This window comes from Streptomyces sp. CB00316, from assembly GCF_001905595.1.
Taxonomy (GTDB): domain Bacteria; phylum Actinomycetota; class Actinomycetes; order Streptomycetales; family Streptomycetaceae; genus Streptomyces.
Window position 1 is genome coordinate 456,520 of the sequence record NZ_LIXI01000002.1, and the last position, 114,898, is coordinate 571,417.

At 71.6% G+C, this 114,898-nt stretch carries 94 protein-coding genes and 6 pseudogenes; 63 read left to right on the forward strand and 37 right to left on the reverse strand.

The features are described 5' to 3' along the window. The first annotated feature begins 370 nt into the window (after positions 1-370). The 8 genes and pseudogenes from AMK21_RS06085 to AMK21_RS06120 all read left to right on the forward strand — a co-directional run bounded on the left by AMK21_RS06085 (position 371) and on the right by AMK21_RS06120 (position 6,462). On the forward strand, positions 371-1,630 hold the full coding sequence (locus AMK21_RS06085; RefSeq protein ID WP_073874926.1) for an ATP-binding protein: 1,260 nt from the start codon (positions 371-373) through the stop codon (positions 1,628-1,630). Further along, the gene (locus AMK21_RS06090) at positions 1,627-2,031 is read left to right on the forward strand and encodes a roadblock/LC7 domain-containing protein (RefSeq protein ID WP_073874928.1); all 405 of its coding nucleotides are present in this window, start codon (positions 1,627-1,629) and stop codon (positions 2,029-2,031) included. The genes AMK21_RS06085 and AMK21_RS06090 overlap by 4 nt, the downstream gene beginning before the upstream one ends. Further along, positions 2,028-2,402, forward strand: a complete 375-nt coding sequence (locus AMK21_RS06095; protein ID WP_073874930.1) for a DUF742 domain-containing protein — start codon at positions 2,028-2,030, stop codon at positions 2,400-2,402. Before AMK21_RS06090 ends, AMK21_RS06095 begins: the two co-directional genes overlap by 4 nt. Beyond that, positions 2,377-2,967, forward strand: a complete 591-nt coding sequence (locus tag AMK21_RS06100) for a GTP-binding protein (RefSeq protein WP_073874932.1) — start codon at positions 2,377-2,379, stop codon at positions 2,965-2,967. The genes AMK21_RS06095 and AMK21_RS06100 overlap by 26 nt, the downstream gene beginning before the upstream one ends. Positions 2,968-3,039: 72 nt before the next feature. Next, positions 3,040-4,449, forward strand: coding sequence for a cytochrome P450 (locus tag AMK21_RS06105; RefSeq protein WP_079181085.1), 1,410 nt, complete (start codon positions 3,040-3,042; stop codon positions 4,447-4,449). Positions 4,450-4,572: 123 nt separating this feature from the next. Next, positions 4,573-5,150 (forward strand): annotated as a pseudogene (locus AMK21_RS06110) (enoyl-CoA hydratase/isomerase family protein); the annotation flags it as partial. A gap of 24 nt (positions 5,151-5,174) precedes the next feature. Then, a complete protein-coding gene (locus AMK21_RS06115; RefSeq protein ID WP_073874934.1) occupies positions 5,175-6,188 on the forward strand; it encodes a TerC family protein in 1,014 nt (337 codons plus the stop codon). A gap of 73 nt (positions 6,189-6,261) precedes the next feature. Continuing rightward, the gene (locus tag AMK21_RS06120; RefSeq protein WP_073874936.1) at positions 6,262-6,462 is read left to right on the forward strand and encodes a hypothetical protein; all 201 of its coding nucleotides are present in this window, start codon (positions 6,262-6,264) and stop codon (positions 6,460-6,462) included. Between the two features lie 30 nt (positions 6,463-6,492). Here the strand turns inward: AMK21_RS06120 and AMK21_RS06125 are convergent, their stop codons facing one another. Then, positions 6,493-7,095: a GNAT family N-acetyltransferase gene (locus AMK21_RS06125; RefSeq protein ID WP_073874938.1), complete on the reverse strand. Its 603-nt coding sequence runs from the start codon at positions 7,093-7,095 to the stop codon at positions 6,493-6,495. Between the two features lie 267 nt (positions 7,096-7,362). Here AMK21_RS06125 and AMK21_RS35795 point away from each other — a divergent pair. From AMK21_RS35795 to AMK21_RS06150, 5 genes and pseudogenes are all read left to right on the forward strand, one after another. Continuing rightward, positions 7,363-7,539 (forward strand): annotated as a pseudogene (locus tag AMK21_RS35795) (VOC family protein); the annotation flags it as partial. 147 nt (positions 7,540-7,686) lie between these two features. Then, positions 7,687-8,082, forward strand: coding sequence for a TOBE domain-containing protein (locus tag AMK21_RS06135; RefSeq protein WP_073875618.1), 396 nt, complete (start codon positions 7,687-7,689; stop codon positions 8,080-8,082). A gap of 134 nt (positions 8,083-8,216) precedes the next feature. Further along, on the forward strand, positions 8,217-9,029 hold the full coding sequence (gene modA, locus AMK21_RS06140) for a molybdate ABC transporter substrate-binding protein (RefSeq protein ID WP_073874940.1): 813 nt from the start codon (positions 8,217-8,219) through the stop codon (positions 9,027-9,029). Positions 9,030-9,108: 79 nt separating this feature from the next. After that, entirely contained in the window at positions 9,109-11,052 is a 1,944-nt protein-coding gene (locus AMK21_RS06145; protein WP_073874942.1) for an ABC transporter permease, read from the forward strand. 86 nt (positions 11,053-11,138) lie between these two features. Then, positions 11,139-11,504: a PH domain-containing protein gene (locus AMK21_RS06150; RefSeq protein ID WP_018489692.1), complete on the forward strand. Its 366-nt coding sequence runs from the start codon at positions 11,139-11,141 to the stop codon at positions 11,502-11,504. A gap of 20 nt (positions 11,505-11,524) precedes the next feature. Here AMK21_RS06150 and AMK21_RS06155 read toward each other — a convergent pair whose 3' ends face one another. After that, positions 11,525-12,295: a peptidoglycan recognition protein gene (locus tag AMK21_RS06155; RefSeq protein WP_073874944.1), complete on the reverse strand. Its 771-nt coding sequence runs from the start codon at positions 12,293-12,295 to the stop codon at positions 11,525-11,527. Positions 12,296-12,466: 171 nt separating this feature from the next. On the opposite strand from AMK21_RS06155, the gene AMK21_RS06160 reads away from it, so the two are divergent. Both AMK21_RS06160 and AMK21_RS06165 read left to right on the forward strand, forming a co-directional pair. Further along, positions 12,467-14,008 carry an APC family permease gene (locus AMK21_RS06160; protein ID WP_073874946.1) on the forward strand — a complete coding sequence of 514 codons (1,542 nt, stop codon included), beginning with the start codon at positions 12,467-12,469 and terminating at the stop codon, positions 14,006-14,008. A 1-nt stretch (position 14,009) separates the two neighbouring features. Continuing rightward, positions 14,010-14,441: a universal stress protein gene (locus AMK21_RS06165; protein WP_073874948.1), complete on the forward strand. Its 432-nt coding sequence runs from the start codon at positions 14,010-14,012 to the stop codon at positions 14,439-14,441. 170 nt (positions 14,442-14,611) lie between these two features. Here the strand turns inward: AMK21_RS06165 and AMK21_RS06170 are convergent, their stop codons facing one another. Beyond that, positions 14,612-14,971, reverse strand: coding sequence for an alpha/beta fold hydrolase (locus AMK21_RS06170; RefSeq protein ID WP_073874950.1), 360 nt, complete (start codon positions 14,969-14,971; stop codon positions 14,612-14,614). 292 nt (positions 14,972-15,263) lie between these two features. On the opposite strand from AMK21_RS06170, the gene AMK21_RS06175 reads away from it, so the two are divergent. Then, positions 15,264-17,591, forward strand: a complete 2,328-nt coding sequence (locus AMK21_RS06175) for an MMPL family transporter (protein WP_073874952.1) — start codon at positions 15,264-15,266, stop codon at positions 17,589-17,591. A gap of 9 nt (positions 17,592-17,600) precedes the next feature. Beyond that, positions 17,601-18,725: an acyltransferase family protein gene (locus AMK21_RS06180; protein WP_073874954.1), complete on the forward strand. Its 1,125-nt coding sequence runs from the start codon at positions 17,601-17,603 to the stop codon at positions 18,723-18,725. Positions 18,726-18,768: 43 nt separating this feature from the next. Here AMK21_RS06180 and AMK21_RS06185 read toward each other — a convergent pair whose 3' ends face one another. The 4 genes from AMK21_RS06185 to AMK21_RS06200 all read right to left on the reverse strand — a co-directional run bounded on the left by AMK21_RS06185 (position 18,769) and on the right by AMK21_RS06200 (position 21,919). After that, positions 18,769-19,131, reverse strand: coding sequence for an SCO5918 family protein (locus AMK21_RS06185; RefSeq protein WP_073874956.1), 363 nt, complete (start codon positions 19,129-19,131; stop codon positions 18,769-18,771). Between the two features lie 112 nt (positions 19,132-19,243). After that, on the reverse strand, positions 19,244-20,812 hold the full coding sequence (locus AMK21_RS06190) for a DEAD/DEAH box helicase (protein ID WP_073874958.1): 1,569 nt from the start codon (positions 20,810-20,812) through the stop codon (positions 19,244-19,246). 245 nt (positions 20,813-21,057) lie between these two features. Then, entirely contained in the window at positions 21,058-21,261 is a 204-nt protein-coding gene (locus AMK21_RS06195; protein ID WP_015609674.1) for a cold-shock protein, read from the reverse strand. Positions 21,262-21,592: 331 nt separating this feature from the next. Beyond that, complete coding sequence (locus AMK21_RS06200; RefSeq protein WP_073874960.1) at positions 21,593-21,919, reverse strand: MerR family transcriptional regulator; 327 nt, start codon at positions 21,917-21,919, stop codon at positions 21,593-21,595. A gap of 380 nt (positions 21,920-22,299) precedes the next feature. On the opposite strand from AMK21_RS06200, the gene AMK21_RS06205 reads away from it, so the two are divergent. From AMK21_RS06205 to AMK21_RS06225, 5 genes are all read left to right on the forward strand, one after another. After that, positions 22,300-22,878, forward strand: a complete 579-nt coding sequence (locus AMK21_RS06205; protein ID WP_073874962.1) for a hypothetical protein — start codon at positions 22,300-22,302, stop codon at positions 22,876-22,878. Between the two features lie 10 nt (positions 22,879-22,888). Then, positions 22,889-23,494, forward strand: coding sequence for a toxin (locus AMK21_RS06210; protein WP_073874964.1), 606 nt, complete (start codon positions 22,889-22,891; stop codon positions 23,492-23,494). 41 nt (positions 23,495-23,535) lie between these two features. Next, positions 23,536-24,819: an MAB_1171c family putative transporter gene (locus tag AMK21_RS06215; RefSeq protein ID WP_073874966.1), complete on the forward strand. Its 1,284-nt coding sequence runs from the start codon at positions 23,536-23,538 to the stop codon at positions 24,817-24,819. Then, positions 24,816-25,436 carry a hypothetical protein gene (locus AMK21_RS06220; RefSeq protein ID WP_073874968.1) on the forward strand — a complete coding sequence of 207 codons (621 nt, stop codon included), beginning with the start codon at positions 24,816-24,818 and terminating at the stop codon, positions 25,434-25,436. Before AMK21_RS06215 ends, AMK21_RS06220 begins: the two co-directional genes overlap by 4 nt. Positions 25,437-25,569: 133 nt before the next feature. Further along, positions 25,570-26,682 carry an NAD-dependent epimerase/dehydratase family protein gene (locus AMK21_RS06225; RefSeq protein ID WP_073874970.1) on the forward strand — a complete coding sequence of 371 codons (1,113 nt, stop codon included), beginning with the start codon at positions 25,570-25,572 and terminating at the stop codon, positions 26,680-26,682. 34 nt (positions 26,683-26,716) lie between these two features. Here the strand turns inward: AMK21_RS06225 and AMK21_RS06230 are convergent, their stop codons facing one another. From AMK21_RS06230 to AMK21_RS06240, 3 genes are all read right to left on the reverse strand, one after another. Beyond that, a complete protein-coding gene (locus AMK21_RS06230; RefSeq protein WP_073874972.1) occupies positions 26,717-28,234 on the reverse strand; it encodes a ParB/Srx family N-terminal domain-containing protein in 1,518 nt (505 codons plus the stop codon). A 176-nt stretch (positions 28,235-28,410) separates the two neighbouring features. Next, positions 28,411-29,517, reverse strand: coding sequence for a sensor histidine kinase (locus tag AMK21_RS06235; protein WP_073874974.1), 1,107 nt, complete (start codon positions 29,515-29,517; stop codon positions 28,411-28,413). Between the two features lie 5 nt (positions 29,518-29,522). Next, complete coding sequence (locus tag AMK21_RS06240) at positions 29,523-30,374, reverse strand: response regulator transcription factor (RefSeq protein WP_234421845.1); 852 nt, start codon at positions 30,372-30,374, stop codon at positions 29,523-29,525. Between the two features lie 124 nt (positions 30,375-30,498). Here AMK21_RS06240 and AMK21_RS06245 point away from each other — a divergent pair, with 124 nt between their 5' ends. The 3 genes from AMK21_RS06245 to AMK21_RS06255 are packed head-to-tail and all read left to right on the forward strand — an operon-like array spanning position 30,499 to position 32,857. Then, on the forward strand, positions 30,499-31,260 hold the full coding sequence (locus AMK21_RS06245; RefSeq protein WP_073874980.1) for a glycosyltransferase family 2 protein: 762 nt from the start codon (positions 30,499-30,501) through the stop codon (positions 31,258-31,260). Next, on the forward strand, positions 31,257-31,943 hold the full coding sequence (locus tag AMK21_RS06250; RefSeq protein ID WP_073874982.1) for a TIGR04282 family arsenosugar biosynthesis glycosyltransferase: 687 nt from the start codon (positions 31,257-31,259) through the stop codon (positions 31,941-31,943). The genes AMK21_RS06245 and AMK21_RS06250 overlap by 4 nt, the downstream gene beginning before the upstream one ends. Positions 31,944-31,948: 5 nt before the next feature. After that, entirely contained in the window at positions 31,949-32,857 is a 909-nt protein-coding gene (locus AMK21_RS06255; RefSeq protein WP_383848458.1) for a methyltransferase domain-containing protein, read from the forward strand. A gap of 388 nt (positions 32,858-33,245) precedes the next feature. Here the strand turns inward: AMK21_RS06255 and AMK21_RS06260 are convergent, their stop codons facing one another. Continuing rightward, complete coding sequence (locus tag AMK21_RS06260; RefSeq protein WP_073874986.1) at positions 33,246-34,532, reverse strand: molybdopterin-dependent oxidoreductase; 1,287 nt, start codon at positions 34,530-34,532, stop codon at positions 33,246-33,248. A gap of 227 nt (positions 34,533-34,759) precedes the next feature. Between AMK21_RS06260 and AMK21_RS06265 the strand changes: the two genes are divergently transcribed. After that, positions 34,760-36,208 carry a hypothetical protein gene (locus AMK21_RS06265; RefSeq protein WP_073874988.1) on the forward strand — a complete coding sequence of 483 codons (1,449 nt, stop codon included), beginning with the start codon at positions 34,760-34,762 and terminating at the stop codon, positions 36,206-36,208. A gap of 90 nt (positions 36,209-36,298) precedes the next feature. After that, positions 36,299-36,547, forward strand: coding sequence for a hypothetical protein (locus tag AMK21_RS06270; RefSeq protein ID WP_073874990.1), 249 nt, complete (start codon positions 36,299-36,301; stop codon positions 36,545-36,547). Positions 36,548-36,685: 138 nt separating this feature from the next. Here AMK21_RS06270 and AMK21_RS06275 read toward each other — a convergent pair whose 3' ends face one another. Further along, entirely contained in the window at positions 36,686-38,383 is a 1,698-nt protein-coding gene (locus AMK21_RS06275) for a SpoIIE family protein phosphatase (RefSeq protein ID WP_107429883.1), read from the reverse strand. Positions 38,384-38,553: 170 nt separating this feature from the next. Next, a complete protein-coding gene (locus tag AMK21_RS06280; protein ID WP_073874994.1) occupies positions 38,554-39,291 on the reverse strand; it encodes a serine aminopeptidase domain-containing protein in 738 nt (245 codons plus the stop codon). A 169-nt stretch (positions 39,292-39,460) separates the two neighbouring features. Between AMK21_RS06280 and AMK21_RS06285 the strand changes: the two genes are divergently transcribed. The 3 genes from AMK21_RS06285 (at position 39,461) to AMK21_RS06295 (ending at position 42,190) form a co-directional block, all read left to right on the forward strand. Beyond that, positions 39,461-39,952 (forward strand): peroxiredoxin, encoded by a 492-nt coding sequence (locus tag AMK21_RS06285; protein ID WP_073874996.1) that lies wholly within the window; start codon positions 39,461-39,463, stop codon positions 39,950-39,952. Positions 39,953-40,056: 104 nt separating this feature from the next. Beyond that, a complete protein-coding gene (locus AMK21_RS06290; RefSeq protein ID WP_073874998.1) occupies positions 40,057-40,566 on the forward strand; it encodes a hypothetical protein in 510 nt (169 codons plus the stop codon). Positions 40,567-40,723: 157 nt separating this feature from the next. After that, positions 40,724-42,190: a flotillin family protein gene (locus AMK21_RS06295; protein ID WP_073875000.1), complete on the forward strand. Its 1,467-nt coding sequence runs from the start codon at positions 40,724-40,726 to the stop codon at positions 42,188-42,190. Positions 42,191-42,311: 121 nt separating this feature from the next. Here the strand turns inward: AMK21_RS06295 and AMK21_RS06300 are convergent, their stop codons facing one another. Then, positions 42,312-43,385: a hypothetical protein gene (locus tag AMK21_RS06300; RefSeq protein WP_073875002.1), complete on the reverse strand. Its 1,074-nt coding sequence runs from the start codon at positions 43,383-43,385 to the stop codon at positions 42,312-42,314. A gap of 280 nt (positions 43,386-43,665) precedes the next feature. On the opposite strand from AMK21_RS06300, the gene AMK21_RS06305 reads away from it, so the two are divergent. From AMK21_RS06305 to AMK21_RS06325, 5 genes and pseudogenes are all read left to right on the forward strand, one after another. Continuing rightward, the gene (locus tag AMK21_RS06305) at positions 43,666-44,100 is read left to right on the forward strand and encodes a pentapeptide repeat-containing protein (protein ID WP_073875004.1); all 435 of its coding nucleotides are present in this window, start codon (positions 43,666-43,668) and stop codon (positions 44,098-44,100) included. 331 nt (positions 44,101-44,431) lie between these two features. Then, positions 44,432-44,685, forward strand: a pseudogene (locus AMK21_RS06310) (hypothetical protein); the annotation flags it as partial. 203 nt (positions 44,686-44,888) lie between these two features. Beyond that, a complete protein-coding gene (locus AMK21_RS06315; RefSeq protein ID WP_073875006.1) occupies positions 44,889-45,359 on the forward strand; it encodes a cation:proton antiporter regulatory subunit in 471 nt (156 codons plus the stop codon). Between the two features lie 2 nt (positions 45,360-45,361). After that, the gene (locus AMK21_RS06320; protein WP_073875008.1) at positions 45,362-46,639 is read left to right on the forward strand and encodes a cation:proton antiporter; all 1,278 of its coding nucleotides are present in this window, start codon (positions 45,362-45,364) and stop codon (positions 46,637-46,639) included. Between the two features lie 222 nt (positions 46,640-46,861). Next, positions 46,862-47,317, forward strand: a complete 456-nt coding sequence (locus tag AMK21_RS06325; RefSeq protein WP_073875010.1) for a tellurite resistance TerB family protein — start codon at positions 46,862-46,864, stop codon at positions 47,315-47,317. A gap of 48 nt (positions 47,318-47,365) precedes the next feature. Here AMK21_RS06325 and AMK21_RS06330 read toward each other — a convergent pair whose 3' ends face one another. Next, a complete protein-coding gene (locus tag AMK21_RS06330; protein ID WP_073875012.1) occupies positions 47,366-48,439 on the reverse strand; it encodes a PucR family transcriptional regulator in 1,074 nt (357 codons plus the stop codon). Positions 48,440-48,874: 435 nt separating this feature from the next. Between AMK21_RS06330 and AMK21_RS06335 the strand changes: the two genes are divergently transcribed. From AMK21_RS06335 to AMK21_RS06350, 4 genes are all read left to right on the forward strand, one after another. Continuing rightward, a complete protein-coding gene (locus AMK21_RS06335; RefSeq protein ID WP_073875014.1) occupies positions 48,875-49,555 on the forward strand; it encodes a hypothetical protein in 681 nt (226 codons plus the stop codon). 190 nt (positions 49,556-49,745) lie between these two features. Then, the gene (locus AMK21_RS06340) at positions 49,746-51,869 is read left to right on the forward strand and encodes a hypothetical protein (protein ID WP_073875016.1); all 2,124 of its coding nucleotides are present in this window, start codon (positions 49,746-49,748) and stop codon (positions 51,867-51,869) included. A 236-nt stretch (positions 51,870-52,105) separates the two neighbouring features. Then, positions 52,106-57,142: a DNA repair ATPase gene (locus tag AMK21_RS06345; RefSeq protein ID WP_073875018.1), complete on the forward strand. Its 5,037-nt coding sequence runs from the start codon at positions 52,106-52,108 to the stop codon at positions 57,140-57,142. 30 nt (positions 57,143-57,172) lie between these two features. Next, positions 57,173-59,182: an NAD-binding protein gene (locus AMK21_RS06350; RefSeq protein WP_079181087.1), complete on the forward strand. Its 2,010-nt coding sequence runs from the start codon at positions 57,173-57,175 to the stop codon at positions 59,180-59,182. Positions 59,183-59,204: 22 nt separating this feature from the next. On the opposite strand, the gene trpS is transcribed toward AMK21_RS06350, so the two are convergent. After that, the gene (gene trpS, locus AMK21_RS06355) at positions 59,205-60,263 is read right to left on the reverse strand and encodes a tryptophan--tRNA ligase (protein WP_073875022.1); all 1,059 of its coding nucleotides are present in this window, start codon (positions 60,261-60,263) and stop codon (positions 59,205-59,207) included. A 651-nt stretch (positions 60,264-60,914) separates the two neighbouring features. Here trpS and AMK21_RS06360 point away from each other — a divergent pair. The 4 genes from AMK21_RS06360 to AMK21_RS06375 all read left to right on the forward strand — a co-directional run bounded on the left by AMK21_RS06360 (position 60,915) and on the right by AMK21_RS06375 (position 66,716). Next, a complete protein-coding gene (locus tag AMK21_RS06360) occupies positions 60,915-62,012 on the forward strand; it encodes an LLM class flavin-dependent oxidoreductase (RefSeq protein ID WP_073875024.1) in 1,098 nt (365 codons plus the stop codon). Between the two features lie 5 nt (positions 62,013-62,017). After that, positions 62,018-62,677, forward strand: a complete 660-nt coding sequence (locus AMK21_RS06365) for an FMN reductase (protein WP_073875026.1) — start codon at positions 62,018-62,020, stop codon at positions 62,675-62,677. Between the two features lie 109 nt (positions 62,678-62,786). Beyond that, the gene (locus AMK21_RS06370; RefSeq protein ID WP_073875028.1) at positions 62,787-63,209 is read left to right on the forward strand and encodes a universal stress protein; all 423 of its coding nucleotides are present in this window, start codon (positions 62,787-62,789) and stop codon (positions 63,207-63,209) included. Positions 63,210-63,365: 156 nt separating this feature from the next. Next, positions 63,366-66,716: an ATP-binding protein gene (locus tag AMK21_RS06375; RefSeq protein WP_073875620.1), complete on the forward strand. Its 3,351-nt coding sequence runs from the start codon at positions 63,366-63,368 to the stop codon at positions 66,714-66,716. Between the two features lie 70 nt (positions 66,717-66,786). On the opposite strand, the gene AMK21_RS06380 is transcribed toward AMK21_RS06375, so the two are convergent. The 4 genes from AMK21_RS06380 to AMK21_RS06395 form a co-directional block, all read right to left on the reverse strand. Continuing rightward, positions 66,787-67,644, reverse strand: a complete 858-nt coding sequence (locus AMK21_RS06380) for an ABC transporter permease (RefSeq protein WP_073875030.1) — start codon at positions 67,642-67,644, stop codon at positions 66,787-66,789. Continuing rightward, positions 67,641-68,612 (reverse strand): ATP-binding cassette domain-containing protein, encoded by a 972-nt coding sequence (locus AMK21_RS06385; RefSeq protein ID WP_073875032.1) that lies wholly within the window; start codon positions 68,610-68,612, stop codon positions 67,641-67,643. Before AMK21_RS06385 ends, AMK21_RS06380 begins: the two co-directional genes overlap by 4 nt. A gap of 72 nt (positions 68,613-68,684) precedes the next feature. Then, positions 68,685-69,275: an NADPH-dependent FMN reductase gene (locus tag AMK21_RS06390; RefSeq protein ID WP_073875034.1), complete on the reverse strand. Its 591-nt coding sequence runs from the start codon at positions 69,273-69,275 to the stop codon at positions 68,685-68,687. Between the two features lie 143 nt (positions 69,276-69,418). Then, complete coding sequence (locus AMK21_RS06395) at positions 69,419-69,826, reverse strand: hypothetical protein (protein ID WP_073875036.1); 408 nt, start codon at positions 69,824-69,826, stop codon at positions 69,419-69,421. A 131-nt stretch (positions 69,827-69,957) separates the two neighbouring features. On the opposite strand from AMK21_RS06395, the gene AMK21_RS06400 reads away from it, so the two are divergent. Then, a complete protein-coding gene (locus AMK21_RS06400; RefSeq protein WP_073875038.1) occupies positions 69,958-70,866 on the forward strand; it encodes a hypothetical protein in 909 nt (302 codons plus the stop codon). Positions 70,867-70,953: 87 nt separating this feature from the next. Here AMK21_RS06400 and AMK21_RS06405 read toward each other — a convergent pair whose 3' ends face one another. Together AMK21_RS06405 and AMK21_RS06410 are read right to left on the reverse strand one after the other, a co-directional pair. Continuing rightward, a complete protein-coding gene (locus AMK21_RS06405) occupies positions 70,954-71,355 on the reverse strand; it encodes an RNA-binding S4 domain-containing protein (protein ID WP_073875039.1) in 402 nt (133 codons plus the stop codon). A gap of 135 nt (positions 71,356-71,490) precedes the next feature. Beyond that, a complete protein-coding gene (locus AMK21_RS06410; RefSeq protein WP_073875040.1) occupies positions 71,491-73,560 on the reverse strand; it encodes a PhoX family protein in 2,070 nt (689 codons plus the stop codon). Between the two features lie 293 nt (positions 73,561-73,853). On the opposite strand from AMK21_RS06410, the gene AMK21_RS06415 reads away from it, so the two are divergent. After that, complete coding sequence (locus tag AMK21_RS06415) at positions 73,854-75,347, forward strand: VWA domain-containing protein (protein ID WP_073875622.1); 1,494 nt, start codon at positions 73,854-73,856, stop codon at positions 75,345-75,347. Here AMK21_RS06415 and AMK21_RS06420 read toward each other — a convergent pair. Both AMK21_RS06420 and AMK21_RS06425 read right to left on the reverse strand, forming a co-directional pair. After that, positions 75,281-76,544 (reverse strand): annotated as a pseudogene (locus AMK21_RS06420) (sensor histidine kinase). The gene AMK21_RS06415 and the pseudogene AMK21_RS06420 overlap by 67 nt on opposite strands. Beyond that, a pseudogene (locus AMK21_RS06425) lies at positions 76,541-76,828 on the reverse strand (response regulator); the annotation flags it as partial. The pseudogenes AMK21_RS06420 and AMK21_RS06425, both read right to left, overlap by 4 nt. A 184-nt stretch (positions 76,829-77,012) precedes the next feature. Here AMK21_RS06425 and metG point away from each other — a divergent pair. Further along, positions 77,013-78,626 (forward strand): methionine--tRNA ligase, encoded by a 1,614-nt coding sequence (metG, locus tag AMK21_RS06430; RefSeq protein ID WP_073875042.1) that lies wholly within the window; start codon positions 77,013-77,015, stop codon positions 78,624-78,626. 73 nt (positions 78,627-78,699) lie between these two features. Here the strand turns inward: metG and AMK21_RS06435 are convergent, their stop codons facing one another. Beyond that, entirely contained in the window at positions 78,700-79,485 is a 786-nt protein-coding gene (locus tag AMK21_RS06435) for a L,D-transpeptidase family protein (RefSeq protein ID WP_073875044.1), read from the reverse strand. 237 nt (positions 79,486-79,722) lie between these two features. After that, the gene (gene aspS, locus AMK21_RS06440; RefSeq protein ID WP_073875046.1) at positions 79,723-81,522 is read right to left on the reverse strand and encodes an aspartate--tRNA ligase; all 1,800 of its coding nucleotides are present in this window, start codon (positions 81,520-81,522) and stop codon (positions 79,723-79,725) included. Positions 81,523-81,697: 175 nt separating this feature from the next. On the opposite strand from aspS, the gene AMK21_RS06445 reads away from it, so the two are divergent. Continuing rightward, positions 81,698-83,815 (forward strand): ATP-binding SpoIIE family protein phosphatase, encoded by a 2,118-nt coding sequence (locus AMK21_RS06445; protein ID WP_073875048.1) that lies wholly within the window; start codon positions 81,698-81,700, stop codon positions 83,813-83,815. Between the two features lie 231 nt (positions 83,816-84,046). Here AMK21_RS06445 and AMK21_RS06450 read toward each other — a convergent pair whose 3' ends face one another. Then, the gene (locus AMK21_RS06450; RefSeq protein ID WP_073875050.1) at positions 84,047-85,003 is read right to left on the reverse strand and encodes a pirin family protein; all 957 of its coding nucleotides are present in this window, start codon (positions 85,001-85,003) and stop codon (positions 84,047-84,049) included. Between the two features lie 221 nt (positions 85,004-85,224). Beyond that, positions 85,225-85,683: an SseB family protein gene (locus AMK21_RS06455; protein WP_015609740.1), complete on the reverse strand. Its 459-nt coding sequence runs from the start codon at positions 85,681-85,683 to the stop codon at positions 85,225-85,227. 183 nt (positions 85,684-85,866) lie between these two features. On the opposite strand from AMK21_RS06455, the gene AMK21_RS06460 reads away from it, so the two are divergent. The 4 genes and pseudogenes from AMK21_RS06460 to AMK21_RS35800 all read left to right on the forward strand — a co-directional run. After that, complete coding sequence (locus AMK21_RS06460; protein ID WP_073875052.1) at positions 85,867-87,693, forward strand: acyl-CoA dehydrogenase; 1,827 nt, start codon at positions 85,867-85,869, stop codon at positions 87,691-87,693. Between the two features lie 198 nt (positions 87,694-87,891). Beyond that, positions 87,892-89,190: a M18 family aminopeptidase gene (locus AMK21_RS06465; RefSeq protein ID WP_073875054.1), complete on the forward strand. Its 1,299-nt coding sequence runs from the start codon at positions 87,892-87,894 to the stop codon at positions 89,188-89,190. A 101-nt stretch (positions 89,191-89,291) separates the two neighbouring features. Then, a complete protein-coding gene (locus AMK21_RS06470; RefSeq protein ID WP_030563210.1) occupies positions 89,292-89,513 on the forward strand; it encodes a DUF6458 family protein in 222 nt (73 codons plus the stop codon). 26 nt (positions 89,514-89,539) lie between these two features. Next, positions 89,540-89,818 (forward strand): annotated as a pseudogene (locus AMK21_RS35800) (BTAD domain-containing putative transcriptional regulator); the annotation flags it as partial. Between the two features lie 22 nt (positions 89,819-89,840). On the opposite strand, the gene AMK21_RS06480 reads toward AMK21_RS35800, so the two are convergent. Next, positions 89,841-91,676, reverse strand: coding sequence for an NHL domain-containing thioredoxin family protein (locus tag AMK21_RS06480; protein ID WP_073875056.1), 1,836 nt, complete (start codon positions 91,674-91,676; stop codon positions 89,841-89,843). A 400-nt stretch (positions 91,677-92,076) separates the two neighbouring features. On the opposite strand from AMK21_RS06480, the gene AMK21_RS06485 reads away from it, so the two are divergent. Beyond that, positions 92,077-92,568 (forward strand): LURP-one-related/scramblase family protein, encoded by a 492-nt coding sequence (locus AMK21_RS06485; protein WP_073875624.1) that lies wholly within the window; start codon positions 92,077-92,079, stop codon positions 92,566-92,568. 64 nt (positions 92,569-92,632) lie between these two features. Here AMK21_RS06485 and AMK21_RS06490 read toward each other — a convergent pair whose 3' ends face one another. Further along, on the reverse strand, positions 92,633-93,424 hold the full coding sequence (locus tag AMK21_RS06490) for a carbon-nitrogen family hydrolase (protein ID WP_073875058.1): 792 nt from the start codon (positions 93,422-93,424) through the stop codon (positions 92,633-92,635). 213 nt (positions 93,425-93,637) lie between these two features. On the opposite strand from AMK21_RS06490, the gene AMK21_RS06495 reads away from it, so the two are divergent. Next, the gene (locus AMK21_RS06495) at positions 93,638-94,462 is read left to right on the forward strand and encodes a maleylpyruvate isomerase family mycothiol-dependent enzyme (protein WP_073875060.1); all 825 of its coding nucleotides are present in this window, start codon (positions 93,638-93,640) and stop codon (positions 94,460-94,462) included. Between the two features lie 84 nt (positions 94,463-94,546). Here AMK21_RS06495 and AMK21_RS06500 read toward each other — a convergent pair whose 3' ends face one another. Together AMK21_RS06500 and AMK21_RS06505 are read right to left on the reverse strand one after the other, a co-directional pair. After that, the gene (locus AMK21_RS06500; RefSeq protein ID WP_073875062.1) at positions 94,547-95,854 is read right to left on the reverse strand and encodes an MFS transporter; all 1,308 of its coding nucleotides are present in this window, start codon (positions 95,852-95,854) and stop codon (positions 94,547-94,549) included. After that, positions 95,851-96,534 (reverse strand): GntR family transcriptional regulator, encoded by a 684-nt coding sequence (locus tag AMK21_RS06505; RefSeq protein WP_073875064.1) that lies wholly within the window; start codon positions 96,532-96,534, stop codon positions 95,851-95,853. Before AMK21_RS06505 ends, AMK21_RS06500 begins: the two co-directional genes overlap by 4 nt. 298 nt (positions 96,535-96,832) lie before the next feature. Between AMK21_RS06505 and AMK21_RS06510 the strand changes: the two genes are divergently transcribed. Next, complete coding sequence (locus AMK21_RS06510) at positions 96,833-97,735, forward strand: D-alanyl-D-alanine carboxypeptidase family protein (protein WP_073875066.1); 903 nt, start codon at positions 96,833-96,835, stop codon at positions 97,733-97,735. Positions 97,736-97,824: 89 nt separating this feature from the next. On the opposite strand, the gene AMK21_RS06515 is transcribed toward AMK21_RS06510, so the two are convergent. Genes AMK21_RS06515 through pdhA form a run of 3 tightly spaced genes read right to left on the reverse strand, consistent with a single transcriptional unit; the run spans position 97,825 to position 101,420 of the window. Beyond that, positions 97,825-99,264 (reverse strand): dihydrolipoamide acetyltransferase family protein, encoded by a 1,440-nt coding sequence (locus AMK21_RS06515; protein ID WP_073875068.1) that lies wholly within the window; start codon positions 99,262-99,264, stop codon positions 97,825-97,827. 12 nt (positions 99,265-99,276) lie between these two features. Beyond that, the gene (locus AMK21_RS06520; protein WP_030563182.1) at positions 99,277-100,257 is read right to left on the reverse strand and encodes an alpha-ketoacid dehydrogenase subunit beta; all 981 of its coding nucleotides are present in this window, start codon (positions 100,255-100,257) and stop codon (positions 99,277-99,279) included. Positions 100,258-100,259: 2 nt separating this feature from the next. Next, positions 100,260-101,420, reverse strand: a complete 1,161-nt coding sequence (gene pdhA, locus AMK21_RS06525; RefSeq protein WP_073875070.1) for a pyruvate dehydrogenase (acetyl-transferring) E1 component subunit alpha — start codon at positions 101,418-101,420, stop codon at positions 100,260-100,262. 349 nt (positions 101,421-101,769) lie between these two features. Between pdhA and AMK21_RS06530 the strand changes: the two genes are divergently transcribed. The 3 genes from AMK21_RS06530 (at position 101,770) to AMK21_RS06540 (ending at position 104,049) form a co-directional block, all read left to right on the forward strand. After that, the gene (locus AMK21_RS06530) at positions 101,770-102,429 is read left to right on the forward strand and encodes a response regulator (RefSeq protein ID WP_073875626.1); all 660 of its coding nucleotides are present in this window, start codon (positions 101,770-101,772) and stop codon (positions 102,427-102,429) included. An 87-nt stretch (positions 102,430-102,516) separates the two neighbouring features. Then, on the forward strand, positions 102,517-102,954 hold the full coding sequence (locus tag AMK21_RS06535; protein ID WP_073875072.1) for a pyridoxamine 5'-phosphate oxidase family protein: 438 nt from the start codon (positions 102,517-102,519) through the stop codon (positions 102,952-102,954). Positions 102,955-103,017: 63 nt separating this feature from the next. Then, positions 103,018-104,049 carry a phosphotransferase enzyme family protein gene (locus AMK21_RS06540; RefSeq protein WP_073875074.1) on the forward strand — a complete coding sequence of 344 codons (1,032 nt, stop codon included), beginning with the start codon at positions 103,018-103,020 and terminating at the stop codon, positions 104,047-104,049. A gap of 34 nt (positions 104,050-104,083) precedes the next feature. Here AMK21_RS06540 and AMK21_RS06545 read toward each other — a convergent pair whose 3' ends face one another. Further along, a complete protein-coding gene (locus tag AMK21_RS06545; RefSeq protein ID WP_073875076.1) occupies positions 104,084-105,727 on the reverse strand; it encodes a protein kinase domain-containing protein in 1,644 nt (547 codons plus the stop codon). A 354-nt stretch (positions 105,728-106,081) separates the two neighbouring features. Between AMK21_RS06545 and AMK21_RS06550 the strand changes: the two genes are divergently transcribed. The 6 genes from AMK21_RS06550 to AMK21_RS06575 all read left to right on the forward strand — a co-directional run bounded on the left by AMK21_RS06550 (position 106,082) and on the right by AMK21_RS06575 (position 113,814). Next, on the forward strand, positions 106,082-107,731 hold the full coding sequence (locus AMK21_RS06550; protein ID WP_073875078.1) for a protein kinase domain-containing protein: 1,650 nt from the start codon (positions 106,082-106,084) through the stop codon (positions 107,729-107,731). 476 nt (positions 107,732-108,207) lie between these two features. After that, the gene (locus tag AMK21_RS36815) at positions 108,208-108,636 is read left to right on the forward strand and encodes a hypothetical protein (RefSeq protein ID WP_324613877.1); all 429 of its coding nucleotides are present in this window, start codon (positions 108,208-108,210) and stop codon (positions 108,634-108,636) included. A 93-nt stretch (positions 108,637-108,729) separates the two neighbouring features. Continuing rightward, the gene (locus AMK21_RS06560) at positions 108,730-109,353 is read left to right on the forward strand and encodes a PadR family transcriptional regulator (protein WP_073875083.1); all 624 of its coding nucleotides are present in this window, start codon (positions 108,730-108,732) and stop codon (positions 109,351-109,353) included. A gap of 128 nt (positions 109,354-109,481) precedes the next feature. Next, complete coding sequence (locus AMK21_RS06565; protein WP_073875085.1) at positions 109,482-110,288, forward strand: ABC transporter ATP-binding protein; 807 nt, start codon at positions 109,482-109,484, stop codon at positions 110,286-110,288. After that, complete coding sequence (locus AMK21_RS06570) at positions 110,285-113,155, forward strand: FtsX-like permease family protein (protein WP_073875087.1); 2,871 nt, start codon at positions 110,285-110,287, stop codon at positions 113,153-113,155. Before AMK21_RS06565 ends, AMK21_RS06570 begins: the two co-directional genes overlap by 4 nt. Positions 113,156-113,265: 110 nt before the next feature. Beyond that, entirely contained in the window at positions 113,266-113,814 is a 549-nt protein-coding gene (locus AMK21_RS06575; protein WP_026241814.1) for a bacterial proteasome activator family protein, read from the forward strand. 68 nt (positions 113,815-113,882) lie between these two features. On the opposite strand, the gene AMK21_RS06580 is transcribed toward AMK21_RS06575, so the two are convergent. After that, entirely contained in the window at positions 113,883-114,869 is a 987-nt protein-coding gene (locus AMK21_RS06580) for an NAD(P)H-quinone oxidoreductase (RefSeq protein WP_073875089.1), read from the reverse strand. Between the last annotated feature and the right edge of the window lie 29 nt (positions 114,870-114,898).

Below are 114,898 nucleotides of genomic sequence, written 5' to 3' on the forward strand. Positions count from 1 at the left end.
ATCACCCCGGCCACCCGGCTCGCGGCGCCGTATGCGATGGAGCGCTGCACCGCTCACCCCCAACCCACCGCCTCATGAGGGGAATCCAGCCGGAACGCCCTCCTCCACGTCTCCGCAATGTGAACGTTCTGCGTCGAGTGGCAACTGGCCTGGCGAGCTTGACATTTCGTCGTGCGGCCGGTGATAAGATCATCTTACTTCCAGTGGGCTGATGGCGTATGGGGGCATTCCGGGAGGGATGAATTCCTCGGCCCCACCTTCGGAGGGGCACCTCCCGAAGCGGCGCACGGTCGTGGCGAACGAGCCCTGATCGCGTGCCGCATGACGGGGTGTCAAGCCGTTTCCAGCCATGGCACTTGAAGTGAGTCTCATGACATTTCCACAGGGCCCCGTCATCTGGGCGCTGGTTGTCGTAGCACTGGTCGCCGTGGGTGCCGTCCTGCGGGCTCGCGCGACCAACATCAAACTGCGCAGACGCAACGCCGAGCTGAGCGCGGAGAGCGGCACGCTCCTGCGCCAGCGGGACGAGCTCCACGTCGTCCACAACGGGCTCCTCCAGCGGCAGGCCTCCGAGCTCGCCGAGGTCCGCAAGGACGCCGAGGAGGAGACCAAGGCGGTCCTCAAGGCGGCCGTCCGCACCCTCCAGGGCCTCGCCGACGAGCAGCAGGTCGTGATCGAGAAGGCCCAGCGCAAGTACGGCGACGACCCCGGGATCCTCGCCGACCTGATGGCCATGGACCACGCCAACAGCCAGTTCGGCCGGCGTGCCCAGGGCATCGCGGTGCTCTGCGGCGGCTGGCTCGGCCGGCGCGAGACCGTGGCCTCCGTCTTCGACGTGGCCCGCAGCGCCCAGGGCCGTATCCGCCATTTCGACCGGGTCCGGGTCAACGGCCAGGTGAACTTCTCGGTCGTCAGCCGGGCCGTCGAGCCGGTCGCGGTGGTCCTCGCCGAGCTGCTCGCCAACGCCACCAACTACTCCGCCCCCGGCACCCCGGTGGAGATCAACATCCAGGCCGTGCCGACGGGCGTCTGCCTCATCGTCGACGACGCCGGTCTCGGCATGGGCCAGGAGGAGAAGGACCGCGCGGCGGCCCTCCTGACCCCCCAGGCGGCGATCAGTGTCTCCAGCCTGGGCATCCCGCCGCAGTTCGGGTTCGCCGTCTCCGGGATGCTCGCCGCCCGCTACGGGTTCCGGGTCTCGGTGGACTCCGTTTCCCCCTATGGAGGCGTACGCGCGGTGGTACTGATCCCCGACGAACTGCTCACCACGGAGGTGCCGCAGTCCGCCGCACCCGCTGAGACATCCGAGGCGCCCCAGGCGTACGGAAGCCAGCAGCCGCAGGCCGCCCCGCAGCCGGACCAGTGGCAGCAGGCCCCCGCGCCCACCCCGCTCTTCCCGCCGGCGGCCCAGCGCCAGGACACCGCGACGCAGCAGCTCGCCCAGATCACCACCACCTCCGGCGGGCTGCCCAAGCGTCGTCGCAAGAGCCCGGTCTCCGCGGTGCCCCCGGCCACCCCGCAGCCGGTCCGCAGCAACGAGGAGACCGCCTCCCGCCTGGGCGCGTTCCAGCGCGGCACCCGCTCCGGGCGGGACACGACGACGACCACGGAAGGATCCGAGATCCAGTGAACCCCGATCTGTCCTGGGTACTCAACGATGTGCTCCAGGTACCCGGAGCCCGGCACGCGATCCTCGTATCCGCCGACGGCTTGCTGCTCGCCAACTCCAGCGAGATCGGCCGGGACGACGCCGAGACCGTCGCCGCGGCCATGAGCTCCATGCAGTCCCTCAGCCGGGCCGTCGCCCCCTTCATCGGCACCCGCAGCCCTGGCCGCTGGCGGCAGACACTCCTGGAGTACGAGGACGGCTGGATCTTCCTCATCGCCGCCGGCACCGGCGCCTATCTCGCCGCCACCGCCGCCGCCGACGTGGACATGGAGGCGATGTCCTTCCGTATGCAGCAGCAGGTCACCGCGCTGGGGAAGGCGATGACCACGCCGCCCCGCGAGAACGCGGGCAGCGAGATATGAGCGCACCGGGCGAGGAGTCCAGCGTCAGCAGCGGGTTCGTCCGGTCCTACGTCATCACCGGGGGACGGGGGCTGCCCGACGCGGAGGACCTCTCCCTCGTCACGCTGGTCACCCTCGCCCCCGACCGGCAGCCGCCGCCCAACCCGAGCCCCGAGGTCAAGTCGATCTGGGAGCTGTGTTCCGGCGGCTACCTCTCGGTGGCCGAGGTCGCCGGGCATCTCGGCCTGCCCGTCGGCGTGGCCCGGCTGCTGCTCCAGGACTTAAACCAGCAGGGACACCTGCTGCGCCGCAAGGCGCCGCCACCGGCCCAGCTCGTCGACAGAAAGATCCTCGAAGAGGTGTTGCATGGACTCCAAGTCCGGTTCGGCTGAGAGCATCTATGTGCCGGACGCGGTCCAGCGCGCGGCGAAGATCCTCGTCGTCGGGCACTTCGCCGTGGGCAAGACGACCCTGATCGGCACGCTCTCCGAGATCACCCCGCTGCGCACCGAGGAGCGGATGACCCAGGCCGCGGCCCAGGTCGACGACCTGCGCGGGGCGCCCGACAAGAAGACGACCACGGTCGCCCTGGACTTCGGGCGCCTGACCCTCAGCGACGAGCTGGTGCTCTACCTGTTCGGTACGCCGGGGCAGCAGCGGTTCGTGGAGCTGTGGGAGGACATGGCGCGCGGTTCGCTCGGCGCGCTCCTCCTGGTCGACCCGGCGCGGCTGGCCGACACCTTCCCGGTGATCGACCTGGTCGAGACGTACGGGCTGGACTACGCCGTCGCCGTCAACAGTTTCGACCCGTACTCGCAGCACGCCGAGGACGAACTGCGCGAGGCGCTCGACCTGCTGCCGTCCACGCCGGTGGTCTACTGCGACGCCCGGGACCAGAAGTCCTCCGCGCAGGCCTTGATCACGCTCGTACGTCACCTCCTCGCGCACGCCGCCTGACGCCCCGCCTCCCCTCCCGTATCCCGAAGCCGGGGCCGACCGGGCCCCGCGATCACACCGAGGAAGCCGAACATGGACCCGTCGCCGGGAGCCACCCCGTACAGCGCCCCCGCCGGGTGCCCCATGAGCCAGCAGCAGACCTCGCTGTACGGGCCGGAGTTCGCCGCAGACCCGCACCGCGCGTACGACGCGATCCGGGCGCACGGCCCCGCAGCCCCGATCGAGCTGGCGCCCGGGGTGGACGCCACGCTGATCGTGCAGCACGAGGCGGCGCTGCGGGTGCTCCAGAACCCGGCGCTGTTCGCACGGGACTCACGGCGCTGGGCGGCGCTGCGCGAGGGCGCCGTACCGATGGACAGCCCGGTGCTGCCGATGATGATGTACCGGCCCAACTGCCTGTTCACCGACGGCGCCGAGCACCTGCGGCTGCGCAAGGCGGTCACCGAGTCGCTGGCGCGGCTCAACAGCAGCAGGCTGAGCCGGGACGTCGAACGGATCGCCGACTATCTGATCGACCAGTTCATCGAGCGCGGCACCGCCGACCTGCTCAACGAGTACGCCAAGCTCCTGCCGCTGCTGCTGTTCAACCAGCTCTTCGGCTGCCCCGGCGACATCGGTGACCGGCTGACCCGGTCGATGTCCGCCATCTTCGACGGCGAGGACGTGCTGCGCGCCAACGCGGAGCTGACGGAGTGCCTGATGGAGCTGGTCGCGCTCAAGCGGCGTCAGCCCGGTGAGGACATCACCTCCTGGCTGATCCAGCACCCGGCGGGGCTGCGGGACGAGGAGCTGAAGGACCAGCTGGTGATGCTGATGGGAGCCGGTGTGGAGCCGGAGCGCAATCTCATCGCCAACGCGCTGCTGCTGATGCTCGCCGGTGACCAGCCGGGCGGGCCCGAGCGGCGCGGTTCGGGGATGCTCGTCGAGGACGCGCTGGACGACGTCCTGTGGAACAACCCGCCGATCGCCAACTACGCGACGCACTACCCGGTGCGGGACATCGAGCTGGACGGGGTGGTGCTGAAGGCGGAGACCCCGGTGCTGATCAGCTTCGCCGCCGCGAACAGTGACCCGTCCCTCACCGACGCCCGCCAGACCCTGAGCAAGGGGGCCCACCTGGCCTGGGGCGCGGGCCCGCACGTCTGCCCGGCCAAGTCGCCCGCCACGCTCATCGCGCTGACCGCGATCGAGAAGATCCTCAACACGGTGCCCGACCTCTCGCTGGCCGTCCCGGCCTCGGGCGTCGGATGGCGCCCCGGCCCCTTCCACCGGGCCCTGATCGCCCTGCCCGTACGGTTCACCCCGACCGCCGCCCGCCGCACCGCGGGCGGCACCCAGCCCCCGGCGCAGACCTCGGCGCAGCTGCCCGACCCGTACCGGAGCGCGGCGCCCCAACCGGGTACCGCCGGTCGTCACGCTGCGGAGCCGGCCAAGAAGTCCAAGGGCTGGTGGAGTTCGTTCCTGGACGTCTTCCGCGTCTGACGCGCCGTCGTCCGCGTGACTCACGGGCCGACAATGCGGTCTGCTCCGGCGGCTCGGTGCACCTGAAGGACAGGCCGATCCATACGGAACACTCGCGGAGCGCGGACGATGGGTGACGTCGTCCGCGTCGAGTTCTCCGACCGACTGGAGGAGGACCCGACCGGCCGTGGCATCCGGGTCGCCGGGAAGAGGGCCCGCCGGGTCTGCGAGGCGGTCTCCGGGAATCGGGCCGTCACCATCGCCCGGCTCCAGGACAAGGCCATCGGTGCGGGCCTCGCGTTCGCCCACGCCTGCGATCTGCGGGTCGGCGCGGACACCGCCGGCTGCCGGAGCCGGCGCTCGGGCCGCCCATCGCCCGGACGGGCTGCCGGCCCGGCTGATCCATGAGGTCGGCGCGGCCCGGGTCCGGGAACTGATCCTGACCGGACGGGCGTTCGACGCCGCCGAGGCGCACGCGCTCTCCGTCCTCCAGCGGGTCGTTCCGGAAGACGAATTGGATCAGGCCGTCCAGGCCTGGGCGAAGCCGTCGTGGGCCGCCCCGAGGCGGCCCTGCGGGTGACGAAAGCCCTGCTCAACTCCTATGCGGCCGCCACTCGGATGGCCGATCCCTCGTTCCTCGACGCGGTGCTGATGGCCTCGGCGCGGCAGCCGGTCGGCGCACACCCCCTCGCACTCCTGGGTCAAACACGTCACACTCGTAACAATCGACAGGGGAGGTCTCGGGCGTGGATGTACCGGTGTGGCTCTGGGTGGCGTTCGCCGTAACGGTGGTCGTCTCCCTCGCAGTCGACTTGCTTGCCCACCGCAAGGCGCATGTCATCGGCTTCAAGGAAGCGGCCTGGTGGAGTGTGCTGTGGGTGAGCCTCGCGCTCATCTTCGGCGGTGTGGTCTTCTTCGTCCTCGGGACGACCGCGGGGACGGAATACACGACAGCCTGGCTTCTGGAGAAGAGCCTTTCGGTCGACAACCTCTTCGTCTTCGCGCTGATCTTCGCCTATTTCAAGGTTCCCCGGGAATACCAGCACCGGGTGCTGTTCTTCGGCGTCATCGGCGCTCTGGTGTTCCGCGCGATCTTCCTGACGGCCGGCGTCGCGGTGGTGAACCGCTTCACCTTCGTGCTGTTTCTCTTCGCGGCGATCCTTTTCTACAGCGCCTACAAAATCCTCAAGGGCGAGGAGGAGAGCTTCGATCCGGGCAAGAGTTTCGCGGTGCGGATTCTGCGAAAGATCATGCCCGTCCGGGACGAGTACGCGGGAACGCACTTCGTCATCAAGGAGGAGGGGAAGCGGGTCGCCACACCGCTGCTCGCGGTGGTCGCCGCGATCGAGGCGGCCGACCTGCTCTTCGCCGTCGACAGCGTGCCCGCTGTACTGGCGGTCAGCGACGACGCGTTCATCGTCTACACCAGCAACGCGTTCGCCATCCTCGGACTGCGAGCGCTCTACTTCTTGCTGGCGGGACTTCTGGACCGCTTCCACTACCTGAGCAACGGCCTGGCGATCATTCTGGCGTTCATCGCCGTCAAGCTCATTCTCCAGGCCTCGCACAAGATGATCAGCACCTCCATTCCGGAGATTCCCTCGCCGATCAGCCTGGCGGTGATCGTCGTCATTCTGACGGTATCGATCGTGCTCAGTATCCGGCGCCCACCGCCGCACGCGGCCACCGGTGAGAGTGCGGACGGTACGGCGAGTTCGGAGAGTGCGGAGAAGCCCTCCGACGGTAAGCCCACCGACTAAGCAGGCGGGCAATGGCCGGGCAAAGCGCGCGGAAAGTCTTTACCAAGCGCGATGCCCGGCCTATCGTAAGTAAATGGCCGGCAAAGAGCGTGAGACACAGCCGCGGGCCGCCTTCATGTGCCCGACCTGCAAGCACCCCGTCGCCTCCGAGATCCAGCGCCGCAAGACCCTCGGGATCTTCGTCCCCGTCTGGCGCCCGGGCCCCTGCGGGAACCCCGACTGCGGGGACTACGCCGCCGAGGAACGGCCGTACCGGCACCCGGCCCGCCCGTAGCCCCTCCCCCGACGTTCCGCCCGGCCCGGCTCAGCCCGCGGCGAGGCGGGCGGTGAGCCGGGCCTTCGCGGCCGGCCACTCGTCGGCGAGCAGCGAGAAGTAGACGCTGTCCCGCCAGCTCCCGTCGGGCCGCAGCCGGTGCCGCCGGAGCACCCCCTCCCGGCTGGCGCCGAGGCGCGCGATGGCCGCCTGGGAGCGCTCGTTGCGGTGGTCGGTCTTCAGCTGCACGCGCCCCATACCCAGTTCCTCGAAGGCGTGGCCGAGCAACAGCAGCTTCGTCTCGGTGTTGACCGCCGAGCGCCAGTACGCCCGGCCGTACCAGGTCCAGCCGATCTCCAGCCGCTCGTCGCGCACCGAGACGTCCATGTACGTGGTCCAGCCGACGGCACGCCCGCTCGCCCGGTGGATCACCGCGAACGGGACGTACTCACCGCGCTCGGCGTCGGCGAGCACGCCGTCCAGCCGGGTCAGCAGCTCCTCCCGGGTCCGCGGAGCCGGGCCGCCCTGCCAGCGCCACACCTCCTCGTCGTTGCCGCCCGCCTCGAAGAGGTCGTCGAGGTGGTCGGCCGTCAGCGGGACGAGGGTCACGTACTGCCCGGTCAGGGTCACGGGGCGAGGGGGAAGCGCAGACATGACGGGACCCTAACCTTTTACGCACTAGCGCACAAGAAATATGCACTAGTGCATAGCATGGGCCGTTCTCCTGGCGCGCGCAGCCGCGGGCAGCTGGCCGGCGCGGCTGGCAGAGGACTCCAGGGCGGAGTACCAGGACCGGGAAGAGGGTCACCGCCATGGCTGTAGAACCCGAAGGCACCCCGTGTTGGGCGGACGCCGTGTACGCCGTGTTCGCCGACCTGGAGGGTGCGAAGAGCTTCTACGGTGATGAGCACCTCGCCGCTGGTGTACTTCACCGTCCCGGACTGCGACGCGGCGGTGGCGAAGGCGACCGAGCCGGGCGCGCTGCTGCAGTTCGGCCCGATGGACAGCCCCCTCGGCCGCGCGGCCGCCACCGACCCGCAGGGCGCCACGTTCTCCGTGATCGACGTGACGAGGACCGAGGGCGAGATGCCGACCACGCGGCTGACGGCCGGAGGACCCGGCCCCCCGGACCCTCCGACCCCCGGACCTCAGGACTCCGTACGATTCTCCGAGAAGCACGCATCTGCGGTGGGCAATCGTCCGGAGAATGGTAGATGCGAGCCTGATTGGCCTAGCGTGTCGCGCATGCAGTCCTACACAATCGGTCAGGCAGCACGCCTCCTCGGGGTCAGCCCCGACACCGCCCGCCGCTGGGCGGATGCCGGCCGGGTCGCGACCCATCGCGACGAGACCGGCCGCCGACTGATCGACGGCCGTGCGCTGGCCGCCTTCTCGATCGAGGTCGGCCAAGGCGCCGCGGGCGAGGAGGAGACGCCGTACACCTCGGCGCGCAACGCCTTCCCGGGCATCGTCACCGCGGTGAAGCTCGGCGACGTCGCGGCCCAGGTCGAGATCCAGGCGGGCCCGCACCGGCTCGTCTCGCTCCTGACCCGGGAGGCGGTCGAGGAGCTGGGTCTTGAGGTCGGTATGCAGGCGACCGCCCGTGTGAAGTCGACCAGCGTGCACATCGACCGCGCCTGAACCCGGCCGGAGCAACCGACGGCCGGGCGCGCCGAGTGCTGCCCGCTCCACCCTCCTCCGCGCCCCGCGCGAGCTCGTCCCCGCCCCGGACGGCACCCCGCCGGCCGGGCTCGCAGCCAAGGAGTCCCGCCCTCATGCCCCTCCTGCTCACCCGCCGCGCCGCCGCCGTCCTGACGACCGCCCTCCTCGTCCCGATCGCCGCCTGCGGCAACGACGACTCCGGCACGGGCAAGGACAGCGGCAGCAGCGCCAAGCCCTCCGGCTCCGCGGCGGGCGCCCCGAAGGCGGACCTGACCGTGCTGGCCGCCTCCTCGCTGACCGATGTCTTCACGATGGCGGGAGCGGTGTACGAGACGGAGAACCCGGGCACGAAGGTCACGTTCTCCTTCGCGGGCTCCCAGGAACTGGCCGCCCAGGTCAAGCAGGGCGCCCCCGCCGACGCCCTGGTCACCGCCGACACCAAGACGATGGACGGCCTCTCCGGCGAGACCGGCACCCCGACGGTCATCGCCACGAACCGTCTCGTCATCGCCGTCGGTGAGGGCAATCCGGAGAAGGTCGGCAACCTCAAGGACCTCGCCGACACCGGGCTCAAGGTCGTCCTCGCCGCCCCCGAGGTGCCGGTGGGCCGCTACAGCAGGCAGATCCTCGACGCGCAGAAGATCGCGGTGAAGCCGGTCTCCCAGGAGCCCAACGTCCGCGCGGTCCTCAGCAAGGTCGAGCTGGGCGAGGCGGACGCCGGGCTCGTCTACAGGACGGAGGCCGAGACCGCGCCCGACAAGGTCGACGGGATCGACATACCGGACGCGGAGAACGCCGTCGCCTCCTACCCGGCCGCCACACTGAAAGGGTCGAAGCACAGCGAGGCCGCCGCCGCGTTCGTCGCCTGGCTCTCGACGCCCGCCGCGCAGAGGATCCTCCGGGGCGCGGGCTTCCAGCAGCCGTGACCGCACCGCTCCCGGCAGGCCCGTGCCCGTCCGACGGGCCTGCCGGCACCGCACTTCGAGCCGCCCGACGAGGACACCCATGAAACGACCGGCACTCCGCCGCACGCCCGGGGCGCGCGCCCCGCTCCTGCTGACGGTGCCCGCGCTGCTGGCCGTGGCATTCCTGATGCTGCCGCTGGTCGGCGTCCTGGCCCGCACCTCCTGGGGCGGACTCGGCACCCACCTCACCGCCGAGCCCACCATCCAGGCGCTCCGGCTCTCCCTGCTGGTCTCGCTCTGGTCGCTCGTGCTCTCCCTGCTGTTCGGGGTGCCGCTGGCCTGGCTGCTGGCCCGTGTGCCGTTCCCCGGCAAGGCGTTCGTGCGCTCGCTGGTGCTGCTGCCGATGGTGCTGCCGCCCACGGTCGGCGGGGTCGCGCTGCTGCTGGCCTTCGGGCGGCGCGGGCTGCTGGGACCGTGGCTGGAGGACACCTTCGGCATCACGCTCCCCTTCCACACCTCGGGGGCGGTGCTGGCGGCGACGTTCGTCTCGATGCCGTTCCTGGTCGTCTCGCTGGAGGGCGCGCTCGGCGGTCTGCGCCCCCGGTACGAGGAGACCGCCGCTTCGCTCGGAGCCTCGCCGGTACGGGTGTTCCTCACCGTGACCCTGCCGATGGTCGCCCCCGGGCTGATCGCCGGAGCGGCCCTCACCTGGGCGCGGGCGCTCGGTGAGTTCGGCGCCACCATCACCTTCGCCGGGAACCTCCCCGGCACCACGCAGACCCTGCCGCTCCAGGTCTATCTGCTGCTCCAGGAGTCCCCGGAGGCCGCCACCTCGGTCTCCCTGCTGCTCCTGGCCATCGCCATGATCGTGCTCATCTCGCTGCGCGGCCGGTGGACCGGCACCCCGGGCGGCCGCCGCGAGCGGTCCGCCCCGCGCCCCGAGGAGCCGACGGGTCCGGACGTCCTGCCCGAACCCCCTTCGTACGTACGTGAGTCGGTCCCGCGGGAGCGCTGGCCCCTGCATGCCGACGTCACCGGCTTCACCCGCCTCACCCTGGACGCGGCCCCCGGCACCACCATCGCGGTCGTCGGCCCCAACGGCGCGGGCAAGACCACCCTCCTGCGCGCCCTCCTCGGCCTCACCCCCCGTGCCCACGCCCAACTGCGCCTGGGCGAAAGCGATGTGACGCAGCTGCCCCCGCACCGCCGGGGCGTCGCCTGGGTGCCCCAGGACGGCGCGCTCTTCCCGCACCTGAGCGCCCTCACCAACACGGCGTACGGGCTCCGCACCCGTGGCGTCCCCCGCGCGGAGGCCCGGCGCGAGGCGCAGTCCTGGCTGGACCGGCTCGGCGTCGGCCACCTGGCCCACCGCAAGCCCGGCCAGCTCTCCGGCGGCCAGGCCCAACGCGTCGCCCTGGCCCGTGCGTTGGCCGCCCGCCCGCGCCTCCTGCTGCTGGACGAACCGCTCGCCGCCCTCGACCAGACGACCCGGGCCCACGTGCGGCACACCCTGCGCCGGCACCTCGCGGAGTTCGGCGGGGTCTGCCTGATCGTCACGCACGACCCGGTCGAGGCGGTCTCCCTGGCCGACCGGGTCCTCGTCCTGGACGACGGCCGGGTCCGCCAGGACGAGCCGCCCGCCGAGGTGACCCGCCACCCCCGCTCCCCCTGGGTGGCCCGGATGCTCGGCCGCAACGCCTGGCCCGGCACCGCCACCAGCGACGGCCTGGACCTGGCGGGCGGCGGCCACCTGGTGGTCGCCGAACCCCTCGCCCCGGGCACGGAGGCCCTCGCGGTCATCGCCTCCGAAGCCGTCTCCGTACACCGCGAGAAGCCCACCGGCTCCCCCCGCAACGTCTGGCCCGGCACGGTCCGCGAGATCACCTCGGGCGGCAGCCGGCTGCGGCTGCTGATCACCTCCGACCGGGCGCCGGACCTGGTCGCGGAGATCACCCCGCAGGCGGCGGCCGAGCTGCGCATCGCGGACGGCACGGAGGTCTGGACGGGCGTGAAGGCGACCGAGGTGACGGTGGTCCCGCTCTGATCCCACGTATGGCGCGGGCCCCGGCGGGAACCAGACAACTGCCGTACGCGTACTCATGTACGACAGATCCGAGAGACGGGGCATCCATGGCACTGTTCGGCAACGCGCACACCATCAACCCGGCCACCGCCCAGCAGGACTACGAGCGCCTCCTCGGGCAGGGCGAGCAGGTGCACGCCGCGTTCCTGCTGATCCGCGACACGATCCTGTTCACGGACCGCCGCCTGATCCTCGTCGACAAGCAGGGCATCACCGGCAAGAAGACCGAGTACCACTCCGTGCCGTACCGCAGCATCACGCACTTCGCGGTGGAGACGGCCGGGACGTTCGACCTGGACGCGGAGCTGAAGATCTGGATCTCGGGCAGCTCCACCCCGCTCCAGAAGACGTTCACGAAGGGCGTCGACATCTACGAGGTGCAGGCGATACTGACGCAGTTCGTCGCGCGGTAGCCGCCACCCCGACAGCGGTTTCAGAAGTACGGGCGCAGCCGCGAGTTCGCCGCGTGCCCCGGGGCGGAGTCCCGCAGCCGGGCCACGCGCTCGCGCATCCGAGGCAGCAGCCCGTACAGCACATCGCCCGGGCAGCGGGTCTCGTAGCTGTCGCGGTGGCCGGAGATGACGTTCAGCCGGGCCACCTGGCCCTCGTCGAAACGGCTCTCGGCGTTCGTCGAGACCAGCTCGACCGTGGCGAGCGGGTCGCCGCCGGGCGCCAGCTTCCAGGCCGCGAGCTCCACCAGCGCCTCCATCATCGGCTCCGGGACCTCGGTGCCCTCGCCGAAGGTGCCGATCGCCGCGATGCCGACCGTGTCGGCGTTGAACCCCTTGGTGTGGGCGCCGAGCACCGACCGCCCGACGCCGCCCGCCCGGCCCTCGTAGATGGTGCCGCAGCGGTCGACGAGGAAGTTGTAGCCGATGTCGTCCCAGCCGTCCTTCTCCACGTGATCACTCTGGACGGCCCGGATCAGCTCGGGAGCGTCCGCGCAGTCGTAGTCGTTGGGGTTGCCGGTGTGGTGGACGAAGACCGCCTTCGCCGCGCCCGTGTAGTGCGGGCCCTCCCGGACCAGGCTCTCGTCCGCGTGCCACTCCTGCCGGCTGACGACGGCGGGCTGCGGAAGGCCGCGCGGCGGCCTCGGCCCGCTGGCCGTCTCCCGCCGCTGCTCGCGGGGCGCCGGGCCGTCCTGGAACACCAGGAGGACCAGGAGCAGCAGCAGGGTGCCCAGAACGATTCGACGGGACCACATGGACTCCACCCTGCGCCCTGACCTCCGCCTTCGCAGGGGAGCGGGCCAACCGGGTGACCACCGCCCGGCGTGGGCTTTTCGTCCGTAATGCGCACGGGAGAGTGTGTTCTTACGATGAGATCCGGATCATTCGCCGCGCCCCGCGGCCAGCCCGGCCGGATCGAGGAACCCATGGCCCACGACGCTCTGCAGGACGGGCGGGACGGCTCGGCGGTCAGCCTGAAGCCGAACGCCATCGGGTTCGTCGACGCCCTCGTCATCGGCCTCAACGCGACCTCCCCCGCCTACTCGCTGGCCGCCGTGATCGGCCCGATCGTGGCCCTGGTGGGGATCTACGCCCCGGGCGTCATGTTCGCCTCCTTCGTCCCGATGCTGCTGATCGCCTCGGCGTTCTACTACCTCAACAAGGTCGACCAGGACTGCGGTACGACGTTCTCCTGGGTGACCCGGGCGATGGGCCCGTGGGCCGGGTGGCTCGGCGGCTGGGCGATCACCATGACGGGGGTGCTGGTCGTCGGTTCGCTCGCCGATGTGGCGGTGAGCTTCACCCTGCTGGCGGTGGGCCTCGACGGCTGGGTCGCCAACGACTTCGTCCGGCAACTGCTCACCGTGCTGCTGATCATCGTGATGACCGGGCTCTGTGTGATCGGCACCGAGCTGTCGGCCAAGGTCCAGAACGCGCTGATCCTGCTCCAGATCGCGTTCCTGCTGGTCTTCGTCGTGGTGGCCCTCTACCGGGTGTACGCGGGCACCACCGGCTTCGACTCCGTCGAACCGTCCCTGGGCTGGCTGAACCCGTTCGGCGCCGGTGGCGCCGCGCTGACGGGCGGGCTGCTGCTCGGGGTGTTCATCTACTGGGGCTGGGAGTCCGCGGTCAACCTCACCGAGGAGACGGAGAACTCGGCGAGCGCCCCGGGCAAGGCGGGCCTGTGGTCCACGGTGGTGCTCCTGGTGACCTACCTGTCGGTCGCCGTCGCGGTCGTCGCCTTCGCGGGGACGGCGTTCCTGGCGGAGAACGCGGCCGAGGAGGAGTTCATCTTCGCCCAGCTCGCCGGGGACGTGCTGGGCGGCTGGGACTGGATCCTGCTGCTCGCCGTCGCCACCTCCGCGATCGCCTCCACCCAGACCACGATCATCCCGGCGTCCCGGACCGCCCTGTCGATGGCCCGCCGTCAGGCGCTGCCGCAGCACTTCGGGCACATCAGCCCCCGGTTCCGCACCCCGGACGTCAGTACGTGGTGGGTCGCCGTGATCGCCATCGCCTGGTACCTGGTGGTCAACCAGATCTCCACCGACGCCCTCTTCGACTCGCTCACCGCCCTCTCCCTCCTGATCGCCTTCTACTACGCGCTCACCGGGGTGGCCTGCGCCGTCTACTACCGGCGCCATCTCACCGAGAGCGTGCGCGACTTCGTCCTCATCGGCCTGGGGCCGGTGGTCGGCGCCGGGCTGCTGACCTGGCTGCTGGTCCGGTCGGTGGTCGACATGTCCGACCCGGCCAACTCCTACAGCGGCACCTCCTGGTTCGGCCTCGGCCCACCGCTCGTCATCGGCATCGCGATCTCCCTCGTCGGCGTCATCCTCATGGTGGTGTGGCGGCTGCGCGACGCGGTGTTCTGGGAGGAACGGCCCGGGGTCGCCGATCCGGAGCTGGTGCGCGCCACGGCCGCGAAGTCCGCCGACGGGACGTCCACCGACGGGAAGGAACGCTGAGATGTCGGTCGTCCTCGGTTACGACGAGTCCCCCGGCGCCGCCCGCGCCCTGCGCATCGCGATCGAGGTGGCGGCGGCGTACGGCGAGGAGCTGGTCCTCGTCTACGGCGCCGCCGCCCCGGGCCTGCGCGACGGGGCCGAGTACCGCAGCCACTACGCCGCCATCCGGCAGGCCGGCCGCACCGGTCTGGAGCACGCGCTGACGGCCGCCGAGGAGGCCGGCGTACCGGCGAGTGTGGAGGTGCTGGACGAGCCCCCCGCGCAGGCACTCCTGGACGCCGCCGAACGGCACGGCGCCCGGGTCGTCGTGGTCGGCACCTGGGGTGAGAGCCCGATGCGCGGGGCCCTGCTCGGCTCGACCCCGCACAAGCTGCTCCACATGTCCAAGATCCCCGTGCTGTGCGTCCCGACGGAGGACGGGCAGGAGAGCTGAACCCCCCGCTCCCACCACGCCGCCGTCCCTCACCACGCCTCCCCGCTCTCCGCCGCCCGGCTCGGCGCGTCAGCAGCGGGAACGTCAGCACCGACACCATCGACCCAGGCCCCGCCGGCCTTGCTGACTCCGGGGCGTCCCTTGCTGTATACGACGGTGGAGTACCCCCGTCACCGGCACTTGGTCCGTTCGGGCCGTGGGTGCCCCGGCCCGGCCAGCTCGGCGGAAGCACCGGACGGCCCTGCGGGTCCTGAGCTGCCTCCACCAGCCGGGCCAGCGGGGCGAAACCCGCATCGCTGTACAGCGCGCCCTGGAGCGCCTGCCGCGAAGTCGGGGAAGCGCTCGGCGGCGCCCGGGGCCATGTTCGCCAGCCAGCCGTACGCGACCCGGTCCGGACGGAGCTGCGCGTACACAGCGCCGACGTGACTCCCGTACGAGGAGCCCCAGATCGACACCTTCCGCTCGCCCAGCGCCTCACGCAGCCGGTCGAGGTCGCGGACCTCGTTGCCCGTGGTGAACGACCGCAGCAACGGACCGCCGCCGCGGGCGCAGAGCTCGGCGGTGCGGCGGCGGAGAGGGTGAGCAGCAAGGCCTTACGGGTCCAGTTCTTCACGCCCCAGGCCTGGTCGACCCGGAGTCCGCCGCCCATCCGGAAGGCCGGTGAACTCCCGGTGGGGCCACCCCCCGGGCCGACCCTGCGGCACTTGCCCGTCACCCGTTCCCCCGCGCCGGGGTGCCGGGCGCCGAGGGGAGCCGTTGAATGCGAAAGCAGGGCAGCACAGAGCCCACCCAGAAACAGGCCGGCGCAGGACAGGGAGCCGCATGCCGTCGTCACAGGCCTCACCGACCTCACAGGCCCGCGCCGACCGGGAGGCCGCCCCGCACCGCCGGGGCGCGCTGCGCCGCACCGGCGAGTGGTGCGCCCGGCACTTCGTCACCGTCCTCGTGCTGTGGGTGGCCGCGCTCGCCGGGCTCCAGGTCCTCCAGCACGCCTACGGCGGCGACTACTCCGACGACTTCTCGCTCCCCGGCGCCCAGTCGCAGGAGGGCCTCGACGTCCTGAAGGCGCACGCGCCGCAGGCGGGCGGCTACAGCGCCCAAGTGGTGCTGCACGACGCCGACAAGCCGCTCACCTCGGTCTCCGACCAGGTCGCCACGGCCGTCGCCGACCTCCAGAAGCTGCCCGACGTGCTCTCCGCGCAGAACCCGCTGCCGCCGTCCGGTTCCACCCCGCCCCCGCCGCCCGACCCGAACACCGGACCGCTCTCCACCGACCGGAAGACCGCCTACATCACCGTCCGGTTCAGCGTGCAGCCCTCCACCCTGGACCCGTCCTATCTCGACGGGGTCGACAAGGCGGTGCAGCCGCTGCGATCGGCCGGGGTGGAGGTGGAGTACGGCGGACCGCTCGGCGAACTGGCCCGGCCCGAGCCCAGCGACCGCACCAGCGAGGCCATCGGCTTCGGGGTGGCGGTCATCGTCCTGCTGATCGGCTTCGGCAGTCTGGTGGCCGCCGTGCTGCCGCTGGTCACCGCCCTGGTCTGCGCCCTGTGCGGGCTCGCGCTGCTCGGCCTGCTGGCCGCCGCCGCGACCTTCGCCACCGTCTCCCCGACGCTCGCCACGATGGTCGGCATCGGCGTCGGCATCGACTACGCGCTCTTCCTGGTCACCCGGCACCGGCAGAACCTGATCGACGGTCAGGACCCGGTGACCGCCGCCGGGAACGCCGCCGTCACCAGCGGGCACGCGGTGCTGCTCTCCGGCTGCACGGTGATCATCGCACTGTCGGGGCTGTGGGTCTCCGGGATCGGGTTCATCGGCAAGCTGGGCCTGGCCGCCGCGGTCACCGTGGTCACGGCGGTGCTCGGCGCTCTCACCCTCGTACCGGCGATCCTCGGTCTCATCGGCCGCCGCATCGACCGGGTGCGCGTACGGAAACCGGTGGCCGAGACCGTACCGGCTCCGGAAGGCGCGGAGCCCGGCGGCTGGCACCGGTACGCGCAGCGGGTGGAGCGGCGGCCGTGGTGGTTCCTGGCCGGCGGAGTGGTGCTGCTGGCCGTGCTGTCCTTCCCCGTCTTCTTCATCCAGCTCGGCCACATCGGCGACGGCGCCGACCCGGAGTCGTTCACCGACCGGCGCGCCTTCGACCTGATGTCGAGCGCCTTCGGCCCCGGCTCCAACGGCCCGCTGACCCTCGTCATCGACCAGAGCAAGGTGCCCTCCTCCGACCGTTCCGCCCTCGCCGACCAGGCGCAGAAGGCCCTCACCAACGTCCCGGACGCGGCCGTGATCACCCCGCTCACCGCCACATCGGACGGCGACGTGCTGACCGCCACCGCCTACTCGGTGGCCGCCCCGCAGGACGAGCGGACCACCTCCCTGGTGAACCGGCTCGCCGACGACGTCCTGCCGCAGGCCGTCTCCGGCACCGACGCGAGCACGTACGTCACCGGCACGACCGCCGCCCAGGTCGACTTCCTGGACATCGTCTCCAGCCGGCTGCCGCTGATCATCGTGGTCGTCGTGGCCCTGGCCTTCCTGGTGATCCTGGCCGTCTTCCGGGGCCTGCTCGTCGCGGTGAAGGCGGCCGTGCTCAACGTCCTGTCGATCGCCGCCTCGTACGGGGTCGTGGTGGCCGTCTTCCAGTGGGGCTGGGGCGGCCCGGCGCTGGGGGTGTCGGGGAAGGTGCCGATCGAGAGCTACGTGCCGATGATGATGTTCGCCATCGTCTTCGGGCTGAGCATGGACTACGAGATCTTCCTGCTCTCCCGCATCCACGAGGCCTGGCGGCGCACCGGTGACGCGCGGGCGAGCGTGGCGCACGCGCTGGAGATCACCGCCCGGGTCATCACCTGCGCGGCACTGATCATGGTGAGCGTCTTCGCCGCGTTCGTGATCAGCGACAACATCGTGGTGAAGATGCTGGGCCTGGGGCTCGCCGCCAGCGTGCTCATCGACGCCACCGTCGTACGGCTGCTGCTGGTCCCGGCGGTGATGACCCTGCTGGGCCGGTCCGCCTGGTGGATCCCGGGCCCGCTGGACCGGGTCCTGCCCCACCTGGACGCCGAGGGAAGCGCTCAGGAGTCCGAGCGGTCCCCGGTGGGAGTGACCAAGGACATGGCAGGTGGAGGGAACCACTCCGCCCCCTAGGGTGTCAGGATGCCTTCCCCCCTCACCTCCGAGCAGCCGCGCCCCACCGCCGCCGCCGGAACCCCGGAGACCGGCGGACCGCCCGCCGACGGCCGGGACCACTTCTTCGACAACGCGAAGTACCTGGCGATCGTGCTGGTGGCGATCGGGCACGCGTGGGAGCCGCTGCCGAGCGGGCGGCTGGTGGAGGCCGCGTACACCCTGATCTACACCTTCCACATGCCGGTGTTCATCCTGATCGCGGGCTACTTCTCCCGTGGTTTCGAGCTGCGGCCGGACCGGGTGTGGAAGCTGGTCACCAGCCTGCTGGTGCCGTATCTGATCTTCGAGCTCCTCTACACGGCCTTCCACCGCCTCACCCGCGACCCGGAGCTCCCGCTCTCGCTGCTCGAGCCGTACTGGCTGCTGTGGTTCCTGCCCGCGCTGTTCTTCTGGCGGCTGTCCACCCCGGTGTGGCAGGCGGTCCGCGCCCCGGTGCTGGTCTCGCTCGCCGTCGCCGCGGTGGCGACCGTGTCACCCGCCGCCGACGGGACCCTGCCCCTCCAGCGCATCATGCAGTTCCTGCCGTTCTACGTGCTGGGCCTGCGGCTGGGCCCGCAGCACTTCGCGGCTCTGCGCCGTACGTGGGTACGCGCGCTCTCCGTACCGGTCCTCGCGCTCGGGCTGCTGGTCGCGTACTGGCTGGTGCCCCGGACCTCGACCTCGTGGTTCTTCCGGAAGAACAGCGCCCAGGAGATGGACACCGCCGAGTGGACCGGGCCGATGGCGGCGCTCCTGCTGTTCGTGGCGGCCGTCGTGCTGGGCGCCTGCTTCCTGGCCTGGGTGCCCAGGGGGCGCAGCTGGATGACGGCGCTCGGCACCTGCACGCTGTACGGGTACCTGCTGCACGGCTTCGTCATCCGGAGCCTGCGCTACGGGGGCTTCTACGAGGAGCCGTTCTTCGACACCACGCTGGGCACGGTCACCGTCACCGCCGGCGCGGCCGTCATGGTGACCGCGCTGTGCACCCCGTACGTACGGAGCCTGCTGCGGCCGCTGCTGGAGCCCCGCCTGGAGTGGGCCAGGCAGCGGCCGCCGGCTCCCGGCCGACCGCCCCTGACACACGAAAGGCCCTCGGGGCGGACCCCACCGTGAGGTGGCCGGTCCGCCCCGAGGGCCTTTGGCGTGGAAGGAGCCGCTAGAGGGCGCCGAGCCCCTGCGCGGGGCCCGGGGCGGGGGCCGGAGCCGCGACCGCCGGGGTGCCCAGGAGCGCGGAGGCCGTCTCCAGGGGGGTGCGGGCGGCAGCGGCGGCCGGGGCGGGTGCCGTCTCGGCGGTACGGCAGGTGAAGCCGAGCTTGGAGAGCGCCCGGACGACCTCGGCGGAGGAGAAGTCACGCCGGTCCTGCCGGGTGATCACCTCGCCGACCTGCTTGACCGGGTAGACACGGCGGCTGATGACCACCCCGTCACCGGTGACGGGTTCGGGCTTGATGCCCTTCATCGAGTCCTCGACCTCGTTCTTGAACAGATCGAAGGGGAAGCGGGCGATGACACAGCGCATGGGTCCTCAACAGGGTCGAGTGGCTCGGGAGGGCCGCACGGCGGAGCCGTACGGGGAGGGCGGCGGCGGACCGCCGCCCCGCGCGGGCTGAGGGGGCGCCCGACGGCACCCCCTACGCGGCGCGGTTGGACCGGCGCATCGCGGCGGCCGCACGGGCCTCCGGCGTCGGCACACCCGGGCGGCGGCCACGGGCCGGGGCCCCGCCACCGCGCTTGGTGCCACGCCCCATGAACGCGCCGCCCCCGCTGCGGCCTGAGCGCTCCTTGGGCGGGGCGGTGATGACCACCGGGACACCCGAGGGCGCCTGCGCACCGGTGATCCGGCTCAGCTCGGCCTCGCCGGAGCGGACCTGGGCGATCTGCGGGGTGATCCCGGCGTCCACCATCAGGCGGGTCATCTCACGGCGCTGGCCCGGCAGCACCAGCGTGACCACGCTGCCGGACTCCCCGGCCCGGGCGGTACGGCCGCCGCGGTGCAGGTAGTCCTTGTGGTCGCTGGGCGGGTCGACGTTGACGACGAGGTCCAGGTTGTCCACGTGGATGCCGCGGGCCGCGACGTTCGTGGCGACGAGGACCGTGACGTGCCCGGTCTTGAACCGCTCCAGGGTGCGGGTGCGCTGGGGCTGGGACTTGCCGCCGTGCAGCCCGGCCGCCCGGACCCCGCTGTGCAGCAGGTGGTCGGTGAGCTTGTCCACCGCGTGCTTGGTGTCCAGGAACATGATCACGCGCCCGTCGCGGGCCGCGATCTCCGTGGTCGTGGCGTACTTGTCGGCGCCCTGGACGTAGAGCACGTGGTGCTCCATCGTCGTGACGGCACCGGCGGCCGGGTCGACGGAGTGGACGACCGGGTCGTTCAGGTAGCGCTTGACGAGCAGGTCGACGTTGCGGTCGAGCGTCGCCGAGAAGAGCATCCGCTGCCCCTCCGGGTTCACCTGGTCGAGCAGCTCGGTGACCTGCGGCATGAAGCCCATGTCGGCCATCTGGTCGGCCTCGTCGAGGACGGTGATGGTGACCCGGTCCAGCCGGCAGTCGCCGCGCTCGATGAGGTCCTTGAGCCGGCCCGGGGTGGCGACGACGACTTCGGCGCCGCCGCGCAGCGCGCTGGCCTGGCGGCCGATGGACATACCGCCGACGACGGTGGCGATGCGGAGCTTGAGCGACCGGGCGTACGGGGTGAGCGCGTCGGTGACCTGCTGGGCCAGCTCCCTGGTGGGGACGAGGACCAGGGCGAGCGGACGCTTGGCGTCGGCGCGGCGGCCCTCGGTACGGGCCAGCAGCGCCAGGCCGAAGGCGAGGGTCTTGCCCGAGCCTGTGCGGCCCCGGCCGAGGACGTCACGGCCGGCCAGCGAGTTCGGCAGGGTGGCCGCCTGGATCGGGAACGGGACGGTCATGCCCTCGGCGACGAGCGCCGCCTTGAGCGTGGCGGGCATCTCCAGCTCGCCGAAGGTCTCGGCGGCGGGCAGCGCCGGGGTGATGGTCACCGGCAGGGCGAACTCGCCCTTCAGCGCGGAGCTGCGGCGGCTGGAGCCACCGGACCGCTTCGGGCCGCCACCGAACCCGGCGGCGCGGCGCTCGCCACCGCCGGAGTAGCGGGGGGCGCCACCGCTGCGGGCGCCGGAGGGGCCGCCGGAGCGGGTGCGGGCGAATCGGTCGTTCGAGCGGGGGGTGCGTTCGCGGTTCATGCAGAACCTTTCCTCGATGGGGCACGTATCGAGGGATTCTTTTTCGGGAAGCGGCCGTGAACGGCACCCAGAATCGCAAGAACGAGCCGATGAAATGACAAAGGGGAGCGAAGCCCGGCCGCCGGGAATCAGTGCACCGGACGCGGCTTCGTCAGGGGGCGCGCTCGGCAGGCCCCGGAAACAGCAACGAGCTGGGGCCCGCACCCCAAGGTGCGGGCCCCAGCTGCGCAGAACTACCTGAGTGATCAGGCGGGGGTGATGTTCTCGGCCTGCGGGCCCTTCTGGCCCTGCGTGACGTCGAAGTTCACCTTCTGGCCCTCCTGCAGCTCGCGGAAGCCGGAGGCGGCGATGTTGGAGTAGTGGGCGAAGACGTCAGCGCCGCCGCCGTCCTGCTCGATGAAGCCGAAGCCCTTTTCCGCGTTGAACCACTTCACGGTGCCAGTAGCCATGTCATATCTCCTTAGGGGAGGGGCAGTGCCCGCGGGCCCACACTGTGCGGACCCAACGTCGCCGCGATGATTACCCCGTCCGGAAGAACACCGGAAATACAAAAGCGCATCTACCGACATCGAATCGGCTGATGCACTTGAAGTCTTTGGGAACCACAACTGCAACTGAGATCAACAGTAGCACGGCAGCGGCGGAAGAGGCTGAACGGAATATCACCCGGCATGGCGGAACAGAATCGCGGAGGAAAAGCCTCATCGCGCATTGCGTGAAATTCTGTGCTGGCGAATGCAGATATGTTCCGGGTGCCGTGCACGGGTCCCCCGGGCGTCCTCAGCGGTCCGTGCCGCCGCGCAGCTCCTCGTTGAGGCGGAGCGCCTCCCCCAGCTGGTCCTCCAGGATGACGATGCGGCAGGCGGCCTCGACGGGCGTGCCCGAGTCGACCAGCTCGCGGGCACGGGCCGCGATGCGCAACTGGTAGCGGGAGTAACGGCGGTGGCCCCCCTCGGAGCGCAGCGGCGTGATCAGCCGGGCCTCACCGATCGCCCGCAGGAAACCCGGGGTCGCCCCGATCATCTCGGCGGCGCGCCCCATCGTGTAGGCGGGGTAGTCGTCGTCGTCGAGCCGGCCGATGGCGTGCGAGGGGGTCTCCGGGGGCATCTGCACCTCTTCTGTCACGCATGACCGAGGGCCCGGGGCGCCGTACGCCTGCGGGGTGCCCCTCTGCTGCGTACCGCTGTTTCACCTGACTGCACAAGAAACCCTAATCGCTTGGGAAGGGCATGTCTATCGCGGCCGGAACAGGTTTCGGCCACCGACGGCGAGGTGCCGACCGAGACGCCGGTGGAGCTGACCGACTGGTCAGTTGTCGTCGGGCGGACCCCGGGGCCATAATGCAGGCGTAGCCCTTCACGCATCCCCCGTCGTGAAGGGCTACACCCCTGTCCGGAGACGGTTCCGGGGCGTCGGCAACACGGGCAAGGGACTCCCCTCGTGGCCCCCTGCCCATGTTTTTTCGAGTTAACAGTGACGTAGAGTGTTTGCGCAAGCTCAGTTCCGACTCCGAGGTGAGCATGGAGGCCCGGATGACCACGGTCGACGGCGACGAACCCGGTACGGAACGGAACGAACCGCCCGAGCCGGCCGGCCCGCCCCCGCTGAGCTCGCTGCGGGAAAAAGTCGAGTACATGGTCGAGAAGACCTTCCCCGGCCAGAAGATCTCGGGCAGGGTCTTCGCGGAGCTGGTGCGGAAGCACGGCGGCTCCCTCTCGCACAGCTACTTCTCCAACATCCTCGCCGGCAAGGTCACCCAGCCCTCGGAGGAGATCCTCAAGGCCCTCGGGCTGGGGTTCGGCGTCGACTGGCGCTTCTTCAAGGAGGAGTCCGAGGTCGTCGACGACGTCGTCGCGGGGCTCCAGTTCCTGGCCAAGCGGCGGACCGGCGAGATCAGCGGGGTGGCGGGCCGGGGGCTGGGCGACGAGGGGCTCCCGCCGGAGCTGCTCCGGTTCGCGCTCTCCCTGCTGGAGGACGCCGCGCGGGACAGCCCGCGGGACAACCCGCAAGGGCGAGCGGGGGAGAGCTCGGGGGAGAGGTCGCCGAACCGCCCGCACGGCACGTAGCGTCGGTGTCATGTCCCTGCGGAAGCTGCGCAAAGAGTGCGAGGCACAGCTCGCCGACCTGCCCATCCCGGCCCCGTTCTCGCTGACCGGTCTGGTCGCCAACATGGAGGCGGCGCGCGGCCGCACCATCCGGCTGCACGAGATGCCGGACCGGCTCGCCCGCGTCAACGCCGCATGCGGGCTGCGCCTGAAGGCCGGGGACACCAGCCTCGTCCTCTACCGCCGCAGGCCGACCGCGTACCAGACCGAGCACGTCATCCTGCACGAGCTGTGCCACGAGTGGTTCGACCACGGGACGACCCTCGACGCCGAGCAACTGCGCACGCTGATGCCGGTCTTCGACACCTCGCTGATCGCCCGGATGATCTCCCCCGAGGCCGCCGCGTCCTTCCTCTCCGGCGGCTCCACCGTGCAGGCCCGCGCGCAGTACGCCACCCACGACGAACGCATGGCCGAATTCGGGGCCTCCCTCATCCCCCGAATGGCGCGGGACCTGACCACCGATGACATGGTGGGGCGGCTGACCGACTCCCTGTCCCGCCCGGTGGCCCACCGCCGGCGCGGGCTGCTTCCCCCCATCCCCCGGATCCCCCGGAGACGGGCCGGCGGTTCCTGACACGTGCCACCAAGAACCCCACACCGAGGACGAAGACCGCTGTGACCCCCCTCGATCTCGCCGGCTACCTGATAGCCGGCCTGATGACAGCCGTTGCCCTGTGGCGTATGCCCGCTGCCGTGTGGGGAGATGAGGAGGACCGCAGACGGCGGGCCCTGTGGGGCTGCTACGCCGGATTCGCGATCGCCCTGTGGACGAAGACCGAGGCGGTACGCACCGGACTGAACAACAGTGCCGTCACGGACCTCGCCGTCCTCATCAAGCACTACACCGCGACAGTGGCGATTCTGGCCATCCTCAGCTACATCGTCGCCATCTACGGCAGCTACCCCGAAGCGGGCGCCGTCCCCCGCCACGTACGGTTCGCCCGGCTGGTCCAGGAGGTCGCGGCGAAGGCCTCCGTGGCGACGCTGATCCTGCTGACCGTCCTCTTCTTCACCGTGGTCGACCGCTCCGTCCCCTCGGACCGCTTCGTCTCCGACCACGCCGGCGAGTGGGGCGCCACGCTCTACATGAGCGTCTTCTACCTCTACCTCGGCGCCGCCTCCGCCGTCTGCGCCTTCCAGTGGGCCCTGGCCACCGCCGACGCGCATCGCCGCCATCTGCGCATCGGGCTCGGGATGATGACGTTCGCGATGTTCATCGGCGTCGGCTACACCGTCAGCCGGACCCTGTTCCTCTGGGTCAGCGTGGTGGACGAGCCCACCGAGGCGTTCGCCCTCCGCTTCGACCAGGTGACCGAGGCGGCGCAGCTGGTCCTCTTCGCGTTCTTCGCCCTCGGCGCGTCCGTCCCCGCCTTCAGCACCGGCGCGCGCCGGGTGCGGCTGTGGCGGGCCCAGGTCCGGCTGCACGCCCTCTGGTACGAGCTGATGGCGTCCTTCCCCGACCAGCCCTTCGACCCGCCCGCCTCCCTGGCCCGGGAGCTCACCCGGTTCAACGCCCCGGCCGACCTGCGCATCGACCGCTGGGCCGCCGACATCGCGGACGCGGTGGAGAAGCTGCGCCATTACGTCCCCGACGGGCTGGTGGCCGCATCCGAGGGGGCCGCCGCCCGGGACACCGCCGATGCCCGCCGGGCGGCCGCGCTCGGCGACGCGTACTGGATCCGGGCCGCCCTGCTGGCCAAGGAGTCCGGCGCGCCCGCGGGCCCCGCCGCCGCGGTGGCCGCCCAGCAGGCCGCCGACCAGGACGGCGAGGTGGCCCGGCTGGAGCGGATCGCCGCCGCCTACAGGACGGTCACGGTGGAGCGCGCCCGCGAGGTCCTCCTGGCGGCGACGGCTCACCGTACGACGGAGTCAGCAGCGCGGACGGAGCAGACCTCATGAGCAGCGACAGCACCACCACCACCGCCGGAGAGGCCGCCGAGAACAGCACCCGCACCTCCGTCGCGCGGACCGTCACCGACGTGCTCCAGCCCCGCAACGCCCTGCTGGCCGGGATGCTCGGCATCGGCATCGCCGCCGCCGGTGACTGGACCGGGCTGCTCTGGGGGTTCCTCGGGGCGCTCTGCGCCGGGCTGATCCCGGCGCGGTACATCGAGTGGGAGCGCGGGCGCGGCACCTGGGGCGACCGCCATGTCGTGGACCGTACGAAGCGGGCCCCGATCTTCTTCGTCATCCTCGGCTCCATCGGGGCCGGTTCGGTGGTGATGGTCCTCGGGAACGCTCCGGTCGGCATCCTGGTCGCGATGCTCGCGCTGTGGGTGATGACGATCGGGCTGCTGGCCGTCAACACGGTGTGGAAGATCTCGGTCGACTCGGCGGTGGCCTCGGCGGTGGTGGCGCTGCTCGCGGTCGTGCACTCGCCGTGGTGGCTGGCCGCGTACGCGCTGACGGTCGCCGTCTGCTGGTCGCGGGTGGCCCTCGGCTATCACACGGTCGCGCAGACCGTGTCGGGTGCGGCGCTGGGGGCGGCGACGACGGTGGCGTACGCGTTCGGCTGAACGTCTCCCTCCCATGCGCACGGCCGTGCGCACGGCCCCCTCGTACGCCCCGGCGCGCGGCAGCCCTTACGGTCCCGTGACACGGGTGCGCCGCACACCGCCCGGCGGCCGCCCCGCCCCTAGCGTGGCCGCCATGCGCGTACTGGTCACCGGCGGAGCCGGGTTCATCGGGTCACATGTCGTCGCCGCACTCACCGCGGCCGGGCACGAGAGCGTGGTGCTGGACGCCCTGCTCCCCTCGGCCCACCCCGGCGCCACGGCCCCCCAGGTCCCCGGGGCCCGGATGGTCGTCGGGGATGTCCGGGACCGGGAGGCGGTGGCGGGGGCGCTCGCCGGGGTCGACGCGGTCTGCCACCAGGCGGCGATGGTGGGCCTGGGCAAGGACTTCGCGGACGCGCCGCTGTACGTGGGGTGCAACAACCTGGGTACGGCGGTGCTGCTGGCCGAGATGGCCGCCGCCGGGGTGCGGGACCTGGTGCTGGCCGGGTCGATGGTGGTCTACGGCGAGGGCCGCTACGACTGCCCGCGCCACGGCCCGGTCCGGCCCGGCCCCCGCCCGGAAGCCGGGCTGCGGGCGGGGAGCTTCGAGCCCCATTGCCCCGCATGCGGTGAGGAGTTGGTGCCGGGCCTGGTCTCCGAGGACGCGCCCGCCGACCCGCGCAACGTGTACGCCGCCACCAAGCTCGCCCAGGAACACCTGGCCGCCGCGTGGGCCCGGGCGACGGGCGGCCGGGCGGTGTCGCTGCGCTACCACAACGTGTACGGCCCGGGGATGCCGCGCGACACCCCGTATGCCGGGGTCGCCTCGTTCTTCCGCTCGGCCCTGGCGCGCGGCGAGGCGCCGCGGGTCTACGAGGACGGGCGCCAGCGCCGCGACTTCGTCCACGTCCAGGATGTCGCGGCGGCGAACGCGGTGGCCTTGGAAGCGGTACGGGAACGCCGTCCAGCCTCCTTCGCCGCGTACAACACGGGCAGCGGGGAGCCGCACACCATCGGCGAGATGGCCACCGCGCTGGCCGCCGCGCACGGCGGGCCGGAGCCGGTGGTGACCGGGGAGTACCGCCTCGGCGACGTACGCCATGTCACGGCGGACTCGCGGCGGCTGCGCGAGGAGCTGGGGTGGCGGCCGCGGGTCGGCTTCGCGGACGGGATGGCGGAGTTCGCGAGGGCCGGGCTGCGGGGGGCGGGGGCGGGGGCGGATCAGCCTGCGGGGGCGCCCCAGCCTGCGGGGGCTGAGGCGCCGTAGGAAGCGGGCCGCGTGAGCCTCGTTCAGCGCCGGCTCACACCCCGGCGCACTGCCCCGTGCGCGGGCCGTGGCCCTCGTTGGTCCGCCCCGTGGTGTCCGGCGCCGGAAGGTTGCCGGAGCACGCCACGGGGCCGGTGACCTTGTTGGCGGCGAGCAGGACGCCCCCGGTGTTGCCGGTCAGGACGACGGCCCCGGTCAGCGAGTTGGCGGTGCAGCCCGGGCCGCCCAGCCGGACGGGTCCGGTCGTACGGCTGATGGCCAGGGGTCCGGTGACGCTCGACCCGCACACGTGGATGGCGGCGGCGCGGTCGGACTGGAGCGGGCCCTCCAGCGTGGAGCCGGTCAGCACGAGGGCGGCGTCGGCGCGGACGGTGACCGGGCCGCGCAGGGCGGCGCGGTCGGCGCAGGTGACGCCGCTCGTGACGGTCAGCGGGCCGTTGCGCACGCCGGTGATCTTCGTGGTGCAGGCGGGGGCGGGCAGCACCCGGGACTTGTAGTCGAGTGCCTCGGCGAGCTTGCCCGGCTTGGCGTCCGTCAGGGGCTTGCTCAGCTTGGCGAACTCCCCGCCCGTCTCCTTCTTGCCGCCGTTCCACTCCGCGATCCGGCCCAGCTGGGCGGCGGTCTTCCCGTCATCGACGACCGCGTCCGGGGCGAGCGCGGCCATGGACTTCGAGGCGCTCTTGACGAGGTCGAGGTACGGGCCGGGGGAGGTCAGGTCGTACGCGGCCGTGTCGTGCTGCCCGCGCAGCCAGGAGCCCCACGAGAACTCCAGGAACTCCGTTGCCCCGTCCGGGACTTCGTAACCGATACCCCGCGTGAAGTAGACGAGGCTGCGGTACGGGTCGTCGCGGAAGTGCGTGATCCCCAGCCGGTCCGGCAACTGGTCCACGGCCAGGGGCTTGTTGTTCTCGTCGCGCAGCCAGACCTTCTTCCCGACGGTCATCCGCTGCCAGAAGGCGGCGGTGGAGAGGGAGCTGAAGTTGTCGGTGACGCGGAGCCGGATCGGCAGCCGGGTGGAGCCGTCGGGACCTTCCAGGAAGGACGTCAGCGTGTGGTGCCCGTCGGTGAGGTACAGCTTCCCGCCCGGTCCGATCACGGCCGTCTTCATCGGGGCGATCGACTTCGGCGTCTCCTGGCCGAGCGGCACCGTACAGGAGAAGCTCGCCGGGTCGTCCAGCCGCGCGCCGGGGCGCACCGAGGCCGCCTCGCCCTGGCCGTTGGTCTCGCACCAGTCGTCGAAGCGCTTGTTGACGCCGCCCGCCACCTCGTCCCGGCCGCTTCCGTACCGGCCGAGCTTGTAGAAGACCTGGTCGAAGCCGAGTACGGCCTGGGTCGGGTGGAGTTCGCCGAGGGTGACCTCGATCAGATCACCCGGCTGGGCGCAGGTGCGCGGCAGCGGCCCGCTCCCGGCGCACGCCCCCGCACCGCCCGCGCTGCCGGGCCCCGCCGCGAGCGCCCCGGTGGAGGCGCCGACCACGACCGTGCCCGCCGCCAGCACTCCGGCCAGCAGCCGGGCCCCGCGCCGGGGCAGGCCGGTACTCGATCTGTTCATGGACGCCCTCTCCGTACACGTGTCAGTCCCGCGCGTCCGTACACGCGCTCTTCCGCCTTCTTCCGTGGTGACGATCGCAAGGTGCGGCGACGCCCGTACGGACGCCGCGTTAACGGGCGATGACGCTGTCATGCCACGGCGGGACCGGGTGCCGGGCCGGACCGACCGCCCGGCCCTCACGCCGCCGGGAGCGTGACCGAGAAGCAGCAGCCGCCCTCGACGTTGCGGACCTCGGCGCGCCCGGCGTGCGCCTCCACGATGCCGCGCACGATGGCCAGGCCCAGGCCCGCGCCGGCCGGGGGCGTCCGGGCGTGGCTGCCGCGCCAGCCGGTGTCGAAGACCCGGGGCAGGTCCTCCTCCGGGATGCCGCCGCAGCCGTCGGTCACCGACAGCACGATCCCGCCGTCCGAGCGGTGCGCGGACAGGGCCACCGTGCCGTCGGCCGGGGTGCGGCGGATGGCGTTGATGAGGAGGTTGCCCAGGACCCGGCTCATCTCCTTGCCGTCCACCTCCACCGGAACCTCCTCGATCCGGTCGCCCACCAGCCGCACACCACGCTCGCGCGCGAGCGGTCCGGCCCCGGCCAGTGCGTCGTCGACCAGGTCGTAGAGGGAGATCCGGGCCGGGGCGAGGGTGAGGGAGCCGGCGTGGATGCGGGAGAGCTCGAAGAGGTCCCCGACCATCCCGTTCATGCGCTCCACCTCGGTCCGTATCTGCCGCAGATAGCGCCCGGAGTCCGGGGCCATGCCGTCCTCCAACGCCTCGGCCATCGCCCGCAGCCCCGCCAGCGGCGTGCGCAGATCGTGCGAGATCCAGGCGACGAGTTCGCGCCGCGAGGTCTCCAGGGCCCGCTCGCGCTCCCGTGAGCGGTCCAGCTTGGCGCTGGTGGCGGCCAGCTCACGGGTGAGCGCGGCCAGCTCGGCGGTGGGCTGCCCGGCGGGTGCCGCGAAGGTGCCGCCGTCACCGAACGACCGTGCGGCCAGAGTCAGTTCACGGCTGCGGGCGGCGACCCAGCGGCCGAGCAGTACGGCGGTGGCGAGGGAGACCACGGCAGCCATGGCGACCACGGTCGTGACGACGTACAGGTCGTGCGACGACAGGAACATCGCCCAACAGACCGTCAGCGTCCCGGCGAGCATCGCGGTGACGGCCACGCCGGCGACGACGGTCAGCGAGACGACGAGCGAGCGGTGCCGCAGCAGGCGCAGGACGAGCGCGCCGAGCAGTCCGGCGGCGGCCGCGCCGAGGAAGGCGAACAGCGCGATGAGGAGGAGGTCGCTCACGGCGGTCAGCCCCCGGCGGGCGGCAGGGGGGCGACGGCCGGTGCCGCTTCCGTACGGGCGGGGGCTTCCGGGACGTCCGTACGGTCCGCGCCTTCGGGGTCTTCCGGGGCCTCGTCCTCGCCCGGCAGGTCCAGGCGGTACCCCACCCCCCACACCGTACGGATCAACCGGGGCCGCGCCGGGTCCTTCTCGACCTTGCCGCGCAACCTGCGGATGTGCACGGTCACCGTGGACAGGTCCCCGAAGTCCCAGCCCCACACCTCCCGCATCAGCTCATCCCGGCCGAACGCCCGCCCGGGATGCCGGAGAAGGAAGGCGAGCAGGTCGAACTCCCGCAGCGTCAGGGCGAGTCCCACACCTTCGCGGGACACGCTGCGGGCCACCGGGTCCAGGCGCAGCCCGGCGCCCGACAGCGGCCGCGCCCCCTCGGTGACGGGCGCCCCGGCCCCCGCGCGACGCAGCACCGATTCGACCCGCAGCACCAGTTCGCGCGGGCTGAACGGTTTGGTGACGTAGTCGTCGGCCCCGGTCTCCAGACCGAGGATGCGGTCCTCCTCGTCACCGCGCGCGGTGAGCATGATGACCGGCACCGGCCCGTGCGCGCGCATCCGGCGGCAGACCTCGAACCCGTCCAGGGCGGGCAGCATCAGGTCCAGGACGACGAGGTCGGGCCGGGCCGCCGCGAACCGCTCCAGGGCGGCGGGGCCGTCCCCCGCCCGCTCGACGGCGTACCCGGCGCGGTGCAGATAGCCGACGACGACCTCCGCCACCGTCGGGTCGTCGTCCACGACGAGGACCCGGCCCCGCGCGGCGTCGGGGAAGGGGGCGTGCGGCGGGGTGAGCGGGGTGTTCTCCATGCCGTCCACCTTCGCACCGCGCTCCGGCGGGCCGGGGAGCCGTGCGCCGCCATCCGGCCGACGTCCATGTTTCGTAAGAACCTGAAGACCGGAATGTCGGAGTTGTCTCCGTAGGGTGAGGCGGGTGACCGATTCCTCTGCCACCCTCCCGGATGCCACCGCCCCGCACACCGCTCTCCCCAAGGCCGACATCGTCCTGCCCTGCCTGGACGAGGCGGCCGCCCTGCCCTGGGTGCTCGACCGGATTCCCGTCGGCTGGCGCGCGATCGTCGTCGACAACGGGTCGACCGACGGTTCGGCAGAGCTCGCCCGCTCCCTCGGCGCGCACGTCGTCACGGAGGAGCGGCGCGGGTTCGGCGCGGCCTGCCATGCCGGACTGCTCGCCGCCGACGCCGAGTTCGTCTGCTTCTGCGACTGCGACGGCTCGCTGGACCCCGCGTTGCTGGCCGGGTTCGTCCGGCGGATCGCGGACGGCGAGTGCGATCTGCTGCTGGGCCGCCGCCGCCCCGAGGGCCGGGGCGCCTGGCCGCCGCACGCGCGCGCGGGAAACCTGGCGCTCGCCCGGATGCTCCGCCGCCGTACGGGCCTGCGCCTGCACGACCTCGGTCCGCTGCGGGCGGCCCGCCGCGCCGACCTGCTGGCCCTGGACCTCACCGACCGGCGCAGCGGCTACCCGCTCCAGATGGTGGTCCGGGCCTCGGACACCGGGCTGCGGGTCGCCGAGACCGATGTCCCGTACCGGCCGCGTACGGGGAAGTCGAAGGTGACCGGCACCTGGCGCGGCACCTGGCACGCCGTACGCGACATGCGCGGCGTCCTGCGCGAGCCACCGGCGGACCGCGCACCGGACCGGGCCGCGCACACGGAGACGGAGGCCGTTCGATGAACACCTACGGACCACCCGCGTACGGACCACCCGCGCACGGCCCCACCGGCCCCACGGAGCTGCTGGTCATCGCGAAGGCACCGGTCCCCGGCCGGGTCAAGACCCGGCTCTGTCCGCCCTTCTCCCCCGCCGAGGCCGCCGAGCTCGCCGCCGCCGCCCTCGCGGACACCCTGGAGACCGTTCTCACACTCCCCGCCCGGCGGCGCGTCCTCGTTCTCGACGGGCGGCCGGGCCCCTGGGTGCCGCCGGGCGTCGAGGTGGTCCCGCAGGACGCGGGTGGGCTGGACGAACGGCTCGCGGCGGCCTTCGGGAGGTGTACCGGGCCGGCCCTCCTGGTGGGCATGGACACCCCGCAGATCACCCCGGCCCTGCTCGCCCCCGCGCTCGCCCCGGACGCCTGGGAGGGCTGCGACGCCTGGTTCGGCCCCGCCGAGGACGGCGGCTTCTGGGCGCTGGGCCTCGCGCAACCCGATCCCGCCCTGCTGCGGGGGGTGCCCATGTCCGTGCCGGAGACCGGTGCGGTGCAGCGGCGCCGGCTGGTGGAGTCCGGCCTCGCGGTACGGGACCTGCCGGTCCTCCGCGACGTGGACACCGCGGCCGACGCCCACCGGGTGGCGGCCGACGCGCCCGCGGGCCGGTTCGCCGCGGTGCTCGGCCGGCTGACCGGGGCGGGGGTGCGGTGAGCACGATGCTGCCGCCGTCGTCATCCGGGACGTCGTCGACCGGGACCGCCACACAGAAGACCCGGGAGACCGCCGACGCCCTTGAGGCCGACCGGCCCCCCGGGCCACCCGCGGTCACCGGACCCCCCACGGCCCCCGCACCCGCCGAAACCCGTACCGCCCCCTGGGGCACCGACCCCTACGCCAACGCCCTGCGCAACGGCCGCGGCCCGCTCTTCCTGCGCCGCGGCGACGGCTGGCTGCTGCCCCTGGAGGTCGAGCGCTGGTGCTCCGACGCGGGCGCCGCCGACCTCTCCGCCCTGCACCGGTGCGAGGGTCCGGTGCTGGACATCGGCTGCGGTCCTGGGCGGCTGGTCGCGGAGCTGACCGCGCTGGGCCACCGGGCGCTCGGCATCGACGTCAGCGAGGCGGCCGTCGCCCGCACCCGGCGCATCGGCGGCTCCGCCCTGCTCCGCAGCGTCTTCGATCCGCTGCCGGGCGAGGGCCGTTGGGGCACCGTGCTCCTCGTCGACGGCAACATCGGCATCGGCGGCGACCCGGCCGCCCTGCTGGACCGGGCGGCCGACCTCCTCTCCACCGGCGGGCTCCTGATCGCGGAGACCTCACCGCTCGACATCGACGAACGCGTCCAGGTCCGCCTCGACGACGGTCGGCGCGCACCGGCGGAGAGGGCCGCACCCGGTCCGGCGGACCGGCCGTTCCCCTGGGCGCGGGTCGGCACCCCGGCACTGCTGCGGTACGCCGGCGCGTGCGGCTGGCGTCCGGCCGATCAGTGGAGCGCGGACGGCCGGGACTTCGTCTCGCTGCGCCGCCCGCGCCTCCACCCCGTACGGGAGCGGAGCGCGCGGACCAGCAGCCAGAGCGCGGAGAGCGCGAACAGCGCCCCGGTGATGAGCAGCCAGTTGGAGAGGTAGAGGTCCGGGGAGGTGCCGGAGGCGGCCACGTACCGCCGCTCGGTCCGCCGCGTGATCAGCGGGAACCAGATCAGCAGGAGCAGCCCGGAGAGGAACACCGGTACGCGGACGAAGTTGACCAGGCCCCGCCGCCGCCCCAGTGCCGCGCGCAGGGCCCGGTCGGCCCCCGCGTACAGCGGGAGCAGCACCAGGTCGTGCAGCAGCGCCGACCCGGCGAACCAGAGCAGGATGCCGACGGTGTCGCCGTCCATGAGGCGTACGCCCGCGTATCCGGCCAGGCAGAAGGTGGCCACCAGCAGGAGCAGGTGCAGCGGGCCCTCGCCGTACCACCGGCGTACGAGGAGGCCTGGGGAGAGGCGCGGGCGCCGGGGTGCGGTCGGCGTGGACATCACAGTTCTCCGAACGTCAGGGTCTCGACCCACTTGGTGTTCAGCACCCCGGGCGCGGCGGGCACGATGATCCGGGCCGGGTAGCCGTGGTCGGGCGACAGCGGGGCGCCGTTGACCTCCAACGCGAGCAGCGAGCGCCCGTCGCGGACCTGGTTGTCACGGAGGGCGGCCTTGCGGAACGAGCCGCTGCGCTGCAACGACTCCACGAACACCGCCGGGGGCCGGTCCGGGTACCCGGCGAGCGCCGCCAGGTCCGACAGCCGCACCCCGCGCCAGAGCTGGTCCGAGGTGGACCAGCCCTCCACGCAGGCGATCGGGAGCGCCGCGGTGTGCTGCTCCATCGCCAGCAGCCCGGCCCGGGAGAAGCGGAGTTCGCCGGCGGGCCCCCGTACCGTCAGCAGCCAGCGCTCGCCGGTGTCGGCGGGGGTGATCCCGACGGCGGCGGCCGTCTTGTTGACCTGGAAGGCGTTCGCGCCCTGCCCCTGTTCCGTACCGCCGCGCGGGGTGAGGAGCGCGGTGCGGCGCAGCGGTCCGTCGAAGCTGCGCCCGGCCGAGGTGACCAGCAGGAGCAGGGACCCGGCCCCGACCATGACGAGGGCGCCGCGCCGGGAGAGGGTGGCGGGCAGCGGGTCCGGGGCGGCGAGGGTGTCCGGCCCGCCGCGCGGGATGCCGCCGCTCCGCAACACCCGTACGGCCCGCGGCAGCTTCAGCGCCACATGGGTGACGAACCCGGCGAGGAAGACCCAGGCCCCGTAGAAGTGCAGGGCGTAGAAGGAACCCGGGAAGAGGTAGTCCAGCTGGATGTTGAGCAGCCCGGTGAGGAACTCGAACAGCGCCCCGCCCACGAGCAGCAGCAACGAGAGCCGCTCCAGCGCGTGCCCCACCGACCGGGCGGGCGGCAGCGCGAAGAGCCGCGGGACCACCGACCAGAGCTTCGCCAGCAGCACGGGTACGAGCACGACGCCGACGGTGACGTGCAGCCCCTGGGTCAGCCGGTAGAGCCAGTGCGGGCCGGTCGGCCAGGCGAACAGGTAGAAGCCGAGCCACCCCTTGCCGGGCGTCTTGTCGTTGACCGGGTCCAGGTCCGGGTTGTACGCGGCGTACGAGAGCAGGCCGGTGACGAACAGCACGGTGAGCCCGGCCAGCAGCACGACGCCGAGCACGGCGGTGAAGCGCGCCCCGCGCACCGGGCTGCGCCAGCAGCCGGGATCGGCGGGCGTGCGGAGGGCGGGGAGACGCGCGGTGAGGCGGGCGGGAAGGGTGGGGGTCCGGCGGCGTTCGGGCATGGGACCGACGCTAGGCCGAGGACACCGTGCGAGGGCGGCTGCGACTCCTGACGAAATTCTGACGTCGGGCCCGTTGGGCCTGGACGGCGGGCGGCGGCCCGGACGCACCGGACCTGCGTGCCGGCCCGCGGCCCTTATCCGCACGGGGCGGGTGCCGGATCTGACGGTTCGGTGACGCGGCCCCGCCGAACCGCCAAAACGCGCCCCGGCGTGCATAGCGTGCCAGCGTGAAGACCGAACACACCCCCCGTACGGAAGCCGCCGAGGGTACGGGGCCGGGCTCCCCGGACGCCCCGGACCGGCGGACGGCCGACCTCGGGAACACCGACCGCCGCCCCGCCCACCGACGCGACCTGATCGCCGCCGCCGCAGGAGTCGTGCTCGTCACCGCCGCGATCCTCATCGGCCACGCCGTCCAGAACCGGACCGGCACCCTCCAGGTCCGGTGGCCACCCCTCCTGGCCTCCTGGGACCCCCACCTCGGCCCCGGCACCCCCGCCGCGCTGGCCATGGCCGTACTCGTGATCGCGTACGGCCCCCCGCTCGCCGCCCGGCTGTCCTGGCGCGCACTCCTCACGGCGGCCTGGGCCGGGTCGGCGGCCTGGGTCTTCTCGATGGCGCTGATCGACGGCTGGTACCGGGGCGTCGAGCGGCGCCTCACCACCAAGCACGAGTACCTGCGGGTCATCGACCGCTTCGAGGACATCCCCGCCACCCTGCGCGACTTCACCGACCACATCGTGATCGGCGAGCCCGGCAACTGGCCCGCCCACGTCGCCGGTCACCCGCCGGGCGCGACCCTGACCTTCGTCTGGCTGGACCGGATCGGGCTCGGCGGGGGCGCGTGGGCCGCCGTCTGGTGCGTCGTCGTGGGCAGTTCGGCGGTGCTGGCCGCCCTGATCACCGTGCGCGTCCTGGCCGACGAGCACCTGGCCCGGCGGGCGGCGCCCTTCCTGGTCCTCGCCCCGGCGGCCGTCTGGGCGGGCGTCTCGGCCGACGGGTACTTCACCGCCGTCGCCGCCTGGTCGGTGGCGCTGCTCGCGCTGGCGGCGACGCGCCGGGTCCGCTTCCCGGCCGTCGCGGCGGTGGGCGGGGGCCTGCTGTCCGGGTGGACCTGCTATCTCAGTTACGGGCTCGGGCTGATGGCGGCGGTCCTGCTCGCGGTCCTGGTGCTCGCCCGGACGGCCCGCCCGGTGGTCCCGTTCCTGCTCGGCGCGCTGGTGGTCCCGGCCGCCTTCACGCTGGCCGGCTTCAACTGGTGGACCGCGTACCACCTGCTGGTGGAGCGCTACTACCAGGGCGCGGGGGGCGTGCGCCCGTACGCGTACTGGGTCTGGGCCAACCTCGCCTGCGCCGTCCTCGCGGCGGGCCTGGCGGCGGTCGCCGGAGTGCGCCGGAGCGCGTCGTACGCCCCGGGGGCCGTACGGGCGCTTCGTACGGGCACAGCGGCTCCCGCCCAGCGGCTGGCGCTGCTCGTCCTGGCGGCGCTGGTGGCGCTGCTCGCCGCCGACCTCTCCGGAATGAGCAAGGCGGAGACCGAGCGCATCTGGCAGCCGTTCCTGCTGTGGCTGCTGCCCGCCGCCGCCCTGCTGCCCACCCGGACCGCCCGGTACTGGCTGGTCGCGTCGGTGGTCCCGGCGCTGTTGATCAACCACCTGCTGTGGACGGGGTGGTGACGCTTCCGTTTGCGGGGCCATGGCAGACCCGGTTACGTGGAACGGGCGAGTCCGGAACACCCCTCACCGCACCCCGTGGAGGTACCTCCGATGGCGAAGAAGAACCGCTCCGCGCCCGCCAAGGGCCTGCGCGGCAGCAAGGTGGGGCTCGCGCTGAGCCTGGGCAGCAGCGCGCTCGCCGTCATCCGGGCGTCCAAGCAGGTGCGCCGGGCCAAGGGCCCGCACGACAAGCTGAACACCGCCGACGCGGTGGCGGGGATGCTTCCGCTGATCACCTCGGCCGCCCTGATCGTGCGGCAGCTGCGCGGTCGGCGCCGGGAGGACCCGGAGACGGCGTGAGCGGCGACGCTCACCCCGAAAGGCATCACCCCGACGGACTTCCCCCGACAGGCATCACTCCAACGGCCTAACGACCGGTCGCTGAGCCGCCCCCCGCCCCGTACGCCGCCGAGGCGCCGCACCGACGGCGGGGTCGCTTCACGTCGGGTCGGGCCTCCGCAACACCGGCGGCCCCTCCCGGATCCGGGAGGCCAGCACCGCGATGTCGTCCTCCGCGTCCCCGCCGAACCCGTCCACCACCCGGTCCAGCAGGTCCTCCAGCGTCCCGGTGCGCGGCAGGGTGAGCGAGGCCAGCCGCCCCACGGACACGTCGATGTCCTCGCCCCGGCGCTCCACCAGACCGTCGGTGTACATGAACAGCACCGTCCCCGGCCCGCACGGCACGGAGGTGGTCCGGTAGCCGCCGAACCCGGTGCCCAGCGGCGGCCCGGACTCCACGTGTTCGATGCGCGCCCCGGCCGCCCCGGGGTCGATGAACACCGGCGGCAGATGGCCCGCGCTGGCCACCTCGCACACCCCGCCGAACCGGTCCACGACGGCGAGCAGGCAGGTCGCCGCCCGGTCCAGCCCCGACCGCTCGACCATCTCGTCGAGCTGCTCCAGGATCTGGTGCGGCGGCAGGTCGTCACCGGCCAGCAGCCGCAGCAGCGAGCGGTAGTGGCTCATCGCCACGGCAGCCTCCACGCCGTGGCCCATCACGTCGCCCATCGCCTTGAGGTGGCGGCCCCCCTTGAGCGGTACGACGTCGAACCAGTCGCCGCCCACCAGGACACCCCGGTCGGCCGGGAGGTAGCGCGTGGCGATCTCCACGTGCGGGTGGGGGCCGCGGGGTTCGGAGAGCAGCGAGGCCTGGAGCTCGCGGGCGATGCTGTGCTCGTGGTCGTAGCGGCGGGCGTGGTCGAGGTCGACGGCGGCCCGCCCGGCGAGTTCCCGGGCGACGACGACGTCCTGGTCGGTGAAGGCCGGTGAGCCCTCGGCCCGGACCAGGCTGAGCGCGCCGAGCTGGCGGCCCCGGGCGGTGAGCGGGACGGCGAGCGCCTCGCGCAGGCCGAGGGCCTGTGAGGCGATGATCCGCTCCGAGGTGAAGGCGGAGCGGCCGCGCCGGTGGTCGGCCCAGTCGTCGAGGACCGGCTCGTTCTCGGCCATGCAGCGGGTGACGGCGGAGTCCGCCGCGAAGTCGACGTACTCCCCCGGGTGTCCGAACCGCTGCACCTGCTCGTCCAGCGGCCCCTCGCCCCGCAGCGCGGCACGCCGCAGCCGCAGGACACCGTCCTCGGCACGGCGGACGGGGTGACCCACCTCGGCCGGGAAGACGTCGACGGCCGCCACGTCGGCGAAGGCGGGCACGACGAACTCGGCGAGCTCCCGGCAGGTGGTGCCCATGTCGAGAGTGGTGCCGATCCGGACGGCGGCCGTGGAGAGCAGCGCCACATGGCCGCGGGCCTCTTCGAGCTCCACCCGCTGGCGGGCGACGTCGCTGATCTCGACGACGATCACCATCAGCCCGCAGACGGACCCGCCCGTCTCCAGCCGGTGGTAGGTGGCGCGCCAGAACCGGGGGGCGTCAAAGGACGCGGCCCAGGTCCGGCCGCTGATCGTCTGCTCGCGGGGTTCGCCGTCGCGCAGGACACAGCGCAGGACGGCGGCCTGGCCGCGGAGTTCGGGGAGCACCTCGGAGAAGGTGTGGCCGATGTGGGACCCGGCGGGGAGGCCGTTGAGCCGTTCGAGCGCGGGGTTGACATAGGTGTAGCGGAGGTTCGCGTCGAGGACGGCCACTCCGGCGGGGTTCCCGTCCAACAGGGCGGCCACGGTCGGGGGGTCGAAGGACGACGGCATGCCGTCGCCGCACGCTTCGGCCTGCAAGGGGTCCTCCTCCGCCGTAGATGGGCCTCCGGACCTCCATCGTGGGCGGCGGCCCCCGGCACCGCATCCGCAGCGCCACCGGGCACGTACGGCCGGAGGCACCCGGGGTACGTGTCGCCGTCACCCCCGGAGGTGCCCCGGGGTCAGGAACTCGGCAGAAGTCCGGCCGGCCCCCGCTCGGCGCGCAGCCGGTCGAGATCGAGGGTGCCTTCCGTGGGCTCGGCGGTCGGCGGCAGCCCGAGGGCGGTGGTGACGGGCCCCGGCAGACTGCCGGTTCCCAGCAACCCGGTGACCAGGTCGGTGGCGAGCCGGTGCCAGGCCGGGGCGCGGCGGATCATCGCGTGGTCGCCGCCCCGGACGGTGACCATGCAGGTACGGGCGCCGGCCCGGCGGGCCCGGGCGGTGAGGGACTGGGTCGCCTGGGGGCTGGTGATCCGGTCCCGGCTGCTGTGCACGAGGACGATGTCGCGCCCGGCGAGCTGCGTCACGGGGTCGCCCGGCGGGCACCAGGGGGCGAGGCCGACGACTCCGCGTACGAGGGGGTGCCCGGCGGCGCGGAGGGCGGCCCGGGCGCCCATGGAGTGGCCGAGGAGGATCACCGGCACGTCCCCGGCCTCCTCGCCGAGGGCGTCGAGCGCGGCCAAGGCGTCGCGGAGGGCGTCGGCGCGGGGTCCGTTCCACCCCCGGTGGGCGTAACGCACCTGCCGTACGAGGACCTCCTTGCCGTCCTGGGGGGCGCGGGTGGCCCGGCGCAGGGCGCGGACGAAGGGGCGCATGCGGACGCCGGGGAGGTTGAGGAGGCCGGGGGGCGGGGGTTCCGTACCGCTCTCGTGGCCCCCGTGCAGGACGAGAACCGCTGCTGACGACGGCCGTCGGTCCACGCGTACCTCCAGATCCGGGTGCGGGCGCCGATGCCCCCGCTCCCTCCGTATTCGGTGCGGACCCGGCTCCGGATTGGGCCGAACGTGTCAACGGGCGGAAAGTGCCGTTCACTGTACGGGCACGCCCCCATCCATGTACGTACCACGAACGCATAAGAAGGAGCCCGTCATGGCGGCAGGACCTCCCCTCGGCACCCCGGCACCGGACTTCACGCTCCCGGGCGGTGTCCTGTCCGTGCCCGGGGACACCTTCGAGCGCGGCGACTACGCACTCTCCGCCGCCCGCGGTCGGGCCCTGGTGCTGGCCTTCTACCCCGGGGACAACACCAGCGTCTGCACGAAGCAGCTCTGCTCGTACTCCTCGGGCATGGAGACCTTCGAGGGGCTCGACGCGGAGGTCTGGGGAATCAGTCCACAGGGTGTGGACAGCCACGAGTCGTTCGCCCGCGCCTACGGGCTCCGCATGCCGCTGCTGGCGGACGAGGGCCGGGAGATCGCCAAGGCCTACGGGGTCGCCGCCCCGGGTATCGGCGTACGGCGGGCGGTCTTCCTCATCGGTCCGGACGGCGTCCTGCGCTGGAAGCACGTCGCGTTGCTGGGCGCCACCTTCCAGTCACTTTCCACCCTTGCCGATCAGTTGTCCGGCATCAAAACCGCGTAAAGATTGCCGGGATCCGGCAGTGCCCCGAACCGCCCACCTATGGGATCATCCAGCCAGTTCGACGGAAATATCTCGGGGGATGTCGAAAACAGGGGAGTGATCACGTGACCTTCTTTCTCGGTCTCGGCATTGCGGGGATCGTCCTGCTGGCCCTTTCCCTCATCTTCGGCGGCGTCCTCGAAGGGATGCTCGACGGCGTACTCGACGGGCTCTTCGACGGGCTGCTCTCGCTCCCGGTGATCGCCGGCTTCGTCTCGATGCTCGGTTTCGGCGGGGCGATCGTGCTCGGCACCACGGGTGCCGGGCCGTTCGTGGCCACCGTCGTCGGCGTCGCGGCCGGTGTGGTCGCGGGCTGGCTGACCTGGAAGTTCAGCAAGGCCCTGATGCGCGACCAGACCTCCTCCACGCCGCGCGGCGGCGACCTCGTCGGCACGTCCGGGACGGTCGTGACGGCCATCCCGGCCGACGGCTACGGCGAGGTGATGCTGCGACTGGCGGGCCAGCCCGTCAAGTACGCGGCCAAGTCCCCGACGCCGGTCGTCCGGGGCACGGAGATCTGGGTGGAGGCGGAGCTGTCGACGACGTCGGTCGCCGTCCGCCCGGTGGAGCGCTGACCACGCGAACCGGCGCCGCTCTCCCCACCACCGTGCCCTGAGCCCAACACCACCTCACCACTCACTCACCCACCCACCCACCCACCAACACCCCACCAGCACCTGGCACCACAACAATCTGCCGTCCCCCACCCGGGAGGCAGGGGGGACACCTTTCATGAGTCCAGTAGCTCTCGCCGTCATCGGCATCGTCGTACTTCTCGTCCTGCTCGGCCTGGTCGTCATCACGCGGTACAAGGTCGCCGGGCCCAGCGAGGCCTTCATCATCACCGGCCGCCGCGGCAAGAAGTCGACCGATCCGGTCACCGGCCTCGTCAGCGTCGACAACAGTGGTCAGAAGGTCGTCGTCGGTGGCGGCGTCTTCGTCGTGCCGTTCGTCCAGCAGAAGTTCACGCTGGACCTCTCCAGCCGCCACATCCCGATCGCCGTCCGGGGTGCGGTCACCCTGCGCGGCGTGAAGTCGAACCTCGAAGGTGTCGCGATCGTCAAGGTCGGGGGTGGCGAAGACGCGATCCGCGCCGCCGCCCAGCGCTTCCTCCAGCAGCAGGACGGCATCGTCGGCTTCACCCAGGAAGTGCTCTCCGGAGCGCTCCGCGCGATCGTCGGCCGCATGTCGGTCGAGGACATCATCCGCGACCGGGCCGCGTTCGCCGGGCAGGTCGCGGAGGAGGCGGAGACCAGTCTCTCGGGCCAGGGCCTGATCCTGGACGCCTTCCAGATCCAGGACATCACCACCGAGGGCTCCTACCTGGAGGACCTCGGCCGTCCGGAGGCCGCCCGCGCCAAGCAGGAGGCGGACATCGCCGAGGCGATCGCCAAGCGCGCCTCGGAGCAGGCCCGGCTGAAGGCGGCCGAGGAGATCGCCATCGCGGAGCGGACGTACTACCTGAAGCAGGCCGAGATCAAGGCCGAGACCGAGGCGGCGGCCGCCAAGGCCAACGCCGCCGGTCCGCTCGCCGAGGCCGCCCGCCAGCAGGAAGTGCTCCAGGAGCAGGAGAAGGTCGCCGAGCGCCAGGCCGCGCTGACCGACCGCGAGCTGGACACCAAGGTCCGTAAGCCCGCCGACGCCGCCCGCTACCAGGCCGAGCAGGAGGCGGAGGCCCGCCGCATCGCCCAGGTCAAGGAGGCCGAGGCGGACGCGGAGCGCTCGCGCCTGACCGGTCAGGGTGAGAAGCTCCACCGTTCGGCGCTGGCCGACGCGGTGCGCATCGAGGGTGAGGCCGAGGCCGCGTCGATCGCCGCCAAGGGTGCGGCGGAGGCGGAGGCCATGCAGAAGAAGGCCGACGCGTTCGCGCAGTACGGTGACGCGGCCGTCCTCCAGATGCTGGTCGAGGTCCTCCCGGACGTGGTCGCGAAGGCCTCCGAGCCGCTGAGCGCCATCGACAAGCTGACGGTCATCTCGACGGACGGCGCCAGCCAGCTGGCCCGTACGGTCACCGACAACGTCGCCCAAGGCGTGGAGCTGCTCAGCTCCACGACGGGCGTGGACGTGGCCCAGCTGCTCCAGAACCTCAAGAACCGCACGGGCAACCCGACCGGGCGGTCCGACACGTCGTCCTCCGCACAGCAGAAGGACGACAAGGACAAGACCAACAGCAAGGACCAGATCGAGATCACGGACTGACGCTCTCCCGTATCAGCTCCGCCACCTGTGCCCGGCGACGTAGATCCGTCACGTCGCCGGGCACGGGCGCGTCCGCCCTGTCGCCCCCCGAGACGGAAATCGGCCAAGTGCGCGCAGGCCCCTACTGCTGGGCGACGCCCCCGGCCGCGGCGGCAGCGGCGAGCCGTGACCGCCACCCGTCCGGATCCCGCCCGGCCTCCACGGCCTTCGCGGCGTCCTCAGCGAGATCGATCCCCAGATCGGCGGCCCGGCGCTCGGCCCACCGCGCCCAGGCAGCGGCCTGCTGGCACTCGGGACACACGGTTTGGCCGTCCATGGCCCGGAAGACATGCTCGTTCCCGGGCCCCTCACACGTGACGAGAGGCGGAACGTGCGGAGGAACGGCAGGCGCGTCATGCGACGTCGCCTCCTCGACCGCCTCGACCGTCTCCCGGGCCGGAGCCCGCTGCTCACTCACCGGCGCCTCAGGCATCTTCATCTCCAGCCGATGCCGCAGGAACCCCACAGCGGACCGTACCCCCTTCGCCGGCAACCCACTGCTCAGCACCCGCCGAAGCTCCCCACCGGAAACCCCCCGCCGCAACCACTCAACGGCCAGCCCAACAAGCTCACGAGCCTCACGAACCCCAAGACGCAACTGCCGATCGGAGTGCCGAAGAGACAACAACACCCGCTCAGCCTCGACTTCCTGAGGCGACAGCTCCACCAACCCCACTGCCACGGCTTCGCGCGGGGGTTCGGTGGGTGGGCGGGATGAGTTCTTCCCCGGTTCTTCGTCTACCGGTAGTTGGCCACCGACCATCCGGGCCCCCGGATCACCGACGGTCGGAAACTGCACACTCGGAGACGCCTCGGCGCAGGCGGCGGCCTCCCGCCACACGGCAAGAGCATCGTCATCGCTCAACGGAACGTTGGCGAACAGCTGAAGGGTGGTCCACAGCCCCCGCGCCCCGGAAACCCGCCGCTCATGAACGAACCCGTTCACGACCAACTGCTCCTTGGCCCGCTGAAAGGCCCGCCCCTTGATCCCCAGCTTCCGCCCATGCTCGGACAACGCCAGATGAGTCTGGTCATCGGGCAACCCCTGCACGTACAACAGCAGGATCTTCGCGTCACTGCACAGACGCGGATGACGCACGACATCGTGCGAGGCCTTCGTGTAGCGCCGAACCGGCGCGATAGCATGCCAAAGCATCCCGGTGGACCTTCTGCTTCCACTAGTTGGGTGAAGGCCCTCGGATCGGTGCTGTAACACCACCGGGGGCCGCCCCATGCGCAGGCGAAGCGCACACACAGAGCGTGATGACACGATCACCGTACAGCAGACAAGGGCGCGTTGGCGCCCAAACCAACGCGAGACGGCCTCAAGTCCCCCTACAGGGGGACGTGATCACCCCACACACAACTGCCTGTTGAACGGTCAAATTGACGAAATCTCGACGCCGCCCCCCACCCCGGCTGAGACGCTGGCCTCCATGACCACGCCACTGACCGCGCGCCAGCGCCTCTCCGAGCTCCACCGCTACGCGGCCGTAAGCGGCGAGGACTTCACCCACCAGAACCTGGCGTCGACCCACACGAACCAACTACGCTTCGCACGCTGCTCGTTCGCAGGCGCGGACCTGCGTCACGCGACGCTTGAGGGCTGTTGGTTCAAGTTCTGCGACTTCACCGGCGCCGACCTACGCGGAGCCTCCCTACGCGGCGCGGTCCTGGCCGGCTGCAACCTCCGGGACGCCGACCTCCGCGACACCGACCTGACGGGCGCCAGACTCAGCAGCGTCAACACGGGCATCCCCCGCCTGGGCCCCACGGACATCACGGGCGCCCGCTTCGAGGGAACGTCACTGCGCAACGTCCAGGCAGACGCGGTGGTCGGCTGGCCACCGGGGCCGGTGCGGAGCGAATAGGGCCTGCCGCGCGGCCTTTGTTGACATGCCGCCCCCGATGTTGATATGCCGCCCCCGAAGTTTCACCGACCTCTGGGAGGCATTCGCGCGGGGGACGGGTCTTCGGTGGGGATTCGCGGTCGCGTCAGAATGCGGAGTCGTAGGCCCTTTTGCTCCACCGGCCGCCGCCACTGCGTGAGTCGGCCTGTTCGGCAGGCGCGCACAAGCTCCGCTTCTTCATGGTTCCCGCGCCTTCCCTGCCGCGTGCTGTGGCAGCGTAGGTCAACTGACCATTCGGACGTCCGAGCGTCCGCGTAGGGGGATCTTCATGCGCTTTCGTAGGGTCGCGGCCTCTGGCCTCCTCGTCCGGGCGGGCGACACACAGAAGGACGGCATGTCCGCGGCCGTCGGGGTCTACACCGACTACGGGCGCGCCGCCGAGGTCTGCATCAACAAGCTCGGCGAGAACACCTGGGCGACCTGCGACAAGGACTACCGCGAGACCGGCAACGTACGCCTGCGGGTCCTACGCTACGACGGCGACACCGGGAGTTCTACCAGCCCGAGTCCTGGTCCGGCTGGATTCCGGTCGACGGGAAGCACTGACCCGCCCTGCTCCTTCCCTGGCCGGAATCGCTGCCTCCGTACGTAACGCTCGGCCATGAGGGAGGCCGGGTCGCGGGGTGTGACGAGGCGGGCTTCCAGGACACCGAGACCGTGGATCAGTTCAGGCCGACCGATAAGGTAATGGCCGGATAAATAGATCACCTCGTGCGCCGAGACACCGACGCACGTCTCGGGAGGAAGTCATGGGAACCCGTCGCACGTCCTTGCCCGGAGTGGGTGCCCAGTACGACTTCACCACCGAGACGGGGCAGCACATCTCCGTCGTGGTCCACAACGACGGACGGCGGTTCATCGGGTTCTACGAACAGGACGACCCCGATTCGTGTCGGTTGTCCGTGCCTCTGTCGACGGCCGAGGCCACCGCGCTGGCTCACCTCATCGACCCCGCGCCCATCGACGCCGTACGGACCCAGGGCATCGACCTGGTCACCGAGCACATCCCGCTCGGGACCCGTTCCCCATACGGCGGGCGGCTGCTGGGAGAGACGCGGGCGCGTACACGGACCGGGGCGTCCATCGTGGCCGTGCTGCGTACGCACAGCGCGCACCCGTCGCCGGAGCCGGACTTCCGGCTCGCCATCGGGGACACGCTCGTCGCCGTGGGTACGCGTGAGGGCGTCGACGCGCTCTCCGAGATCATTGCGGAGGGCTGACCGTGCATGACACGACTGCATTGCTGGTGGAACTGGGCGCCGTCATCCTCGGGCTCGGGCTCATCGGGCGGGCCGCCGGGCGGATAGGGCTCTCGCCGATTCCCCTGTATCTGCTCGCGGGGCTCGCTTTCGGCCACGGAGGACTCATCCCGCTCAAGGCCAGCGAAGAGTTCACCATGGTCGGCGCCGAGATCGGCGTGATCCTGCTTCTCCTGCTGCTGGGGCTTGAGTACAGCGCCTCAGAGCTGGTGACCAGCCTCAAGACGCAGTACCCGTCCGGGGCCGTCGACTTCGTACTCAACGCGACGCCCGGTGCCGTCGCCGCGCTGATCCTCGGCTGGGGACCTGTCGGTGCCGTCGCGCTCGCCGGAATCACCTGGATCTCGTCGTCCGGCGTGATCGCGAAGGTGATGACCGACCTCGGGCGGCTCGGCAACCGCGAAACCCCGGTCATCCTCGGCGTCCTCGTCATGGAGGACCTGGCGATGGCGGTCTACCTGCCGCTGCTCACCGCCATGCTCGCCGGTGTCAGCCTGGCGGGCGGCAGCCTCGCGCTGCTCATCGCGCTCGGCACCGTCGGCTTCGTGCTGTACCTGGCGCTGCGCCACGGACGCCTCATCAGCCGCGCCGTCTCCTCCGACAACCCGGAGATGCTGCTCCTGGTCGTCCTCGGCCTCACCGTGCTCGTCGCCGGTGTCGCCCAGCAGCTCCAGGTGTCCGCGGCCGTCGGCGCGTTCCTCGTCGGCATCGCCCTCTCCGGTGAGGTCGCCGAGGGGGCCCGCAAGCTCCTCACACCGCTGCGCGACCTGTTCGCCGCCGTGTTCTTCGTCTTCTTCGGGCTCTCCACCAACCCGGCCGACATCCCGCCGGTGCTGCTGCCCGCCGCCGTCCTCGCCGCCGTCACACTCCTTACCAAGATCGCCACCGGCTGGTACGCGGCCCGTCGCGCCGGCATCGGCTCGCGCGGGCGCTGGCGGGCGGGCGGCACGCTCGTGGCACGCGGTGAGTTCTCCATCGTCATCGCCGGCCTCGCCGTGGCCACCGAGCCGCGCATCGGGCCGCTGGCCACCGCCTACGTCCTGATCCTCGTCATCGTCGGCCCGCTCACCGCCCGGTGGACGCAGCCCCTCGCCGAGAAGATCCGGGCCATGCGCGACGGCGGCAAGGCGGACCAGGGCGATGCCGCGGTGCAGGAGGTCGCGAAGTCCGCTCCCGAGCGCCGGCTCGGCGACCACGACGACCTCACCCCGGAACCCGCGGGCGAGGCGCGCGGCGACTGACCGACCCCCGCTCTCCTCCGGCCGGTTCGGACCGCCGTCACCACGACTGTCCCGGGCCGGCCGTTGTGCTGTCCGCTGCGCTGTCCATGCTGTCCGAACCTGCCCCCGCGGGCTGGTCGGACCCGGTGAACCCGGGGCGGGGGGCCACCGTCCCTGCTAGTTTCTACACGTCTGTAGAGTTTTCTTTTGTTCCGGCATTGCACCGCGACGTATGGAGATGTCATGGCCCTGTGGGATCGGATCAAGGAATCCGCTTCGTCTATGCAGACGCAGCTGGAAGCGAAGAAGAACGACCTGAAGTCGGGGGCGTTCCGGGACGCGAGCATGGCCATGTGTGCCCTGGTCGCCGCGGCCGACGGCTCCATCGACGCCTCCGAGCGTCAGCGCGTCGCCGCGCTCATCGCGAGCAACGACGTCCTGAAGAACTTCCCCGCGGACGACCTGCAGCGGCGGTTCAACGACTACCTGAACAAGCTCACCGCCGACTTCGACTTCGGCAAGGTCAGCGTGCTCCAGGAGATCGCCAAGGCGAAGAAGAAGCCCGCCGAGGCGCGTGCCGTCATCCAGATCGGGATCATCATCGGCGGCGCCGACGGTGACTTCGACAAGACGGAGCAGGCCGTCGTGCGTGAGGCGTGTTTCGCCCTGGACCTGCCGCCGCACGAGTTCGACCTGTAGTCGACCTGTAGAGGTACGCACGTACGTATCACGGGCCGGCCGGGGGCGTCACAGCTCCTTGGCCGGCCAGTCCAGCAGCCGGGCGCCGATCACCGCCGTCTGCAGGCTGTAGCGGTGCATCGGGTCCGCCGGATCGGTGCCGGTGAGCTGGTGGATGCGCTCCAGGCGGTACGTCAACGCCCGTACGCTCAGCGCCAGGCGGCGGGCCGTCTCGGCCGCGACGCAGCCCGCGTCGAAGTAGACCGCCAGCGTCTTCAGCAGCGGCTCCGCGCCACCCCGCGCCTTCTGGAGCGGGCCCAGTTCGCTGCGCACCAGATCCGCCATCGCCTGCCGGTCCCGGGTCAGCACCGGGTAGACCAGGAGGTCCGAGGCGTACAGCACCGGGTCCTCCATTCCCATCCGGTCCGCCAGGTCGAGAGCTTCGAGCGCCTCGTCGTAACTGTGGACCACCCCGCCCGGGCCCTTGTGCGGGCGGCCGATCGCGACCTGGCCGCCGTCCGTCGCCGCGTGCGACTGCTTGGCGAAGTAGCGCAGCACGTCCGGCTGGCTGCCGGGCGCGATGCAGACGATCCGCCCGTCCTTCGTCGTCAGCAGGATCTTGCGGCCGCTGAACCGGGTCAGCAACGCCGCCTCCACACTCCGCGGCACCGCGTCCGTCTCCGTGTACGCCTCCGGGCCCGTCGCCACCGCGACCGCGTGCGCCCGGGAGAGCCGCAGGCCGAAGCGGGTTGCCCGCTCCGCCAGGCGGACCAAGTCGCTGCGGCCGTAGAGGAGATCGTCGATGAACTCGCGCCGCGCCGCCTCCTCCCGCCGTACGGTGAGCCGCTGCGCGCGCTCGAACCCCTCGGCGAACGCGTCGACCGCCTGCTCCACCGCGGCCAGGACCGCGTCCGTCACGGCAGGGCTGTTTCCGGCAGCCGCGCTCGGCCAGGCCTCGCGTGTCTGCGCCAGATGCATCGTCACCAGCGCGCGCAGCTGATGGCCCGCGTCGGCCGCTTCCCGGCCCAGGACTCGCCGCGTCTCCAGCTCGTCACGCGTCAAACGGCGTCCCGTTGTGGCGACTTCATCCAGAATCTGGGTATAACTTCCCAGCATTTCCTCGGGAATCCTCCGCTCGGCCACGCACACTCCTTCAGCCTCGCAACAGTCCTGTCATTTCCCCAACGCGCACGGGGCGGTGCCGGTGCCCGGCATCAGGACAGCGTAAAGATTGCCGGAATCCGGCAATGCGCTGGGTGGGGGCCGGATGACAGGATCAGGTCAGCAACACAACGGGGGAACACACGGGGGAGCACGGGGGACACGGGGGAGATCAGGCGCCTCGCCGGACGATCCACGGGGGATTCGGGATTCGACGGCGGAAACCTGAGGGGAACGACCCGGTTGCTGCGGCACCGTTCGCAGTGCCGCAGCGCCGGGCCCCGTCACCACCGGACCGTCCGGGCCGGACATGTCACATGTGCCGACCGCGTGAGCTCGTCACAACTCCCCCGTACCGGTGGAAGATCGCGCCCCGCCACCCGGCCGGCGCGCAGAACCGCAGAGGGGGTGGGACCGATGGGCGAGTTCCTGGACGCGGCACTCGGCTTCCCCGCCGTCATCTTCGGCGCCGCACTCGTGGTCGTCGTCTGCTTCTGGCTCCTCGTGCTCGCCGGCGCCGCCGACCAGCACTCCTTCGACTCGGACCTCGACTCCGGCACGGTCGGCTTCGGCGGAGTGCCCGTCACCGTCTCCGTATCGCTGCTCGTGGTCGTCGCCTGGTTCGGCAGCCTCAGCGGTACCGTCCTGATGCACCGGATACCGGCCTCCGGCGCCACCCGCGCGGTGCTCGCCGTCGCCGTACTCACCGGATCGCTGTTCTTCGCCTGGGGGACCGTCCGCCTTCTCGCACTCCTCTTCCGCCGGTACTTCCCGGCGGAACCTCCGCCCTCGCGCAAGGACTTCGTCGGTCTCGTGTGCACCATCCGCACCGGCTCCGTCAGCGCCGTCTTCGGTCAGGCCGAGGTCGCCGCCGCCGACGGTTCGACGGCCATCGTCCAGGTCCGCCAGGCCCCCCGGGCCGCGCGACTCACCGAGCTGCACCCCGAGGATCTCCTCGTCTCGGGCAGTACGGGACTCCTCTACGCGTACGACGAAGAGGGCGAGTTCTTCTGGGTGTCGCCGTACGACGCGTCCCTCGACCCGGGTCCCAAGGCGAGACCGGGCGGGCTGGGGTGGCCGGAGGCCACGAACGGCTGACCCCGGCGGGTGCGTGTCCGGTGGGGTGTGCGCTCCGCGGGGTCCCGGCCCCAGTGGCTGTGTCCCTGTGGGTGTCGCGGGGCGGTCCGCCTTACGCGTCGCCCCGTGCGCCCTTCGTCCTTCTCCTTACTCCGCTTCCTTGTTCTTCGTCTGTCCTGTTCTTCCGTACCTCCAGCCGCCAAGGACTCTTATGGATGCCATCTCCTTGGGCATCGGCGTGCTCATCGCCGTTGTCCTGCTCATCGTCGTCGCCATCGCCTTCGTCATCACCCGGCTGTTCCGCAAGGTCGAGCAGGGCAAGGCGCTGATCATCTCCAAGACCAAGAAGGTCGACGTGACCTTCACCGGCGCCGTCGTCCTGCCCGTGCTCCACAAGGCCGAGACGATGGACATCTCGGTCAAGACCATCGAGATCCGCCGCGCCGGGCGCGAAGGCCTCATCTGCCAGGACAACATCCGCGCCGACATCCAGATCACCTTCTTCGTCCGGGTCAACAAGACCGTCGAGGACGTCATCAAGGTCGCGCAGTCCATCGGTACGGCACGGGCCAGCGACAAGGTCGCCATCCAGGAGTTCTTCGCGGCGAAGTTCTCCGAGGCCCTCAAGACCGTCGGCAAGCAGCTCGACTTCGTCGACCTGTACACCAAGCGTGAGGAGTTCCGGGACCGGATCATCCAGGTCATCGGGACCGACCTGAACGGCTACCACCTCGACGACGCCGCGATCGACTTCCTCGAGCAGACCCCGATGTCGCAGCTCGACGGCGCCAACATCCTCGACGCCCAGGGCATCCGGAAGATCACCGAGTTGACGGCGATCGAGCACGTGCGCACCAACGAGTTCCAGCGCACCGAACAGAAGGAGATCACCCGGCAGGACGTCGACGCCCGGGAGACCATCCTGGAGCTGGAGCGCCGGCAGGCCGAGGCGGAGATCAAGCAGCGCCGCGAGGTCGAGGTGCTGCGGGCCCGCGAGGAGGCGGCCACCGCACGGGTGCAGGAGGAGGAGCGGCTCGGCGCGCAGACCGCGTTCATCAAGACCGAGGAGCAGCTCGGCATCCAGCGCGAGAACCAGGCGCGGGAGATCGCCGTCGCCCAGAAGAACCGTGAGCGCGTCATCGCCGTCGAGAGCGAGCGCATCGAGAAGGACCGGATGCTGGAGGTCATCGGGCGCGAGCGCGAGACCGAGCTGAACCGGATCGCCGCCACCAAGGAGGTCGAGGCCGAGCGCCGCGAGGTCGCCGACGTCATCCGGGAGCGGATCGCGGTGGACCGTACGGTCGCCGAGCAGGAGGAGTCCATCCTGACCCTGCGCGCCGTCGAGGACGCCGAGCGCTCCCGCAAGTCGATCATCATCGCCGCCGAGGCGGAGGCGCAGGAGAAGCTGGTCAAGGACATCAAGGCGGCCGAGGCGGCGGAGGCGGCCTCCACGCACCTGGCGGCCGAGCAGCTCACGCTCGCCGAGGCGCGGCTCAAGACCGCCGACCTCGACGCGCAGGCCAAGCTGAGGCTCGCGGAGGGCATCCAGGCGGAGACGGCCGCGCCCGGTCTCGCCGCGGTGCAGGTGCGGGACGCCGAGGCGGACGTCACCGAGAAGGCCGGTCTCGCGGAGGCCGAGGCCACGGCGGCCCGGCTCAAGGCCGAGGCCGAGGGTGCGCGGCTCAAGGCGCTCGCCACGGCGGAGGGCACGCAGGCCCAGGCGTCGGCGGACGCGGCCGTCATCGGAGAGAAGCTCAAGGCGGAGGCCGCGGGGCTCACGGAGAAGGCGGCCGCGATGGCGGCGCTGGACGAGGCGTCGCGCGGGCACGAGGAGTACCGCCTGCGGCTCGACGCGGAGAAGGAGATCCGGCTGGCCGGGCTCGAAGTGCAGCGGCAGGTGGCCGAGGCGCAGGCGACGGTCCTGGCGACCGGGCTGGAGAACGCCGACATCGACATCGTCGGCGGCGACTCGGTCTTCTTCGACCGGCTCGTCTCGTCGATCTCGCTCGGCAAGGCGGTGGACGGGTTCGTGGACAACTCACAGACCGCGCAGGCGCTGGCCGGGCCGTGGCTGGACGGGTCGTCGTCGTTCACCGATGACCTCAGCCGGGTGCTGGGGTCGGTCTCCACGGGCGACGTGCGGAACCTGACGGTGTCGGCGCTGCTGATGCGGCTGATGGGCTCGTCGGGGGCGGCTTCGGGACAGGTGGAGCAGTTGCTGGCGGCGGCCAGGGAGCTGGGGCTGGCGGATCTGCCGGTGTCTTCGGTGGCCGGTCAGAGGGTTGCTCCCTCGGGTGATGTGGTGGCCCGGAACGGGGCCGGGGCGGTCGGGTAGTTCCGCCTCCCGCCTGCCGTGGTCCGTCCGGCGTTCAAGGGCGGAACCCTTGGCCGGGGCCGGGCCGAGTGGGGCGCCCCACGGGGGTGGGCGCTTCACCGGCCGGGGTCACCTGGATCTGCCCCGCACGCTGGGGGCGGGCCGCCGGGGCCCGGGGTTCCGTCCTCGAACGCCGGACGGACTGGAATCGGCGGGCTGAGTCTCGCGTCGAACAGAACACGTAGGGAGCCGTACGCATGGACAGCGACATCACCGCCACCGCCACCGTCACCGCGCCGCAGGACCGGCAGGGCGGGGAGGGCGATGTGGATGCCGGTGCCTACGAAGTGCTGCGGCGGCGGCTCTCCGCGCAGGCCGGGGAGCTCGTGCGGCGGGCCGAGGCGCTCAACGCCCGGCGGACCGAGGCGTTCGGCTCGACCGAGCTGCGGCTGCTGGCCACCGAGCAGGTGCGCACCGAGCACGCCTCCGTGCCCCGCGACCTCATCGCCGTCGGCGGGCAGCTGCTCTTCGGCTTCGAGCGGGGGCCGGGGGCCCGGGGTGAGGCCGGGGTCGACGACGTACTCCTCGTACGGGACGCCGGGCCGGAGAACGACGCCCCCGAGGCGCACACCACCCTCCTCGACGACGAGGGGTTCCGGCGCGAGTTCGCCTCCCTCCACCGCTACTTCCGCGACGCCCGCCTCCTGCGCCTCCGCCGCGTCAACGGCAAGCTCCTCGCCGTCTTCCGTACGGGCGCGGACTCCGAGGACATCCGGGTCCTGCGCTGGGCCCTGGGGGCGGACGGGTCGCCCGGGGCGTTCCTCGACGCGCAGGGCGAGCGGGATCACGTCTTCCCGCCGTCGCACGACTTCGAGTGGACCGTCGCCGGGCGCGAGGCCCACGTCCCGGGACGCCACCCGCACATCGCCATCGGCAAGGGGGGCGGGCTCTTCGTCGACACGCTCGGGGGGACCCTGACCGTCAAGGTGACCGACGACACCGAGTCGCCGGACGGGATCTACGAGGAGCCCGTCGACGAGCCGTTGCAGTCACTGGCCGACGCGGACGTGGAGTACGCGGAGGCCGGGCCGCTGGTGCTGCTGCGCGTGCGGCCTTACAAGGAGGCGGCCTGGCGGCATCTGGTCTTCAACTCGCTGCTCTCCACCGTCCAGCGGCTCGACGGTATCGGGCCCGCCTGCCACCGGCTCCCCGAGGACCAGGGGATCATCTTCCCCGGCGGTTACTACCTCACCACCGGCACCGCGAAGACCTTCGACACGGCGGAGGAGCTGTGCGAGCCGGTCTTCGAGGGCGCGGTGCGCTCACCCAACGGGGAGGACGTGCTGTACGTCTTCCGCTCCCGTGACGGTGTGCGGAGCCTCCTCCTCCCGTACAACCTGATCCGCCAGGAGGTCGCCACCCCGCTCACGGGGCGCGGCCACGCGCTCCTGGACGACGGCACGTTGGTCCTGCTCCGGGACAACCCGGACGGGCCGGCGCGGGTGCACCCGTTGCAGCGCTGGCAGACGCCGTACGTCTCCGACACCTACGCCGCTTCCCGCCCGGCCGGGACCGGGCCCCTCGCCCGGACCGGGAACGCCGACCTCGTACGCGGGATCTCCGACTGCCTCGCGCTCGCCCACGGCGTACGGGACATGACGCCGACGAGTGCCGTGTACGGGCAGCTCGCCGCCGACTGCGCGCGGGCCCAGGACCGGTACCACTGGCTGTCGGATCCCGAACTGGGATCACTGGCCGCGCCGTTGGGGCAGTTGCGGACGACCGCGCAGCAGGTGCTGGCCGAGTTCACCGCCGTACAGGAGCTGACGCGGCGCGCCGCTGACGCGCTGGAGGAGACCACCACGCGCATCACCGCGCTGGTGCGGCGCGTACGCGGTGAGGTGCCGGGGTCGGCCGCCGCCTGGGTGGAGCGGCTGACCGAACTCCGCCAGGCCCACGGACACTTGGCGACGATCAGCGAGATGCGGTACGCCGACGCCGAGCGGATCGCGGAGCTGTCCGCCCGGACCGAGGACGACATCGCCTCGGCCGCTCAGCGGGCCGTGTCGTTCCTCGCCCGCGAGGACGCCTTCGACGGTTACCACGAGGACGTCTCGGGGCTGGTCGCCGACGCGGGTGCGCTCGCGACCGTCCGGGATGCCTCCGCCGTCACCGACCGGCTGGCCGCGATGACGGACGGCCTTGCCACCGTCACCGATGTGGTGGCCGGGCTGGAGATCGGCGACGCCACCGTGCGTACGTCGATCCTGGAACGGATCGCCGAGGTGCTGGGCGGGGCGAACCGTGCCCGCGCCACGCTGGAGGCGCGCCGGCGGGAGCTGCTGTCGAAGGAGGGGCGGGCCGAGTTCGCCGCCGAGTTCGCGCTGCTCGGGCAGGCGGTGACGGGGGCGCTGGCCGCCGCCGATTCACCGGAGGCGTGCGACGACCAACTCGCGCGGCTGCTACTTCAGTTGGAGAACCTGGAGTCGCGGTTCGCCGAGTTCGACGACTTCCTCGCCGAGCTGGCCGAGCGCCGGAGCGAGGTGTACGACGCCTTCTCGGCCCGTAAGCAGACGCTCCAGGACGAGCGGGCGCGGCGGGCCGAACGGCTGGCCGGGTCGGCGCGGCGGGTGCTGGAGACCATCGGCCGGCGCGTGGCCGCGCTCGCGGATCTGGACGCCGTCCACACGTACTTCGCTTCCGACCCGATGGTCGCCAAGGTCCGGCGGACCGCCGACGAGCTGCGGGAACTGGGCGATCCCGTACGGGCGGAGGAGCTGGACGGGCGGCTGAAGGCGGCCCGCCAGGAGGCCGGGCGGGCGCTGCGGGACCGCAGCGAGCTGTACGCGGACGGCGGCTCCGCCATCAAGCTGGGGCGGCACCGGTTCGCCGTCAACACCCAGCCGTTCGACCTGACGCTCGTGCCCTCAGGGGAGCGGCTCGCCTTCGCGCTGACCGGGACGGACTACCGGGCCCCGGTCACCGACCCGGCGTTCGAGGCGACCCGCCCGTACTGGGAGCAGCTGCTCCCCTCGGAGTCGGCCGCCGTCTACCGGGGCGAGTACCTGGCGACCCGGCTGCTGGAGGAGCGCGGCGCCGAGTCCCTCGCCGCGCTGAGCGAGGCCGAACTAGCGCTGCACGTACGGGAGTCGGCGGCCGAAGCCTATGACGAGGGGTACACCCGGGGCGTCCACGACGAGGACGCCACCGCCATCCTGCGGGCCCTGCTGCGCCTGCACTCGGAGGCGGGGCTCCTGCGTCACGAGCCCGCCGTCCGCGCGGCCGCCCAGCTCTTCTGGGCGTACGGGACGGAGGAGGCCCAACGTGTCTCGTGGACCCGGCGGGCCGCTTCCCTGGCCCGCGCCCGTGACACCTTCGGGCTCGCCCCGGCCATCGCCGTGCTTCAGGAGGAGTGGGCGGCCGAGATCAGCGGGTTCGGGGATGCGGCACGGCCCGACGCCGTCGCCTCGTACCTCTTCGAGGAGCTGACCGGCGGGCCCGCCGGGTTCGTCGTGGGCACCTCGATCCGCGCCTTCCTGGACGCGTTCCACCGCGCCGCCGGCCCCGACGCGTACGGGGACGACCTCGCCGCCCTCGACGATGACCTGGCCGCCCGGAAGCAGCTCGTGGAGGGCTGGCTCATCCCGTACGCGCAGGCCTCCGGCGCCGCTCCCACCGACGGCGATGTGGCGGAGGCCGTGGCGGTGGAGCTCTGCCCGGAGCTGGAGCGGTACGCGTGCGACGCGCCGCTCACGGAGCGGGTCGAAGGCCTCCTCGGGGACCACCCGCGCATCGGGGGTGGCGGAGTCCTCACCGTACGGATCGATGAACTCCTGTCCCGTACAGAGGAGTTCCGTACGCACACCGTGCCCGCCTTCCGTGCCTACCAGCGGCTGCGCACCTCCCTGGTGGCCGCCGAGCGCGGGCGGCTGCGGCTGGACGACCACCGGCCGCGCGTGATGTCGGCGTTCGTCCGCAACCGGCTGCTGGACGAGGTGTACCTGCCGCTGATCGGCGACAGCCTCGCCAAGCAGCTCGGCACCGCCGACGCCGACCGGCGTACCGACTCGCAGGGCCTGCTCCTGCTCGTCTCCCCGCCCGGCTACGGCAAGACGACTCTCATGGAGTACGTCGCGGACCGGCTCGGGATGGTGCTCGTCAAGATCAGCGGGCCGAATCTGGGGCGTGACGTGACGTCGCTCGATCCCGCCCAGGCGCCGAGCGCGACCGCCCGGCAGGAGATCGAGAAGATCAACTTCGCACTGGAGGCGGGCAACAACACGCTCCTCTACCTCGACGACATCCAGCACACCTCGCCCGAACTGCTGCAGAAGTTCATCCCGCTGTGCGACGCCACCCGCCGTATCGAGGGCGTCCGGGACGGCGAGCCGCGCAGCTACGACCTGCGGGGCAAGCGGTTCGCGGTCTGCATGGCGGGCAACCCGTACACGGAGTCCGGCGAGCAGTTCCGCATCCCGGACATGCTCGCGAACCGGGCCGACGTGTGGAACCTGGGCGAGGTGCTCAGCGGCCGCGACGACGTCTTCGCGCTGAGCTTCGTGGAGAACGCGCTGACCGCCAACCCGGTCCTCGCCCCGCTCGCCGCCCGCTCGCGCGACGACCTGGCGCTGCTGGTGCGCCTGGCCGGCGGCGGCGATCCGGCGGCCCGGGCCGAGCACCTGGAACACCCCTACTCAGCGCCCGAGTTGGATGCCATCCTTGCCGTGCTGCGCCATCTGCTCACCGCCCGGGACACCGTCCTCGCGGTGAACGCGGCGTACATCGCGTCCGCCGCGCGGACGGACGCGACGCGCACGGAGCCGCCGTTCCGGCTCCAGGGTTCGTACCGCAACATGAACAAGATCGCGGAGCGGATCGTGCCCGTCATGAACGACGCCGAGCTCTCCGCCGTCGTGGACGACCACTACGCGGGCGAGGCCCAGACGCTCACCACGGGCGCCGAGGCCAACCTGCTGAAGCTGGCCGCCCTGCGGGGCACGCTCACCGCCGAGCAGGCCGAGCGGTGGGCGGCGATCACCGCCTCCTACGTCCGTACGCAGGCACTCGGCGGCCCGGACGGCGACCCGATGACCCGGGCCGTGGCCGCGCTGGGGCTGCTCGCGGACCGGATCGCGGCGGTGGAGACGGCGATCCGGCGGGCGGCGGATCCGCGCCACCTGCTGGCAGGCCCGGCTACCCAGCCGCCCACGCCCTCAGGGAATCAGCCACCCGGAGAACAGAACCGGCCAGGGCTTCAGAACCACCGTGCGAAGATCACGAACATTCCCCACTGACCGGGAAGACCGACCCGGAAGGATCACGGCATGCTGGGTTTCGTGCCCCCACTTCCTCAGCAGCCGGGACGCCCGCGGCCAGGGCGTCCTCCGTCCGCCGGCCACATGATCGTCTGCGGCGACGACGCGCTCGCGCGCCGGCTCGCCGTGGAGCTGCGCTTCGTCTACGGGGAACGGGTCACGCTGCTCCTGCCGCCCGGCCGCGACGCCAGCGGTCCCGAGACGCCGCTGACCCAACGGGGGCGCGCGGCGGCCCTGTTCGGGCGGATGTCGGCGGCGATGAACCGCACCGCCGTCCACGGAGGCGGGGGCGGCAGCGACACCAACGCCGGGGTCGAGGCCGTGCGGATCATGGAGGCGCCCGAACCCTCCGACGACGTACTGGAGGAGGCGGGCGTCGACCGGGCGGCCGCCCTCGCCCTCGTCTACGACGACGACGAGCGCAACATCCGCGCCGCCCTGACCGCCCGCCGCCTCAACCCCCGTCTGCGGCTGGTGATCCGGCTCTACAACCGCAAGCTCGGCCAGCACCTGGAGGAGCTGCTCGACCAGGCGGCCGCCGTCGCCATGCCCGGCATCGACGCGGCGCTCCTCGACGCATCCACCACCGTCCTCTCCGACGCCGACACGGCCGCCCCCGCGCTCGCCGCCACCGCGCTCACCGGCAGCAGCAAGATCATCCAGGCCGAGGGGCTGCTCCTGCGCGCCGCCGAACGCCCGCCGCCGCGCCCCGGCGAGACCCTCGACCCCGGGCTGTGCACCCTCGCGCTGCTCTCCTCCACCACCAACGACCCGGCGGGATCGGAGGGTTCGGAGGGCAGCGGCGCCGAGGGTCCCCAACTCCTGCCCGACGAGCAGACCGTGGCCGCCGCCGAAGGACGCGGGTCCGTCGTCCTGGAGGCGATCAGCCGGGCCGATCCGGACCGGCCCGCGACCCGGATGGGAGGCCGGGGCGCACCGCTCGCCCAGGTCTTCTCACGCAGGCTGCGCTGGTCGGCCCTCGGCGTCGCGGTCGCCGCCGTCGCCCTGGTGGTCGCCTCGCTCCTGACCACCGAGGACACGGCGGTCCACTCCACCTACCTCACCCTGCTCGACCTGCTGGGCATGAACGACCCGGCGGAGGACGCCCCGCCGGCCCGGCAGATCATCCAGCTCCTCTCCGGCATCGCCGGGCTCCTCCTGCTCCCGCTGCTGATCGCCGCCGTCCTGGAGGCGTTCGGCACCCTGCGCACCGCCTCCTCGCTGCGCCGCCCGCCCCGCGGTCTGTCGGGGCACGTGGTGCTGCTGGGGCTCGGCAAGATCGGTACGCGTGTCCTCGTACGCCTCCGCGAGCTCGACATCCCCGTGGTCGTCGTGGAGGAGGACCCCGAGGCGCGGGGCATCCCGCTGGCCCGCTCCATGCACGTGCCGACCGTCCTCGGCGACGTCACCCAGGAAGGCGTCCTCGAAGCGGCCAAGATCCGCCGCGCCCACGCCCTCCTCGCGCTCACCAGCATCGACACGACGAACCTGGAAGCGACGCTGTACGCACGGTCGGTGAAGCCGGACCTGAGGGTGGCGCTGCGGCTGTACGACGACGAGTTCGCCACCGCCGTCTACCGCACCCTGCGCACCGCGCACCCTCAGGCCCTGACCCGCTCCCGGTCCGTCTCCCACCTGGCCGCGCCCTCCTTCGCGGTCGCCATGATGGGCCGCCAGATCCTGGGGGCGATCCCGGTCGAGCGGAAGGTCATGCTCTTCGCCGCCCTGGAGGTGGCGGGCCACCCTCAGCTGGAGGGCCGCACGGTGGAGCAGGCGTTCCAGGCGAGCTCGTGGCGGGTCCTGGCCATCGACGCGACCCCGCCCGCCGACCGCAACCCCGACCTCGCCACACTCCCCCCGTACCCCCCGGAGGGCAGCCCTCCGCCGCCCTCCGGCCTGGTCTGGGACCTGCACCCCGGGTACGTGCTGCGCGCCCAGGACCGGGTGGTGATCGCGGCCACCCGGCGGGGTCTCGCGGAACTGCTGCGGCGGCAGCGGACGGTGCTGCCGCGACAGTGAGGCCGTTGTCGCGTTCACCTGGCTACCGGAACGTGCCCATCGCCTCCCGCACCTCCTCCAGCGTGGCCTCCGCGAGCGCGTTAGCCCGCTCGTTGCCCGCGCGCAGGACGGACCGTACGTAGGTGAGGTCCGCCGCGTACTCCGCCCGCCGGGCCCGGTAGGGCGCCAGGTGGCTGTTGACCGCGTCGGTCACCGTCCGCTTGAGAGCGGCCGCCCCGCCGTCACCGGTCTCCGCCGCGACCTCGTGCGGGTCCCGGTCCAGACAGAGGGCGGCCAGCAGGACGAGGGAGGAGACGCCGGGGCGGGTGCCGGGGTCGTAGGTGATGTGCCGGTCGGCGTCCGTGGTCGCGCCCTTGATCAGGCGGGCCGTCTCGTCGGCGCTGGCGCCGAGGGGTACGGAGTTGGCGCGGCTCTTGCTCATCTTGGTGCCGTCGGTGCCGAGGAGGAGGGGGGCGGCGGAGAGCAGGGCGTCGGGTTCCGGGAAGACGTTCCCGTACCGCTCGTTGAAACGGCGGGCGATCGTCCGGGTGAGTTCGAGGTGCGGCAGCTGGTCCTGGCCGACGGGGACCACGTTGCCCTTGCAGGAGAGGATGTCGGCCGCCTGGTGGACCGGATAGGTGAGCATCAGCCCGCTGACCACCGACTGCCGGGAGTGCGCGATCTCGTCCTTGACCGTGGGGTTGCGGCTCAGCTCCGCTACGGAGACGAGGCTGAGGAAGGGCAGCAGGAGCTGGTTGAGCGCGGGGACGGCGCTGTGGTTGAAGACTGTGGACCGGGCGGGGTCGATGCCGAGGGCCAGGTAGTCCAGGAGCAGCCCGTCGGTGTACTCCCCCAGCCGCTCGGCGGTGTCCCGGTCGGTGAGGACCTGGTAGTCGGGGATGAGGATCATGACGTCCACGCCGAGGTCCTGGAGGCGGACGCGGTTGCGCAGGGTGCCGAAGTAGTGGCCGAGGTGGAGGGGGCCGGTGGGGCGGTCGCCGGTGAGGACCCGGAAGCGGCCGGGGTCCTGGGCGATGTGGTGCTCCAGCTCGGCGCTGCGGTGGGCGGCGGGGGTGGTGGTGGGTGCGGTGGTGGTGGTCATGGCTGGGTGTCTCCTCGCGGGTGGCGGGTGCGCGGAGGACGGCCCGAGCGGTGGGGGCTGGGATGCCCCCTTCCCGTACATCGCGCCTGTGAGAAGGCAGCGAAAAAGGGCCGTCCATGGTGAACGGCCCTGGGTTCCGTGCAGACAGATGCTGCGGCCGCTCCTAAGAGGAGCGCCACCAGTTTCGGCACGGTACGGAGGTCATGCGGTCAGTGTAGCGGCCATGGGCTTACGCGGAGGCCGCCGGCGGCGGGCGCAGACCGGTGCGCGGACGGGGCTGTACGTGGCCGCCGAGGGCATCTATTAGGTGCGCGGGCTCGATCACCACCGACCTGGAGACCACGAGCCCCGGCGGGGCCGACCTCACCCCGACCAAGCCGTAGCTGCTCTCCGTGCCGGCGGGCGCCGGCCTCGACGGGATCGAGCAGAGCGGTGACGCGTCCCTGCTGGGCGACTTCTTCGCCGTACTCGTGGAACCGGGCACGTCGTTCCCGATCGTGATGCCGTGAACAGCGGTGTTCCTGGTCATCGGGTGCTGAGGGCCGGGGAATAGGCCTTGGGGGTGACCCGTTGTAGGATGTAGTTCAACGTTCAACCAATTGTCCCGCAGGGGCTACACCGACCACGCGGACCACTCAGGAGGCGGGTGCCATGCAGTTCGGGATCTTCACCGTCGGAGACGTCACCACCGACCCGACCACCGGCCGGACGCCGACCGAGAACGAGCGGATCAAGGCGACCCTGGCCATCGCGCGGAAGGCCGAGGAGGTCGGCCTGGACGTCTTCGCGACCGGCGAGCACCACAACCCTCCGTTCGTCCCGTCGTCCCCGACGACGACGCTCGGCTACATCGCCGCCCGCACCGAGAACCTGATCCTGTCCACGTCCACCACCCTGATCACCACCAACGACCCCGTGAAGATCGCCGAGGACTACGCCACCCTCCAGCACCTCGCGGACGGCCGCGTCGACCTCATGATGGGCCGGGGCAACACCGGGCCGGTCTACCCCTGGTTCGGCAAGGACATCCGCCAGGGCATCCCGATGGCCATCGAGAACTACGCCCTGCTGCACCAGCTGTGGCGCGAGGACGTCGTGGACTGGGAGGGCAAGTTCCGTACGCCGCTCCAGTCCTTCACCGCCACCCCGCGCCCGCTGGACGGCGTCCCCCCGTTCGTCTGGCACGGCTCCATCCGTTCCCCGGAGATCGCCGAACAGGCCGCCTATTACGGTGACGGGTTCTTCCACAACAACATCTTCTGGCCCATGGAACACACCAGGAAGATGGTGGACCTCTACCGGCGCCGTTACGCCCACTACGGTCACGGCACCGCCGAACAGGCCATCGTGGGGCTCGGCGGCCAGGTGTTCATGCGGAAGAACTCGCAGGACGCGGTACGGGAGTTCCGCCCGTACTTCGACAACGCGCCGGTCTACGGCCACGGCCCGTCCCTGGAGGACTTCACCCGCGAGACCCCGCTGACCGTGGGCTCCCCGCAGGAGGTGATCGAGCGGACGCTGACCTTCCGGGAGGCGGTGGGCGACTACCAGCGGCAGCTGTTCCTGATGGACCACGCGGGGCTCCCGCTGAAGACGGTCCTGGAGCAGCTCGACATCCTCGGCGAGGAGGTCGTACCCGTGCTGCGTAAGGAGTTCGCCAACCTGCGGCCGGCCGGTGTGCCGGAATCCGCGCCCGTCCACCCGGCGGTCGCCGCCGCCCGTGCCTCTGCCACCCGGAAGGGGGCTTGACCTCCATGTTCGCCACCACTCCTCTGCGCATCGTGGCCGTCTCGGCCGGACTGAGCCAGCCGTCCTCCACCCGGCTGCTGGCCGACCGGCTGGCCGCCGCCACCCGTGAGCGCCTCGCGGCCGAGCAGGACCGGAACGTCGAGGTCCAGGTCGTCGAACTCCGCGACCTCGCCGTGGACATCGCGAACCACCTGGTCAGCGGGTTCCCGTCGGCCACGCTGCGGGAGGCGATCGACGCGGTGACGGAGGCGGACGGGGTGATCGCCGTGACACCGGTGTTCACCGCCTCGTACAGCGGTCTGTTCAAGTCGTTCTTCGACCTGATCGACAACACCGCGCTGACCGGCAAGCCCGTCGCGATCGCCGCGACGGGCGGCACGGCCCGCCACTCGCTGGTCCTGGAGCACGCGCTGCGCCCGCTCTTCGCCTACCTGCGAGCCGTCACCGTACCGACGTCCGTCTACGCCGCCTCCGAGGACTGGGGCTCCTCCGGCGACGAGTACACCGAGGGCCTGCCGTCCCGGATCCGGCGCGCCGGCGGCGAGCTGGCATCGGCGGTCCTGGGCCGCACGGCCTCCGGTGCCTCCCGCGCGCCGGGCCTGGGCGACGGGGAGGAAGCGGTCGTGCCCTTCGAGCAGCAACTCGCGGACCTGCGGCTGGACTGAGCCGACCGGCCCTCCCTCCCTGCCAGCCCAGCCCGATTGTCCGTTTGATTACAGTGAGACCGGATGCTGTAACGCATCTGTTCCGAGCCGCACCGAGCTGGAGGCAGATATGGGCAGGATCGTCGTGGGCGTGGACGGGTCCGATCCCTCGATCAAGGCACTGCACTGGGCCGTACGCCAGGCCGAGCTGACCCGTGACACCGTGGAGGCCGTGAACAGCTGGGAGTACCCCGCGACCAGCTGGGCCTCGATGATGCCGGGTCTGCCGGAGGACTTCGACCCGCAGGCGCTGGCGACCGCCTCCCTCAACGAGGCGCTGGAGGAGGCCCTCGGCGCCGAAGGGGCCGCCGCGGTCACCAAGGTCGTGGTCATCGGCAACCCCGCCCAGTCCCTGCTGGACCGGGCCCGGGGCGCCAACCTGCTCGTCGTGGGCGCCCGGGGCCGCAGCGGCCTCAAGGCGACGCTGCTCGGCTCGGTCAGCCTCCACGTCACGCAGCACGCGCCGTGCCCGGTGACGGTGGTACGCGACTGAGGGGCCCAGCTCCCGTCGCTGCGTCGGTGCCCCCCTTCGGCCTGGTCGTCCGGCCTGGTCGTTCGGCCTGGTCGTTCGGCCTGGTCGGAGGGGGTCACCGGCCTGCCCCCGGCAAAAGGAGGGGCCGTTGTCAGTGGGCCCTCCTATCGTGTGGTCATGACCCCTGCTCTGTTCGGGCGCGACCACCCCGCAGGCATCCTCCGCTCGGAGATCGTCCGGGCCACGGAGAGCCACGGCGGGCTCGTGCTGGTCACGGGCGAGGCCGGGATCGGGAAGACCACCCTCGTCACCGACGCCGCGCACGAGGCGCGGCGGCGTGGGGCGCTGGTGGTCGGCGGCTCCTGCTGGGACTCCGACAGCACTCCCGGCTACTGGCCCTGGGTGCAGGTGCTGCGCGGCCTGCGCCGCTCCGCCACGGCGGCGGAGTGGGCGGCGGCCCAGGATTCGGCGGACGGGCGTCTCGGCGTGCTCCTCGGGGACGCGGCGAGTAACGGCCCGGCCACGGGAGATGTGGACGGGGACGGCGCTTCCGGTGCGCCCAGTCTTTCCGGTGCCTCCGGCGCGTCCGGTGCTTCGTCCGACGGTCCCGAGGCCTTCGGGCTGTACGACGCGGTGACCACCGCCCTCGTCACCCTCTCCCAGAGCCGCCCGCTGGTGGTGGTCCTGGACGACCTTCACAGCGCCGACCCGGCCTCGCTCCGCCTGCTCGAATTCGCCGCCCAGCACGCCTGGTTCGAGCGGCTCCTGCTCATCGGCACCTACCGGGACGTCGAGGTGGAGGCGCCCGGCCACCCGCTCCAGCAGCTGATCCTGCCCCTCGTCTCGCGCGCCTCCGCCACTCTCACGCTGACCGGCCTGGGCCGCGACGAGGTGGGGGCGCTGATGGCCGTGACGACGGGCCGCGAGCCCGAGCCCCGACTGGTCGACGAGGTCCACCGGCGCACCGGCGGCAACCCGTTCTTCGTCGAGCAGACGGCCCGGCTCTGGCACAGCGGCAGCCACGTATCCACCATCCCGCCCGGGGTGCGGGAGGCGGTCCGGCAGCGGCTGAGCCTGCTGCCGGACGCGGTCGTCTCCCTGCTGACCGCCGCCGCCGTGCTCGGCCGGGAGTTCCGCCGGCAGGTGCTGGCCGTGGTGCACGGCTCCCCGGTCCCCCAGGTGCTGCGGCTGCTGGAGTCGGCGATCGTCGCCCGGGTCGTGGTCCCACGCCCCTCCGGCAGTTACGCCTTCGCCCACGACCTGCTCCGCGAGACGCTGTACGCCTCCCTCGGTGACGCGGACGCCCGCCGCCGCCACGCCGCCGCCGTACGGGCGCTGGACGCGCACGGCGGCCTCGACGTGGTGCGGCCCGGGGACCTCGCCCGCCACGCCCACCTCGCCGGGGCAGAGCTGGAGCGCGACCGCCGGATCGATCTGCTGCTCGCCGCCGCCCGGGACGCCTCCGGGCGCCTCGCCGACGAGGAGGCCATCGGCCACTACCGCCGGGCCCTCGCGGTGGCGTCGGGGGAGCCGGCCCCGGAAGCGGGCGGTGCGCCGGTCGGGGAGGCGCCGGGGAGCGGGCCGGGCGGAGGATCGCCGGGGCGTGGGCCGGGGCCCGACCGGCGCCGGACCGCGCTCATCTGCCTCGACCTCGGCGACCAGCTGCGGCACGCCGGGGAGGGCGCCGAGGCGGGCCGCCTGCTGGACCGGGCGGTGGACCTGGCGCGGGAGCTGGACGATCCCGAGCTGCTGGCCCGGGTGGCGATCACCCTGTACCGTCGGGGCACCCTGGGCGGCGGCGAGGCGTTCATGGTGACGTTCCTGGGCGAGGCGCACCGCAAGGTCACCGGCAGGGACGGGCAGGACAGCCTCTCCGCCGACCGGCTCGCGCAGGAGCTGGCCATCCACATCATGGCGCTGGCCCGCGACGGCTCGGACGACGAGGCCCTCGCCTTCTCGCTCTGGGCCCGCCACGACTCCGTATGGGGTCTGGGCTCGGCGGTGGAGCGGCTGGGGCTGACCGACGAGATGGCCGTCGTCGGTCGGCGCACCCAGAACCTGGACATGGAGCTGCACGCCACCTCCATGCGGTGGGTCGCCCTGCTGGAGCTGGGCGATCCGGCCTTCATCGACCAGTACCGCACGTTCATCCGGGCCGCCGAGCGCTCGGAGCTGCCCCGGTTCGCCCTGGCCGTCGCCGTCGACGGCAGCCTGATCGCCTCCCTCCAGGGCCGGTTCACCGAGGCGGCCGACGCCCTCCGGGACGAGGCTCTCGGCCTGGAGGGCGAGGACCACGAGGCCTTCGGCTTCATGGGGCGCCATCTGCAGTGGTCCCTGCACCTGCTCCGGGGGCACTTCGCGGAGGCCGAGAAGGTCCTCGCCGCGCTGCCGGGCGCCCGGTATCCCTGCCCCGGGCTGCTGGAGTCGCTCACCGCGGTGGAGCAGGGCGACGCGGCCCCGGCCCTCCGCCTGATCGCCGAGCAGTCGGACCGCCCGGCCCCCTATCCGCGGGCCTTCATGCCGCTCTGGCTCAGGCTGCTGGCCCAGACGGCCGCGACCACCGGCGACCGCCGCCTCATCACCCGCGCCGAGGACGAGCTCACGCCGTACACCGGCCAGTGGGTCGTCTCGCTGTACGGGTGCGACATCGGCGGCCCCGTCGACCTCTGGCTCGGGATGCTCGCCGCCGCCCGCGACGACCGGGACACGGCGGTGGCCACGCTCGCCGAGGCCGCCGCCTCCGCGGACCGCCTCGGCGCCCGACCCTGGGCCGTACGCGCCCGGCTGCACCTGGCCCGCTCCCTCCTCGCCCGCGCGGAGCCGGGCGACACCGGCCGGGCCCGCGCGCTGCTGGCCGAAGTGGAGCGGGAGGCGGACGAGTTGGGCCTGTACCACCTGGCCTCCGAAGGTCCCGTCCTCCGCGCGCTCCCGGCGCCCACCGACCGCTCCCCTGTCCTTGCCGCTGCCACCCCCGCCCCGGCCGCCGCCGAGTTCCGCCGCGACGGTTCCGTATGGCAGCTGCGCTGGGACGGGCGGACCGTGCACGTCCCCGACGCCAAGGGGCTAAGGGACCTGCACAGCCTGCTGGGGCTCCCCGGTGCCGACGTCCCGGCCGTGCAACTGCTCGCCCCCGAGGGCGGCGCCGTCGTGGCAGCCGCCGGCCGGCTGGGCGGCGACCCGGTGCTCGACGAGGAGGCAAAGCGGCGGTACAAGGCGCATCTGGCCCGGCTGGACGCCGAGATAGACCGCGCCGCGGCCCGGGACGACACCCGGCAGGTGAGGGCGTACGACCGGGAGCGGCAGGCCCTCCTCGACCAGCTGCGCACCGCGGCGGGGCTCGGTGGCCGGAGCCGCCGCCTGGGCGACGAGACCGAGCGGGCCCGCAAGACGGTCACCGCCCGGATCCGCGACACCCTGCGCAAGCTGGACTCCCTGCACCCCGAACTGGCGGCCCACCTGCGGGAATCCGTGACCACGGGCACCACCTGCGCCTACCGCCCCGGCGACGCCCCGGACTGGCGCCTGTGACCCCGGCCGACGCCTGTGGCCCGGCACCGAATCGGCCCCGGGCCACAGCAGGCCGGTCACTTCCTGCCGGTCACTTCCGGTTGTAGAGCCGCATCGTCACGGAGCCGAAGACCACCATGATCAATCCGGCCCACCCCAGCGACCAGGCGATATCGGATGCGGGCCAGTTGCCCGCCATCAGCTCGCGTACCGCCGTCGCCAGGTGGGTGATCGGGCTGTTGTTCACGAAGGCCTGCAGCCAGCCCGGCATCGTCTTCGGGTCGACGAAGACGTTGCTGAGGAAGGTGAGCGGGAAGATCACCATCATGCTGACGCCCATCACCGACTTCTCGGTGCGCAGCAGCAGCCCGAACATGGTCCAGATCCACGAGAACGCGAACGCGAAGACCAGCAGCAGGGCCACCCCCGCCAGCATCCCGAGCACTCCACCGTCCGGCCGGAAGCCGATGATCATGCCGACGGTGAGCATCACCACCGAGGCCAGCACATAGCGCAGCACGTCGCCGAGCAGGTAGCCGACCATCGGCGCGGGCCGCCAGATCGGCAGCGTACGGAACCGGTCGAAGACACCCTTGGTGATGTCGGTGTTGACCGAGACGCCGGTGTACATCGTGATCATCACGACGCTCATCACCAGGATGCCGGGCAGCAGGAACTGGATGTACTCCTGCGTGGAGCCGGCCAGCGCCCCTCCGAAGAGGTACGTGTACATCAGGACCAGCATGATCGGGAAGGCCGTCACATCGAAGAGCTGCTCCGGCACATGCTTGATCTTCAGCACGGTGCGCCAGCCGAAGGTGAGGGAGGCCGAGAGCGCGCTGGGCCTCGGCGGCCGGTCCAGGCCGACCAGGAGAGCCGAGAGGCGCTCCTGGTCCGGCGCGGCGAGCGCGACGTCCTCGAGCTCCGTCTTGGTGGTCGCGGTGCTCATACCGCCACTCCCTTCTTGTCCGTGAGGGCGAGGAAGACCTCGTCGAGGCTGGGCTGTCCCAGCGAGAAGTTGTCGACCGTGATGCCGGACCGGGCCAGCTCGGCCAGGGCCCGTGCCGCCTGTTCCGCCGCGCCCCGGCCGGAACCGTGCGCGTCGACCCGGGCGGTCAGCGCCACCGGGTCCGCGTCCAGCTGGACCGTGGCGTCGAGCTCCAGCGAGAGCACCCGCTCGGCCTCGGAACGCTGTGCGGCGTCGCGCAGCCGCAGATGGACGGTGCCGGAGCCGACGGAGGCCTTGAGCTCACCCTTGGTGCCCTCGGCGATCACCCGGCCGTGGTCGATCACCGCGATCCGAGAGGCCAGCTGGTCGGCCTCGTCCAGATACTGCGTGGTCAGCAGGACCGTGGTGCCGTGCGCCACGACCGCGCGCACGATGTCCCAGACCTGGTTGCGGCTGCGCGGGTCGAGCCCGGTGGTCGGCTCGTCGAGGAAGAGCAGGTCGGGGGTGTTGAGGATGGACGCGGCGATGTCGATGCGGCGCCGCATGCCTCCCGAGTAGTTCTTCACCTGCTTGCCTGCCGCCTCGGCCAGCCCGAAGCCTTCGAGCAGCTGGGCCGCCCGGTCGCGGGCCGCCGGCTTGGAGTGGCCCAGGAGCCGGGCGAGCAGGACGAGGTTCTCGTTGCCGGTCAGGTCCTCGTCGACAGAGGCGTACTGCCCGGTGAGACTGACCCGGCTGCGGACCGCGTCGGCTTCCTTCACCACGTCCTTGCCGAACACCCGGGCGGAGCCTCCGTCCGGGCGCAGCAGCGTCGCGAGCATCCGTACGGTGGTGGTCTTCCCGGCGCCGTTGGGTCCGAGGACCCCGTAGACGGTGCCGGTCGGGACCGCGAGGTCGACGCCGTCCACCGCGCGGTTCTCACCGAAGACCTTCACCAGCCCCGTGGTCTCGATGGCCAGTTCAGTGCTCATGAATCCATTCCTTGTGCGTCGTCGTCGAAGTTCGGGGGCGGGTGTGGGGGGGGGTGAGCCGGAAGTCCGGCGTCAGGAGACATACGGTCGGACCGCCCGTGCCTCGCGCAGGGCCCAGCCCCACCAGCCGAGCTGGTCGAGCATCAGCCGCACCGCCCGGTCCCGCGCGCAGACTCCGGCGCGGTCCTCCAGCGGCGTGTGCAGGAAGTCGAGGGCGACCCCGTTGCGCAGGGTCACCGTGTGCAGTTCCGTGAAGACCGAGCGCAGCTGCTCCACCGCGTACAGCCCGGACGAGCCGTGGCCGTAGCTCACGAAGCCGACCGGCTTGGTCTGCCACTCGTCGTACGCGAAGTCGATGGCCTGCTTGAGGGAGGCCGGGAAGGAGCGGTTGTACTCCGGGGTGACCACGACGAAGGCCTCGGCCCTCCCGATCGCCCCGGCGAACTCCGTCATCTGCTCCGTCGCCCGCTCCGGGTAGTGCACGGGGAAGTCGAACTCCGCGAGGTCCAGCACGACGAGGTCGAGCTCGCTCCGTACGCGAGCGCGCTCCACGAACCAGCGGCCCACCGCGTCGCCGATGCGCCCTTCGCGCGTGCTGCCGATGATCACCGCGACTCGCAGCGGGTCCCCGCCGTCATCGGTCTCCCTGCCCTCGTCCGTCATCGCTCGCTCCTCCTCCCGCTTCCTTCCGGCTCCCTCACCCCTTGGGCGCCAGACGCCGCGACGCGGCCGCCAGATGAGATCTGGCGGCCGCGCCCACGGTCGTTGTCCGCGGCTGGAAAAGCCCTCGCGACCGGCCCGCGCGGTCAGCGCTCCCGCGAGTAGAAGAGGTAGAACGTGGTCAGGAAGACACCCACGCCGACCACCAGTCCCAGCACGGTCGACCGCAGCACGCCGGTATCCGTCAGGCTCACCAGGAAGCCGATCGCACAGGCGGTCAGAGCCCCGTACGCGAGCGCCCGCAGCCCGTGCGGCAGCGTCCGCTGGATCCGGCCCAGCGCGAAACAGAGGGCCGCCACCGCCGCCCCGGAGACGAGGCCCAGGACGACCTGCCCGCCGGTGCTGGGCCCGCCGTCGCGGCGGATGAACGCGGCGAAGAACCCGTAGATGATGCCGAGCGCCAGAGGCACCGCCACGGCGTACGGGGTGAGACTGCGGGGCCGTGCGTGCGCGCGACCCCCCTTCCGGCCGGGCCTGGCTGCGTGTGTGACCATCGCGGACAGCTCCTTCCCTCGCCCCCGTCGCGCGCCCCCGTTCCTCCAGAGCACACCCGCCCGCGCGGCCCGGCAACTCGAACGGCGTACGGCCCTGGGCGGTCCGGCTCCGCGCGGGATTCCCTGGAGGAGTGCGGACCTCTTCCTCAGCGACTTCGGCGACCTCGACGACTTCGGCGGTCTCGGCGGCCCTCTCCGCCGTCCTGATCGTCCTGCTGGCCGCCCTGGTGCCGTTCAGCGCACTGTCCGCCTGGGTCGACCTGGAGATCGACGACACCGACCGGTACGTCGCCGCCGTCTCCCCCCTCTCCTCCGACCCGGCGGTGCAGAGCACGGTCACGGACCTGATCACCGACGAGGCGATGGAGCAGATCGACCTCGGGCCGCTCCAAAACACGGTCCGGGACTTCTTGCACGAGACCGTGCGGTCCTTCACCACCACCGAGGCCTTCGCGAACGCCTGGGACACCGCCAATCGGACCGCCCACGAGGCGGTGACCGCCGCGCTGGACGGCGACAGCGGCGAGGCGGTCACCATCGACCTGGCGCCGGTGATCCAGCAGGTCAAGCAGGATCTGGTGAGCCAGGGGGTGCCGTTCGCGGACCAGATCCCCGTCCAGCGTACGGAGATCACGGTGATCGGCGCGGACCGCGCGGACACCCTCAGGGACTCGTTCCACTGGCTGCGCTACTGCAGCATCTGGCCTGCCATCGCCACGCTGGTCCTGCTCGTGCTGGTGCTGGGCATCGCGACGGTACGGGGCGGACTCCGGGCCGCCCTGACCGCCACCGCGGCCGTCGGCGCCGGGTTCGTCCTCGGGGCGATCGTGCTGCGGATCCTGATGGCGGTCGGCCGGAGCCGGGCTCTGGACGAAGTGCCGGGCAGCGACCGGGAGGCGGCGGCCGCGGTGGTCGACGCTCTCACCGCCTCGCTGCGGACCACGGTGTGGGTGGTGCTGGTGGTCGGGGCGGTGCTGCTGGTGGGGGCGGTGGTGGCCCGGGTGCTGCTGCTGGGGCGGCGAAGGGCCGGGCGGGGGTGACCGTCCCGACGTTTCACGTGAAACACCCGTGCGGACGTTTCACGTGGAACAACGGGACAGAACCCGCACGGAGGACCGCCGGTTGGCTCAGAGCTCCGGCGGGCGTCCCTGGAGGCGCTCCATCTCGCGGCGGTCACGCTTGGTCGGGCGGCCCGCGCCCCGGTCCCGTACCGGAACCTGGATCGCGAGCTCGCGCGGCGGCGGGGGCGGACTGTTGTCGACGAAGCACTCGGCGGCCACCGGCGGACCGACCCGCTTCTTCACGATCTTCGAGATGACGACGACCCGGTCCCGTCCCGCGTGCCGGAGCCGTACCTCGTCGCCGACGCGGACGGCCTGGGCGGGCTTGGCCCGCTCACCGCCGACCTTCACATGCCCGGCCCGGCAGGCGGCGGCCGCCTGGGCACGGGTCTTCGTCAGCCGGACCGACCAGATCCACACATCGACCCGGACGCTTCCCTCCGCCTGCGGCGCGTCACCGGAAACCATGGGACCGACTCTAGTCCGGTGGACGCGGGCAGGCGACGGACCACCGGTACCTCCAGGTGGCCTGGTTGAAGAAGAGGGATGCACATCAGGCCCGCACCGTATGGGCACAGGCCTGATGGTCATGCGGTCCCGGGGTCACACCCCGATGTCACGCCCGTCCTTGCGCCAGACCGCGACGACTGAGGGGCGGACGATCTTCCCGGGTCCATCGGGCCAGGTGCTCGCCGGCTTCTCCACCGAGGCCCCGTCGACCTCGCCCGGGTGCTGGACGGCGACCAGGACGCGCCGGTCCTGGATGACCGGGCCGCAGGTCTCCGCACCGGTCGGGACGGTCAGGAACTGCTTCAGCTCACCACGCCGGTCACCGTGGGTCGCGACGCCGAAGAGGCCGTCGTGCGAACCGAGCTGGTTGCCGTCCGTGGAGATCCACAGGTTGCCGTGGTCGTCGAACGCCACGTTGTCCGGGCAGGAGATGGGGCTGACGCGCTCCTTGGGGAAGCCTGCGAAGTACGTCGACGGGTCGTTCGGGTCGCCCGCGACGAGGAAGAGCCGCCAGGCGAAGCCGTCGCCCGCCGGGTCGTCCCAGTTCTCCGCGAGCTCCAGGATCTGCCCGTGCTTGTTGGCGTTGCGCGGGTTGGCCTCGTCCGCCGGGGCCTTGCCCTCCTTGCCCCGGTCGGAGTTGTTGGTGAGCGCCACGTAGACACGGCCGGTGCGCGGCGAGGGCTCGACGTCCTCGGGCCGGTCCATCTTGGTGGCGCCGACCCTGTCACCGGCCAGCCGCGTGTAGACGTACACCTCGTCGGCGGTCATGCCGGGCACGTGCGAGGTGGCGCCGGTGGCCAGCGGGATCCAGACGCCGCTGCCGTCGAACTCACCGTCGGTGGGCAGCTTTCCGGTGCCGTCGACCTCGGCGGCCGGGGAGTCGCCGGTCAGCTTCGCGACGTACAGCGTGCCCTCGTCCAGCAGCGTCAGGTTGTGCTCGCGGGCAGCCCGGGAGTTGCCCTTCTTCATCCGCTTGCTGGAGACGAACTTGTAGAGGTAGTCGAACTTCTCGTCGTCGCCCATGTAGACGACCGGGCGCCCGTCCGAGGTCAGCCGGGGCTCGGCCGCCTCGTGCTTGAACCGGCCCAGCGCGGTCCGCTTCCGCGGGGTGGAGTCGGGGTCGTACGGGTCGAGTTCGACGACCCAGCCGAAGCGGTTGGCCTCGTTGGGCTCCTTCGCCAGGTCGAACCGGCGGTCGAACCGCTCCCACTTGCGCTCGGTGGCGCCGGCGCGGATCCCGTACCGCTTGTGCATGTCGGTGGTGCCGTTGGCGAAGTACTGGTTGAAGTTCTCCTCGCCGTGCAGCGTGGTGCCCCACGGAGTCGTGCCACCCGCGCAGTTGTTGAGGGTACCGAGCACCTTGCGGCCGGTGCGGTCGGCGGACGTACGCAGCAGAGGGCTGCCCGCGGCCGGTCCGGTGACCTGGAATTCACTCGTGGCGGTGAGCCGGCGGTTCAGCGGGTGACGGCTGACCGGGCCGAGCTTGCCGGTGCGGCTCTCCTCCTGGACGACGACCACGGAGAGTCCGTGCGCGGCCCAGGCGATCTCCACCTGTTCACGCGTCGGGTTGGCCGGATCGTAGCCGCGGAACATGAGCATCTCGTCCGTGTACTCATGGTTGGCGACCAGGACCTGACGGCCGCGCTCACCGCGGAGCGGGAGGAGCGAGAGGAAGTCGTTGTTGTAACCGAACTGGCCCGCCTGCGCCTTGGCCGACTGCTTGTCCGGGTTGAAGGCGGGCGCCCCGCGCAGGATCGGCTCGCCCCAGCGGATCACCACGTTCTGGCTGTACCCGTCAGGGACGGTGACCTTGTCGTTCTTGTTGGGCGCGACCGGCGAGAACCGCAGGCCCCGGGCGCCGGACGGGGCCGGTTTGTGGGGCGGACCCGGTTGGTGGCCGTGCCCCGCGAGCGCGGCGGCCTCCGCCTGCGGGGCGTTCGGGCCGGTCAGTGTGGCCGTCCCGGCTGCGGCGGCGACCGTCACGACGGCGGCAGCGCGCATCATCGAGCGGCGTGAGACGGCACGGGCGATGATGTCGCCGGCGTACTCGTTGTCGCTGGTGTTCGGAATCTCCTTGAAGCAGGCGTCTCCGCAGCGGAAGCGGCAGGTCAGCGCGGAACGCCCGCCCGGGTGGGAGCTGATGAGGGGCAGCAGATTACGCACGTGGATTCCCTCCGTCGGTGTGTCGTGCGTGACGGTAGGTGCGCCCGCACGCGGTCCGAGGGACTTCCGGTGAATGGGGGGTGAAGTCCGGCCCACCGCTGTTCCTTTGCAGCCGTGCACGGCCACAGCGCCGGACTCGGTCCGGGATCAGTTTCGGCTCGGTTGGCGCAGGGGTGGGCCGGACCGGCGAACGGCCGGATCCGGCCGCTAACCTTACGTATCCGTCCTGACCAGGGATGAAATCACCCAGGTCGGACATTCCCCGCACCCAACTCATGCGAAAGGCCTCGCCCATGGGCATTCGGAGCTTGCTGCGTAAGGTGTTCGGCCGCACGGAGCAGGACGAGCCGACCACGGCCACCGTCCCGCCCCAGGCCGAGCGCACCCAGTCCACGGAGCCGGAGCCGGAGACCACTTCGGCGGCCGGGTCCACGTCGGAGACGGAGGGGTCCAAGCCGAAGGCGTCGATCCCGGCACCCGCTTCGCCCGTCGCGGAGAGCACCGACGGTGACGCCGGTGCCGCGGACCTGGTGGCCGCGGCCTTCGACAAGGCGGCCGCCGCCCCGACGACGCCCTCTCCGTCACCGACCGTCCCCGCACAGGGCTCGGGGCCGGACGCCGAGCCGGCCGCCGAGCCGAAGGCAGAGACCGTCGCCGAGCCGGCCGCCGAGCCGAAGGCGGAGACCGTCGCCGAGTCGGCCGTCGAGCCCGTCGCCGAGCCGAAGGCGGAGACCGTCGCCGAGTCGGCCACGGAGGCCGTCCCGGAGCCCGTAGTCGAGCCGGTCGAGGTGGAGGAGCCCGCCGCGGAGGCGGTGAAGGCCGAGAAGCCCGTCGAGGCCGACGAGCCCATCGCCGAGCCCGTCAAGGCCGAGGCGCCCGCACCGGACCCGGTCGTGGAGCCGGCCACCGAGCCGGCCCCGATCACCATCGACTTCGACCTCGCCCCGGAGCCGGCCACCGAGCCGGTAGCCCAGGTCGAGCCGCAGCCTGAAGCAGAAGTGACCCCCGCCCCGAAGGCCGCAGCCCCCACCGAGGTCAACGAAGCCGCCGCAACCCCCGAGGCGACCCCCGCGCCCCCCAATGCCTCCCCCGCCGCCAAGCCCGCCACCCCCCTCGCCCGCGTCACCCAGCACGCGCCGCAGCTCGTCGGCCCGTACAAGGCGGCGCAGTCGGCGCTCAAGGCGCACGGGCTGACCGGGCTCCGCGCCCGCGTCTACCTGGTGTTCGACCGCTCGGGCTCCATGCGGCCGTTCTACAAGGACGGCAGCGCCCAGCACCTCGGCGACCGCGCCGTGGCACTCGCCGCCCACCTGGACGCCGACGCCACCGTGCCCGTCGTCTTCTTCTCGACCGACATCGACGGCACCGGAACGATCGAGCTGGCCGCCCACGAGGGCCGCGTCGACGAGCTGAACGCCGGGCTGGGGCGCCTGGGCCGGACGAACTACCACCGCGCGGTCGAGGAGATCGTGGCGCACCACGAGAAGGCGCTGGACGCCGGCCCGGCTCTGGTGATCTTCCAGACGGACGGCCCGCCGGACGCCAAGCAGCTCGCCCGCCAGGCGCTGGCGGACGCGGCGCGACTGCCGCTGTTCTTCCAGTTCGTCGCGTTCGGCGAGCAGGACGGGAAGGGATTCGACTTCCTGCGGAAGCTGGACGCCCCCAACGCCGCGTTCTTCCACGCCGGCCCGGCCCCGCGCGAGGTCGCGGACGCCGAGCTCTACCGGGAGATCCTCGCCGGGCTGCCGGCCTGGATCGCGGCGCGCGAGGCCCGTTCCGAGGGCTGATCGACCGGCAGCCGCACGGTCACGGCGAGACCGCCGCCCCCGGGCCCGGTACCGCCGTGACCGTACCGCCGTGGGCCACCGCGACGGACCGCACGATGGACAGCCCGAGGCCTGACCCCGGGCCCATCCGGTCGCGCCCCTCGCCCCGCCGGAACGGCTCGAAGAGCCCCGCGATGTCGGCCTCGGAGACCACCGGGCCGGTGTTACGCACCACCAGGGCGCCGTCGCCGGTCAGCGAGACGTCCGCCGAACCGCCCGGCACGTTGTACGTGACCGCGTTGGCCAGCAGGTTCGACACCAGCTGGGAGAGCAGCAGCCGGTTGCCGCGCACCGGCCAGGCCGCCACCTCCACGGCGACGACCGGACGCCGTCCGGCCTCCCCGCGGAAGCCCCCGGACGTCGCCCCGCCTCCCCCCGCGCCCCCGGGTGCCGGGCCGTCTCCTCCGCCACCACCCGGTCGAACCGGACGTCCTCGCTCTCGTCGGCGGCCAGCCCGCGTTCGCTGCGGGCCAGCACGAGCAGCCCCTCTACGAGCCGCTCGCTGCGCCGGTTGGTGTCCAGCAACGTCTGTCGGGTGCGGACGAGGTCCTCGGGGGTCGGGTCGTCCGGTCCCACCTGGATCGCCGCGCGCTGGGTGGCGAGCGGGGTCCGCAGCTCGTGCGAGGCGTTCGCGATGAACCGGCGCTGACTGTCGAACGCCTTCTCCAGCCGGGCCAGCAGCGCGTCCAGCGTCTCGCCCAGCTCCTTCAGCTCGTCGTCGGGGCCGCTGGAGGCGATCCGCTCGTGCAGCGTCCGCTCCGAGAGCCGACGGGCCTTCGCCGTCATCGCGTGCACGGGCCGCAGCACCCGGCCGGCGATCCACCAGCCGACGCCGACCGCGCCCGCCGTCATCACGAGGAGCGCGGCGACGGACCAGTACATGTGCTGCTTGCTCGCCGCGTCGCTGACGTGGTCGGTCAGTTCGTAGGCGGTGGGCGCGCCGACCGAGCTGCGGGCGATGAACGGGCCGTTGACGGTGTACCCGGGCGGAACGACGGTGACGGAGGAGGCGATGGCACGCGCCTCGGAGTCCGTGCCGGCACGGGAGGCCACGTTGACGGTGGCGAGCAGGGCCGTGCCGAGAACGAGGAAGACCCCGCCGTACACGAGGGCGATGCGCGTCCTGATCGTCGAGTGCGACAGCTTCGACGCCCCCAATCGTCGGCGCCGAGGTCGAGCCCGGCGACCCGGTCCTCCATCGAGCCGGACGCGGCCAGGATCCGGGTGCGGGAGCCGGAGGCGACCAGGCGGCGGGCCACGTCGTCGCCGTGGACGCGCGGGAGGTCGCGGTCGAGGACGACGACGTCGTAGTCGTGCAGCCCGAGGTAGGCGAGGGCCGCGTCCCCGCTGTGGACGGTGTCGACCGCGAAGCCGGCCCGGCGCAGCCCCGTCGCGACCGGTTCCGCGAGGATCTCCTCGTCCTCGGCGACCAGTACCCGCATGGTGGTGTCCCCTGCCTCGCGCACGCTTGTCCGCTCCCTCCCGGAATGTGACTTTCCTGGGTGAACCATTGCGGGAAGGGATGTTTCGCAAAGCTCTCCATCCACGGACCCACCCACAGCCCCACCCACCCGGCCCGCTTTATCGATGTGAGTGGATCTTCAACTGACCGTTAGGATTTCGACCATGGCGGCCACTGGATCCGAGAAGCAGGGGGCGACGGCGTACTACGTCTCGACCCCCATCTACTACGTCAACGACGCTCCTCACCTGGGCCACGCCTACACGACCGTCGCAGGCGACGTGCTCACGCGCTGGCACCGCCAGCGCGGCGAGAAGGTGTGGTACCTCACCGGCACGGACGAGCACGGTCAGAAGATCATGCGCACGGCCGAGGCGAACGACGTCACTCCGCAGGCTTGGTGCGACAAGCTCGTCGAGGAGGCGTGGAAGCCCCTCTGGGAGCATCTGAACATCGCGAACGACGACTTCATCCGGACGACGGAGAAGCGGCACACCGACCGTGTGCAGGAGTTCGTGCAGGACCTGTACGACAAGGGCGAGATCTACAAGGGCGGCTACGAAGGCCCGTACTGCGTGGGCTGCGAGGAGTACAAGCTCCCCGGCGATCTGATCGACGGCGAGGGCGAGTTCGCCGGACAGAAGCTCTGCCCGGTCCACAAGAAGCCGGTGGAGCTCCTCAAGGAGGAGAACTACTTCTTCAAGCTGAGCGAGTACGGCCCGAAGCTGCTGGAGTTCTACGCGGCGAACCCGGGTTTCATCCAGCCCGAGTCGGCCCGCAACGAGATCGTGAACTTCGTCGAGCAGGGCCTGCAGGACCTGTCGATCTCGCGCTCGACCTTCGACTGGGGCGTCCCGGTCCCGTGGGACGACAAGCACGTCATCTACGTCTGGATCGACGCGCTCCTCAACTACGCGACGGCCGTGGGCTACGGCGCCGACCAAGGGAAGTTCGACGGTACGTTCCCGGCGAACGTGCACCTGATCGGCAAGGACATCCTCCGCTTCCACACGGTGATCTGGCCCGCGATGCTGATGGCGCAGGGCCTGCCGCTCCCCGGCAAGGTCGTCGCCAACGGCTGGCTGATGGTCGGCGGCGAGAAGATGTCGAAGTCGAACCTGACCGGCATCAAGCCGCAGGACCTGACCTCGCACTTCGGGGTGGACGCGTACCGCTGGTACTTCCTGCGGGCCATCGCGTACGGCAGCGACGGCTCGTTCTCCTGGGAGGACTTCACCGCCCGCTACACCTCCGAGCTGGCCAACGACTACGGCAACCTCGCCTCGCGCGTGGCGGCCATGGTCGGCAGGTACTTCGGCGGCGCGCTGCCGGAGGCCACGGCCGCCGGTGACGCCGAGCGGGCCGTGCAGGAGGGCCTGGCGAAGGCCGTGGCGACCGCCGATCGGAAGATCGGCGAGGAGCTGGACTTCCAGTCCGGCATCCTGGCGATCTTCGACTTCGTGAAGCAGGTCAACGGCTACATCACGGAGCAGGAGCCGTGGAAGGTGGCCAAGGACACCACTCCGGAGGGCCGGGCCCGCCTCGCGACCATCCTGTACACGGCCGCCGAGGCGCTGCGCGGGGTCGCGGTCCTGCTGAACGCCGTGATGCCGGAGACCTCGCAGAGCCTGTGGGAGTCCCTGGGCGCCGAGGAGACCCTGGGCGCGCTGGCCGACCAGAAGGTCCAGGACGCGGGCACGTGGGGCATCCTGCCCGCGGGAACGACGGTGACGAAGGGCGCGGTGCTGTTCCCCCGCCTGGAGGGCAAGCCGGCGTAGCCGCCGCCGTACGTATGTGAGGAGCCCGGGACCACGAAGCAGTGGCCCGGGCTCCTGGCGTACGCAGACCCCGTCACCGCCCCAGGGTCTCCGCGTCCCCCATCACGATCACCGGGTTCAGCTCCGGGTCCAGGGTGCGCAGGAGCTCCTCCATGCGCGCCTCCGGGATGGAGACGCAGCCCTGGGTGGGGCCGCCGTGGTCGACGTGGATCCAGATGCCGCCGCCGCGTTCGAGGCCGAGGGGGCGGGTACGGTCCAGGGGGGTGACGCCCTCCGTGCGGTTGTAGTTGATCGCGACGACGTAGTCGAAGGAGCCCTCCAGGGGCTCCCCGTAGAACCCCTCGCCGTCCACCGCGAACCGGGGGTGTTCGTCGTACGGGAGCAGAGCGCCCGGGTCGGGGAGGCGGCCGCCCGCGTCGGTGAGGGAGTAGACGCCCTTGGGGGACCTCAGGTCGCCCGCCACATGGTGGTCGGTCCAGCCCTCCATGCCGTTGTGTGCGTCCCAAGGACCGGCGACGGCGACCCATCCCTCCGCTGGGTCCTCCCGGCTGTACAGCACCGCGCTGGACCGGTTGGCGTCCTCGTCCTCCCCGGTGACGACGAACGCCTGCCGGGCGTCCTCGGGGATCTCCGCCCGCGTCCGCGGCCCGAGGTCCGGGATCTCCGCGGGGCCCGACGTCGCCTCGGTGGAGGGCGATGAGCGGAGTACGGAGGCGGCGCCGGACTCCGGGCCCGCGGCGCCCTGCCCCGGGGCGCCTACCGGGACGGTGGAGCCGGAGGAGGCGCAGCCGGTGAGCAGCAGGGCCAGGACGAGGAGCGGTGCGGTGAGCAGGGCGGGCGGGCGGAGCGGGACGGACACGGTGGCGGGCTCCTCGGATGACGGCGGACGGCGTGGCGGGGCGGCACGCGGCGCGAGAGGGGTGTCTCGGTGCCAGTCTTTGCCGCACCCGGCGCCGTCGAATCCGAACCGGGGCCATCCGGCTGTACCACGTCGCCCGGGCGCCCACGGCTCTCCCGCCCCTGCAACGAAACAGCCCCCGATCAGGTGATCGGGGGCTGTTTCACGTGAAACATCCGCAGAGCGGGACCGTACGGACTACTTGTCGGCGGGCTTCTCCGACGCGCCGACGCCCTTCGCGGCGACCGGCTTGCGCAGCTGGATGTTCAGCTCTCGCAGCCGGGACTCGTCCAGCACGGTCGGGGCGCCCATCATCAGGTCCTGGGCGTTTCCGTTGAGCGGGAAGGCGATCGTCTCGCGGATGTTGGGCTCGTCGGCGAGCAGCATCACGATGCGGTCGACGCCCGGGGCGATGCCACCGTGCGGCGGGGCGCCGAGGCGGAACGCGCGCAGCATGCCCGCGAACTCGTGCTCGACGGTCTCGCGGTCGTATCCGGCGATCTCGAAGGCCTTGAGCATCAGCTCGGGCTCGTGGTTACGGATGGCGCCCGAGGACAGCTCGATGCCGTTGCAGACGATGTCGTACTGCCAGGCCAGGATGTCCAGCGGGTCCTTCTCCTCCAGGTCGGCCAGGCCGCCCTGGGGCATCGAGAAGGGGTTGTGCGAGAAGTCGATCTTGCCGGTCTCCTCGTCCTTCTCGTACATCGGGAAGTCGACGATCCAGCAGAACCGGAAGACGCCCTCCTCGAAGTGACCGGCGCGCTTGGCGGCCTCGACCCGGACGACCGACATGATCTTGGAAACCTCGTCGAACTCGCCCGCGCCGAAGAAGACCGCATGGCCCGGGGCCAGCGAGAGGCGCTCGGTGAGCGTCTTGACGTCGGTCTCGGTGAGGAACTTGGCGATCGGTCCGGCCAACGTGCCGTCCTCGCCCACGCGCACCCAGGCCAGGCCCTTGGCGCCGTGCTCGACGGCGTACTCACCGAGGCCGTCGAAGAACTTGCGGGACTGGCCCGCGGTGTCCGGGACGGGCAGCGCGCGGACGTGCTTGCCGGCGAACGCCTTGAACCCGGAGTCGGCGAAGACGTCCGAGATGTCGACGAGCTCCAGCTTGGCCCGCAGGTCCGGCTTGTCGTTGCCGTACTTCAGCATCGACTCGCGGAACGGGATGCGCGGGAACGGCGAGGTGACCTCGCGGCCGTTGCCGAACTCGGTGAAGAGCTCGGTCATCAGCTTCTCGATCGGCTGGAAGACGTCCTCCTGCTCGACGAACGACATCTCGACGTCGAGCTGGTAGAACTCGCCCGGCGAGCGGTCCGCGCGGGCGTCCTCGTCGCGGAAGCAGGGTGCGATCTGGAAGTAGCGGTCGAAGCCCGAGATCATCAGCAGCTGCTTGAACTGCTGCGGGGCCTGCGGCAGCGCGTAGAACTTGCCGGGGTTCAGCCGGGACGGGACGACGAAGTCACGGGCACCCTCGGGGGAGGTCGCGGTGAGGATCGGGGTCGCCATCTCGTTGAAGCCGAGGGCCACCATCTTGGAGCGGATGGAGGCGATCACGGCAGAGCGCAGCAGGATGTTGCGGTGCATACGCTCGCGGCGCAGGTCGAGGAAGCGGTACTCCAGGCGCCGTTCCTCGTTGACGCCGTCCTCGGTGTTGATCGTGAAGGGCAGCGGGCCGGCCTCGCCGAGCACCTCGACCTCGGTGACCTCGATCTCGATCTCACCGGTCGGGAGCTCCGGGTTGACGTTCTCGGCGCCGCGCGCGGAGACCTTGCCGTCGATCCGGACGACGGTCTCCTTGGTCAGCTTCGCCAGGGCCTCGTTGCCGGGGGTGCCGGGGCGGGCGACGAGCTGCACCAGACCGTAGTGGTCGCGCAGATCGATGAAGAGGATGCCACCCAGGTCTCGGCGATTGTGCAGCCAGCCGCTCAGCCGGACGTCGGTGCCGACGTCAGAGGCGCGGAGCTCGCCGCAGGTGTGGGACCTGTACCGATGCATCGTCGTTCATCCAGTCTTCGCGGTTAGGGGTGGATTGAGCTTCCCCAGGCTACCGCCCGGGGCCGGGCCTCTTCATTTCCCTTTCCCGCTCCCCTCCTCGCCGCCCACCGCCAGGTACCCGCTCTCGGCGTCCCCTCGGTGGCGTACGGAGAGCACATCTTCCTAAAGTGGGGCAATGCGCACCGAGGAAGTCCTGGCCGCGATCGCGACCGGCCTGTGGCGCTGGGACAACGCCGCCGGCACGGTCACGCTCGACGCGGAGGCGGCCCGGCTGCTGGGCCTGCCCGCCGAGCCCGGCAGCTACCGGGAGGCGGCGGTGCGCTCCCGTTTCCACCCGGTCGACTGGAACGAGATCTACGGGGTCGTGAACCTGGCCGTCGCCGAGGGCACCCTCGCCGAGGCCCGGCTGCGCATCGTGGACGAGCGGGGGAAGGTGCTGCGTACGGTACGCAGCCGCTCCAAGCCGGTCGTAGCGGCGGAGGGAGACAGGGAGGACTACCTGCTCATCGGCACGCTCCAGGAGGTCGCCGAGCCGCAACTGGGCTCGGCCGGCCCCCACACACCGATCACCGGGGACTGGCGCAGGTCCAGGGAGGCCTTCCTGCTGGACGCCGGGCGGGCGCTGGCGGAGGCCCGGTCCACGGAGGAGGTGCTGCGGGTCGCCGCGTCCCTCTCCATGCCCGGCTTCTCGCCGGACGGGCTCGCGGTCTTCGGCTCCGTCGGGGAGCGGCTGACGATCATCGGCCACCACGGGCAGAGCACGGCGGACGAGGACCCGTTCACCGACATGCCCCTGGACACCGACTACCCGGCCGCCGAGGTCGTCCGCACCGGCCGCGCGATCTACCTCCCCTCCCCCGAGGAGTACCGCCGCCGCTACCCCGCCACCTGGCCGCTGGCCCGGCGCTTCGGGCGGCAGTCCTGGGCGTTCCTCCCACTGGTCTCCTCCGGCCGCACGATGGGCGCGTGGATGGCCGGGTTCCAGCATCCGGTGGGGTTCTCGCCCGACGAGCGCGCTGTGCTCTCCACGGTCGCCCGGATGCTCGCCCAGGCGCTGGCCCGGGCCGGGGTCGCGGAGACCGAACGGGAGCTCTCCCTCGGACTCCAGCGCTCGATGATGCCGACGCTGGGGCCCGACATCCCGGGTATGACGGTGGCGGCGCGGTACGTGCCGACCGGGGGCGGGCTCCAGGTGGGCGGCGACTGGTACGACATGATCCCGCTGCCCAACGGCCGGATCGCCCTGGTCATCGGCGATGTCCAGGGCCATGACGTACGGGCCGCCGGGCTCATGGGCCAGCTCCGCATCGCCCTGCGCGCGTACGCCTCCGAGGGGCACCGCCCGGACGCCGTACTCGCCCGGGCCTCACGCTTCCTCTCCGGGCTGACCGACACCTACGAGGGAGTGGCGGGCGACGACGAGCCCTCCGCGCCCCGCTTCGCGACCTGCCTGTACGCCGAGGTGGACCCGGAGGCCGGGACCCTGGACATCGCCCGCGCGGGCCACCCCGACCCGGTCGTGGTGAGCGCCGACGGCACCGCGGTGATCCGCCAGACGGCGGGCGGGCTGCCACTGGGCATCGAGGCGGACTCCGACTACCCCACCACCCGGGTCGTCCTGGAACCCGGCGAAACGATCATGTTCTGCACGGACGGCCTCATCGAGACCGGCGGCCACGACATGGCCACCGGCTGGGCCCGGCTGCGCCCGGTCCTGGAGGACCCCACCGTGGACCTGGAGGAGATGGCCGACGCCCTGGTCCAGGCCGTGCACGGGCCGGCCTCGCACTACACGACCGGGCCGCTCGCCGACCGCCGCGAGGACGACATCGCGGTGCTCGTGCTGCGGCGGGAGAGAGTGCGGGCGCCGGAGACGCCGATGCGCCGCAGCGTCCTGACGATCGCGCAGGCCGAGCCCGAGCGGATCTCGGTGGGCCGCCAGCTCGTACGGGAGCTGCTGCACGACTGGAAGGACCCCGAGCAGGTCGACTCGGCGGTCCTGATGGTCTCGGAGATGGCCACCAACGTGCTGGTCCACACGGACGGCGACGCGCTGATGGCGGCGGAGATCTCCGGGGAACGGGGGGAGCGGCGGCTGCGGGTGGAGGTGGCCGACGCGAGCGACGAGCTGCCGCACAAGCGGAGGCCGGGGGAGATGGCGTCCAGCGGGCGGGGGCTGGTGCTGATGGAGATGCTGGCGGACGCGTGGGGGGTGGATCCACGGGGGGAGGGGAAGTCGATCTGGTTCGAGCTGTACGAGTCGGCCGAGCCGGGGGAGTTGGGGGCGCTCTGAGGGGCCCGGGACCCTGATCGCCGCGGTGCCCTACCACCCGTAACGGTTCCGAGCAGCACCGGTGTGACGGCGGTCTTGACCGCGACGACCAGCCAGATCGCGACGGCGGGCGCCGTCGGGCAGGAGGGGCTGGGTAGAGGGCACCCTCCCACCGGATCACGGCGTACGTGGCCGGGCCCGCCCGCCGCCACCGTACGAGTGACGGCTCGTCAGGCAGGACCGCCCCGGGCATCACATGCCGTGGACCGCCGGGACCGTACCGAGGCGGCCGGCCTGGAAGTCGTCGAAGGCCTGCTTCAGCTCGGCCTGACTGTTCATCACGAACGGCCCGTAGTGCGCCATCGGCTCCCGGATCGGACGTCCGCCGAGGAGGACGATCTCCAGGTCCGGGGTGTTCCCGTCCTGCTTCTCGTCCGCGCGGACGGTCAGCGAGCCGCCGCTGCCGAACACCGCGGTCTGCCCGAGGCGGATGGGCCGGCGCTCCTCGCCGACCGTGCCGCGCCCGGCCAGGACGTACGCGAGCCCGTTGAAGTCCTCGCGCCAGGGCAGGGTCACCTCGGCACCGGGCCGGACGGTGGCGTGGATCATCGTGATCGGCGTGTGGGTGATGCCGGGGCCCTGGTGCCCGTCGAGCTCACCGGCGATGACCCGGAGCAGCGCGCCACCGTCCAGGGAGGTGAGGAGCTGCACCTCGCCGCCGCGGATGTCCTGGTAGCGCGGGTTCATCATCTTGTCGGCCTTGGGGAGGTTCACCCAGAGCTGGAGCCCGTGGAAGAGCCCGCCGGACAGCACGAGCGACTCCGGCGGCGCCTCGATGTGCAGCAGACCCGAACCGGCGGTCATCCACTGGGTGTCGCCGTTCTCGATGGTGCCGCCGCCACCGTTGGAGTCCTGGTGGACGAAGGTGCCGTCGATCAGGTACGTGACCGTCTCGAAGCCGCGGTGCGGGTGCCAGGGGGTGCCCTTGGGCTCGCCTGCGGCGTACTCCACCTCACCCATCTGGTCCATCATGATGAACGGGTCGAGGTGCTGGTAGTTGATCCCCGCGAACGCGCGGCGGACGGGGAAGCCCTCGCCCTCGAATCCGCTCGGCGCCGTGGTGACGGCGAGCACGGGGCGGGCCACGGCGTCACCCGAAGCGGCCACCTTGGGCAGGGTCAGCGGGTTGTCGACGGTCACTGCGGGCATGGGAGCCACCTCCGGGCGAGTGTTCTGGAACGAATTTAGTTGAATGATGAACATCCCGCAAGGCGTACGGCATTCCCGCCTCGTCGCCGACGGCGAGGGAGCCCGCCCCACCCGACAGCGCGAAGATCCCGCCACCGACAGCACAAGGGCCCGCGCCACCCGGCGCGGGCCCTTGCCCGATTGAAGAACCCGCAGGTCAGCGACGCACGGAACCGAAACAGCTACCCGTACATACGCCGCATCGCGAAGTCGACCATCTGCTCGACCGCCTTGGCGTCGAAGACCATCCGATGATCGCCCTCCATGTCCAGGACGAAGCCGTATCCGGTGGGCAGCAGGTCGATCACCTCGGCGCCGGTGATCACGAAGTACTTGGACTCCTTGCCCGCGTAGAGCCGCAGCTCCTTGAGCGTGGTGAACATCGGGATCACGGGCTGCTGCGTGTTGTGCAGCGCCAGGAAGCCGGGGTTGTCACCGCGCGGGCAGTAGACCTTCGACGTCGCGAAGATCTGCTGGAAGTCCTCGGCGGAGAGGGAGCCGGTGGTGAAGGCCCGTACCGCGTCGGCCAGGGAGGGCGGAGAGGGCTCGGGATACAGCGGCTGCTCGCCGTAGCCGCCGCCCATCTGCCCCATCTGGCCCATCTGCTGCTGAGCACCAGGGTTCTGGTCGTAGCCGTACATGCTGCAAAGAGTAATCGGACACATCTACGGCTTGAGGGGTTGCGCCTTATTACTGACGGGTAGCATCATCGTAGAGGTCAGCTGATACACCCGCGTCTGCCTGTACCCACGCCTGCCTGTCGCCCGACCCGCATCACTCCCCGGGGCGCTGTGCGCCACTGCTATTGATTACGGAGCCTTCCCATGGGGCACTACAAGTCGAATCTCCGCGACATCGAGTTCAACCTCTTCGAGGTTCTCGGGCGCGACAAGCTGTACGGCACCGGTCCGTTCGCGGAGATGGACGTCGACACCGCGAAGAGCATCCTGGAGGAGATCGCCCGCCTCGCGGAGAACGAGCTCGCCGACTCCTTCGCCGACGCCGACCGCAACCCGCCGGTCTTCGACCCGGAGACCAACACCGCGCCGGTCCCGGAGAGCTTCAGGAAGTCGTACCAGTCCTTCATGGACTCGGAGTACTGGCGCCTGGGCCTGCCCGAGGAGATCGGCGGCACCACCTCCCCCCGCTCCCTGATCTGGGGCTACGCGGAGCTGCTGCTCGGCGCGAACCCGGCCGTCTGGATGTACTCCTCCGGTCCCGCCTTCGCGGGCATCCTCTTCGAGGAGGGCACCGAGGAGCAGAAGAAGGTCGCGGAGATCGCCGTCGAGAAGCAGTGGGGCTCGACGATGGTGCTGACCGAGCCGGACGCCGGCTCCGACGTCGGCGCCGGCCGGACGAAGGCCGTGCAGCAGGAGGACGGCTCCTGGCACATCGAGGGTGTGAAGCGCTTCATCACCTCGGGCGAGCACGACATGTCCGAGAACATCCTCCACTACGTGCTGGCGCGCCCCGAGGGCGCGGGCCCCGGCACCAAGGGCCTCTCGCTCTTCCTGGTCCCGAAGTACCACTTCGACTGGACCACCGGCGAGCTGGGCGAGCGCAACGGTGTGTACGCGACGAACGTCGAGCACAAGATGGGCCTCAAGGCCTCCAACACCTGCGAGATGACCTTCGGCGACCGCCACCCCGCCCAGGGCTGGCTCATCGGCGACAAGCACGACGGCATCCGCCAGATGTTCCGCATCATCGAGTTCGCCCGCATGATGGTCGGCACGAAGGCCATCGCCACCCTCTCCACGGGCTACCTGAACGCGCTGGAGTACGCCAAGGAGCGCGTCCAGGGCACGGACCTGTCGCAGTTCATGGACAAGACGGCGCCCAAGGTCACCATCACGCACCACCCCGACGTGCGCCGCTCGCTCATGACGCAGAAGGCGTACGCCGAGGGCATGCGCTCCCTGGTGCTGTACACGGCCACCGTCCAGGACGCGATCCAGGAGAAGGAGGCCGCGGGCGAGGACGCCAAGGCGCTGAACGGCCTCAACGACCTGCTGCTCCCGATAGTGAAGGGCTACGGCTCCGAGAAGTCCTACGAGCAGCTGGCGCAGTCGCTCCAGACGTTCGGCGGCTCGGGCTACCTCCAGGAGTACCCGGTCGAGCAGTACATCCGGGACGCCAAGATCGACACCCTTTACGAGGGCACGACGGCGATCCAGGGCCAGGACTTCTTCTTCCGGAAGATCGTCCGCGACCAGGGTGTCGCGCTCAACACGCTCTCCGAGGAGATCAAGAAGTTCCTCGCCGGCGCCCAGGGCAACGAGGAGCTGGCCCCCGCGCTGGACTCGCTCGCCAAGGCGGCCGTGGACCTGGAGGCGATCGTCGGCACGATGATCACCGACCTGACGGCCACCGGCGAGGACGTCAAGAACATCTACAAGGTCGGGCTCAACACGACCCGCCTGCTGATGGCCTCCGGCGATGTCGTCGTCGGCTACCTGCTCCTCAAGGGCGCGACCGTGGCGGCCGAGAAGCTGCCGACCGCCTCCGCCAAGGACGTGGCCTTCTACCAGGGCAAGATCGCCGCCGCGAAGTTCTTCGCCGCGAACATCCTGCCGGGCGTCTCGACCGAGCGTGCGCTCGCCGAGAACGTCGACAACTCCCTGATGGAGCTGGACGAGGCCTCCTTCTAGGACCTCGCCCGCGCTCGGTACGTCGACAGCGCCGCCACCCCGGAACTCGTCCGGGTGGCGGCGCTTTCGTATCAGCTTTCGTATCGGCTTTCGTATCGGCTTTCGTATCGGCTTTCGTATCGGCTGAGTGCGCGGGGCCTGCCGCCCCGCAGCCGGTCATCGGATTCCGGACTCGGGTCCCTCGATACAGTGAAGACCATGAGTTCTCGCCACCGGTTCGACCGTGCGCACACCGATGATCTGATGTCCTTCCTGGCGGCGAGCCCGTCCCCGTACCACGCCGTCGCCAACGCGGCCGCCCGGCTGGAGGTGGCCGGATTCCGCCAGGTCGAGGAGACCTCCGCCTGGGACGCGAGCGCCGGGGGGAAGTATGTGCTCCGCGGCGGCGCGATCATCGCCTGGTACGTGCCGGAAGGCGCGTCCGCGCACACCCCGTTCCGGATCGTCGGCGCCCACACCGACTCCCCGAACCTGCGGGTGAAGCCGCTGCCCGACACCGAGTCGCACGGTTGGCGCCAGATCGCCGTCGAGGTCTACGGCGGCACGCTGCTGAACACCTGGCTCGACCGGGACCTGGGCCTGGCCGGCCGGATCTCGCTGCGGGACGGCACCGACCGGCTGGTCAACATCGACCGGGCGCTGCTGCGGGTGCCCCAGCTGGCCGTACACCTGGACCGCTCGGCCAACACCGACGGCCTCAAGCTCGACCGGCAGCGCCATATGCAGCCGATCTGGGGTCTCGGCGAGGTGGCCGAGGGTGACCTGATCCGCTTCGTCGCCGAGGAGGCCGGCGTCGACGCGGAGGACGTCACCGGCTGGGACCTCATGCCGCACGCCATCGAGCCGCCGTCCTACCTGGGCCGCGACCGCGAGCTGGTCGCGGGGCCGCGGATGGACAACCTCCTCTCCGTGCACGCCGCGACCGCCGCCCTGGCCGCCGTCGCCGGGCAGCCGGACGGGGAACTCCCGTACATCCCCGTACTGGCCGCCTTCGACCACGAGGAGAACGGCTCCCAGTCCGACACCGGGGCCGACGGGCCGCTCCTCGGCACGGTCCTGGAGCGCTCCGTCTTCGCCCGGGGCGGTACGTACGAGGACCGCGCCCGCGCCTTCGCCGGAACGGTCTGCCTCTCCTCCGACACCGGCCACGCCGTGCACCCCAACTACGCCGAGCGGCACGACCCGACGCACCACCCGGTCGCCAACGGCGGGCCGATCCTCAAGGTCAACGTCAACATGCGGTACGCCACCGACGGCAGCGGCCGCGCGGTGTTCGCCGCCGCCTGCGAGAAGGCGGGCGTGCCGTGGCAGACATTCGTCTCCAACAACTCGATGCCCTGCGGCACGACGATCGGCCCGATCACCGCGGCCCGGCACGGCATCCGGACCGTGGACATCGGCGTCGCGATCCTCTCCATGCACAGCGCGCGTGAACTGTGCGGCGCCGACGACCCGTATCTGCTGGCCAACGCGCTCACGGCGTTCCTGACGGACTGACCCCCACGCTCAACCGCGGCCCCGGACATGGTTGTTGCCGGGGCGGGTACCCGACCCGTACATCGGTCCGGATTCACCGGGCCGTCGAGGAGGCGGGATTCATGGGACTCGGAGGATGCATTCTCCTGATCGGTGGTGGCGCGATTCTGGCGTTCGCGACCGACTGGAAGGTGGACACCGTCAATGTCGACCTGGTCGGCTGGATCATGATGCTCGTCGGCCTCATCGGGGTCTTCGTCTACATGAGCATCGCGCGCCGTCGACGCATGGTCGTGCCGCCCACCACCACGGTCGTCCAGGACGACGAGCAGCGCTACCACTGACCGGCGGCCGTTTGGCCGGGCTGCACGCCCGCAGCGGGATCCAGGGGCACGTCTCCCGTCTCCGCACCCTCCTGGTGGGCGCGGAGGCGGAGGCGTACGGAGTGGAACTGGCCCCCCTCGGCGACGCGTACGTCCTGCGGTTGCCGGAGACCCTGCTGGACGCGCAGCGGTTCGAGGAGCTGCTGATGCTGGCCCGGGAGCAGCGCTCCCCCGCCGACACGGTCCTGATGCTCAAGGAGGCCCTGTCCCTGTGGCAGGGCCCGGCCCTCAGCGGCGCCCTCACCGGTCCGCCGCTCAGGGCGGCCGGTATCCGCCAGCCACCAGCCCTCAGGAAGGGCTGTCCATCCCTGCCAGCACCAGCGGCAGCCGGGGCGTTCCCTCCGCGGTCACGCGGACGGGGACGCCCCAGTCCTGCTGGTGGACGTGGCAGGCCGGGTACTCGTTGGCCGGGTCGTCGTCGCAGGACGCCGCCATCGCGGAGACGTGCAGCACGCCCTCGGTGACCCCGTCCGCGAGGACCAGGTCGCGCCCGAGGTCCGTGCCCGCGCCGGAACCCTCGGCCAACAGCTCGGGCGGGGTGGCGGAGATCAGCAGCCGGGTGGAGGGCCCGTACCGGGTGTCCAGCTTCTGGCCCGCCGGCGCCTGGAAGACCACGTCGAGGCGGAGGGTGCCCGGGGCGATCTCGGTGGCGGCCCGCTGGGTACGGTGCGCCTGCTCGGCGACGCGTACGGCCTCCTCGGGCAGCCGGAGGCGGGTGAGGCGGTGGCGGGCGGACTCGACGACGACCAGGTCGCCGTCGACCAGCACCGCGTCGCTGGGCTCGCGGACGTCGGTGGCGAGCGTGGTGACCTCGTCGGACGCGGGGTCGTAGCGGCGCAGGGCGTGGTTGTACGTGTCCGAGACCGCCACGGAACCGTCGGGCAGCGCGGTCACGCCGATCGGGTGCTGGAGGAGCGCCTGGGCGGCGGCCCCGTCGCGGTGGCCGAAGTCGAAGAGGCCGGTGCCGACGGCGGTGTGCACATGCTCGTCCCGGTCGACCCAGCGCAGGGCGGAGGTCTCGGAGTCGGCGACCCAGAGCCGCTCGCCGTCGGCGGAGACCGCGAGCCCGGACGGCTGGGCGAACCAGGCCTCGGCGGCCGGCCCGTCGACCAGGCCCTCGTTGGTGGTCCCGGCGGCGGCGGTCACGGTCCCGTTCCCGGGGTCGTACGTCCACAGCTGGTGCACGCCCGCCATGGCGATCCACAGCCGGTCGCCGAACCAGGCCAGGTCCCACGGCGAGGAGAGGTCCACCTCGCGCGCCGGGCCGCTGGTCGCCGTCCCCTGCCACCACTGGCGGCCGGTCCCGGCCAGGGTGCCGGTCACCCCGGTCGTGAGGTCCAAGGCGCGGATCGCGTGGTTGACGGTGTCCGCGACGGCGACGCGGCCGTCCGGGAGCGCGGCGAGCCCCTGCGGCTCACTGAACCGGGCCTCCTGCGGACCGCCGTCGTTCAGCCCCCGCTCACCGGTGCCGAAGTGGCGCCGTACGGTCTCGCCGTCCGCGTCCAGCTCGACCAGGCGGTGCCGGGTGGTGTCGGAGACCAGGAAGCCCCCGTCGGGCAGGAGCAGGGCCTTGCCCGGGAAGCGCAGATGGGTGGCGACGGGCTCGGGCGCCACGTAGGGGCCGTCGCCCCGGCGGAGCGTGCCCTTGGCCCCGTGCTCGGCCTCCAGCTCCTCGACCAGCTTCTCGATGGCGTGGGCGTGGCCCTCGCCGGCGTGCTGGGCGACGACATAGCCCTCGGGGTCGATGACGACGAGCGTCGGCCAGGCCCGTACGGCGTACTGCTTCCAGGTGGCCAGCTCGGGGTCGTCGAGGACCGGGTGGTGGACCTCGTACCGCTCGACGGCGTCGACGACGGCCTGGTGCTCGGCCTCGTGGACGAACTTCGGCGAGTGGACCCCGATGATCACCACGGTGTCGCGGTGCTTCTCCTCCAGCTCCCGCAGCTCATCCAGGACGTGCAGGCAGTTCACACAGCAGAACGTCCAAAAATCAACCACAACGCACTTACCTCGCAGGTCGGCGAGGGTCAGCTCTTTGCCTCCGGTGTTCAGCCAGCCACCCTTGCCGATCAGCTCAGGGGCACGGACACGGGCACGGCGCGGGGCGGGAGAGGCAGCGTTCATGCGTTCAAGGGTGCCATCCCTGGATGAGAGGGCTGCCATCAGCACGAAGGCCAGGTCCGGCTGTAATGATCGCCGTCGCCGGACGGGGGCCACGTGGGGACGCTACGCGCGTCACTCTGTCAGGCGGGACCAGCCACTCACGGCCCCCACCTTCGGGCAACAGGAACGCCGTAGGGCTCTTCCGGCGCTCGCCCGGCAGGTCTGCGGGGCCCTCATGGTCCGGAATCACGTCACGCAGGATGCCGACCCGTCCCGCTCCGTCTTCCACCGCCTGTATTGAGCCGGCCGCCCTTGCCGATGAGGTTCGGGGGCGCGGACACGTGCACGTGATGCCATGCCACCGGTCAACACCGACCCCGCCTGCGCGCATTCCGCCGGGGCCCGGGGGAACCTGTGCCGCATGAGACTTCTCGTACGTGAGCGGCTGTTCGCCATCGGTGACGACTACTGGATCGAGGACACCGAGGGCCGCAAGGTCTTCCTGGTCGACGGCAAGGCCATGCGGCTGCGCGACACCTTCGAGCTGAAGGACGCCGACGGCCGGGTGCTGGTCGAGCTGCGCCAGAAGCTGATCAGCCTGCGCGACACCATGCTCATCGAGCACGGCGGCGAGGAGCTGGCCAAAGTCAAGCGCAAGCGGCTGTCGCTGCTCCGCAACCACTACCGGGTGACCCTGGTGGACGGTACGGAGATCGACGTCAGCGGCAAGATCCTGGACCGCGAGTTCGCCATCGAGTACGACGGTGAGCTGCTGGCCCAGGTCTCACGGCGCTGGCTGACGATCCGGGACACGTACGGCATCGACGTGGTCCGTGAGGACGCGGACATCGCGCTGCTCATCGCCGTGTCGATGTGCGTGATCGTGCTGGCGGACAAGGAGAACGAGGACTGACACCGCCCGGTTCAGCCGTGGCACTCACTGCGAGCAAGCGCCCCAACCCCGTGCAGGGCAGGCCTCAGCGCGGTGGCGCGAGCCCCAGGCGCCGGTCCTTCAGCGCCGGGAACTGCTCCCTCGTCGCGCCCACCTTCGCCGGGTCGAACTCCACGGTCAGGATCTCCTCGTCCGCCCCGGCCTCGGCGAGCACCTCGCCCCAGGGGTCGACGACGATGCTGTGCCCGGCCTGGGGGATGTCGGCGTGGGTGCCCGCCGTGCCGAGGGCGAGGACGTACGCCTGGTTCTCGACGGCACGGGCCTGCGCGAGGAGCGTCCAGTGGGCGCGGCGGCGCTCGGGCCAGCCCGCGGCCACGACGAGGGTCTCGGCGCCCGCGTCGACGAGCCCGCGGAACTGCTCCGGGAAGCGCAGGTCGTAACAGGTGGCCAGGCCCAGCGTGGTCTGGGGCAGGACGACGGTCACCAGCTCCTCGCCGGCGCCCATCATGACCGCCTCGCCCTTGTCGAAGCCGAAGCGGTGGATCTTGCGGTAGACCGCCGAGCGCTCGCCGTCCGGGGTGAAGACCAGCGTGGTGTTGTAGAGGGTGCCGTCCGGCGCACGCTCCACGAACGAGCCCGCGTGCAGCCAGACCCCGGCCTCGGCGGCCGCCTTGGCCATGACCTCGTGGGTGGGGCCCTGGAGCGGCTCGGCCTCCTGCTCGAAGACGGTGTAGGCGAACGCCCCGACCGGCCAGAGTTCGGGAAGGACCACCAGGTCGGAGCCGCGCTGGGCGACCACCAGGGAGGCCGCGCGTTCGCGGCGGACCTCGACGGATTCGTCCGGGTCTACTGCGATCTGGATGAGGGAGGCGCGCACACTACCACCGTCCTGGCATTCGAGCCGTCAACACGGGCCTACGATCGTCACACGAAAGCACTGCCGGGGTGCCTGCTCGCAGCGTAACTTAGGCGACTGAACCTCCCACGCAGCAAGCAGACAGCAGCCCGCAGACAGCGTCGTCCGTGCCGGCCCGCCCGCCGGCACTCCCTGCTCTCCAGCCCATGCACCGAAGAACCGCCGAGGGGTCCCGTGACCGTCCATCCCAGCCTCCAGACCTACGCCGACTCCGCGACTCACTCCATCGAAGCGATAGCCGACCTGGTCAAGCCACTCGCGGAGGGGGAGTGGAACCGCCGCACGCCGTGCCCCGGATGGTCGGTGCGGGACATCGTGTCGCACGTCATCGGTATGGAGTGCGAGATGCTCGGCGACCCGCGGCCCATCCATACGCTGCCGCGCGACCTCTACCACGTACAGAGCGACTTCGCCCGCTACATGGAGATGCAGGTCGACGTCCGGCGCCACCACACCGCTCCGGAGATGACGTCCGAGCTGGAGTACGTCCTCATCCGCCGCGCCCGGCAGCTGCGCAACGAGTCCCGCTCTCCCCACGCCACGGTCCGCGCGCCCCTGGGCGCCGAGCAGACCCTCGAAGTGGCGCTCAACATGCGGGCCTTCGACGTCTGGGTGCACGAGCAGGACCTGCGGACGACGCTCGGACAGCCGGGCAACCTGGACTCCCCCGGCGCGCACATCACCCGGGACGTCCTGCTCGCCGCGCTGCCGAAGGCGGTCGCCAAGGACGCGGGCGCACCGGCCAACTCGGCGGTGGTGCTGGACGTGCACGGCCCTCTGGAGTTCCTGCGGACGGTACGGGTCGACGCGGAGGGCCGCGGCTCGATAGACGGTTCCCCCTCGCTCGGCCCGGCCGTGACCCTGTCGATGGACTGGGAGACGTACGTACGCCTCGCCTGCGGCCGGGTCCGTCCGGCAGCCGTGGCCGACCGGATCAAGGCCGAGGGCGACCAGGAGCTGGCCACGGCGATCCTGGACCACTTCGCCGTGACTCCGTGACCCTGTAGTTCCGGCTTTCCCGGCGGCGCCCGCCCCGGAGTTCACGAGCGGGCGGGCGCGCCGCCGAGCGTTCGGCCGCGCGGGTCACGCGGGTACGTGCACGGCCTCCACCCGGCTGACCACATGGTGGTCGCGTTCCCTGAGCGCCGCACGGCGGCGCAGCCGCAGGATCTGGGCGACGCCGAGCGCCTCCAGGACGAAGACCGAGGCGAAGGCGGCCCGGTAGTTGCCGCCCGTGGCGTCCAGCAGCACTCCCACGGCGAACAGCGTCGTCATGGAGGCGATGAACCCGCCCATGTTGACGATCCCCGACGCGGTGCCCTGACGCTCCGGCGGATTGGCGGGCCGGGCGAAGTCGAAGCCGACCATCGAGGCGGGGCCGCAGGCGCCCAGAACCACGCACAGGACGGTCAGCAGCCACATCGGGGTGTGAGCGGCGGGATAGAAGATCGCGCAGGCCCAGAGGAGGGCGGTGGTCGCGACCGTGCCCAGCGCGATGGGGGCCCGCGCCTCGTGGTGGCGGGCGATGATCTGCCCGTAGACGAGCCCCACCACCATGTTGGAGAGCACCACCAGGGTGAGCAGCGTGCCCGCCGTCCCCCGGCTCAGCCCCTGCGCCTCGACGAGGAACGGCATCCCCCAGAGCAGCAGGAACACCATCGCCGGGAACTGGGTGGTGAAGTGCACCCACATCCCGAGCCGGGTCCCCGGTTCCCGCCAGGCGGCAGCGATCTGCCTGCGTACGTACGAGGCGCCCGCGTGCTCGGCGGGCGGCGGCTCGTGGCCCTCCGGGTGGTCCTTCAGGAACAGCAGGAGCGGGACGAGCACGGCGGCCCCCGCCAGCGAGCTGCCGACGAAGGTCGTCGTCCAGCCGAAGTTGTGCAGGGCCCGCGCGATGAAGAGGGTCGAGACGAGGTTGCCCGCCATCCCGAACAGCGCGGCGACCTGACCGATCAGCGGCCCGCGCCGGGCGGGGAACCAGCGGCTGCCGAGCCGCAGCACGCTGATGAACGTCATCGCGTCACCGCAGCCGAGCAGAGCGCGTGCGGCCAGCGCCATGCCGTACGAGGGCGAGAGCGCGAACCCGAGCTGGCCGACCGTGAACAGGACGGCCCCGATGGTGAGGACCCGCTTGGTGCCGAGCCGGTCGACCATCAGCCCCACGGGTATCTGCATGCCCGCGTAGACGAGGAGCTGGAGGATGGAGAACGTCGACAGGGCCGAGGCGTTGACGTCGAACCGGTCGGCGGCGTCGAGACCGGCCACGCCCAGGCTCGTACGGAAGATGATGGCGACGAAGTAGACGGCTACGCCGATGCCCCAGACCCAGGCGGCCCGCCGCCCCCCGGGTGGATCGCCGGGCAGGGAGAGCGTGGGGACGGCCGAACTCACCGGTCCTCACCCCTGACCAGCACCCGCACCCGGCTGACGTGACGCCGGACGACCTGCGCGGCCTCCTCGGCGTTCCCGCCCCGGATCGCCTCCAGCAGCTCGCTGTGCTCGGTGATGTTGGCCTCGATCCTGCCCGGGTGCGCCTCCATCACCGCGACGCCCATCCGCAACTGGCGGTCGCGCAACTGGTCGTAGAGGCGCGAGAGGATCTCGTTGCCCGCGTGCTTGACGATCTCGGCGTGGAAACACCGGTCCTTGACGGCCACCGCCGCCAGATCACCGGCCTCCGCCAGCTGCCGCTGCTCCTCCAGGAGCTGTTCGAGCCGCGCGATCAACTGGGGTGACGCGGGAACAGCTTTACGCGCCGCGAACTCCTCCACCAGCAGCCGGGTCTCCACCACGTCCTTGATCTCCTGCGCGGAGACGGCGAGCACGAGGGCGCCCTTCTTCGGATAGAGCTTGATCAGCCCCTCGACCTCCAGCCGCAGCAACGCCTCCCGCACGGGCGTCCGCGACACCCCCACCGCGTCCGCGAGCCCCCCTTCGGTGAGTAGCGTCCCGCCCTCGTAGCGACGGTCCAGGACCGCCTCCTTGATGTGCGCGTAGACGCGCTCGGCGGCAGGCGGCTGCTTGAGGGAGGTGGTCGTCGGCTGTACGGGGGTGGGGGCTGCGGCAGGCATGCGCACAGCATAGATACAACATGCGCGCATGGAGGAGGGGCGTCCGGATTCTGGAATCAGTGTCACCCGCCTCCAGTTCCGGAGGCTCCAGCACCCGCAGGATCTCAGGGCCGCCGAGCACTTCATCCCCCTGCCGAATTCCTCGGCGAACCACTCGCTCCGGCGGCAGACATGTGGTCAAAGTCAAGGCTGCGCAAATTCACCCGTCAGGGAACGCATCCTTTCCCCCGCCCCAGGAGTCTCACCACCGAGCGGCACCCTTATGTGGCCGCATATCAGGGGCATTTGGAGCGTTCAGTTGAAAATCGAGATCAAGCGCATCAATCGCGTCACCATCACGAGCGCCGTGGCTCTCACCGCGGGTGCGGTGCTCGCGAGCGGCGCCTTCGCTTCGACGGCACACGCAGCCACTCCGCCGCCGGTTCCGACGATCGTCGCCAAGGGCGGCTTCGTGATGAACAGCGGCACCGGCACGAGCCTCTTCAGCAAGGCCGCCGACACCCGCCGCTCCACCGGCTCCACCACGAAGATCATGACCGCCCTCGTGGTGCTCCAGCAGAAGAACGTGGACCTCAGGACCAAGGTCACGATCCAGAAGGCGTACAGCGACTACATCGTCTCGAAGAACGCCTCGTCCGCCCGGCTCATCGTCGGCGACAAGGTCACCGTGGGCCAGCTCCTCTACGGCCTGATGCTCCCGTCCGGCTGCGACGCCGCTTACGCGCTGGCCGACAAGTTCGGCACCGGCACCACCCGCGCGGCCCGCGTGAAGTCGTTCATCGGCAAGATGAACGCCACGGCCAAGACCCTCAAGCTGAAGAACACCAACTTCGACTCGTTCGACGGCATAAGCAGTGGGAAGAACTACTCGACCCCCCGCGACCTGACGATCATCGCCCGCCAGGCGATGAAGAACTCCACCTTCCGCACGGTCGTCAAGACCAAGTCGACGAAGCAGAAGGTCACCACGAAGAGCGGCGGCTACCGCTACATGTCGTGGGCCAACACCAACAAGATGCTCAGCAGCTACAGCGGCGCGCTCGGCGTGAAGACGGGTTCCGGCCCGACCGCGAAGTACTGCCTGGTCTTCGCCGCGACGCGTAACGGCAAGACGGTCATCGGCACGGTGCTCACGTCGTCCTCCGAGGCGAACCGCACGGCCGACGCGAAGAAGTTGATGGACTACGGGTTCAAGAAGTAGCCCGCAGCCGTAGGTACGGCGAAGGGGCCCGGCCCTGATACGCCGGTGGGCCCGTACGCAACCACGTACGGGCCCACCGGCGGAACACGCTACGCCCAGGTGATCAGGCGCTTCGGCTGTTCCAGGATCGCCGCCACATCGGCCAGCACCTTGGAGCCCAGCTCCCCGTCGACCAGGCGGTGGTCGAACGACAGGGCCAGCGTGGTGACCTGACGCGGCTTCACCTTGCCCTTGTGGACCCACGGCTGGAGCTTGATCGCGCCGACGGCCAGGATCGCGGACTCGCCCGGGTTCAGGAGCGGGGTGCCCGTGTCGACGCCGAAGACGCCGACGTTGGTGATCGTCACCGTGCCGCCCGCCATCGCCGCCGGGGACGTCTTGCCGTCCCTCGCCGTGGTGACCAGCTCACCCAGGGCCGCCGCGAGCTGCGGCAGCGTCTTGTCGTGCGCGTCCTTGATGTTCGGCACGATCAGACCGCGCGGCGTGGCCGCCGCGATGCCCAGGTTCACGTAGTGCTTCTGCACGATCTCCTGGTTGGCCTCGTCCCAGGCCGCGTTGACCTCGGGGTTCCGCTTGATCGCGACCAGGAGGGCCTTGGCGATGACCAGGAGCGGGTTGACCCGCACCCCCGCCATCTCCTTGTCCTCCTTGAGCTCCGCCACCAGCTTCATCGTGCGCGTCACGTCGACCGTGACGAACTCGGTCACGTGCGGCGCCGTGAAGGCCGATCCGACCATCGCCTGCGCGATCGCCTTGCGGACTCCCTTGACCGGGATGCGGGTCTCCCTCGCGGAGGCCGCGGCGGCCGGCGCCTCGGTGATCACCGGCTCGGACACCGAGGGCGCCGGGGCCGAAGGAGCCTCAGCGGCCGCCGGAGCCGCCGCCGCGTGCACGTCCTCGCGGGTGATGATGCCGTCCTTGCCGGTCGGCACCACCGTCGCCAGGTCGATCCCCAGGTCCTTGGCCAGCTTCCGTACCGGCGGCTTCGCCAGCGGGCGGCCGACCGGAGGGGCGTCGACCAGAGCCTCCGGAACAGCGGGCGCCGGAGCGCCGTGCCCGTTCAGCTCCGCCTGCACCGCCGCCGCCACCGCAGCGGCCTCGGGAGCGGCGGCCCCCTTGCGCGGGCGGCGCTTGGTCGAGGACTCCGCGACCCCGTAGCCGACCAGGACCGGCGTACGGCCCTTCGGTTCCTCGGAAACGGGAGCGGCGGCCTCCACCGGCTCCTGCACAGGAGCAGGGGCAGGGACCTCGTCACCACTCCCCGGCGCCACGTCCACCGTGATGATCACCTGGCCGACATCGACCGTCGTACCTTCGGAGAAGCGCAGCTCGTGCACCACGCCGTCGAACGGGATCGGCAGCTCCACAGCCGCCTTCGCCGTCTCGACCTCGCACACGACCTGGCCGTCGGTGACCGTGTCACCGGGCTGGACGAACCACTTGAGGATCTCGGCCTCGGTGAGCCCCTCGCCCACGTCGGGCATCTTGAACTCGCGGAAGCGAGCGGACGTCTGTGTCATCGTCGTCACGACCCCTCTCCTCTAGTAGGCCAGCGAGCGGTCGACGGCGTCGAGCACCCGGTCCAGGCCGGGCAGGTACTCGTCCTCCAGCCGGGCCGGGGGGTAGGGCACGTGGTAGCCGCCGACCCTGAGCACCGGCGCTTCGAGGTGGTAGAAGCTGCGCTCGGTGATGCGGGCGGCGATCTCCGCGCCGGAGCCGTAGAAGACGGGTGCCTCGTGGACGACCACGAGCCGGCCGGTCTTCTCGACCGACGTCTGGATGGCGTCGAAGTCGATCGGGGACATCGAGCGCAGGTCCAGGACCTCGACCGACTTGCCCTCCTCCTGGGCGGCCGCGGCCGCTTCCAGGCAGACCTTCACCATCGGGCCGTACGCGACGAGCGTGAGGTCGCTGCCCTCGCGGACGGTGACGGCCTTGTGGAGCGGGCCGGGGATGGACTCGGTGTCGACCTCGCCCTTGTCCCAGTAACGCCGCTTGGGCTCGAAGAAGATGATCGGGTCATCGCTCTGGACGGCCTGCTGCATCATCCAGTAGGCGTCGCTCGCGTTGGACGGCGAGACCACCTTCAGCCCCGCCACGTGCGCGAAGAGCGCCTCGGGGGACTCACTGTGGTGCTCGACCGCGCCGATGCCACCGCCGTACGGGATACGGACGACGACCGGCAGCTTGATCTTGCCGAGTGCGCGGGCGTGCATCTTCGCGAGCTGCGTGACGATCTGGTCGTACGCGGGGAAGACGAAGCCGTCGAACTGGATCTCCACGATCGGGCGGTAGCCGCGCAGGGCCAGGCCGATCGCGGTGCCGACGATGCCGGACTCGGCGAGCGGGGTGTCGATCACCCGGTCCTCGCCGAAGTCCTTCTGGAGGCCGTCGGTGATACGGAAGACGCCGCCGAGCTTTCCGACGTCCTCGCCCATGATGAGGACCTTGGGGTCGGTGTCGAGGGCCAGACGCAGCGACTCGTTGAGCGCTTTCGCGATGGACATCTTTTCCACGGCCATGGCTACTTGCCCTCCTCGGCAGAGTCGGCGAACGATGCCTGGTAGGCGGCGAACTGGGCACGCTCCTCGTCGACGAGGGAGTTGCCGTCGGCGTAGCCGTGCTCGAAGAGGGACAGCGGCTCCGGGTCGGGCATCGCCCGCACCACCTCGCGTACCCGCTTGCCGAGGGTCTCGCTCTCCGTCTCCAGCGCGGTGAAGAAGGCCTCGTCGGCGAGCCTCTCCTTCTCCAGGTACGTGCGCACCCGCAGGATCGGGTCCTTGGCCTCCCACGCCGCCCGCTCGTCGTCGGCCCGGTACTTCGTCGGGTCGTCGGAGGTGGTGTGGGCGCCCATGCGGTACGTGAACGCCTCGACCAGGGTCGGGCCCTCACCGCGACGGGCGCGCTCCAGCGCGGAGCGGGTCACGGCCAGACACGCCAGTACGTCGTTGCCGTCGACGCGGACGCCGGGGAAGCCGTACCCCTGTGCGCGCTGGTAGAGCGGCACGCGGGTCTGACGCTCGGTGGGCTCGGAGATGGCCCACTGGTTGTTCTGGCAGAAGAACACGACCGGGGCGTTGTAGACCGCGGAGAAGGTGAACGACTCCGCGACATCTCCCTGGCTGGAGGCACCGTCACCGAAGTACGCGATCACGGCCGAGTCCGCGCCGTCCTTGGCGACGCCCATGGCGTAGCCGGTGGCGTGCAGGGTCTGCGAGCCGATGACGATCGTGTACAGGTGGAAGTTGTTGGTCGTCGGGTCCCAGCCACCGTGGTTCACCCCGCGGAACATGCCCAGCAGGTTGGTGGGGTCGACCCCGCGACACCAGGCCACACCGTGCTCACGGTAGGTCGGGAAGACGTAGTCGTCGTCGCGCAGCGCCCGGCCGCTGCCGATCTGCGCGGCCTCCTGGCCCAGCAGCGAGGCCCACAGGCCCAGCTCCCCTTGCCGCTGCAGTGCGGTCGCCTCGGCGTCGAAGCGGCGGGTCAGCACCATGTCCCGGTACAGACCGCGCAGCTCGTCCGCGCTCAGGTCGATGCTGTAGTCCGGGTGCTCGACCCGCTCGCCCTCGGGCGTCAGCAGCTGCACGAGCTGGGGCTCGGAACTCTGCGGCTTCTTCGCGGCGCTGGTCCGCTTACTGGTGCGTCGCGGTTTACGCGCGGCAGCAGTGCTCTCCACGGTCACGTGCGTGCTCCTCCGTCGGTCCGGCCCCCGGGGTCTGCCGGGAAGCCAGTGCGGCTCGCCCGTATCCGGACCCGTGCACGGGGTGGGTGCTTCTCGGCCGGGATACAGGCGTGACAGGTGCCCCGGCGAGCGCCCTGTCATAGGCACGTTACCCAGTGCATCGCATAACTGCGAAACCCTGTCTGACCTGCATTTTTGCTTGGATTTCCAAGTAAATCGAAGAAATCACGAAGCTCTGCTGGTCACAGCACTGGGAACAGCCTTGCAGGCCGCCGGAACAACGGCACGTTATCCCGCGGATCAGCGGCTGGGAAGAGCGGAGGAGGGGCGAGTGTGTGAGACTGCGATCGTGCGCGAAGATGGAAAAATCACCGTATTTCTACTGGACGATCACGAGGTCGTCCGGCGTGGCGTCCATGAGCTGCTCTCCGTGGAGCCTGACATCGAGGTGGTCGGCGAGGCGGGTACGGCAGCCGACGCCCTGGTCAGGATCCCGGCGACGCGCCCCGACGTGGCGGTGCTCGACGTCAGGCTGCCCGACGAAAGCGGGGTGGAGGTGTGCCGGGAGGTTCGTTCGCTGGACGAGAACATCAAATGCCTGATGCTCACCTCGTACGCCGATGACGAGGCGCTTTTCGACGCGATCATGGCCGGTGCGTCGGGTTATGTGCTGAAAGCGATCCGGGGCGATGAACTGCTCAATGCCGTACGGGACGTCGCCGCCGGGAAATCCCTGCTGGACCCGGTGGCCACCGCCCGGGTGCTGGAGCGGCTGCGCGACGGCGGCACCGCCAAGGGTGACGAGCGGCTCGCCAACCTCACCGAGCAGGAGCGCAAGATCCTGGACCTGATCGGGGAGGGGCTGACCAACCGGGTCATCGGGGAGCGGCTGCACCTCGCCGAGAAGACGATCAAGAATTACGTCTCCAGCCTGCTGTCCAAGCTGGGCATGGAGCGCCGCTCGCAGGCGGCCGCGTACGTCGCACGGCTCCAGGCCGAGCGCCGCTGAGCCCACCGGTCACGGGACTTTGGTCCCGCGCCACCCGGGGCCGGGGACTCTTACCCGGCCCCCTACGCGTGCCGGACAGTGGACCGTATGCCCTCCGACGAAACCCCCGCGCCCCAGGCGATGGAGCTGCTCCGCCGGGTCCCGTACGGCCGTCTCGCCACCAGTATGCGCGCCCTGCCGTTCCTGGCGGTGGCCCGGCACGTCGTGAGCGACGGCCGGATCCTGCTGCGGATGCACAGCGGCTTCGGCTACCACGAGGCGTGTGACGGGAGCGTCGTCACCTACGGGGCGGACAACTACAACGCCGTCTCGGCCGATGAGGGCGACAGCCTGTGGTCCGTGCAGTTCACCGGGCCCGCCGAGATCGTCCATCCCTGCCCTGAACAGGAAGAACTCTTCGGCGCCGCCCCCGTCCGGGCCAACGGGGAGCCCTTCGCGCCGGCCTACCTGCGGGTCGACCCGCACTTCGTCACGGAGCACACTCTGGGCTTCGGCGCAAGTCAGCTTGTCCGCCACGCAGGGTGATCTACCATTTGGTAAGTGCCGCGCTCATATGTAACCCGCCCACCAGTTCCCCCGGTCGGCGAGGTGCTGCGCCGCTACCCGGACGTGGGAGAACCGCTCGCCTGCGAGCCCATCACCAAGGGCCTGCTGAACCACGGATACCGCGTGTCCACCACCCGCGGCTCCTACTTCCTCAAGCACCATCTCGACAAGAAGCACATCGGCGACGCCACCGGTGAACGCGCCACGATCGTGCGCCAGCACCGCGCCACCCAGCGCCTGGCCTCCCTCGGCGTGCCCGTCGTCCCGCCGCTGTCCGACGCGGAGGGCACCACGGTCACCGTGATCGGCGACCGCTGCTACGCCCTGCACCCCTGGGTCGACGGACTGCACCGGGTCGGATCCCAGCTCACCCCCCACCAGTCGCGACGTCTCGGGACGCTCCTCGGAGCCGTACACACCGCTCTTGAGCAGGTGATGCCGCCGGACGGTGAACCCGATGCGTCGGTGGCGTCGTTACCCGCCGGGTACGGCAGTCCGCATGCCTCCGACACCTTCGCGCTGATCGACGAACTGCTGGCCGTGGCCCGTGGACAGCGCTCCCCGGACACCCCGCGCGACGCCTTCGACGAGCTCGCCGTGCACCGGCTCGTGGAGCGCCGGGCGCTGCTGGAGCGGCATGCGCACCGCCGGCCGCCGACGCCGGACGGGCCCGCCACCGGGTGGGTGCACGGCGACTTCCATCCGCTCAACCTGCTCTACCGGGGCGCCGATCCGGTCGCGATCGTGGACTGGGACCGGCTGGGTGTGCAGCCGCGCGCCGAAGAGGCGGTCCGGGCGGCGGCCATCTTCTTCGTGCAGCCGGGCGGGGAGCTGGACCTGCCGAAGGTACGGGCGTACGCCCGCGCGTACCGGCGTGCGGCGGGGGCGGGAGCGGCCGAACTGGCCGCCGCCGTGCACCGGGTGTGGTGGGAGCGGCTCAACGACTTCTGGATACTGCGCTGGCGCTACCGCCTGGACGACCGAAGGGCCGACCCGCAGTTCCCTGCGGTGTCGGCCCTGGCGGTGTGGTGGACCCGTGAGTACGAGGCGGTGTGCGCGGCCTTCACGGAGTGATGCGGGTGGCGTGCGTGACGCGGTCCCCAGGTTGTCAGGGGGTGGTGCCCCCTGTCGTGGGGCCGGCCGTGTCGCCGCTACCGCTGCTGCCGGCGCTGCCCGCGCTGCCGCCGGCGTTCGCGCCCTCGGAGCCGCCGGGCTCCCCGCCGCTGCCACCCGGTGTGCCCGGGTCGGTGGTCGGGTCGATGGGGTCGCCGCTCGGCTCGCCCGTGGTGCCCTCGTTGGTGTTGCCGTCCGTCGTCCCGGTGTCCGTGTTGTCGGACGGGGTCGGGGACGGCGTGAACGAGGGCTGGCTCTGGGTCGGCGGCGGGTCGTACGGCGGCGGCTCGGGCTGCGTCTGACCGCCCGTGGAGTTGCTCGGCTGCTCCGGCTCCTCCTCCGACGGCTCCTCCTCGGACGGCTCCTCCGACGGCTCCTCCTCGGAAGAGCTCACCGAGGTGGACGGCGTGACCGGCGTCTTCTTGTTGCCGTCGTCGTCGTTCGCCGCGCTGATGGCGAAGGCGACGCCGGCGCCGATCGCGACCAGGGCGAGCAGCACGAAGAGCCACATCTTGTTGCGCCGGCCACCGCCCCGCTGACCGCCGTGACCGCTGTCGTAGCCGTTGTAACCGCCGTCGTCCGGGTTCATCGGGGGCAGGATCGGACCCTGCGAGGTGTCCCCGTGCGTCGGGTGGCCCATCGCCCGGGTCGAGCCCGTCAGCCCGTGCGGCGGGGTCTGGCCGCCTTCGTGGTGCGCGACCGGGCCGGTGTTCCACGTACCGGTGTGGCCGCCCTGCACCTGGAGCATCTGCAGGCTGTACTGGACCAGTCCGCGCATCTCCTCGGCGCTCTGGAACCGGTCGTCCGGGTCCTTCGCCAGCGAGCGCATCACCATGCCGTCCAGCTCCGGCGGCACCACGTCCGAGACCTCGGACGGCTGCACCGGGATGTCCTGGACATGCTGGTAGACCACCGAGAGCGGGGTCTCACCGGTGAACGGAGGCCGCAGCGCGAGCAGTTCGTAGAGCAGGCAGCCCGTCGCGTACAGGTCGGAGCGGTGGTCGACGGCCTTGCCGAGCGCCTGCTCGGGGGAGAGGTACTGCGGCGTGCCCATGACCATGCCGGTCTGGGTCATCGTCGACTGGGCACCGTGCAGCGCCCGCGCGATGCCGAAGTCCATCACCTTGACCGCGCCGGAGTCCGTGATGATCACGTTGGCGGGCTTGATGTCCCGGTGCACGATGCCGTGCTGGTGCGAGTAGGCCAACGCCTCCAGCACCCCCGAGACGATGATCAGCGCCTGCTCGGGCGGGGGCGCCTCGGCGGTCAGGAGGAGGTCGCGGATGGTGCGCCCCTCGACCAGCTCCATCACGATGTACGGGACGGTCTGGCCGCCCACGGTGTCCTCGCCGGAGTCGTAGACGGCGACGATCGCATGGTGGTTGAGGCCGGCGACGGACTGCGCCTCACGCGTGAAGCGGGCCTTGGAGACCGGGTCCTCGGCCAGGTCGGAGCGGAGCAGTTTGACCGCGACCGTACGTCCGAGCCGGACGTCCTCCGCCGCGTACACCTCCGCCATGCCGCCCCGGCCGAGCCGGTAGGTCATCCGGTAGCGTCCGTCACCGACGACGCCACCGACACCCCAGGCGTCGGAGCCATCCGAAAATCCGCCGCCGTTTGCTTCGGAATCGGGTGCCATCAGTCCTCGCCGTCGTATCTGTCCGCGCGTCCGCGGGTTCTCACGGTGCCTTGCTGCATTGCCACGTCACGCTACAGCCTCCACCGGACACCCAGGTTCCGCACCGGACGGATCATCCGACCGGTCGGCGTGTCCTCCATCTCGGATCCATGCGTTTCCTGTAACGCTTCCGAGACGCTTCCTGTGCGTAGGGTCACGGAACGGGTACCCGGCTTGACGTGTCGGACCCCTCGGGCAGACTTGGCGCGTAATCGCGTTGTACGGAACCGGGTCGCACGCGACCGCGTCCTACAGAAACATCGCGTGTGCAGCACATCGCGCGCCAGGGCCGCGCCGCCGAGGGGGAAGCAAGTCATGAGTCAGGACGGCGCACAGGGCCGCTACGCGGGCGGGGCGGTCGCAGGCGGCCGCTACCAACTGCGTGACCTGCTCGGCGAAGGCGGGATGGCGTCCGTCTACCTGGCGTACGACTCCGCCCTGGACCGCCAGGTCGCGATCAAGACCCTGCACACCGAGCTCGGGCGTGAGCAGTCGTTCCGCGAGCGGTTCCGGCGCGAGGCGCAGGCCGTCGCCAAGCTCCAGCACACCAACATCGTCTCGGTCTTCGACACCGGCGAGGACGAGCTCGGCGGCGCGCTGATGCCGTACATCGTCATGGAGTACGTCGAGGGGCAGCCGCTCGGTTCGGTGCTGGCCGACGACATCCGGCAGTACGGTGCGATGCCCGCCGACAAGGCGCTCAAGGTGACGGCGGACGTGCTGGCCGCGCTGGAGACCAGCCACGAGATGGGCCTGGTCCACCGCGACATCAAGCCCGGCAACGTCATGATGACCAAGCGCGGCATCGTGAAGGTCATGGACTTCGGCATCGCCCGCGCCATGCAGTCCGGTGTCACCTCCATGACGCAGACCGGCATGGTCGTCGGCACCCCGCAGTACCTCTCCCCCGAACAGGCCCTCGGCCGCGGTGTGGACGCCCGCTCCGACCTGTACTCGGTCGGCATCATGCTCTTCCAGCTGCTCACCGGCCGGATCCCGTTCGACGCGGACTCGCCGCTCGCCATCGCGTACGCGCATGTGCAGGAGGAGCCGGTCGCGCCCTCCACCATCAACCGGTCGGTCACCCCGGCGATGGACGCGCTCGTCGCCCGCGCCCTCAAGAAGAACCCGAACGAGCGCTTCCCGAGCGCCGCCGCGATGCGGGACGAGATCGCCCGGGTGCTGAACGCGTCCGGCGGTGGGACGGGCGCCCCGGTGATCGTCGCCGGGGGCGGACCGGCCAACAGCGGTGCGGGCGTCGGCTCGGCGGTGTTCCCGCCCGTCGACCAGGCCGCCCCCGCCCCGCAGAGCGTCCAGACGCCGTACCAGCCGCACCCGCAGCCGTCGTACCAGTCGGGCCCGTACAACCAGCCGGCCCCGACCCCCGCGCCGGGCTACGGCTACCCGCAGGCGGCCCAGGGTTATCCGGTGACGGGCCCGCTCGCCCACCGGACCCCGCCCCCGTACACGATCAACCCGCAGCACCAGACGGCCGTCGGCACCACGGGCGGCGGCTCCTCCAAGCGGAACATGCCGGTCATCGTCGGCTCGATCGTCGTCGCGCTCCTCGCCGTGGGCGGCCTGATCACCGCGCTCGCCCTCCAGGACGACGGCAAGGACGACGAGGCGGGCAAGGGCGGCGACCCGGGCACCAGCGAGACCTCCACGGACGAGGGCTACCGGCCGCCGGAGCGCAACCGGACGATGAAGACGACGGCTTGCACGGACGCCACCGAGGACTCCAACGACCCGAAGAAGGTCCAGGCGCCCAACTTCGTCTACAAGGACATCTTCTCGGCGAAGGAGTGTGCGGCGGCCGCCGGCTGGACGATCAAGGAGATCGAGGAGCCCGGCAATACGTACGCGGAGGGCCAGGTCGTCGGCCAGTTCCCGTCCTCGGGAGCGGCCGTCTCCGAGCACGGCGCGCACTTCGAGCTGAAGGTCTCGACGGGCCGGCCTTCCTGACGGATCCCGTAGTGGCTCCGGGGAGCTCCACCGCCTCGTGCGGGCTCCAGGTCTTCGCGGGGTGTTCGTTTCTGATCATTGCGGGGCTGTGGATCTCTGTTCCGGGGCGGTAATCGACCCCGGAAAGGCCGGTTGTCTCCTCCTCGCCCGTCCGGGATGCCGGATGTGAGAGCCCGTGTGACGCTGATCCCATGGCTCCAGGACGTCCGGCCGTGTGGTCGTCGAGGTGCGCGGTCTGTCTGCTGGTGGCGGCCGGCGCGGTGCTGGGGCCGTTGGGTCCGCCGGGCGGGACCGCTTCCGCCGACGGGCCGTCCGTCAGCGCAGCGCCCTCCGGGGCGTCGAGTCCTGCCGCCACGCCCCTGCCATCAGGCTTCCCAGCCGGCCTCCCGTCAGGCGCCTCACCCTCCTCCGCGCTCCCCTCGGGCCTGTTCCCGCCGTCGTCCGGGATCCCCGGCACGGGAGGGGCCGCGGAGCCCGTGGAGCCCTTCGGCAGCCTTTCGGCGGACGGGGGTGACGTGGAGGGCGCCAAGGCCCCCGAAGGTTCCGTTCCTCCCTCTCCCAGCCGTTCCGCCTCCGTCGAGGTGTCGGGGTCGACCGCGCCGATGGCCGGGCGCGAGGCCGGGGCCGGGAAGGCCCGTCCCGGGCGTTCGCTGACCCCGCTGGAGCTGGCGCGGGCCGAGACTCCGGCCGCCCCCGAGCCGTCGGACGAGCCCGAGGAGAGCACTTCCGAACTGCCGGTCCTCACTCCGCCGCCCGAGGCGTTCAGCGAGCCGGGGCCCCCGGCCGCACGCGCCCTGGACGCCACCGCCGTACGGCAGGTGCAGCAGGTCTTCCTCGGCACGGGCATCGCCTTGGTGGGGCTCGGAATCGCCTTTCTCGCCTTGCGTCTGCGCCGGGTGAACTGATTCCGCTTCACGCCGCGTAAACGGACTCCTCCACCCCGTGGCCGTACCGCCGGAGACTTGCCAGGAGCAACATACTCGGTATACATACTCAGTATGTCGATCCGCCACGGGCTGCTGGCCCTCCTGGAGCGGGGCCCTCGGTACGGCTCCCAGCTCCGCACCGAGTTCGAGTCGCGCACCGGCTCCACCTGGCCCCTGAACGTCGGCCAGGTCTATACGACGCTCAGCCGCCTGGAGCGCGACGGCATGGTCGTGCAGGAGGGGGCCGACGAGGCCGGGCACGACCTGTACGCGATCACCGACGACGGCCGGGCCGAGCTGCGCAGCTGGTTCGGGACCCCGGTGGACCGCACCAACCCGCCCCGCGACGAACTGGCCATCAAACTCGCCATGGCCGTGGGGGCTCCGGGTGTCGACATCCGTGATGTCATCCAGTCCCAGCGCAGCCACACCCTCAAGGCCATGCAGGACTACACCCGGCTCAAGGCCCAGGCCCTGGCCGACGTCCCCGCCGACCGGGACGAGGTCGCCTGGCTCCTCGTGGTGGAGCAGCTGATCTTCCAGGCGGAGGCCGAGGCCCGCTGGCTCGACCACTGCGAGTCGCGGCTCGTCCGCCTCGCCGAGGCCGCCGCCACCGAGCCCTCGGCCGGCCCCGGCCCGGCGGCCACCCGCGGCCCGGCCCGGTCCCTGACCTGGCGCACGAAGACCCGGCGCTGAGCCGGACGCCTGCTGAGCCGGGCTCTTCCTGGACCGCCCGCCTCCTGAGCCGGACGCTTCCTCGGCCGCCCATCTCCTGTTCCGCACTCCACGACCAGCGCGTTTCGTCCTAGGGGGAACCACCCACCATGTCCTCGCCCGCCGCCACACCTCCGCCGCCGTCCTCCGGGACACCCGCAGGCGACCCCGTACTCGAACTGCGGGCCCTCACCCGTACCCACGGATCCGGCATCGCCGAGGTGCACGCCCTGCGCGGGATCAGCCTCTCCGTGTACCCGGGTGAGCTGGTCGCCGTGATGGGGCCCTCCGGCTCCGGCAAGTCCACCCTGCTGACCCTGGCCGGCGGGCTCGACAACGCCACCGGCGGCCAGGTGATCATCGAGGGCCAGGACATCGCGTCCCTCGGCCGCAAGGGCGTCGCCGCCCTGCGCCGCCGCAGCGTCGGATACGTCTTCCAGGACTACAACCTCATCCCCGCCCTGACCGCCGCCGAGAACATCGCGCTGCCCCGCGAACTCGACGGTGTCTCCGTGCGCAAGGCCCGCAAGGAGGCCCTCGCCGCACTGGCCGAGATGAAGCTGACCGAGATAGCCGACCGCTTCCCCGACGAGATGTCCGGCGGCCAGCAGCAGCGCGTCGCCATCGCCCGCGCCCTCGTCGGCGACCGGCGCCTCGTGCTCGCCGACGAGCCGACCGGAGCGCTCGACTCCGAGACCGGCGAGGCCGTCCTCGCCCTGCTCCGCACCCGCTGCGACCAGGGCGCGGCGGGAGTGATGGTGACCCATGAGCCCCGGTACGCGGCCTGGGCCGACCGGGTCGTCTTCCTCCGCGACGGTTCGATCGTCGACCAGACGCTGACCACCGGAGCGGACTCGCTGCTCGCGGCGGCGACGGGAGCCGCCGGCACCTCCGGATCCGCCGAGGCGGCCAAGTGAGCCTCTTCTCCGGATGGCGCGCCGCCTTCCGCATAGCCAGACGTGACGCGGTGCGGGCCAAGGGCCGCAGCGCCCTCGTCGTCGCGATGATCGCCCTGCCGGTCCTCGGTGTGACCGCCGCCGACCTGACGTACCGCAGCGCCCTGCCCACCGTGGCGGAGGATCTGACGGCGGACCTGGGAGCGGCGGACGCCCGCTTCACGGACCAGGGGATGGGCCCGGTCCGGCTGGAGCAGATGCCGGACGGCATCATGTGGCAGACGCCCGAGGACACCCCCGAGTCGCTTCCCGAGGACGAGCGGAAGCCCGTCGACGTACCGGCGACCTTTCCCAAGGGCTCGCGGTACATCACCGAACAGTCCGTGCCCGCGTCCGTGACGACCCGCCACGGCATCACCGACACCCAGATCACCGAACTGGACGTCGCCGACCCGCTGCTGCGCGGCCGCGTCGAACTGACCGACGGCGCCTACCCGCGGGCCAAGGACGAGATGGCGGCGACCGAGGCCTTCCTCGACGCGTCCGGGCTCTCCGTCGGCGACCGCGTCACCGTGCGCGGCCCCGAGCAGGTCTACACCCTCACCGGCGCGGTGGAACGCCCCGCCGAGCTGAAGGAGAAGTCCCTGTTCGCCGTCCCCGGCGCGGTCGTCGCCCCGTGGCAGAAGACCTCCGACGGCGACGCCGGCGGCGACCAGGACATCCTGCCGCCCCAGGCGAGCGACCTGAAGTGGCTGGTCAAGGGCCCGCCCGGCGCGGGCGTGACCTGGCCGGACGTGCTCGCCGCCAACGAGAGGGGCGTGGTGGTACGCGCCCGCCAGGTCGCCCTGAACCCGCCGCCGGACTCCGAAGTCCCCATGGCCGCGCACATGCGGGGCTGGGAGACCGACGACGCGGAGATGACCGCGGCGGCCCTCACCGTGGCCGCCATGGCCGTCCTGGAGATCGTGCTGCTGGCCGGACCGGCGTTCGCCGTGGGCGCCCGCCGTTCGCGCCGCCAGCTGGGTCTGGTCGGTTCGTGCGGCGGCACCCGCGGCCAGGTGCGGGCCGTGGTGCTCGCGGGCGGCGCTGTGCTCGGCGGGGTCGGCGCGGTCGTCGGCGTCGGGGCCGGGTTCGGGCTCACCGCCCTGTTCCGCCCGGTGATCGAGGACTTCACCGGCCGCCGCTTCGGCGAACTGACCGTCCAGCCCTGGGAGATCCTCGGCATCGCCCTGCTCGGCCTGGTCACCGGTGTCCTCGCCGCACTCGCCCCGGCGATCGTGGCGGGCCGTCAGTCCGTCCTGGAGTCGCTCACCGGCCGCCGCGGCTCGCGCCGCAGCTCCCGGGTGCTGCCGGTCGTCGGCTCCGTCGTGCTCGCGGGCGGCGTCGCCCTCGCCGTCCACGGAGGCGTGAGCGGCAACACCAATCTGGTCGCGGGCGGTTCCGTCCTCGCCGAGCTGGGCCTCCTCGGCTGCATCCCGGTCATCGTCGGCTTCCTCGGCCGGCTCGGCCGCCGCCTCCCGCTGACGCCCCGTATCGCCCTGCGCGACGCGGCCCGCAACCGGGGCCGGACCGCCCCCGCCGTCGCCGCCGTCATGGCCGCCGTCGCGGGCAGCGTCGCCATCGCCACGTACACCGCCAGCGGCACCGCCGAGCAGGCGTACGACCACCAGCCCAACCTCACCGCCGGCACCGCCGCGCTGATGACCTTCGACAGCACCGAGAAGGCCGACCTGCCCCGTGCGCGTGCCGCCGTCGAGCAGAACTACCCGGTCACCGGGGCGCCCGCCGGACTCGGGCGGGTCTGGGCCGGCAGCGACTGCTCCGTGTACTACGAGGAGGAGGACGGCTGCGGGACCCTGGAGATCGTCAAGCCCACCGGTAAGGCCCACTCCTGCCCCCTGAAGGGCAAGGGCGCCAAGGAACTCGCCCTGCGGATCTCGGCCGACGAGCACAAGCGGCTGATGAACTCCCCCGCCTGCATCGACGAGAACTACACCACGATCGTCTTCGGCAACGGCGAGAACAAGATCGTCGTCGGGGACGCCGCCCTGCTCACCTCGTACGTGAAGCTCGACGACCCAGCGGCGGCGAAGGCCCTCGCCGCGGGCACGCCCGTCCTGCTCAACTCGGCGTACGCGAAGAACGGCGAGGTCACCCTCAAGGCCGCCCACATCTACAACGAGCGCGACAAGGAGAACCGCGCCCTGCACCCCGGCAAGGCCCGCGCCACCACGGACCGGCTGAAGGTGTACGTCGCCCCGGACAGCTACGCGGCCACCCCGGGCATCCGGATGGTCATGCCGCAGCGGACCGCGGACCGGCTCGGTCTGCACTCCGAGGAGATGGGCAGCATCTACACGCTGAGCCGCCAACCGACGGACGCCGAGCGGCAGGCGACCGACGCGGCGATGGAGCAGGCCGGCAACGGCGCGTACGTGTGGACCTCGAACTCCGCCGAGCAGCGCGACGACGCGGCGGTCCTGCTGATCCTCGCCCTCTTCGCCGGTGTCGTGACCCTGGGCGCGGCGGCCATCACCACCGGGCTCTCCAAGGCCGACGCCGAGGCCGACCTCACCACGCTCAGCGCGGTGGGCGCGCCCCCGGGCGTGCGGCGGTCGCTCTCCGGCTTCCAGTGCCTGGTCGTCGCCCTGACCGGGGTGCTGCTGGGGACGCTGGCGGGCATCGTGCCGGCGGTCGCGCTGCGCCTGACCGATCTGCGCGCGGCGCTGGCGGACATGCGGGCGGATCCGATGGAGTCGGCCTACACACCGATCGTGATGCCGTGGGAGACGATCGCGCTCCTGGCGCTGGTCGTCCCGGTGCTGGCCGGGCTGCTCGCCGCCGCCCTCACCAGCTCCCGGCAGAAGCTGGCCCGCCGGGCGGGCTGACCGGCACATCCGGTGCCCGCAGGACCCTTCCGGTGCCCCCGGAGACGGTGGATCATCCGTTTCCGGGGGCACCAACGTGGTGTACGGCATGTGTGCGAGACAATGGCGGCATGGAAATGCCGAGGAATGACCGGTCGCAGGAGCATCCGCAGGTCCTTGTCGTGGGCCAGGACGGAATGGCTATCGGCGGCGGTGCCAGTGACGACGAGTCGCGCGAGGTCCCGGTGACGGAAATGGTCGAACAGCCCGCGAAAGTCATGCGCATCGGCAGCATGATCAAGCAGCTTCTGGAGGAGGTCAGGGCGGCTCCTCTCGACGAGGCGAGCCGGGTCCGGCTCAAGGAGATCCACGCCAGCTCCGTGAAGGAGCTGGAGGACGGTCTCGCGCCGGAGCTGGTGGAGGAGCTGGAGCGGCTCTCGCTGCCGTTCACCGAGGAGTCGGTGCCCTCCGAGGCCGAGCTGCGGATCGCGCAGGCCCAGCTGGTGGGTTGGCTGGAGGGCCTCTTCCACGGCATCCAGACGGCGCTGTTCGCCCAGCAGATGGCGGCCCGCGCGCAGCTGGAGCAGATGCGCCGCGCGCTGCCGCCCGGCATGGCCCACGAGGACGAGGAAGGCGGCGGGGACCCGCACGGGCCGATCCGTTCGGGGCCGTACCTGTAGACGGCGTGAACCCGCGGGGCCCGGCACACACGGTGGTGTCTGCCGGGCCCCGCTGCCGTTCGGCCTGCCTACGCGTTCGGCGCGACCAGCAGCACCTTCCCGATATGGGAGCTGGATTCGAGCACCCGGTGCGCCTCCGCGGCGTCCTCCATGGGCACCGTACGGTCCACGACGGGCCGGACCACCCCGTCCGCGATCAGCGGCCACACATGTTCGCGTACGGCGGCCATGATGGAGGCCTTCTCGCCGAGCGGGCGGCCCCGCAGCGAGGTCGCGGTGACGGCGGCCCGCTTGGTCAGCAGGGCACCGAGGTTCAGCTCGCCCTTCGCGCCGCCCTGGAGGCCGATGATCGCCAGGCGGCCGTTGACGGCGAGCGCCTTCACGTTCCGGTCCAGGTACTTGGCGCCGACGATGTCCAGGATGACGTCGGCCCCCGCCCCGTCGGTCGCCTTCTCCAGCTCCGCCACGAAGTCCTGCTCGCGGTAGTCGATGAGGATGTCGGCGCCGAGCGCCGCGCACTCGGCGAGCTTCTGCGGACTGCCCGCCGTGACGGCCACCCTGGCGCCGACCGCCTTCGCCAGCTGGATCGCCATGGTGCCGATCCCGCTGGAGCCGCCGTGGACGAGGAGGGTCTCACCGGGGCGGAGGTGGGCGACCATGAAGACGTTGGACCAGACGGTCGCGGTCACCTCGGGCAGCGCGGCCGCCGTCGTCAGATCCACGCCGTCCGGTACGGGGAGGAGCTGGCCCACCGGTACGGCGACCTTCTCCGCGTAACCGCCGCCGGACAGCAGCGCGCACACCTCGTCGCCGACCGCCCAGCCGGTCACCCCCGGACCGAGCGCCGCGATCCGGCCCGCGCACTCCAGACCGGGGTAGGGGGAGGCGCCGGGCGGCGGGTTGTAGAAGCCCTGCCGCTGGAGGACGTCGGCACGGTTGACGGCACTGGAGACGACCTCGACGAGGACTTCGCCGTCGCCGGGTACGGGATCGGGCACCTCGGCCCAGACGAGCGCCTCGGGGCCACCGGGTTCGGGGATCGTGATCGCATGCATGGCCGCGAGGCTACTCCCGCCACCGGCCG

What these genes read in the sequence shown, in the direction of transcription:
- AMK21_RS06085 (WP_073874926.1), top strand. Translation starts at nt 371, where the DNA reads ATGACATTTCCACAGGGCCCCGTCATCTGGGCGCTGGTTGTCGTAGCA.
- AMK21_RS06095 (WP_073874930.1), top strand. Translation starts at nt 2,028, where the DNA reads ATGAGCGCACCGGGCGAGGAGTCCAGCGTCAGCAGCGGGTTCGTCCGG.
- AMK21_RS06100 (WP_073874932.1), top strand. Translation starts at nt 2,377, where the DNA reads ATGGACTCCAAGTCCGGTTCGGCTGAGAGCATCTATGTGCCGGACGCG.
- AMK21_RS06105 (WP_079181085.1), top strand. Translation starts at nt 3,040, where the DNA reads ATGGACCCGTCGCCGGGAGCCACCCCGTACAGCGCCCCCGCCGGGTGC.
- AMK21_RS06120 (WP_073874936.1), top strand. Translation starts at nt 6,262, where the DNA reads ATGGCCGGCAAAGAGCGTGAGACACAGCCGCGGGCCGCCTTCATGTGC.
- AMK21_RS06125 (WP_073874938.1), bottom strand. Translation starts at nt 7,095, where the DNA reads ATGTCTGCGCTTCCCCCTCGCCCCGTGACCCTGACCGGGCAGTACGTG.
- AMK21_RS06135 (WP_073875618.1), top strand. Translation starts at nt 7,687, where the DNA reads ATGCAGTCCTACACAATCGGTCAGGCAGCACGCCTCCTCGGGGTCAGC.
- modA (WP_073874940.1), top strand. Translation starts at nt 8,217, where the DNA reads ATGCCCCTCCTGCTCACCCGCCGCGCCGCCGCCGTCCTGACGACCGCC.
- AMK21_RS06145 (WP_073874942.1), top strand. Translation starts at nt 9,109, where the DNA reads ATGAAACGACCGGCACTCCGCCGCACGCCCGGGGCGCGCGCCCCGCTC.
- AMK21_RS06150 (WP_018489692.1), top strand. Translation starts at nt 11,139, where the DNA reads ATGGCACTGTTCGGCAACGCGCACACCATCAACCCGGCCACCGCCCAG.
- AMK21_RS06155 (WP_073874944.1), bottom strand. Translation starts at nt 12,295, where the DNA reads ATGTGGTCCCGTCGAATCGTTCTGGGCACCCTGCTGCTGCTCCTGGTC.
- AMK21_RS06160 (WP_073874946.1), top strand. Translation starts at nt 12,467, where the DNA reads ATGGCCCACGACGCTCTGCAGGACGGGCGGGACGGCTCGGCGGTCAGC.
- AMK21_RS06165 (WP_073874948.1), top strand. Translation starts at nt 14,010, where the DNA reads ATGTCGGTCGTCCTCGGTTACGACGAGTCCCCCGGCGCCGCCCGCGCC.
- AMK21_RS06175 (WP_073874952.1), top strand. Translation starts at nt 15,264, where the DNA reads ATGCCGTCGTCACAGGCCTCACCGACCTCACAGGCCCGCGCCGACCGG.
- AMK21_RS06180 (WP_073874954.1), top strand. Translation starts at nt 17,601, where the DNA reads ATGCCTTCCCCCCTCACCTCCGAGCAGCCGCGCCCCACCGCCGCCGCC.
- AMK21_RS06185 (WP_073874956.1), bottom strand. Translation starts at nt 19,131, where the DNA reads ATGCGCTGTGTCATCGCCCGCTTCCCCTTCGATCTGTTCAAGAACGAG.
- AMK21_RS06190 (WP_073874958.1), bottom strand. Translation starts at nt 20,812, where the DNA reads ATGAACCGCGAACGCACCCCCCGCTCGAACGACCGATTCGCCCGCACC.
- AMK21_RS06195 (WP_015609674.1), bottom strand. Translation starts at nt 21,261, where the DNA reads ATGGCTACTGGCACCGTGAAGTGGTTCAACGCGGAAAAGGGCTTCGGC.
- AMK21_RS06200 (WP_073874960.1), bottom strand. Translation starts at nt 21,919, where the DNA reads ATGCCCCCGGAGACCCCCTCGCACGCCATCGGCCGGCTCGACGACGAC.
- AMK21_RS06210 (WP_073874964.1), top strand. Translation starts at nt 22,889, where the DNA reads ATGTCCCTGCGGAAGCTGCGCAAAGAGTGCGAGGCACAGCTCGCCGAC.
- AMK21_RS06220 (WP_073874968.1), top strand. Translation starts at nt 24,816, where the DNA reads ATGAGCAGCGACAGCACCACCACCACCGCCGGAGAGGCCGCCGAGAAC.
- AMK21_RS06225 (WP_073874970.1), top strand. Translation starts at nt 25,570, where the DNA reads ATGCGCGTACTGGTCACCGGCGGAGCCGGGTTCATCGGGTCACATGTC.
- AMK21_RS06230 (WP_073874972.1), bottom strand. Translation starts at nt 28,234, where the DNA reads ATGAACAGATCGAGTACCGGCCTGCCCCGGCGCGGGGCCCGGCTGCTG.
- AMK21_RS06240 (WP_234421845.1), bottom strand. Translation starts at nt 30,374, where the DNA reads ATGGAGAACACCCCGCTCACCCCGCCGCACGCCCCCTTCCCCGACGCC.
- AMK21_RS06250 (WP_073874982.1), top strand. Translation starts at nt 31,257, where the DNA reads ATGAACACCTACGGACCACCCGCGTACGGACCACCCGCGCACGGCCCC.
- AMK21_RS06255 (WP_383848458.1), top strand. Translation starts at nt 31,949, where the DNA reads ATGCTGCCGCCGTCGTCATCCGGGACGTCGTCGACCGGGACCGCCACA.
- AMK21_RS06260 (WP_073874986.1), bottom strand. Translation starts at nt 34,532, where the DNA reads ATGCCCGAACGCCGCCGGACCCCCACCCTTCCCGCCCGCCTCACCGCG.
- AMK21_RS06270 (WP_073874990.1), top strand. Translation starts at nt 36,299, where the DNA reads ATGGCGAAGAAGAACCGCTCCGCGCCCGCCAAGGGCCTGCGCGGCAGC.
- AMK21_RS06275 (WP_107429883.1), bottom strand. Translation starts at nt 38,383, where the DNA reads ATGCCGTCGTCCTTCGACCCCCCGACCGTGGCCGCCCTGTTGGACGGG.
- AMK21_RS06285 (WP_073874996.1), top strand. Translation starts at nt 39,461, where the DNA reads ATGGCGGCAGGACCTCCCCTCGGCACCCCGGCACCGGACTTCACGCTC.
- AMK21_RS06295 (WP_073875000.1), top strand. Translation starts at nt 40,724, where the DNA reads ATGAGTCCAGTAGCTCTCGCCGTCATCGGCATCGTCGTACTTCTCGTC.
- AMK21_RS06300 (WP_073875002.1), bottom strand. Translation starts at nt 43,385, where the DNA reads ATGCTTTGGCATGCTATCGCGCCGGTTCGGCGCTACACGAAGGCCTCG.
- AMK21_RS06305 (WP_073875004.1), top strand. Translation starts at nt 43,666, where the DNA reads ATGACCACGCCACTGACCGCGCGCCAGCGCCTCTCCGAGCTCCACCGC.
- AMK21_RS06315 (WP_073875006.1), top strand. Translation starts at nt 44,889, where the DNA reads ATGGGAACCCGTCGCACGTCCTTGCCCGGAGTGGGTGCCCAGTACGAC.
- AMK21_RS06325 (WP_073875010.1), top strand. Translation starts at nt 46,862, where the DNA reads ATGGCCCTGTGGGATCGGATCAAGGAATCCGCTTCGTCTATGCAGACG.
- AMK21_RS06335 (WP_073875014.1), top strand. Translation starts at nt 48,875, where the DNA reads ATGGGCGAGTTCCTGGACGCGGCACTCGGCTTCCCCGCCGTCATCTTC.
- AMK21_RS06340 (WP_073875016.1), top strand. Translation starts at nt 49,746, where the DNA reads ATGGATGCCATCTCCTTGGGCATCGGCGTGCTCATCGCCGTTGTCCTG.
- AMK21_RS06345 (WP_073875018.1), top strand. Translation starts at nt 52,106, where the DNA reads ATGGACAGCGACATCACCGCCACCGCCACCGTCACCGCGCCGCAGGAC.
- AMK21_RS06350 (WP_079181087.1), top strand. Translation starts at nt 57,173, where the DNA reads ATGCTGGGTTTCGTGCCCCCACTTCCTCAGCAGCCGGGACGCCCGCGG.
- trpS (WP_073875022.1), bottom strand. Translation starts at nt 60,263, where the DNA reads ATGACCACCACCACCGCACCCACCACCACCCCCGCCGCCCACCGCAGC.
- AMK21_RS06360 (WP_073875024.1), top strand. Translation starts at nt 60,915, where the DNA reads ATGCAGTTCGGGATCTTCACCGTCGGAGACGTCACCACCGACCCGACC.
- AMK21_RS06365 (WP_073875026.1), top strand. Translation starts at nt 62,018, where the DNA reads ATGTTCGCCACCACTCCTCTGCGCATCGTGGCCGTCTCGGCCGGACTG.
- AMK21_RS06370 (WP_073875028.1), top strand. Translation starts at nt 62,787, where the DNA reads ATGGGCAGGATCGTCGTGGGCGTGGACGGGTCCGATCCCTCGATCAAG.
- AMK21_RS06375 (WP_073875620.1), top strand. Translation starts at nt 63,366, where the DNA reads ATGACCCCTGCTCTGTTCGGGCGCGACCACCCCGCAGGCATCCTCCGC.
- AMK21_RS06380 (WP_073875030.1), bottom strand. Translation starts at nt 67,644, where the DNA reads ATGAGCACCGCGACCACCAAGACGGAGCTCGAGGACGTCGCGCTCGCC.
- AMK21_RS06385 (WP_073875032.1), bottom strand. Translation starts at nt 68,612, where the DNA reads ATGAGCACTGAACTGGCCATCGAGACCACGGGGCTGGTGAAGGTCTTC.
- AMK21_RS06390 (WP_073875034.1), bottom strand. Translation starts at nt 69,275, where the DNA reads ATGACGGACGAGGGCAGGGAGACCGATGACGGCGGGGACCCGCTGCGA.
- AMK21_RS06395 (WP_073875036.1), bottom strand. Translation starts at nt 69,826, where the DNA reads ATGGTCACACACGCAGCCAGGCCCGGCCGGAAGGGGGGTCGCGCGCAC.
- AMK21_RS06405 (WP_073875039.1), bottom strand. Translation starts at nt 71,355, where the DNA reads ATGGTTTCCGGTGACGCGCCGCAGGCGGAGGGAAGCGTCCGGGTCGAT.
- AMK21_RS06415 (WP_073875622.1), top strand. Translation starts at nt 73,854, where the DNA reads ATGGGCATTCGGAGCTTGCTGCGTAAGGTGTTCGGCCGCACGGAGCAG.
- metG (WP_073875042.1), top strand. Translation starts at nt 77,013, where the DNA reads ATGGCGGCCACTGGATCCGAGAAGCAGGGGGCGACGGCGTACTACGTC.
- aspS (WP_073875046.1), bottom strand. Translation starts at nt 81,522, where the DNA reads ATGCATCGGTACAGGTCCCACACCTGCGGCGAGCTCCGCGCCTCTGAC.
- AMK21_RS06445 (WP_073875048.1), top strand. Translation starts at nt 81,698, where the DNA reads ATGCGCACCGAGGAAGTCCTGGCCGCGATCGCGACCGGCCTGTGGCGC.
- AMK21_RS06450 (WP_073875050.1), bottom strand. Translation starts at nt 85,003, where the DNA reads ATGCCCGCAGTGACCGTCGACAACCCGCTGACCCTGCCCAAGGTGGCC.
- AMK21_RS06455 (WP_015609740.1), bottom strand. Translation starts at nt 85,683, where the DNA reads ATGTACGGCTACGACCAGAACCCTGGTGCTCAGCAGCAGATGGGCCAG.
- AMK21_RS06460 (WP_073875052.1), top strand. Translation starts at nt 85,867, where the DNA reads ATGGGGCACTACAAGTCGAATCTCCGCGACATCGAGTTCAACCTCTTC.
- AMK21_RS06465 (WP_073875054.1), top strand. Translation starts at nt 87,892, where the DNA reads ATGAGTTCTCGCCACCGGTTCGACCGTGCGCACACCGATGATCTGATG.
- AMK21_RS06470 (WP_030563210.1), top strand. Translation starts at nt 89,292, where the DNA reads ATGGGACTCGGAGGATGCATTCTCCTGATCGGTGGTGGCGCGATTCTG.
- AMK21_RS06480 (WP_073875056.1), bottom strand. Translation starts at nt 91,676, where the DNA reads ATGAACGCTGCCTCTCCCGCCCCGCGCCGTGCCCGTGTCCGTGCCCCT.
- AMK21_RS06485 (WP_073875624.1), top strand. Translation starts at nt 92,077, where the DNA reads ATGAGACTTCTCGTACGTGAGCGGCTGTTCGCCATCGGTGACGACTAC.
- AMK21_RS06505 (WP_073875064.1), bottom strand. Translation starts at nt 96,534, where the DNA reads ATGCCTGCCGCAGCCCCCACCCCCGTACAGCCGACGACCACCTCCCTC.
- AMK21_RS06520 (WP_030563182.1), bottom strand. Translation starts at nt 100,257, where the DNA reads ATGGCCGTGGAAAAGATGTCCATCGCGAAAGCGCTCAACGAGTCGCTG.
- AMK21_RS06535 (WP_073875072.1), top strand. Translation starts at nt 102,517, where the DNA reads ATGCCCTCCGACGAAACCCCCGCGCCCCAGGCGATGGAGCTGCTCCGC.
- AMK21_RS06545 (WP_073875076.1), bottom strand. Translation starts at nt 105,727, where the DNA reads ATGGCACCCGATTCCGAAGCAAACGGCGGCGGATTTTCGGATGGCTCC.
- AMK21_RS06550 (WP_073875078.1), top strand. Translation starts at nt 106,082, where the DNA reads ATGAGTCAGGACGGCGCACAGGGCCGCTACGCGGGCGGGGCGGTCGCA.
- AMK21_RS06560 (WP_073875083.1), top strand. Translation starts at nt 108,730, where the DNA reads ATGTCGATCCGCCACGGGCTGCTGGCCCTCCTGGAGCGGGGCCCTCGG.
- AMK21_RS06565 (WP_073875085.1), top strand. Translation starts at nt 109,482, where the DNA reads ATGTCCTCGCCCGCCGCCACACCTCCGCCGCCGTCCTCCGGGACACCC.
- AMK21_RS06575 (WP_026241814.1), top strand. Translation starts at nt 113,266, where the DNA reads ATGGAAATGCCGAGGAATGACCGGTCGCAGGAGCATCCGCAGGTCCTT.
- AMK21_RS06580 (WP_073875089.1), bottom strand. Translation starts at nt 114,869, where the DNA reads ATGCATGCGATCACGATCCCCGAACCCGGTGGCCCCGAGGCGCTCGTC.